The organism is Lonsdalea quercina subsp. quercina (genome assembly GCF_000688695.1).
Lineage (GTDB): Bacteria > Pseudomonadota > Gammaproteobacteria > Enterobacterales > Enterobacteriaceae > Lonsdalea > Lonsdalea quercina_D.
In genome coordinates, this window is sequence record NZ_JIBQ01000007.1 from 173,015 (window position 1) to 264,585 (window position 91,571).

83 protein-coding genes, 1 tRNA gene and 1 pseudogene (1 of these 85 cut by a window edge) are annotated in these 91,571 nt (G+C 58.8%); 34 read left to right on the forward strand and 51 right to left on the reverse strand.

What is annotated here, in order from left to right:
* Positions 1-417 carry the 3' portion of a 5'-deoxynucleotidase gene (gene yfbR, locus SB13_RS08475; RefSeq protein ID WP_026739930.1) on the forward strand. Its footprint begins 183 nt before the window's first position, so the window shows 417 of its 600 coding nt (coding positions 184-600); its start codon lies beyond the left edge, outside the window; its stop codon occupies positions 415-417.
* On the opposite strand, the gene SB13_RS08480 is transcribed toward yfbR, so the two are convergent.
* The 4 genes and pseudogenes from SB13_RS08480 to yfbV all read right to left on the reverse strand — a co-directional run bounded on the left by SB13_RS08480 (position 412) and on the right by yfbV (position 4,112).
* On the reverse strand, positions 412-2,253 hold the full coding sequence (locus SB13_RS08480) for an SLC13 family permease (protein ID WP_036150553.1): 1,842 nt from the start codon (positions 2,251-2,253) through the stop codon (positions 412-414). The genes yfbR and SB13_RS08480 overlap by 6 nt on opposite strands.
* A 109-nt stretch (positions 2,254-2,362) precedes the next feature.
* Positions 2,363-3,019 (reverse strand): sugar phosphatase, encoded by a 657-nt coding sequence (locus tag SB13_RS08485; RefSeq protein ID WP_026739932.1) that lies wholly within the window; start codon positions 3,017-3,019, stop codon positions 2,363-2,365.
* A 34-nt stretch (positions 3,020-3,053) separates the two neighbouring features.
* Positions 3,054-3,529: pseudogene (locus SB13_RS17280) on the reverse strand (YfbU family protein).
* 127 nt (positions 3,530-3,656) lie between these two features.
* Positions 3,657-4,112: a terminus macrodomain insulation protein YfbV gene (gene yfbV, locus SB13_RS08490; protein ID WP_026739933.1), complete on the reverse strand. Its 456-nt coding sequence runs from the start codon at positions 4,110-4,112 to the stop codon at positions 3,657-3,659.
* Between the two features lie 414 nt (positions 4,113-4,526).
* On the opposite strand from yfbV, the gene ackA reads away from it, so the two are divergent.
* Together ackA and pta are read left to right on the forward strand one after the other, a co-directional pair.
* On the forward strand, positions 4,527-5,729 hold the full coding sequence (ackA, locus tag SB13_RS08495) for an acetate kinase (protein WP_026739934.1): 1,203 nt from the start codon (positions 4,527-4,529) through the stop codon (positions 5,727-5,729).
* Between the two features lie 83 nt (positions 5,730-5,812).
* Positions 5,813-7,957, forward strand: a complete 2,145-nt coding sequence (gene pta, locus SB13_RS08500; protein WP_026739935.1) for a phosphate acetyltransferase — start codon at positions 5,813-5,815, stop codon at positions 7,955-7,957.
* Between the two features lie 169 nt (positions 7,958-8,126).
* On the opposite strand, the gene yfcD is transcribed toward pta, so the two are convergent.
* Both yfcD and yfcE read right to left on the reverse strand, forming a co-directional pair.
* Positions 8,127-8,738, reverse strand: a complete 612-nt coding sequence (gene yfcD / locus SB13_RS08505; RefSeq protein ID WP_051616511.1) for an NUDIX hydrolase YfcD — start codon at positions 8,736-8,738, stop codon at positions 8,127-8,129.
* 194 nt (positions 8,739-8,932) lie between these two features.
* The gene (yfcE, locus tag SB13_RS08510; protein ID WP_026739936.1) at positions 8,933-9,484 is read right to left on the reverse strand and encodes a phosphodiesterase; all 552 of its coding nucleotides are present in this window, start codon (positions 9,482-9,484) and stop codon (positions 8,933-8,935) included.
* A gap of 254 nt (positions 9,485-9,738) precedes the next feature.
* Between yfcE and SB13_RS08515 the strand changes: the two genes are divergently transcribed.
* Positions 9,739-10,644, forward strand: coding sequence for a TIGR01777 family oxidoreductase (locus SB13_RS08515; protein WP_026739937.1), 906 nt, complete (start codon positions 9,739-9,741; stop codon positions 10,642-10,644).
* A 21-nt stretch (positions 10,645-10,665) separates the two neighbouring features.
* On the opposite strand, the gene hisP is transcribed toward SB13_RS08515, so the two are convergent.
* The 14 genes from hisP to pdxB form a co-directional block, all read right to left on the reverse strand.
* Positions 10,666-11,439 carry a histidine ABC transporter ATP-binding protein HisP gene (hisP, locus tag SB13_RS08520; RefSeq protein ID WP_036150551.1) on the reverse strand — a complete coding sequence of 258 codons (774 nt, stop codon included), beginning with the start codon at positions 11,437-11,439 and terminating at the stop codon, positions 10,666-10,668.
* Between the two features lie 14 nt (positions 11,440-11,453).
* Positions 11,454-12,173 (reverse strand): ABC transporter permease, encoded by a 720-nt coding sequence (locus SB13_RS08525; protein WP_026739939.1) that lies wholly within the window; start codon positions 12,171-12,173, stop codon positions 11,454-11,456.
* The gene (locus tag SB13_RS08530) at positions 12,166-12,855 is read right to left on the reverse strand and encodes a histidine ABC transporter permease HisQ (protein WP_026739940.1); all 690 of its coding nucleotides are present in this window, start codon (positions 12,853-12,855) and stop codon (positions 12,166-12,168) included. Before SB13_RS08530 ends, SB13_RS08525 begins: the two co-directional genes overlap by 8 nt.
* Positions 12,856-12,924: 69 nt before the next feature.
* Positions 12,925-13,704, reverse strand: a complete 780-nt coding sequence (argT, locus tag SB13_RS08535) for a lysine/arginine/ornithine ABC transporter substrate-binding protein ArgT (protein ID WP_026739941.1) — start codon at positions 13,702-13,704, stop codon at positions 12,925-12,927.
* A 379-nt stretch (positions 13,705-14,083) separates the two neighbouring features.
* Entirely contained in the window at positions 14,084-14,653 is a 570-nt protein-coding gene (locus tag SB13_RS08540) for a UbiX family flavin prenyltransferase (protein WP_026739942.1), read from the reverse strand.
* A gap of 138 nt (positions 14,654-14,791) precedes the next feature.
* Positions 14,792-16,309 carry an amidophosphoribosyltransferase gene (purF, locus tag SB13_RS08545; RefSeq protein WP_026739943.1) on the reverse strand — a complete coding sequence of 506 codons (1,518 nt, stop codon included), beginning with the start codon at positions 16,307-16,309 and terminating at the stop codon, positions 14,792-14,794.
* 30 nt (positions 16,310-16,339) lie between these two features.
* The gene (cvpA, locus tag SB13_RS08550; protein WP_026739944.1) at positions 16,340-16,831 is read right to left on the reverse strand and encodes a colicin V production protein; all 492 of its coding nucleotides are present in this window, start codon (positions 16,829-16,831) and stop codon (positions 16,340-16,342) included.
* A gap of 239 nt (positions 16,832-17,070) precedes the next feature.
* The gene (gene dedD / locus SB13_RS08555; RefSeq protein WP_026739945.1) at positions 17,071-17,793 is read right to left on the reverse strand and encodes a cell division protein DedD; all 723 of its coding nucleotides are present in this window, start codon (positions 17,791-17,793) and stop codon (positions 17,071-17,073) included.
* Complete coding sequence (gene folC, locus SB13_RS08560) at positions 17,783-19,051, reverse strand: bifunctional tetrahydrofolate synthase/dihydrofolate synthase (RefSeq protein WP_026739946.1); 1,269 nt, start codon at positions 19,049-19,051, stop codon at positions 17,783-17,785. The genes dedD and folC overlap by 11 nt, the downstream gene beginning before the upstream one ends.
* Before the next feature lie 81 nt (positions 19,052-19,132).
* Positions 19,133-20,047 carry an acetyl-CoA carboxylase, carboxyltransferase subunit beta gene (gene accD / locus SB13_RS08565; protein ID WP_026739947.1) on the reverse strand — a complete coding sequence of 305 codons (915 nt, stop codon included), beginning with the start codon at positions 20,045-20,047 and terminating at the stop codon, positions 19,133-19,135.
* Between the two features lie 229 nt (positions 20,048-20,276).
* On the reverse strand, positions 20,277-20,939 hold the full coding sequence (locus SB13_RS08570) for a DedA family protein (protein ID WP_026739948.1): 663 nt from the start codon (positions 20,937-20,939) through the stop codon (positions 20,277-20,279).
* Between the two features lie 47 nt (positions 20,940-20,986).
* Positions 20,987-21,811 carry a tRNA pseudouridine(38-40) synthase TruA gene (gene truA / locus SB13_RS08575; RefSeq protein ID WP_026739949.1) on the reverse strand — a complete coding sequence of 275 codons (825 nt, stop codon included), beginning with the start codon at positions 21,809-21,811 and terminating at the stop codon, positions 20,987-20,989.
* Positions 21,812-21,813: 2 nt separating this feature from the next.
* On the reverse strand, positions 21,814-22,824 hold the full coding sequence (locus tag SB13_RS08580; protein ID WP_026739950.1) for an aspartate-semialdehyde dehydrogenase: 1,011 nt from the start codon (positions 22,822-22,824) through the stop codon (positions 21,814-21,816).
* Positions 22,825-22,911: 87 nt separating this feature from the next.
* Positions 22,912-24,048: a 4-phosphoerythronate dehydrogenase PdxB gene (pdxB, locus tag SB13_RS08585; RefSeq protein ID WP_026739951.1), complete on the reverse strand. Its 1,137-nt coding sequence runs from the start codon at positions 24,046-24,048 to the stop codon at positions 22,912-22,914.
* Positions 24,049-24,294: 246 nt separating this feature from the next.
* Between pdxB and flk the strand changes: the two genes are divergently transcribed.
* Positions 24,295-25,413 carry a flagella biosynthesis regulator Flk gene (gene flk / locus SB13_RS08590; protein ID WP_026739952.1) on the forward strand — a complete coding sequence of 373 codons (1,119 nt, stop codon included), beginning with the start codon at positions 24,295-24,297 and terminating at the stop codon, positions 25,411-25,413.
* A gap of 105 nt (positions 25,414-25,518) precedes the next feature.
* Here flk and fabB read toward each other — a convergent pair whose 3' ends face one another.
* A complete protein-coding gene (gene fabB, locus SB13_RS08595) occupies positions 25,519-26,739 on the reverse strand; it encodes a beta-ketoacyl-ACP synthase I (protein WP_026739953.1) in 1,221 nt (406 codons plus the stop codon).
* Positions 26,740-26,902: 163 nt separating this feature from the next.
* Here fabB and mnmC point away from each other — a divergent pair, with 163 nt between their 5' ends.
* The 4 genes from mnmC (at position 26,903) to SB13_RS08615 (ending at position 31,037) form a co-directional block, all read left to right on the forward strand.
* Positions 26,903-28,924: a bifunctional tRNA (5-methylaminomethyl-2-thiouridine)(34)-methyltransferase MnmC2/FAD-dependent 5-carboxymethylaminomethyl-2-thiouridine(34) oxidoreductase MnmC1 gene (gene mnmC, locus SB13_RS08600; RefSeq protein ID WP_026739954.1), complete on the forward strand. Its 2,022-nt coding sequence runs from the start codon at positions 26,903-26,905 to the stop codon at positions 28,922-28,924.
* Positions 28,925-29,000: 76 nt separating this feature from the next.
* Positions 29,001-29,837 (forward strand): AraC family transcriptional regulator, encoded by an 837-nt coding sequence (locus SB13_RS08605; RefSeq protein WP_026739955.1) that lies wholly within the window; start codon positions 29,001-29,003, stop codon positions 29,835-29,837.
* A 175-nt stretch (positions 29,838-30,012) separates the two neighbouring features.
* A complete protein-coding gene (locus SB13_RS08610) occupies positions 30,013-30,723 on the forward strand; it encodes an AzlC family ABC transporter permease (RefSeq protein ID WP_026739956.1) in 711 nt (236 codons plus the stop codon).
* Complete coding sequence (locus SB13_RS08615) at positions 30,720-31,037, forward strand: AzlD domain-containing protein (RefSeq protein ID WP_026739957.1); 318 nt, start codon at positions 30,720-30,722, stop codon at positions 31,035-31,037. The genes SB13_RS08610 and SB13_RS08615 overlap by 4 nt, the downstream gene beginning before the upstream one ends.
* A 52-nt stretch (positions 31,038-31,089) precedes the next feature.
* Here SB13_RS08615 and SB13_RS08620 read toward each other — a convergent pair whose 3' ends face one another.
* From SB13_RS08620 to prmB, 6 genes are all read right to left on the reverse strand, one after another.
* The gene (locus tag SB13_RS08620) at positions 31,090-31,371 is read right to left on the reverse strand and encodes a YfcL family protein (RefSeq protein ID WP_026739958.1); all 282 of its coding nucleotides are present in this window, start codon (positions 31,369-31,371) and stop codon (positions 31,090-31,092) included.
* 38 nt (positions 31,372-31,409) lie between these two features.
* Complete coding sequence (locus tag SB13_RS08625) at positions 31,410-31,952, reverse strand: elongation factor P hydroxylase (protein ID WP_036150648.1); 543 nt, start codon at positions 31,950-31,952, stop codon at positions 31,410-31,412.
* Positions 31,953-31,972: 20 nt separating this feature from the next.
* Positions 31,973-32,776 carry a sulfite exporter TauE/SafE family protein gene (locus SB13_RS08630; RefSeq protein ID WP_026739960.1) on the reverse strand — a complete coding sequence of 268 codons (804 nt, stop codon included), beginning with the start codon at positions 32,774-32,776 and terminating at the stop codon, positions 31,973-31,975.
* Positions 32,777-32,782: 6 nt separating this feature from the next.
* Positions 32,783-33,613 carry a penicillin-insensitive murein endopeptidase gene (mepA, locus tag SB13_RS08635; RefSeq protein ID WP_026739961.1) on the reverse strand — a complete coding sequence of 277 codons (831 nt, stop codon included), beginning with the start codon at positions 33,611-33,613 and terminating at the stop codon, positions 32,783-32,785.
* A 7-nt stretch (positions 33,614-33,620) separates the two neighbouring features.
* Positions 33,621-34,706, reverse strand: coding sequence for a chorismate synthase (gene aroC, locus SB13_RS08640; protein WP_026739962.1), 1,086 nt, complete (start codon positions 34,704-34,706; stop codon positions 33,621-33,623).
* 70 nt (positions 34,707-34,776) lie between these two features.
* The gene (gene prmB / locus SB13_RS08645) at positions 34,777-35,709 is read right to left on the reverse strand and encodes a 50S ribosomal protein L3 N(5)-glutamine methyltransferase (RefSeq protein ID WP_026739963.1); all 933 of its coding nucleotides are present in this window, start codon (positions 35,707-35,709) and stop codon (positions 34,777-34,779) included.
* A gap of 161 nt (positions 35,710-35,870) precedes the next feature.
* Here prmB and smrB point away from each other — a divergent pair, with 161 nt between their 5' ends.
* A complete protein-coding gene (gene smrB, locus SB13_RS08650) occupies positions 35,871-36,410 on the forward strand; it encodes an endonuclease SmrB (protein ID WP_026739964.1) in 540 nt (179 codons plus the stop codon).
* A gap of 230 nt (positions 36,411-36,640) precedes the next feature.
* Here smrB and sixA read toward each other — a convergent pair whose 3' ends face one another.
* Positions 36,641-37,132 carry a phosphohistidine phosphatase SixA gene (gene sixA, locus SB13_RS08655; RefSeq protein ID WP_026739965.1) on the reverse strand — a complete coding sequence of 164 codons (492 nt, stop codon included), beginning with the start codon at positions 37,130-37,132 and terminating at the stop codon, positions 36,641-36,643.
* A 227-nt stretch (positions 37,133-37,359) separates the two neighbouring features.
* Here sixA and SB13_RS17870 point away from each other — a divergent pair, with 227 nt between their 5' ends.
* Positions 37,360-37,512, forward strand: a complete 153-nt coding sequence (locus SB13_RS17870) for a hypothetical protein (protein WP_160168634.1) — start codon at positions 37,360-37,362, stop codon at positions 37,510-37,512.
* Between the two features lie 139 nt (positions 37,513-37,651).
* Here the strand turns inward: SB13_RS17870 and SB13_RS08660 are convergent, their stop codons facing one another.
* Complete coding sequence (locus SB13_RS08660) at positions 37,652-37,948, reverse strand: YfcZ/YiiS family protein (RefSeq protein ID WP_081821840.1); 297 nt, start codon at positions 37,946-37,948, stop codon at positions 37,652-37,654.
* 366 nt (positions 37,949-38,314) lie between these two features.
* Between SB13_RS08660 and fadL the strand changes: the two genes are divergently transcribed.
* A complete protein-coding gene (gene fadL, locus SB13_RS08665) occupies positions 38,315-39,631 on the forward strand; it encodes a long-chain fatty acid transporter FadL (RefSeq protein WP_026739967.1) in 1,317 nt (438 codons plus the stop codon).
* A gap of 124 nt (positions 39,632-39,755) precedes the next feature.
* Here fadL and mqo read toward each other — a convergent pair whose 3' ends face one another.
* The gene (gene mqo / locus SB13_RS08670) at positions 39,756-41,327 is read right to left on the reverse strand and encodes a malate dehydrogenase (quinone) (RefSeq protein WP_026739968.1); all 1,572 of its coding nucleotides are present in this window, start codon (positions 41,325-41,327) and stop codon (positions 39,756-39,758) included.
* Positions 41,328-41,690: 363 nt separating this feature from the next.
* The gene (mlaA, locus tag SB13_RS08675) at positions 41,691-42,452 is read right to left on the reverse strand and encodes a phospholipid-binding lipoprotein MlaA (protein WP_026739969.1); all 762 of its coding nucleotides are present in this window, start codon (positions 42,450-42,452) and stop codon (positions 41,691-41,693) included.
* A 525-nt stretch (positions 42,453-42,977) separates the two neighbouring features.
* Between mlaA and SB13_RS08680 the strand changes: the two genes are divergently transcribed.
* The 8 genes from SB13_RS08680 (at position 42,978) to fepB (ending at position 49,700) form a co-directional block, all read left to right on the forward strand.
* Positions 42,978-43,880, forward strand: coding sequence for a formate/nitrite transporter family protein (locus SB13_RS08680; protein WP_026739970.1), 903 nt, complete (start codon positions 42,978-42,980; stop codon positions 43,878-43,880).
* Positions 43,881-43,957: 77 nt separating this feature from the next.
* Positions 43,958-44,032, forward strand: a tRNA-Arg gene (locus SB13_RS08685).
* Positions 44,033-44,628: 596 nt separating this feature from the next.
* Positions 44,629-45,123, forward strand: coding sequence for a type VI secretion system tube protein TssD (gene tssD / locus SB13_RS08690; RefSeq protein WP_026739971.1), 495 nt, complete (start codon positions 44,629-44,631; stop codon positions 45,121-45,123).
* A 523-nt stretch (positions 45,124-45,646) separates the two neighbouring features.
* Positions 45,647-46,282, forward strand: coding sequence for a glutaredoxin 2 (gene grxB / locus SB13_RS08695; protein WP_026739972.1), 636 nt, complete (start codon positions 45,647-45,649; stop codon positions 46,280-46,282).
* A 169-nt stretch (positions 46,283-46,451) separates the two neighbouring features.
* On the forward strand, positions 46,452-47,333 hold the full coding sequence (locus tag SB13_RS08700) for a LysR family transcriptional regulator (protein ID WP_463605552.1): 882 nt from the start codon (positions 46,452-46,454) through the stop codon (positions 47,331-47,333).
* Between the two features lie 108 nt (positions 47,334-47,441).
* Complete coding sequence (locus tag SB13_RS08705; protein WP_026739974.1) at positions 47,442-47,852, forward strand: DoxX family protein; 411 nt, start codon at positions 47,442-47,444, stop codon at positions 47,850-47,852.
* 105 nt (positions 47,853-47,957) lie between these two features.
* Positions 47,958-48,560: an alpha/beta hydrolase gene (locus tag SB13_RS08710; RefSeq protein ID WP_026739975.1), complete on the forward strand. Its 603-nt coding sequence runs from the start codon at positions 47,958-47,960 to the stop codon at positions 48,558-48,560.
* A gap of 117 nt (positions 48,561-48,677) precedes the next feature.
* Positions 48,678-49,700, forward strand: coding sequence for a Fe2+-enterobactin ABC transporter substrate-binding protein (gene fepB, locus SB13_RS08715; protein WP_026739976.1), 1,023 nt, complete (start codon positions 48,678-48,680; stop codon positions 49,698-49,700).
* A gap of 60 nt (positions 49,701-49,760) precedes the next feature.
* Here the strand turns inward: fepB and entS are convergent, their stop codons facing one another.
* Positions 49,761-51,056, reverse strand: a complete 1,296-nt coding sequence (gene entS, locus SB13_RS08720; protein ID WP_026739977.1) for an enterobactin transporter EntS — start codon at positions 51,054-51,056, stop codon at positions 49,761-49,763.
* A 168-nt stretch (positions 51,057-51,224) separates the two neighbouring features.
* Here entS and fepD point away from each other — a divergent pair, with 168 nt between their 5' ends.
* The 3 genes from fepD (at position 51,225) to SB13_RS08735 (ending at position 54,185) form a co-directional block, all read left to right on the forward strand.
* On the forward strand, positions 51,225-52,268 hold the full coding sequence (fepD, locus tag SB13_RS08725; RefSeq protein ID WP_026739978.1) for a Fe(3+)-siderophore ABC transporter permease: 1,044 nt from the start codon (positions 51,225-51,227) through the stop codon (positions 52,266-52,268).
* 10 nt (positions 52,269-52,278) lie between these two features.
* Positions 52,279-53,313, forward strand: a complete 1,035-nt coding sequence (gene fepG, locus SB13_RS08730) for an iron-enterobactin ABC transporter permease (RefSeq protein ID WP_026739979.1) — start codon at positions 52,279-52,281, stop codon at positions 53,311-53,313.
* 65 nt (positions 53,314-53,378) lie between these two features.
* Entirely contained in the window at positions 53,379-54,185 is an 807-nt protein-coding gene (locus SB13_RS08735) for an ABC transporter ATP-binding protein (RefSeq protein WP_026739980.1), read from the forward strand.
* A 45-nt stretch (positions 54,186-54,230) separates the two neighbouring features.
* Here the strand turns inward: SB13_RS08735 and SB13_RS08740 are convergent, their stop codons facing one another.
* From SB13_RS08740 to fes, 3 genes are all read right to left on the reverse strand, one after another.
* Positions 54,231-62,792, reverse strand: coding sequence for an amino acid adenylation domain-containing protein (locus SB13_RS08740; RefSeq protein WP_026739981.1), 8,562 nt, complete (start codon positions 62,790-62,792; stop codon positions 54,231-54,233).
* A 72-nt stretch (positions 62,793-62,864) separates the two neighbouring features.
* Positions 62,865-63,083, reverse strand: a complete 219-nt coding sequence (locus tag SB13_RS08745; protein WP_026739982.1) for an MbtH family protein — start codon at positions 63,081-63,083, stop codon at positions 62,865-62,867.
* On the reverse strand, positions 63,055-64,419 hold the full coding sequence (fes, locus tag SB13_RS08750) for an enterochelin esterase (protein ID WP_026739983.1): 1,365 nt from the start codon (positions 64,417-64,419) through the stop codon (positions 63,055-63,057). The genes SB13_RS08745 and fes overlap by 29 nt, the downstream gene beginning before the upstream one ends.
* A 306-nt stretch (positions 64,420-64,725) precedes the next feature.
* Here fes and SB13_RS08755 point away from each other — a divergent pair, with 306 nt between their 5' ends.
* The 6 genes from SB13_RS08755 (at position 64,726) to SB13_RS08780 (ending at position 72,149) form a co-directional block, all read left to right on the forward strand.
* Positions 64,726-66,942: a TonB-dependent siderophore receptor gene (locus SB13_RS08755; RefSeq protein WP_026739984.1), complete on the forward strand. Its 2,217-nt coding sequence runs from the start codon at positions 64,726-64,728 to the stop codon at positions 66,940-66,942.
* A 276-nt stretch (positions 66,943-67,218) separates the two neighbouring features.
* Complete coding sequence (locus tag SB13_RS08760) at positions 67,219-68,403, forward strand: isochorismate synthase (protein ID WP_026739985.1); 1,185 nt, start codon at positions 67,219-67,221, stop codon at positions 68,401-68,403.
* Positions 68,400-70,028 carry a (2,3-dihydroxybenzoyl)adenylate synthase gene (locus SB13_RS08765; RefSeq protein ID WP_026739986.1) on the forward strand — a complete coding sequence of 543 codons (1,629 nt, stop codon included), beginning with the start codon at positions 68,400-68,402 and terminating at the stop codon, positions 70,026-70,028. Before SB13_RS08760 ends, SB13_RS08765 begins: the two co-directional genes overlap by 4 nt.
* Complete coding sequence (locus SB13_RS08770; protein ID WP_026739987.1) at positions 70,028-70,906, forward strand: isochorismatase; 879 nt, start codon at positions 70,028-70,030, stop codon at positions 70,904-70,906. Before SB13_RS08765 ends, SB13_RS08770 begins: the two co-directional genes overlap by 1 nt.
* On the forward strand, positions 70,903-71,661 hold the full coding sequence (gene dhbA, locus SB13_RS08775; RefSeq protein WP_026739988.1) for a 2,3-dihydro-2,3-dihydroxybenzoate dehydrogenase: 759 nt from the start codon (positions 70,903-70,905) through the stop codon (positions 71,659-71,661). Before SB13_RS08770 ends, dhbA begins: the two co-directional genes overlap by 4 nt.
* 71 nt (positions 71,662-71,732) lie before the next feature.
* Positions 71,733-72,149: a hotdog fold thioesterase gene (locus SB13_RS08780; RefSeq protein ID WP_026739989.1), complete on the forward strand. Its 417-nt coding sequence runs from the start codon at positions 71,733-71,735 to the stop codon at positions 72,147-72,149.
* A 1-nt stretch (position 72,150) separates the two neighbouring features.
* Here SB13_RS08780 and SB13_RS08785 read toward each other — a convergent pair whose 3' ends face one another.
* Positions 72,151-72,726, reverse strand: coding sequence for an RBBP9/YdeN family alpha/beta hydrolase (locus SB13_RS08785; RefSeq protein ID WP_026739990.1), 576 nt, complete (start codon positions 72,724-72,726; stop codon positions 72,151-72,153).
* A 272-nt stretch (positions 72,727-72,998) separates the two neighbouring features.
* Entirely contained in the window at positions 72,999-73,487 is a 489-nt protein-coding gene (locus SB13_RS08790) for a YbaK/prolyl-tRNA synthetase associated domain-containing protein (protein ID WP_026739991.1), read from the reverse strand.
* A gap of 327 nt (positions 73,488-73,814) precedes the next feature.
* On the opposite strand from SB13_RS08790, the gene ypdK reads away from it, so the two are divergent.
* Positions 73,815-73,889, forward strand: a complete 75-nt coding sequence (gene ypdK, locus SB13_RS18165; protein ID WP_139823924.1) for a membrane protein YpdK — start codon at positions 73,815-73,817, stop codon at positions 73,887-73,889.
* 126 nt (positions 73,890-74,015) lie between these two features.
* Here ypdK and SB13_RS08795 read toward each other — a convergent pair whose 3' ends face one another.
* From SB13_RS08795 to gspC, 12 genes are all read right to left on the reverse strand, one after another.
* The gene (locus SB13_RS08795) at positions 74,016-74,855 is read right to left on the reverse strand and encodes a prepilin peptidase (protein WP_026739992.1); all 840 of its coding nucleotides are present in this window, start codon (positions 74,853-74,855) and stop codon (positions 74,016-74,018) included.
* A 36-nt stretch (positions 74,856-74,891) separates the two neighbouring features.
* A complete protein-coding gene (gspM, locus tag SB13_RS08800) occupies positions 74,892-75,386 on the reverse strand; it encodes a type II secretion system protein GspM (protein WP_051616510.1) in 495 nt (164 codons plus the stop codon).
* Positions 75,383-76,585: a type II secretion system protein GspL gene (gene gspL / locus SB13_RS08805; protein ID WP_026739994.1), complete on the reverse strand. Its 1,203-nt coding sequence runs from the start codon at positions 76,583-76,585 to the stop codon at positions 75,383-75,385. The genes gspM and gspL overlap by 4 nt, the downstream gene beginning before the upstream one ends.
* Positions 76,582-77,580, reverse strand: a complete 999-nt coding sequence (gene gspK / locus SB13_RS08810; RefSeq protein ID WP_026739995.1) for a type II secretion system minor pseudopilin GspK — start codon at positions 77,578-77,580, stop codon at positions 76,582-76,584. The genes gspL and gspK overlap by 4 nt, the downstream gene beginning before the upstream one ends.
* The gene (gene gspJ / locus SB13_RS08815) at positions 77,577-78,287 is read right to left on the reverse strand and encodes a type II secretion system minor pseudopilin GspJ (RefSeq protein WP_026739996.1); all 711 of its coding nucleotides are present in this window, start codon (positions 78,285-78,287) and stop codon (positions 77,577-77,579) included. The genes gspK and gspJ overlap by 4 nt, the downstream gene beginning before the upstream one ends.
* Positions 78,277-78,663 carry a type II secretion system minor pseudopilin GspI gene (gene gspI / locus SB13_RS08820; protein ID WP_026739997.1) on the reverse strand — a complete coding sequence of 129 codons (387 nt, stop codon included), beginning with the start codon at positions 78,661-78,663 and terminating at the stop codon, positions 78,277-78,279. The genes gspJ and gspI overlap by 11 nt, the downstream gene beginning before the upstream one ends.
* Positions 78,660-79,175 (reverse strand): type II secretion system minor pseudopilin GspH, encoded by a 516-nt coding sequence (gene gspH, locus SB13_RS08825; RefSeq protein ID WP_026739998.1) that lies wholly within the window; start codon positions 79,173-79,175, stop codon positions 78,660-78,662. The genes gspI and gspH overlap by 4 nt, the downstream gene beginning before the upstream one ends.
* Positions 79,175-79,618 carry a type II secretion system major pseudopilin GspG gene (gene gspG, locus SB13_RS08830; RefSeq protein ID WP_026739999.1) on the reverse strand — a complete coding sequence of 148 codons (444 nt, stop codon included), beginning with the start codon at positions 79,616-79,618 and terminating at the stop codon, positions 79,175-79,177. Before gspG ends, gspH begins: the two co-directional genes overlap by 1 nt.
* A 29-nt stretch (positions 79,619-79,647) precedes the next feature.
* Positions 79,648-80,874, reverse strand: coding sequence for a type II secretion system inner membrane protein GspF (gspF, locus tag SB13_RS08835; RefSeq protein ID WP_026740000.1), 1,227 nt, complete (start codon positions 80,872-80,874; stop codon positions 79,648-79,650).
* Between the two features lies 1 nt (position 80,875).
* Positions 80,876-82,375 carry a type II secretion system ATPase GspE gene (gene gspE / locus SB13_RS08840; RefSeq protein ID WP_026740001.1) on the reverse strand — a complete coding sequence of 500 codons (1,500 nt, stop codon included), beginning with the start codon at positions 82,373-82,375 and terminating at the stop codon, positions 80,876-80,878.
* Positions 82,372-84,462: a type II secretion system secretin GspD gene (gene gspD / locus SB13_RS08845; protein ID WP_235202395.1), complete on the reverse strand. Its 2,091-nt coding sequence runs from the start codon at positions 84,460-84,462 to the stop codon at positions 82,372-82,374. Before gspD ends, gspE begins: the two co-directional genes overlap by 4 nt.
* 43 nt (positions 84,463-84,505) lie before the next feature.
* Positions 84,506-85,315 (reverse strand): type II secretion system protein GspC, encoded by an 810-nt coding sequence (gene gspC / locus SB13_RS08850; protein ID WP_026740003.1) that lies wholly within the window; start codon positions 85,313-85,315, stop codon positions 84,506-84,508.
* A 284-nt stretch (positions 85,316-85,599) separates the two neighbouring features.
* Here gspC and gspB point away from each other — a divergent pair, with 284 nt between their 5' ends.
* Entirely contained in the window at positions 85,600-86,091 is a 492-nt protein-coding gene (gene gspB, locus SB13_RS08855) for a type II secretion system assembly factor GspB (RefSeq protein WP_026740004.1), read from the forward strand.
* On the opposite strand, the gene gspS is transcribed toward gspB, so the two are convergent.
* Together gspS and alaC are read right to left on the reverse strand one after the other, a co-directional pair.
* The gene (gspS, locus tag SB13_RS08860; RefSeq protein ID WP_026740005.1) at positions 86,088-86,471 is read right to left on the reverse strand and encodes a type II secretion system pilot lipoprotein GspS; all 384 of its coding nucleotides are present in this window, start codon (positions 86,469-86,471) and stop codon (positions 86,088-86,090) included. The genes gspB and gspS overlap by 4 nt on opposite strands.
* Before the next feature lie 107 nt (positions 86,472-86,578).
* Positions 86,579-87,814 carry an alanine transaminase gene (alaC, locus tag SB13_RS08865; RefSeq protein ID WP_026740006.1) on the reverse strand — a complete coding sequence of 412 codons (1,236 nt, stop codon included), beginning with the start codon at positions 87,812-87,814 and terminating at the stop codon, positions 86,579-86,581.
* 676 nt (positions 87,815-88,490) lie between these two features.
* Here alaC and dgcN point away from each other — a divergent pair.
* From dgcN to SB13_RS08880, 3 genes are read left to right on the forward strand one after another with little or no spacing between them, the layout of a single operon-like run.
* Complete coding sequence (gene dgcN / locus SB13_RS08870) at positions 88,491-89,492, forward strand: N-acetyltransferase DgcN (protein WP_026740007.1); 1,002 nt, start codon at positions 88,491-88,493, stop codon at positions 89,490-89,492.
* Positions 89,489-90,469: an N-acetyl-D-Glu racemase DgcA gene (dgcA, locus tag SB13_RS08875; RefSeq protein WP_026740008.1), complete on the forward strand. Its 981-nt coding sequence runs from the start codon at positions 89,489-89,491 to the stop codon at positions 90,467-90,469. The genes dgcN and dgcA overlap by 4 nt, the downstream gene beginning before the upstream one ends.
* A 41-nt stretch (positions 90,470-90,510) precedes the next feature.
* Positions 90,511-91,371: a D-amino-acid transaminase gene (locus SB13_RS08880; RefSeq protein ID WP_026740009.1), complete on the forward strand. Its 861-nt coding sequence runs from the start codon at positions 90,511-90,513 to the stop codon at positions 91,369-91,371.
* Positions 91,372-91,571 lie beyond the last annotated feature (200 nt).

A 91,571-nucleotide genomic window follows, 5' to 3' on the forward strand; every position in this document is an offset into this window, starting at 1 on the left:
GCCCTGCTTGCGATGTACCACGATGCCAGCGAAGTGCTGACCGGCGATATGCCGACACCCATCAAGTACTACAACGCCCAGATGGCCCACGAGTATAAAAAGATAGAGAAAATCGCCCAGCAGAAGCTCATCGATATGCTGCCGAGCGAACTTCAGGAAGACTATCGCATGCTGCTGGATGACGCCTATACCAGCGAGGAAGAGCATGCCGTGGTCAAACAGGCAGACGCGCTGTGCGCCTACCTGAAATGTCTGGAGGAGCTGTCGGCGGGCAATAACGAATTCGTATTGGCTAAAGCGCGTCTGGAAAAAACGCTGCAACAACGACACAGCCCCGAAATGGACTATTTTATGACCGTCTTCATTCCCAGCTTCAGTCTCTCTCTGGATGAAATTAGCCAGGACTCCCCGCTATAACGGGGAGAACGGATAGAGCCACGGGATCATCACGACGCTCACGCCCATGACGAGTACCGTGAAAGGCACCCCGATTTTAAGAAAGTCGCCGAACCGATATCCACCCGGCGCCAACACCAACGTATTTACCGGTGAGGAGACGGGCGTCATAAATGCCGCTGAAGCGGCGATCGCGATAATCATGGCGAACGGATAAGGCGACACCTGCATCTGATCGGCCGCGGCGATGGCGATGGGCGCCATGAGCACCGCCGTCGCGGTATTCGAAATGAATAGACCGATCACCGCACACAGCACGAACAAGCAGGCCAGCATCATCTGCGGTCCGGCGTCCCCCGCCACGTCCATTAATCCTTTTACGATCAACGCCACACCACCCGTTTTCTCCAGCGCCAGCGCAAAAGGCATCATGCCGATAATGAGCATCAGGCTCGGCCAGTGCACGGCGCGATAGGCGCTCTCCATGTCGATGCAGCGAAATTGCCCCATCATCAGGCAGGCAATCAGCGCGGCAACCGCATTGGGGATTTCATCGGTCAGCATCATGGCGATCATCAACGCGAGGCAAAACAGCGCGTGAGGCGCCTGGCTTTTCGCGGGCGCTACCTCGTCCACCTCGGCCGGTAAATTCAGTACGATGAAATTCTGCTTCTGCTGATAGAGCTGGCGAATATTACGCCAGTCTCCAATCACCAGCAGGATATCGCCCAACTGCAGCGGCTCATTCGACAACGCGCCGTCCAGCGCTTCGCCATTGCGCCGAATCCCCACCACCGTCAGGCCATATCGGCTACGAAACATGGCGTCCTGGAGCGTTTTTCCCACCAGCTCCGAGTCCGGGATTAACGACACTTCCGCCATGCCGACATCACGCGCCTGCTCAGAGAAATATTCGCCGCGCAACACCATGGGCTCCAGCATATGCGTAGCGCAAAATTCGCGCAGATCGACGTCGGAAGCCGACATATCGATCAACAAGACATCGTTCAGACGTAGTTCCGTATTCACCGCGACGCTGATCATGACGCGTCTGAACTTGCGCCAGCGCTCAATGCCGACGACGTTGGCGCCGAAACGCTGGCGCAGATTAAGATCGTCCAACCGCTGGCCGACAAAGGGCGAACCGCTTCGAATCGCGAGCCGCCGCGCTCGTCCGGTGAGTTTGTAGTCGCGGATGAGATCCCGAAATGTCTTTCGCTTCCAGACTTCTTTATTATCGCCGCTGTCGTTACTGCCCAGCCAGAAACGCGCCACCAGCATGTAGCCAATTCCCACCAGCAAGACCACTATGCCGATGGGCGTCATGCCGAAAAAACCGAAACCCGCGATATCGTTCCGCATCAGTTCGCTGTTCACCACCATGTTGGGCGCCGTAGCGACCAGAGTCATCATGCCGCTGATCAGGCCAGCAAAGCTTAAGGGCATCAGCAGCCGGGCAGGCGAACTTTTCATGCGCGCGGCAACATTGAGTACCACCGGAATGAAAATCGCCACAACGCCGGTGGAACTCATAAACGCACCCAGCCCGGCGACGGTCAGCATGAGCAGCACCAGCATACGGACTTCACTTTCGCCGGCGACATGCATCAGCCAGTCACCCACCTGATAAGCAACACCGGTTCGAACCAGGCCCTCTCCGATGACAAACAGGGCGGCAATCAGTATCACGTTCGGATCGCTAAACCCCATCAACGCTTCCGGCAACGTCAACGTGCCGCTTAATACAAACGCAATGATGACCAGCAGTGCGACAACGTCCATTCGCAATTTGTTGGTGGCGAACAAAACGATGGCGATGAACAACAGCGTCAACACCCATAGCAACTCACGGGTCACTAGCACCTCCTGTTAGTGGCAATCCTTGAAACCGACCATTCAGCATGACATAAAAAAACCCTGCAAAAGCAAGGTTTATCATTTTATTCCCGCCCCCCTCTCGTTGCCTTCAACGTGACGCGGTGACGACGAAAGCCGCATCGCCGGGGGTCACATCCAGCAGCTCCAACGAGCGCAGCACCATATCGACTTTGTCTAAATCGGGCGTGTCCGACGGCGCATTGACGGCGATGACTTTCGCCTTAGCGGCAAGGCCAGACTGTATTCCGGCGGGCGCATCCTCGACCACGGCGCACGCCTGTGGGTCAAGGCCTAACAGCTGTGCGCCAAGCAGATAGGCGTCCGGATGCGGTTTTCCATTCTCGACTCGTTCAGCGGTCACGAAGTGACGCGGCATCAATAACCCTGCGGCTTTGTGGCGGGCATGGGCTATCGGCACGGAGCCTGAGGTAACGATAGCCCAAGGTACATTGAGCGCCTCAAGACGCTGCAACAATGCCTGCGCGCCCGGCATAGCGGTAATACCCTCCAGATCCGTGGATTCTCTCTCTTCCAAGACTTGGTAGGCGTGCTGGATTTCCGCTTCGCTTTTATCGTGAAGAAAGTGACGTAACGACGTGATGGCTTGCTTGCCATGAATGAAATCAAGGACCTCCTGAGAATCGAGACCTTGCCCCTCCGCCCACCAGCGCCAGGCGTTTTCAACGACAGGAAGAGAGTTGACCAATGTACCGTCCAGATCGAACAGAAAACCTTTAACTTCCACCGCTANCCTCTCTGATTTATCAGGCATTGACGATTTATGAAACGGCCACCGCGCTGAAATGATAGTGGCGCGGACAGGCAAGCCACACGTTGGGCATGCCCGAATATTTATCCCACATTTTGGTTTGAGCGTTGAAGCCGTGCGTGCTGACGTCGCAATGCAGGTAACGCCTTCCCGTTTGCACGATGAAGTGAACCCGGACGGCGGATCTTTGTGGCTGCGTTCACGCCCGGCGCCCTCATTCGGCGTTTGCGGATAGCGGGTGTTCGAGACACGTTGCTTCGCGCAACCTGCTGTGTATGCATATGTCCATCACGGTTGATCAGGATACGGCAAACCGCTTCGTTTAAATCGCCGAACTCAAGGTTAAATTCACGCATTTACAGGACAAAGCCTTGCTCAATAATAGTCCGTCACCGCCGATACCGCTTCCGGTTCTTCGCGGTCCCGCATAGTCATGGCTTGATATTGATTTGACAGGAATAATCGTTGGGCATTGGTTATGTCCACGGCGCTCTCCATCACCCCCTTCCGCCAAGGTAAATGTGAGGAGAATAATCGCATACTCCCGGCAAGGCAGTTTTTGATTTAGAACGGTATCGAAGGGAAATAGCGTGTGGGTAAAACGAGACCCACATCAAAGATCGTCGAGAAAGGTCTTGTCTAGCTGTTTGAAGGCGCGTTTAAGTACGTCTGCCAACATCTGGTACGTCGGCTTTTCTTCGAGCGGCGCCAGAGCGAGTCCGGCTTCCTGCAATCGTTGGCGAATGTCATGGAACCACTGTAATAAGGAAGGCGGCAATGGCGTGATGGCGCGACGGCCCAGCCACCACAATCCCTGCATAGGGAGACTCAACGCGAACAGCGCGGTCGCCACCACCGGACCCAGCTGACCGCCCAGAGCGACCTGCCAGGAGAGCGTAAACACGGCGAGCGGCGGCATGAAACGAATAGCGAAAAGTGTGGTGCGTACGACGCGGTTCTCTGGAAACAGCGGGGCCAAACGCTTGTCTGCAGGCCAGGTCTTCATATAGTGCTGGCCCAGTTGCAGCAACTTGAACCAGCCCGCTTTACCGGTAGGATTTGTCGTCATAACACACCTCAACTTCATGTATAAAAAATAAAAAAATCCGTACAAATCACCAACTAAAATTAATAACCTTAAAATATATTTTGTGTTTAACGAACGCTATCGGTATCCTAATTCCGGCCTTTTGCCGCACTGCATTTTAAGGCGTGGTGGCGGACCTCCGCCTCTGACTGGTGAGGCCAAATCCCACCCCAAGTCAGCTTTATCTTGCCCGGCAACTGCAAAGTTTCACAGCGTCGATGTCACCGTCACACCGCATTGGGTATTAAAAGCGCCGCGTGACGTCGACACTTTATATTGTCATGTCTGGTAAATTCTACCAAGCCATGATGTTAATCATAAATGTCATCCGCGTTACGCGCTATGCTGCGCGCCGCATGATATTTCTTTAACCATGTATAACAAGTAGGTACCTCCATGTCGAGTAAGTTAGTCCTGGTTCTAAACTGTGGTAGCTCATCCCTCAAGTTTGCCATCATTGATGCCGTCAACGGGGACGAATACCTGTCTGGCCTGGCCGAATGTTTCCACCTTCCCGAAGCACGCATCAAATGGAAATTGGATGGAGGCAAACAGGAAGCCGATCTGGGTGCTGGCGCAGCTCACAGCGAAGCGCTGAACTTCATCGTCAACACCATCCTCAGCCAGAAACCAGAGCTTTCCGCTCAGCTGGTTGCTATCGGCCACCGTATCGTCCACGGCGGCGAGAAATTCACCCAGTCCGCGGTGATCGACAGCAACGTTCTGCAAGGCATTAAAGATGCCGTTCCGTTTGCGCCGCTGCACAACCCGGCTCATCTGATCGGTATCGCCGAAGCCCTGAAATCTTTCCCGAACCTGGCTAACAAGAACGTGGCCGTTTTCGACACCGCGTTCCATCAGACCATGCCGGAAGAAGCCTACCTGTATGCTCTGCCGTACAAACTGTACACCGAACACCATATCCGTCGTTACGGCGCGCACGGCNCCAGCCACTTCTATGTGTCTCAGGAAGCCGCTAAAGCGTTGAACAAACCGCTTGATGAACTGAACGTCATCACCTGCCATCTGGGCAACGGCGGTTCTGTTTCCGCTATCCGCAACGGTAAATGCGTGGATACCTCCATGGGGCTGACGCCGCTGGAAGGTCTGGTGATGGGCACCCGTAGCGGCGACATCGACCCGGCAATCGTGTTCCACCTGCACGACGCGCTGGGCATGAGCGTCGACGACATCAACAAAATGCTGACCAAAGAGTCTGGCCTGCAGGGTCTGACCGAAGTCACCAGCGACTGCCGTTATGTTGAAGACAACTACGAAACGAAACCTGACGCTAAACGCGCCATGAACGTCTTCTGCCACCGCCTGGCGAAATACATCGGTGCCTACAGCGCCCTGATGGAAGGTCGTCTGGACGCGGTAATCTTCACTGGCGGCATCGGTGAAAATGCGGCCATGGTTCGCGAACTGACCCTGAAACAGCTGGGTCTGCTGGGCTTCGAAATCGACCACGAGCGCAACCTGGCAGCACGCTTCGGCAAGAGCGGCAACATCAGCAAAGATGGCAGCCGCCCGGCTCTGGTCATTCCGACCAACGAAGAGCTGGTTATCGCGCAGGACGCACTCCGCCTGACCGCGTAACCGAAAAATCAGTATCCTAACTCCGTCAGCTCAGGCTGACGGAGTTGTTTTTGAGCAACGAGCAACCGCAAAGAGGTTAAGCCGTGTCCCGTACAATCATGTTGATTCCAACTGGCACCAGTGTGGGTCTGACCAGCGTCAGCCTGGGTGTCATTCGTTCCATGGAGCAGAAAGGCGTCCGCCTGAGCTTGTTCAAACCCATCGCCCAGCCCCGTTCTGAAGAGCAGGTTTTGGATCAGACCACCGCTATCATCCGCGCCAACTCTGCGATCAACGCCGCAGAACCGCTGCAGATGAGCCACGTGGAAACGCTGCTGAGCACCAACCAACAGGACGTTCTGCTGGAAGAGATCATCGCCCGCTTCCACGAAAACACCCAAGATGCCGACGTGGTGCTGGTAGAAGGTCTGGTTCCGACCCGTAAGCATCAGTTCGCCAACGCGCTGAACTACGAAATCGCCAAAACGCTGAATGCGGAAATCGTTTTCGTAACGGCGCTGGGCAACGATTCCGCCGATCAGTTGAAAGAGCGTATCGAACTGGCTCGCTCCAGCTTCGGCGGCAGCAAAAACCAGAACATCACCGGCGTCATCATCAACAAGCTGAACGCGCCGGTTGACGAGCAAGGCCGTACTCGCCCGGATCTGTCGGAAATTTTCGATGATTCCACCAAGGCAAACGTCGCCAACATCGATCCTAAGCAGCTGTTCGCCAACAGCCCGCTGCCGGTGCTGGGCTGCATTCCGTGGAGCTTTGACCTGATCGCCACCCGCGCGGTGGATATGGCCAAACATTTGAACGCCCGCGTCATCAATGCCGGCGATATCGAAACACGCCGCATCAAATCCGTGACCTTCTGCGCACGCAGCATTCCCAACATGTTGGAGCACTTCCGTCCGGGTTCCCTGCTGGTGACCTCGGCAGATCGTCCCGACGTCTTGGTTGCAGCCAGCCTGGCGGCCATGAACGGCGTGGAAATCGGCGCCCTGCTGCTGACCGGCGGCTACGAAATGGACCCGAGCATCAGCGCCCTGTGCGAACGCGCATTCCAGACCGGCCTGCCTGTCTTCATGGTAGAAACCAACACCTGGCAGACCTCGCTGACGCTGCAAAGCTTCAGCCTGGAAGTGCCTGCCGACGACCACCAGCGTGTGGAAAAAGTGCAGGAGTATATCGCTCGCTTCATCAACACGGAGTGGATTGAGTCTCTGTCTGCGGCCTCTGAAGGTTCGCGCCGTCTGTCTCCGCCAGCCTTCCGTTACCAGTTGACTGAACTGGCGCGTAAAGCTGGCAAACGCATCGTTCTGCCAGAAGGCGACGAGCCGCGCACCATCAAAGCGGCGGCCATTTGTGCCGAACGTGGTATCGCTCACTGCGTCCTGCTGGGTAACCCGGAAGAGATTCAGCGTGTCGCCGCCGTTCAGGGCGTAGAGCTGGGCCAGGGCATCGAAATCGTCGATCCGGTCGCCGTACGCGAACGTTATGTCCCGCGTCTGGTCGAGCTGCGTAAAAACAAAGGCATGACCGAAGTCGTCGCCCGTGAACAGCTGGAAGACAACGTCGTGCTGGGTACGCTGATGCTGGAGCAAAACGAAGTCGACGGTCTGGTTTCCGGTGCGGTTCACACCACGGCCAACACCATCCGTCCGCCGCTGCAGCTGATCAAAACGGCGCCGGGCAGCTCTCTGGTGTCTTCCGTCTTCTTCATGCTGCTGCCGGAACAGGTTCTGGTCTATGGCGACTGCGCTATCAACCCGGATCCGACCGCAGAACAGCTGGCTGAAATCGCGATTCAGTCCGCCGACTCCGCCGCCGCCTTTGGCGTTGACCCGCGCGTGGCGATGATCTCCTACTCCACCGGTAATTCCGGCGCGGGCAGCGACGTTGAGAAAGTCCGCGACGCGACCCGTATCGCTCAGGAAAAACGTCCTGACCTGATCATCGACGGTCCGTTGCAGTATGACGCCGCCATCATGGCCGACGTTGCGAAATCCAAAGCGCCGAACTCGCCGGTCGCAGGTCAGGCTACCGTGTTCATCTTCCCGGATCTGAACACCGGTAACACCACCTACAAAGCCGTACAGCGTTCCGCGGACCTGATCTCCATCGGGCCGATGCTGCAGGGTATGCGTAAGCCGGTGAACGATCTGTCTCGCGGCGCACTGGTTGACGATATCGTCTATACCGTCGCGCTGACCGCCATTCAGGCCACGCAGATCGCTCAGTAAGTTGCGCTAACCACGCACAAAAAACGCCAGTTCAGCAATGAACTGGCGTTTTTTTATGGCTCGGCTCAGGAGTCCGGGGCTTGGGCATAGAAAGATCATCAGTCGCGGCGATTTGCAAAGCGCAAACTACCGCTGATTATTCGCCCGTGAACAGTCTTCGCGGCGCGCGTTATGCCTCGTCCGTCGCGTCCGACTCGCCGTCGTCCGTCTTCGCGGTCTTCTCCGCCTGTGGTTTCGTCGTGCGCGGGGCGGACGCCATGCGTTCACCAGCCGTATTACGACTGAGCCAGAGCGACAGCGCCTTCAGCGAATCCGGCGTGAACTCGTCGCAACGCGCCGTGATCTCTTCCGGCGTCGACCAACTGACTTCCGCGACTTCTTCTTCCTGTAGCGCGAATGGTCCGTGGCTGACGCAGCTGAACAACGCGCCCCATACGCGGCAGTCTTCGCTTTCGTAGTAAAACAGCCCATGCTCAGCCAGCGGTACTCCGGCAATGCCCAGCTCTTCTTCTGCTTCTCGGCGGGCAGATTCCAGCATGTTTTCGCCGCTTTGCACCACGCCGCCTGCCGTGGCATCCAGCCATCCCGGATAGAAATCCTTCGTGTCTGTGCGACGCTGCACCAGAACCTGCCCCATCCCGTTGTGAACGACGATGTAGGTCGCGCGATGGCGCAGACGTTGAGCGCGCATCTGTTGGCGGCTAGCCTGCCCGATGACTTCGTTATCTTCGCTAACGATATCCACCCACTCTGTACCCGTGGTCTGAATTTGTTCCGCCATCCTCTGAAACCCTTGCCTTGACGCGATATCACGCGCACTTGTTATTAAATAATCGGCCCCGGCTGCCTTTCACAAGATCTCTCGATCGCGCATTATTTTTCTCACAGCCAGGCATGAAATCACGGTCTGGTCTCTACAGCCCGCCAACATGCGGTACTGACGCCACCACGACCTTCAAGAAGCGTAAAGCTAAATTAGTTTGTAATTGCCACCTGCGCAATAGGGTCACCCCCTTCCAATGGCACAACCTGCAACACCCCTTCGTCCAACAGGCCGTAGCTCGCTGGGTAACCGCCTTTGGGCAGGCTGACGGAACCGGGATTGAAGCAGTAAATCTCGCCGCGACGTTCCGCCTGAGGAATATGCGTATGGCCGTAGGCCAGCACATCGCCGTGATGTAATGGCGGCTGCTGGTCTGGATTATACAGATGTCCGTGGGTCAGGAAGAGTCGGTTCGTCGGCAATAGCACTTGCTGCCAGGGCGCGGTGATAGGGAAATGCAGCAGCATCTGATCGACTTCACTGTCGCAGTTACCGCGTACGGCAATGATGCGGGACGCGTACTCATTGAGACGTGCGGCCACCTGCGCAGGTTGATAGTTTTCCGGCAACGGATTGCGAGGGCCGTGATTCAGAAAATCACCCAGCAGTATCAGCCAACGTGCTTCAGAGTGTTCGAAAGTTTCCAGCACTTTTTCCGTGGCGGCCAGCGAGCCGTGCAGATCGGAGGCAAACATCAGTTTCATAGCGTACTCCCAAAGGATCGTAAACTGTTCTGCCGATGAGTTTACCAAAAACCCCCACGATGCTTAGCGGCTAATAACGGCAAAGTTTGTCGATTCACTCGCTCTTCACCCCGACAGCATGAAAAGCGTGCGATGAGCTTCGCTAAATTGGCGACCACGCCAGCAAAAAGAGCATGGTCCCTTATACTTATCGTTAGTTTATCTTTTGTGGGTTACGGCGATGACCTCATTTCGACATGCAGCGAGGCTTTAGGATGCGACTTTTAATCACAGGCGGAACCGGACTCATCGGCCGGTACCTGATTCAGCGGCTACTGACGCTCTCACATACCATTACCGTGCTGACCCGCAGTCCGGAAAAAGCACGCGCCGCTTTAGGCGATCAGGTCAATTACTGGCCCAGTCTGGAAGGCAAAACGTCTTTGGATGAGTTCGATGCCGTCATCAATCTGGCTGGCGCGCCGATTGCCGACAAGCGTTGGACGCCCGAACAGAAAGAGCTGCTCTGCCAAAGCCGCTGGAAACTGACCGAGCAGTTGGCGACGCTGATTAAGAACAGCGCGACGCCCCCTTCGGTACTGATTTCAGGTTCAGCCGTGGGTTTTTACGGCAATCAGGGACAGGCTCTGGTGACCGAGGATGAAACCCCGCACGATGAGTTTACTCACCGCCTGTGCGCCCGTTGGGAAACGTTGGCTCAGGCAGCTGAAAGCGACAAAACACGCGTCTGCCTGGTGCGCACGGGCATCGTCCTGTCCACCGAGGGCGGAGCGCTGGCGAAAATGCTGCCGATCTTCCGATTGGGATTGGGCGGGCCGATGGGGTCAGGCAAACAGTACATGGCCTGGATTCATATCGACGATATGGTGAACGGTATTCTTTATTTGCTGGAGTCTCCGGAGTTGCGCGGCCCTTTCAACTTCTGCTCACCCTACCCGGCGCGAAACGAGAAGTTCAGCGCGATCCTGGCTCACGTGCTACATCGGCCGGGCATACTGCGCGCGCCGGCTTTCGCGCTGAAGCTGATGATGGGAGAAGCGGCGACGCTGATCCTCGACGGACAACGCGCCGTTCCCCAACGGCTGGAAAGCGCCGGCTTCGGTTTTCGCTTCTTCGAGCTGGATGAAGCGCTCGATAATCTGATCAACCATACCGGCTGAAGCCACAGACTCCGAACGCGGCTACTTCAACGCGCCTGACAAAAACTGTTTCAGGCGCGGACTTTGCGGATTGCCGAACAGCTGCTCCGGCGTCCCCTCTTCTTCCACAACGCCCTGATGCAGGAAAATGACGTGGTTTGAGACGTGGCGTGCAAACTCCATTTCATGCGTCACCACCACCATCGTTTTTCCCTCTTCCGCCAGTTGCTGCATGATGCGCAACACTTCGCCCACCAGTTCGGGATCCAGCGCCGATGTCGGCTCATCAAACAGCAGCACGTCCGGCTCCATCGCCAACGCGCGGGCAATAGACACGCGCTGCTGCTGTCCGCCGGAGAGGTCGGCCGGATAGCGATCCTGCGACGCGCCGGTAATCCCCACTTTATTCAAATAAAACTCCGCCCGTTGCCGGGCTTCGGCCTTGCTCAGCCCCAGCACCTGTATGGGCGCTTCCATGACGTTTTCCCGCGCCGTCATGAAGCTCCACAGGTTGAAATGCTGGAACACCATGGTTAAGCGCGTCCGTAGCAGCTGGAGCTGTTTTTTATCGAATATTTTCAGCTGACCGTCTTTATCGCGCACCATCCGGATTTCCTGCCCATTGACATGGATGGACCCTTCATAGGGCCGTTCGAGGAAATTGATGCAGCGCAGCAGCGTACTTTTGCCCGACCCCGATGAGCCGATAATTGAAATAACGTCACCCGCCCTGGCCTGTAATGAGATTCCTTTCAGTACTTCGTGCTCCCCATAGCGCTTATGGAGTTCTGTGACCACCAGTTTGGTGTCCTGCATGTTCTTTTCCTGCATTATGAGTGTGTGGCGCGGGTATGAAGATGACGTAACCAGCGACGTTCCGCTCTGCGGAACAGGCCAATCAACACGAACGAAATCGCGAGATACATGACGGCCGCGATGCCGAAGGCGTAAAACGGCTGATAGGTGGCAGCATTGATGTCGCGGGCGATTTTCAGAATGTCCGGCACCGTCACGGTGAAAGCCAGCGCCGTTGAGTGCAGCATTAAAATCACTTCATTGCTGTACGCCGGCAGCGCGATGCGCAGTGCGCCGGGCAAAATAATGCAGCGATACTGCTTGAAGCGGGAAAAGCCGTAGGCCCGCGCCGCTTCGATTTCGCCGCTGGGAATAGAGCGAATGGCGCCCGCGAAAATCTCGGTGGTGTAAGCGCAGGTGTTCAACGCCAGCGCCAGAACGGCGCAGTTCATGCCACTACGAAAAAACGCGTTCAGCATGTCCGTTCCGCGAACGATTTCCAGGCTGTAAACCCCGGTGTAGAACACCAGCAGTTGCACATACAGCGGCGTGCCGCGGAAGATGTAGGTAAAGGTCCAGACCGGCAGCCAAAAACGTCGCCGTGGCGATACGCGTGCGATCGCCAGCGGAATAGCCATGGCGCCGCCGATAACGACCGAGATAATCAGCAGCCACAGCGTCATCGCCAGCCCGGTCATACGATAACCGTCGCTCCACAGCAAGGACTGCCAGTATTGTTGCAGGATCTCACTCATAATTAACTTTTTTCACTCCCTGCGAATAGCGTCGTTCTAACCACCACAGCACGCCATTGGAGACAGTGGTAAAAATCAGGTACATCACCCCCGCCACCATCGCAAAGTAGAACGGCTGATGCGTCCCCTTTCCTGCCAGTTGCGTCGCTTTGATGACATCGTTGAGACCCAGCAGGGAGACGAGCGCCGTGGCTTTCAGAATCACCTGCCAGTTGTTGCCGATCCCCGGCAGCGCAAAGCGCATCATCGACGGAAACATAATGCGTCGAAAGACCTGCAGCGGCGTGAAGCCGAAGGCCACGGCCGCCTCAATCTCCCCGCGCGAAACGGCGAGATAAGCGCCGCGAAACGTCTCGGTAAAATAGGCGCCGTAGATGAAGCCCAGCGTTATGATGCCGGCCGCCATCGGATCGATATCGATTTGCGACAGGCCTATGATTTCCGTCAGATCGTTCAGCACAATCTGTAATCCGTAGAAAATCAACAGCATCAAAACCAGATCGGGGATGCCGCGAATCAAGGTGGTATAGCCGGTGAACACGCCCGAGAGCAGCCGGCGGGAGGAAAGTTTGGCGCTGGCGCCGACCAGACCAATCGCCAGCGACAGCAGCAACGAGCAGACGGCCAGTTGCAACGTCAGGCGTGAACCCTCAATGATGAGTTCAGAGTAGCCATGCAGCATCAGTGATATCCGTTCTAAAGAAAGCAGACCGTCTGCCTGCATCACAGGCAGACGTCGTATCAGTGGCGATTAGTCGCCATAAACATTGAAATCGAAATATTTCTTCGCCAGCGTGTCGTAGGTTCCGTCTTTGCGCATAGATTCGAAAGCCTTGTCCAACGCGGCTTTCAGTTCAGTTTCATCTTTGCGCAACCCCATGCCGGTGCCCACGCCGAACAGCGCATCGTCTTTCACCGCCGGTCCGGCAAATGCATAGTCTTTACCCGCATCCTGTTTCAGGAAGCCTTCGCTCGCGGCGACTTCATCCTGGAACGCGGCATCGATACGTCCCGCCGCCAGATCGGCGTAAATCAGATCCTGATTTTGGTAAGCCACGACATCCACGCCCTTCGGCTGCCAGTGAACGTTAGCGTAGGATTCCTGGGTGGAAGCCTGCAAGACGCCGACGCGTTTGCCGCGCAGAGCGTCCAACTTAGGCTGAATCGGAGATCCTTTGGCGGCGATCAGGCGCGCGTTAGCGGCATAGAGTTTTTCGGTGAACGAGATTTCCTGCAGACGCTTTTGCGTAATGGAGAGTGAAGAGATGATGGCGTCAATTTTCTTCGCCTTCAGCGACGGGATCAGTGAATCAAAGTCGCTTTCAACAAACGTACACTTGGCTTCCATACGCTTGCACATCTCTTTAGCCAGATCGATATCGAACCCGATCAGTTCGCCGCTGGCGTTTTTGGATTCAAACGGCGCATAAGTGGGGTCTGTGCCGATTTTGATCTCCTTCGGGACGGCCGCAAAGGCGGAGCCTGCCGCTAAAATTAACGCCAAAGGTAAAAACTTCAATCCGCTTTTCATCGAGTTACCCTTATCACCAGTGATGGAACATCGACACGATCGATTAGATTTGAATGCTTTTTAATCACCAACGCTATCGTGCCAGTCATGTGTGTAGTACAGGCTTCACCTTTGCAGTTTTCATGCCAGTTTATCGAGAGGGTCCGGGAGCGCCGCGACGGGCGTCACCCGCGGTTTTCCACTTCTATAATCAATTGATTACCCATGGTGTACCGTCAGATGGGACAGGGAAAAAACGAAGGAAATAATAATTCGCACCATAACAAAGCAGATGATCGCACCGAAACAGAGCAATGCCACATAAGAAGGCATGACGGGTCTCTGCTTCGACTAATGCGTCATCCGCACATTACCCTTTTTCCGTTTCTAAATTAGCCAGTTAAGCGCTACCCCAGCGCGTAAACAGATCTTCCGGCAGGGAAATATCGAATTGGTCGAGCACCCGGTTGACGGTTTGATCGATGATTTCTTGCACAGTTTGCGGGCGATGATAAAACGCAGGCACCGGCGGCATAATCACCGCGCCCATTTCGGCTGCCGTGGTCATCAATCGCAGATGACCTAAATGCAATGGCGTTTCTCGTACGCACAGCACGATAGGACGCCGCTCTTTCAGCATCACGTCCGCCGCGCGGGTCAGCAAGCTATCGGTATAGCTGTGGGCGATGCCGGACAGCGTTTTGATCGAGCACGGCAAAATCGCCATACCGGCAGTTTTGAAAGAACCGGAAGAAATGCTGGCGGCGATGTCGCGGCAATCATGCACCACATCCGCCATCGACTGAACGTCGCGCACGCTGAGATCGGTTTCCAGAGCCAGCGTCTGTCGTGCAGCCGGGCTCATCACCAGGTGGGTTTCTATTTCGTCCAACGGCTGCAGCACCTGTAACAGGCGTACACCGTAAATCACTCCACTGGCGCCAGAAATACCAATAATCAGTCGCTTCATACCCTTCCTTAAACAGGATAGACCTGCATTCACATCGTCAGCGCAGACTGTGCCGCATCCATCCATGATTGGCAAGACGCAAAAATAAAGGGAGTACCGATAGGCACTCCCTTACTGGAGGAAACGTAAAGCGTTCCGTCAGCCCTCGTTATGCATCTCCAGATCTTCGACTTCGCTCTTGCTGCGCAGCACCTGAGCATCGTCGTTACGCAGACCTTCAAGATAGTCCAGATAGCCCTGATCCACATCATGCGTGACATAAATGCCGTTAAAGACGGAGCATTCGAACTGGGTGATATCTGGATTGTCGTCCCGCACGGCCTCAACCAGGTCTGACAGATCCTGGAAAATCAGGGCGTCGGCGCCGATAAGCTCACAGATCTCCTCCACCTCTCTGCCGTGGGCGATCAGCTCGTTTACGCTCGGCATATCGATGCCATAAACGTTCGGGAAGCGAATTTCCGGCGCGGCGGATGCGAGATAGACGCGTTTGGCGCCAGCATCCCTTGCCATCTCGACAATCTGCTGAGAGGTAGTGCCTCGCACGATGGAGTCATCCACCAGCAGCACGTTTTTATCACGGAACTCAGCGCGGTTGGCGTTCAGCTTGCGACGCACGGATTTCACCCGCGTCTCCTGACCCGGCATGATAAACGTGCGCCCGACATAGCGGTTTTTCACAAAGCCCTGACGGTATGGCTTATCGATGATGCGGGCGATTTCCAGCGCGATATCGCACGAGGTTTCCGGAATAGGAATCACCACGTCGATGTCCAGATCTTCCCAGCAGCGCGCGATTTTCTCGCCCAGCTTCTGCCCCATGCGCACGCGGGCGCTGTAGACCGAAATTTTGTCGATAAACGAGTCGGGACGCGCGAAATAGACATACTCGAACAGGCACGGATGATGTCTGGGGTTTTCCGCGCACTGACGGGTGTAAAGCTGGCCTTTATCCGTAATGTAAATCGCTTCGCCCGGCGCCACATCGCGCAAGAACTCAAAGCCCAGCGTGTCCAGCGCCACGCTCTCGGACGCCACCATATATTCGTTGCGCCCGTCTTCCAGCGTACGTTTACCGATGACCAGCGGACGGATCCCATTGGGATCGCGGAAGGCCACCAAGCCGTGCCCGATAATCATACTGACGCAGGCATAGGCGCCACGGATTTGCTGATGCATGGCGGCAACAGCGGCGAAAATGTTATCAGGCTCCAGCGGATAGTGCTGAAAGCGGTCCAGTTCTTTGGCGAAAATGTTGAGCAGAATTTCCGAATCAGACGTCGTGTTGACGTGGCGGCGGCCCTGTTCGAACAGCTTCTGACGCAGCTCGTGCGCATTGGTCAGGTTGCCGTTGTGGGCTAGCGTAATGCCGAAAGGAGAGTTGACGTAAAAAGGCTGCGCTTCGGAGGCGCTGGAACTGCCCGCCGTGGGATAGCGCACATGGCCGAGCCCCATATTCCCCTGCAGGCGCTGCATGTGCCGTGCTTCAAAAACGTCTTTGACCAGACCGTTTGCCTTACGCAGGCGAAAACAGTGATGAGCATCTATCGTTACGATGCCTGCGGCATCCTGCCCACGGTGTTGTAACACCGTTAACGCGTCATAAATCGACTGGTTGACCGGCGTGACGCCGGCGATACCGACAATACCGCACATGTTGTCTTTTCCTCATCAGCGCTACCGCGACTAGAGGTGCCGCGGCAAGAAACTCGACGTGCTTTGCAGGTAGTCAAAGAACCACCTGATGATATAGCTGAACTGCGGGATCAACTGGGACTGCTTCCAGTCAACGCTCTGGGAAAACCCGGTGAAGGTGTCCAGAAAGAACAAGATTGCAGAGACAATCAAGACCCCGCGCAAGGCGCCAAAGCAAACGCCCAGCACACGATCGGTGCCCGACAGCCCGGTTCGCTCAACCAGAGAGCCTATCGCATAATTGACGATGGCTCCCACAATCAACGTCGCAATAAACAGAATGGCGATAGCGATGCCGTTGCGAACCAGTTCATCTTCAAAGCGGGTGAAGTACCCCGCCAAATAGCCATAGTAGTGACTGGCAATGAAAAACGCACATCCCCAGGTCACCAGTGAGAGCGCTTCACGGACAAATCCTCGAATCAAACTGACCAGAGCCGAGAACCCGATAATGCCGATAATGACGTAATCCACCCAAACCATGAACTATCCTACTCAATGAACAAAAACCATCGACATACGCGGCTCATCCTGTTCGCGGCGCATTCTAACAGAAAAAGAAAACGTTTGCGTACCGGAATTCCGCCCTAAATGTGTCAATCAATCGGCCAACTTAAAAACCGCTGACAGGCCATGAAGATACCGGAAAAAGACGGCGATGGCGTCGGGTTTTCCCCGCAACGCTATCTACCACTCCGGCCTCCTCATGACCCCGTTCCGCGCTAATGCGCCGCTTTCACCTGACCGCTCAGCCCGCTGATCTGCTGCAGTTCGCTTAGCGAGGACTGTAGCTTCTGCTTCGAGGCGTCCGGTCCCACATAAATGCGGGTAATCTGCCCGGAGACGGGCGAAGACGGCACCGTGTAAGCACGGAATCCAGAGAGTCGCAGCTTGGCGACAATCTCATTCACCTTGTCCGCATTTTTCAATGCGCCCAGCTGCACGACGAAAGCCTGCCCTGCCGGGGCCTGCGGCGCGGCGGCCGGTTTGTTCTCTGCCGGACGCGGAGCGGGTTTGACCTCTGGCTTCGGTTTGGCTTCCGCTTTCACTTCCGGCTTNGATTTCGGCTCCGCTTTCACCGGAGGCGGAACCACCGGGGTCGACGACGGCGCGGAAGGCCGGTCGGCAGAGGGCGGCGTGGCACTCTGAGGCGCCACGGTGTCTGGAGCGCTATTGGCCGCATGATCGGCGCCCTCCATCTCTTCGCCGGCATCATCCCCATCGGGCATCGTCGCGCTGTCCGGAGACTGCGGCGTCAGCGACTGAGTGATCGGCGGCAGCGACTCCGCTTCCAGCGTGTCTTCCGGCTTCGGCACCAGAGGAATGGCGGCAAACTCGTCCTGATAGTGTTTTTTCTTGCCGTCCAACAGGCCCGGCAGCACGATGACGCCCAGCGCGACCAAAATGACGGTGCCGACCAGACGGTTTTGAAATTTACTCGCCATCCGCCGCTCCTTCTTCAAGCGCGGACATCACATGCGCTACCGTATGAAAGGAGCCGCACACCACGACCACGTCGCGCTCATCGGCGTCCTGCATCGCAGCTCGCCAGGCAGAGACCACATCGGGATACGAACGGCCGCCGTCGAGATGTTGAGTAAGCAGATCCGCGCTGGCGCCGCGCGGCCCTTCTAGCGGCGCGCAATACCAGACATCTACCTGTGGCTTAAGCTGTTCCAGCGTACTGGCGATATCTTTGTCGGACAGCATGCCGACAACGGCGCGGATGACACCATGAGGAGGCAACGCCGCCAAGCGTTCGGACAGGTATGCGGCCGCATGCGGGTTGTGCGCCACATCCAGAATCAGTAAGGGCTTGTTGCCGACAATCTGGAAACGCCCCGGCAAAGTCGCGTCCCGCAGGCCGTCCCGAAGAGCGCTTTCCTCCACCTTGAGCGGAGAGGCATTCAGCGCGGCGAGCGCCGTTGCGGCATTCGGCAGCGGCACATTCGGCATGGGCAGATGGCTCAGACGGCCCTCCGCGTTTTCCCAGAACCAGCCGTCCTTTTCCACGCCGTAGCGCCAGTCGACATCGCGACGCAGCAGACAAGCGCCTCTCTCCTGCGCGACATCTGCCATTGATGCAGGCATATCCGGCTCGCCGACAACAGCCGGTTTGCCGTGACGGAAGATCCCCGCTTTTTCTCGACCAATGCTTTCGCGATCGTGGCCAAGCCAGTCGGTGTGATCGATGGCGATGCTGGTCACGACAGCGACGTCCGAGTCCACGATGTTGGTCGCGTCCAGACGACCGCCCAAACCGACTTCAAGGATCACGACGTCCAGCTGCGCCTGCTTGAAAAGCTGTAACGCCGCCAACGTGCCGTATTCGAAATAGGTCAAAGAGACGTTATCGCGCCCAGCTTCCACCACGGCAAACGCCTCGCTGTGCATCGCTTCCGGCAATTCCTTGCCCTGAATGCGAACGCGCTCGGTGTAGCGTAATAGATGAGGTGAGCTGTAGACGCCTACCCGCAGCCCGGCAGCCAACAGAATGGACTCCAGCGTACGGCAGGTGGTGCCTTTACCGTTAGTGCCTGCGACGGTGAAGACGGTGTTGGCGGGCTGGCGCAATTGAAGAGAGTCGGCCACCTGTGTGATGCGGTCCAGACCAAGTTCGATGGCCTGCGTGTGCAGGTGTTCCAGATAATAAAGCCACGTGGCCAAAGGCGACGTGGCTTTAGGTGTTTGAAGGTTATCCATGAGACCCGCTCGCTTACTTACGGTTCATTGATACAGGGAGCGACGGAGCACGTCGCAACCGTGCTCCCCGTACGTCATCGGTTAGGCTTCATCCTGTGATTCAGACGAAGCGGTCGGCCGCGGCTCTTCCACTTCAGGCTGCGGTTCCGGATGGTTCGTCAGCTTGGCGAGGATCGTAGCCAGCTTGTAACGCATCTCAGGGCGACGAATGATCATATCGATCGCGCCTTTTTCCACCAGAAACTCGCTGCGCTGGAAGCCCGGCGGCAGTTTCTCGCGTACCGTCTGTTCGATAACACGCGGACCGGCGAAGCCAATCAACGCTTTTGGCTCGGCGATGTTCAGATCGCCCAGCATCGCCAGACTGGCGGATACGCCGCCCATCGTCGGGTCCGTCATCACGGAGATATAAGGCAGGCCGCGTTCGCGCATTTTGGCCAGTGCCGCACTGGTTTTCGCCATCTGCATCAGCGACATCAGCGCTTCCTGCATACGGGCGCCGCCGCTGGCGGAGAAGCAGACCAGCGGACAGTTATCTTCCAGCGCTTGCTCTACCGCACGCACAAAGCGCGCGCCGACCACCGACGCCATCGAGCCTCCCATAAAGGAGAATTCGAAAGCCGCGCCCACGACGGGCATGCCGTGGAGGGTGCCTTTCATGACGACCATGGCATCTTTCTCGCCGGACTGCTTCTGTGCCGCAGCCAAACGATCTTTATACTTTTTGGAGTCGCGGAACTTCAGGACATCCTTGGGTTCCAGTTCACTGCCGAGTTCAACCGTGTTTTCTGTATCCAGAAAAGCGTGAAGACGAGCACGGGCGGATAAACGCATATGGTGGTCACATTTCGGACACACTTCCAGATTACGTTCCAACTCAGCGCGGTAAAGTACCTGACCGCAACTATCACATTTAGTCCAGACGCCTTCGGGGATGTTGGCCCGACGAGTCGGTGTGATATGACTTTTATTTAGAATTCGTTCAATCCAGCTCATTGATAACCTTTCTGCTTGAACCTGGCCACAGGCCAGTACGCTGCTCAGCGTTCATAATGTTCTGCTGACGCAGCCGACAAAGCGATGCCTCATCCGCCAAGGGCAGGATGCGACATGGGCATTTATAGCGGTTCACGTGAACATAGCCGTAAGTGCCGCCCATTAAACCATAATGACCCGATACTGTGGATAAAAAACTGGTCACACCGAATGTTAAAATAATTTTTGCTTATTTCACATTCTGACGTGTCGCCGCCCGTTTGTGACGCCAAAATTCGATCACGCCCGGCAGGATAGAAACAAAGATAATACCCACAATCAGGAGTTTAAGATTGTCCTGCACAATCGGCAAATCCCCAAACAGGTAGCCGGCGTAGGTAAACAGCAACACCCACAGCAGTGCGCCTGCGACATTGAAGAGGGCAAAATGCCGATAGGTCATATGCCCCATCCCCGCCACAAACGGCGCGAATGTTCTCACAATCGGCACGAAGCGCGCCAGAATAATTGTTTTGCCGCCGTGACGGGCGTAAAACTCGTGGGTTTTGTCCAGATAGCTACGACGGAAAATCCGTGAGTTTGGATTACGGAACAATCGTTCACCAAACAGCCGCCCGATGGTGTAATTGACCGCATCGCCCAGGATTGCCGCGATGACCATGAGTACGACCATCAGATGGACATCCAGTACGCTGCCCGGCAATGCCGCCAGCGCGCCAGCGACAAACAGCAACGAGTCGCCGGGCAGGAACGGCGTCACCACCAGACCCGTTTCACAGAACAAAATCAGAAACAGGATCGCATAAATCCAAACGCCGTATTGCGCGACCAGCTCGGCCAGGTGCACATCGATATGCAGAATAAAATCAATAATAAAGTGTATAAATTCCATTATGTTACCTATCATCAGACCGTGCAGTTCGGCGAACGGCAGCGTCGTTAGTCATCGAGTAAAAACAGCGGCCCCATCGGGACGGACGGCAGCCCGAACGACTCGGGATAATCAACGTCCACCAGATACAGTCCATCGGCCTTAGCCGTCGCGGCGGCCAGTTTACGATCTTTGGCCGCCAGCAGATCCGCAATCCAGCTTTCAGGCTGATTTCCGCACCCAACTTCCATCAGACTGCCCACAATGTTGCGCACCATATGGTGCACAAACGCGTTGGCCTTGATATCTACCACAATGTAAGCGCCGTGCCGCACAACCTTTAAATGTTTTACATTTCGCCATGGCGTACGCGACTGGCACTGCACCGCCCGGAAAGAGGTGAAATCATTCTCTCCCAGCAGACACTGCCCCGCACGTTCCATGCGCTCGGCGTCGAGAGGATGATAAAAGTGCGTCATGCCGTGCGACAAAATAGCCGGGCGGTAGCGGTGGTTGTAGATCAGATAGCGATAGCGACGGGCAGTGGCGCTGAAACGGGCATGAAATTCATCATCCACCGTTTTGACCCAGCGAACGGCGATATCTGGCGGCAGATGGGTGTTGACGCCCATCGTCCAGGCCGCGTCTTTACGCACGGCGTGCGTGGTGAAATGCACCACCTGACCGGTGGCATGCACCCCCGCGTCGGTGCGCCCCGCACAGAACACGGTAATCGGCTCATCGGCGACCTGAGACAGCGCCGTTTCCAGGCACTGCTGGACGCTGTCTACCTCGGCCTGACGCTGGTAGCCGTAATAACGACTGCCGTCATATTCAATTCCCAGGGCAATTTTCAGCGGCGCCACGTCTTCCGCAACCTGCAACGCTGTCATGATTACCCCAGATGCTCCTCAATCAGGAGTTCGGCCGTTTCAACAGCCATCAACGCGCCGCCGAAGCGAACGTTATCCGCCACCGACCAGAATTGCAGCAGCTCCGGGATGCCGTAATCATTGCGCAGGCAGCCCACACTCAGCTGTACGTTGCCGGACGCGTCATCGACCTGCGTCGGGTAATCGTCGTCATCGCTGATGGCGACGTCGTCCGACTGCACTAGCTCCTCGCGGGCTTCCTCGGCGGAGAGCGGACGCATGCCTTCCATATGCACCACCTGCGCATGGCCGTAGAAGACCGGCGACTGAACACAGTTAACCGCAATCGGCAGCCCGTCATCTTGCAGGACTTTACGCACCTGATCGACCAGACGACGCTCCTGCATGACGCTGCCTTCGCTGTCCGGCAGCAGCGGCAGCAGGTTGAACGCCAGCTGTTTTGTGAACATCCCGGCTTCCGGCGGCATTCCGTTCAGCAGACGGGCGCTTTGTCCCGCCAGATCGTCAACCGCCGCTTTACCACGCGCTGAAACCGACAGCAGACTGGTGACGTGCAGGCGGGAAAGTCCGGCCTGTTCCGTCAACGGCTTCACCGCTTTTAGCAGCTGGCTGGTCAGACTATCCGCCACGGCAACGAGATTGCGATTGCGATAATCAGCCAGCACGTGGGAATTCACGCCCGGAACAACCAGCGGGACATCCGGCTCCTGCGCAAACAACCCGCTGCTGTCGATAACCAGGCAGCCAGAGTTGCCCGCCTCGTCCGCATAGCGGGCGCTGGCTTCGGCGCCCGCGACGAAAAAGGCCAACTGCGCCTGCGACCAGTCGAACTCCGCCGCATCCGTCACCAGACAAGAGCGGCCGTTGAAACGAAGGGTCTCTCCGGCGCTATGCTCACTCGCCAGCGGATAGATCTCTCCCACTGGAAATTCACGTTCCTGCAATAGCTCCAGCAACGCGGTGCCGACGGCGCCGGTTGCGCCCAGCAGCGCTATATTCCAGCCATTGGTCATTTGGTCCTTCTCCCCAAATTTTTCATAACATAGGCCAGGCGACAGCGACATCGCCTGGACAAAAAGGATAATTAACGAATAAAACGATCAGTTATCGCCCTGAAAGACGGCGCTGAAGCCCAGTTGGTTCAACAGTTCTGCGCTCTCGCGCTCGGCGCAAACCNCCTGAAGCGACGACCACTCGCGGCGCTCCTGATAGGTTTTGCGCAGTCGGTCAAACCCGCCGCTGATGTGGGCGACGCCTCGCAGCATCGCATCATCGCGACGCACGTCGTAAACCAGATGAACCAGGCGTTTGAGCAGCGATTCATCCAGCGGTTGAGTCAGACTGACGGATGTCACCTCGGGCGTGGGTAGCAGCGACGACAGCGCCACCTGCTGCGGATGACCGATAAAGCGGCTCCAGGCTTCAAAAACCTGCGTTGTACCGCGCGCTTTGCCTTCCAGCGTATAACCGGCGATATGGGACGTGCCGATATCCACCTGGTCCAGCAACGCCGTCGATAGCTCCGGTTCCGGCTCCCAGACATCCAGTACCACGCTGAGAGATTTACCGCGCTGCAGCGCCTCAAGCAATGCTGTGTTGTCGACCACCGGCCCACGGCAAGCGTTAATCAGTATCGCGCCTTCCGGCAGCGAATCCAGCAAATCCGCATCCACACTGTGATAGGTTTTGTAGGGTCCGTCTTTGTATAGCGGCGTGTGAAACGTCAGCACGTCGGCCTGCGCCGCGACCTCTTCCAGCGAGAGAAAGTTCTCCTCATCGCCGCGCTCCGCGCGCGGGGGATCGCACAACAGCGTACGAACGCCCCAGGCCTTGAGCCTGGCATTGAGGCGCGAACCCACGTTGCCCACGCCAATAATACCGACGGTGCGGTCGCGCAACTGGAAACCATCCCGCTCAGCCAATCCCAGCAGTGCAGAAAAGACATACTCAACCACGGCGATGGCGTTGCAACCCGGCGCGGCAGAGAAAGCAATGCCGGCCTGCTGCAAAAAGGTTTCGTCGACATGGTCGGTGCCTGCCGTCGCCGAACCGACGAACTTCACCGATTTTCCCGTCAATAAGTCTGCATTGACCTTGGTGACCGAACGCACCATCAGCGCATCGGCATCATCCAACGCGTCCTGCGGCAGCGGTCGTCCCGGCACGGAAGTGACGTCGCCCAGGCGGCTGAACAGCTCGCGGGCATAGGGCATATTTTCATCAACAAGGATTTTCACGTTACGTTTCCTGAAAGGCATGTGGCGTCGGACGCACAGCGGCGGCGAAAACAGGGTCGTTATTCTGCCACAAACCGGCGAGAGGGAACACCGGCGAATCGCCCGGCTTGGGGCGCCGCATAACAGAAATTTTGCGTCAAACGCCCTACCCGACTACCCGTTACGGATCCGGGTTGTTATCATAACGTTCAACTATTCTTTCTGTTATCCCACTTCGAACAGAAACCGCACGGTAAGGATCGTGTTATGCAGCCCGTGAACAGCCCAGGCACGTCTTTGCCAGGCGACCGCAACATTGATTCTACGCCGCTGAAAACCGGCGGTACGGCGCGCGAAGACGCACCATTGACGCCCGCGCAGCGCACATCGCTGGAGCGGCTTATCACGAAGATCATGTCGTTGAGTTCGCTCAAGTCGGCTGAAATCTGGGCCGGTATGCGTCACGACATCGGTTTGAAAAGCGGCGCCGAAATTTTGTCAGGTCATTTTCCTGCCGCAGAACAGGCGCTGCAAACCCGGCTGACCTCCGTGCAAAATACCTTAGGCACCCGCCAGCTGCTGCAACAGCTCACCGAACTGCTGCCGCAGGGCAATAACCGTCAGGCGGTGAGCGACTTTATACGCCAGCAGTTCGGCCACACCGTGCTGAGCTCATTGAGCGGCAGTCAGCTACAGCAGGTTGTCACGCTGCTGCAAAACGGCCAACTGCCGCAGCCGAGCTCATCGTTGCCGCCCGGCGCGTTTTCACCGTCGGCGCAACCTTCGACAACCGAGCCTCAGCCCGGCGCTCTGCCGCAAACCAGCGCCCCGCTGGACCGTCGCCTGCTGCCCGCGGAGCAAAACAGCCTGAATCAATTGATCACCCGGCTGACGACGCTCACCGGCGAATCGCCCGCCAAGGTGTTGCTGGCGCTGATGGATATTCAGGGGCTGAAACCCCATGACGCCATCCCCGCCAAAAACTTCCCGCTGCTCAGCCAACTGCTGCAAACGCAGGTCGCCATGATGCAGAACCATACGTCGCCTACGCTGGCGGCGTTGCAGCCGGCGCTCAAGCAGCCGATGGATGCTCAGGAACAGCAAATGGTGCAGGATTATGCGCAGTCTCGCTTCAATGCCGGGATGCAAACCCCATTGACGCCATTGCAGATTGCCGACGTTGTCACGTTCCTCTATAGCAAACGTCTTCAGCAGATACAGGAAAAAGAGGCGGCGACAGCGGGATCGACGTCAGCGCCGGTTCCCATCTATGGCCCCTTTATCTCCGCCCTGCCCCCCGAACTCCGGCCGCTATTCAGCCGTCCGCGCGGCGTACTGATTTTGTGCGCGCTGTGTGTGATCGTTTTGCTGTGGATACTGCTTTAAGACCGCATGAAGTGGTAAGTGGTAAGAAAAGCGGATGGGGAAGCGTCGATCAATCAGGCGAGAAAAACATAACCGGGGCTGAGCGCCCCGGTTGAGGTATAACGCTTACTGCTTGTATTTGCTCATGACCAGAACGGCGTTGGTGCCGCCGAAACCGAAACCGTTGGACATCACGGTGTTCAGCTCACGCTCAGTCGGTTCGGTGATGATGTTCATCCCTTCGCCCTGCTCATCCAGCGTGTCGATGTTGATGCTCGGCGCGATGAAGTTATGTTCCAGCATCAGCAGCGTATAAATGGCTTCCTGGACGCCCGCGGCACCCAAAGAGTGACCCGTCATCGCTTTCGTTGCGGAGATCGCCGGCGTGTTGTTGCCGAACACTTCACGAATAGCGCCCAGCTCCTTCACATCGCCGACCGGCGTTGAAGTCCCGTGGGTGTTGATGTAATCGATCGGACCGTCAACATCCTGCATCGCGATTTTCATGCAGCGTACTGCGCCTTCGCCAGACGGGGCAACCATATCTGCGCCATCGGACGTTGCGCCGTAACCCACGACTTCAGCATAGATGTGAGCGCCGCGCGCCAGCGCGTGTTCCAGCTCTTCCACGACGACCATACCGCCGCCGCCAGCGATGACGAAGCCATCACGGTTCGCGTCATAAGTACGGGAGGCTTTTTCCGGCGTGTCGTTGTATTTGGTGGACAGCGCGCCCATCGCATCAAACTCGCAGGACAGTTCCCAGCTCAGCTCTTCGCCGCCGCCGGCGAACACGATGTCCTGTTTGCCCATCTGAATCTGCTCAACGGCGTTGCCGATACAGTGAGCGGATGTCGCGCACGCGGAGCTGATGGAGTAGTTGATACCGTGGATCTTGAACGGCGTGGCCAGGCAGGCGGAAACGCCGGAACCCATCGCCTTGGTCACCACATAGGGACCCACGGCTTTCACGCCGCGCGGGCCGCGCATGGCGTCGGCACCCAGCACCTGGTAATGCGGAGAACCGCCGCCGGAACCAGCAATCAGGCCCACGCGCGGGTTATTCTGGTAAACGTCTTCGGTCAAACCCGAATCTTTCACCGCCTGCTCCATCGAAAGGAAGGCATAGATGGCGGCATCATTCATGAAACGCACAATCTTACGGTCAATCNGGCCAGCCGTATCCAGCTTAACGTTGCCCCAGACGTGACTACGCATGCCAGCATCTTTCAGCTCTTGAGAAAAGGTGATTCCTGAACGGCCCTCACGCAGAGATGCAAGGACTTCCTCTTGGTTATTACCGATGCTAGATACGATCCCAAGACCTGTAATCACTGCACGTTTCATTCAATACCTCATTTCGTTTGTATAAGCATTTAGGATACTGCGATGCACTTTAGCTTACACTTGTAAGCTGAACAAGTCCGATCTGCCTAACTTTGCACAAATTTGCACACGAAGGGGCTGACCGTTAAACTTCCGCCACCGCCTGAATTATGAGTGAGTTGCCGTGATTACGCCCGCTATCCGAACCGCTTCGCTAAGCTGGAACGCTCAGGGTACACCTGTTTCGCTACAGTTTGACGACGTCTATTTTTCTAACCAGGATGGGCTCGCGGAAACCCGCTATGTCTTTCTTGCTGGCAATGGGCTGCCCGCACGTTTTGCACACGCTTCACGCGAGACCTTCACCGTCGCGGAAAGCGGATTCGGCACCGGACTGAATTTTCTCACCTTATGGCAAGCGTTCGCCGACTTTCGCCGTCAGCAGCCGGACGCCACGTTGCAACGTCTGCATTACCTCAGTTTTGAAAAGTTTCCCCTGCAGGTGGACGATCTGGCGGCCGCGCATGCGCAGTGGCCCGAGCTGGCCGCTTTCGCCGATGAGCTGCGGGAACAGTGGCCGACGATGTCTCCCGGCTGCCACCGTCTGATACTGGCTGACGGCCATATCACGCTCGATCTGTGGTTCGGTGATATCAATGACCTGTTGCCCCAACTCGATGACAGCGTGAACCATCAGGTCGATGCCTGGTTTCTGGATGGCTTTGCGCCGTCGAAAAATCCGGATATGTGGACAGCGAACCTGTTCAACGCGATGGCGAGACTATCCCGCCCCGGCGGCACCTTCGCTACCTTCACCGCGGCGGGGTTCGTTCGTCGGGGTCTGCAGGAGGCCGGGTTCAACGTTTGTAAAGTCAAAGGGTTCGGACACAAGCGCGAGATGCTGAGCGGGGACCTGCCGGAAGCGATACCCATCACCGAATCCGCGCCGTGGTATCACCGCCCTGCCGCTCCGCAGCCGCAGGAAGTCGCCATTATCGGCGGCGGTATCGCCAGCCTGCTGACGGCGCTGGCGCTGCAGCGACGCGGCACCAAAGTCACCTTATATTGCGCCGACGAACACGTGGGGCAAGGCGCTTCCGGCAACCGACAGGGCGCGCTCTATCCGCTGCTCAACGATAAACACGATGCGCTGTCGCGGTTTTTCGCCAGCGCATTCGGCTATGCCCGACGTACCTACGATGCGCTGACGGCCCAGGGCGTGGACTACGAACATCAGTGGTGCGGCGTCAGCCAGCTGGCGTTTGACGATAAAAGCGCGCGCAAAATCGATCGTATCCTGGCGGGGCAATGGCCTGAAGCGCTGGTGCACGCGGCCGATGCGCAGACGCTGGCGCAGTCCTGCGGCGTCCCTATTCTCCATCGCGGCATCACCTATCCTTCCGGGGGATGGTTATGCCCGGCGGAACTGACCGCCGCCGCCCTGACGCTGGCGGTCCGTCAGGGCATGCAGGTCCGTTTAAACACCACCGTCTCCGAACTCGCGCCCTGCGGCGACGGCTGGCGTTTGACGCTGGACAACGGGGACGTCGCTCAGCATGCCACGGTCGTGCTGGCGAACGGCCATCAGCTCAGCGACTGGCCGCAAACGCGTCACCTGCCCACCTACGCCGTACGCGGACAGGTAAGTCATGTGCCCAGCAACGCCCAACTACGTCCCCTCAAGCAGGTGCTCTGCTACGATGGTTATCTAACGCCGATCAGCCCGCGTCACCAGCAGCATTGCATCGGCGCCAGCTATCACCGCGGAGACGCAGGAACCGAGTATCGCGATTCGGATCAGCAGCAGAATCGCCAGCGCCTGATCGACTGCCTGCCGTCGCTATCGTGGCCGACGTCGATAGAGGTCTCCGACGGCGACGCGCGATGCGGCGTACGCAGCGCGTTACGCGATCATCTGCCGCTGGTCGGCGCCGTTCCCGACTATGAGCAAACGCTGGCGCAATACCAGACGCTGCCTCAGCAGTTGGCCGCGGCGCACATTCCGGTCCAAGCCCCGGTCCATTCCCACCTGTTTATCATCGGCGGTCTTGGCTCCCGCGGGCTCTGTTCCGCTCCGCTGGCGGCGGAGGTTCTGGCGGCCCAGATGTTTGGGGAGCCATTGCCGCTGGACGGGAGCACGCTGGCCGCCCTGAATCCGAACCGATTCTGGGTAAGAAAGCTGTTGAAGAATCGCCCGGTAGAGTAACGGGATAACCGGCCGCGCCTCGTGGCCGGCATAACAGCAATTTCGTTCAATTTTTCACAGCTTATGGAGCGTAAAGATGGGACAGCAAGCACCGCAGGAGCAGGCTCATTTCAGCCATCTGCCGACGTTGGGCGGACTGGACATGCTGCAGGCTTGCTATCACCGCCAGCGTTTTTCCCGCCACTCGCACGAGAATTTCTGCATCGGCGTGGTCGAGGAAGGCGCGCAGCGTTTCTACCGTACCGGCGGTGAGCACGTGGCGCCCAAAGGCGATATCATTCTGGTCAACGCGGATGAAATCCATACGGGCTACGCGGGCACCGCCGAGGGCTGGTCCTATCGCGCTATCTATCCGTCGGTCGATATGCTGCGCGGTCTCTCGAGCACAACGCACGACGATCGGGGAGACGCGCCGTGGTTTCCCCACGCGGTGGCCCACGATCCTGGCTTATCCGAGCAGTTGCGCATGACCTTCTCGCTGCTAAGCGTCGAAGGCAATACGCTGTTAAAGGAAACCCTGCTCTGCTCATCGCTGGTCTGGTTGATGATGCGTCACGGTAAAACGCGCACGGAAGTGCGTCCGCTCACCAAAGCCGACCACGCCATCCGACAGGTCAAAATGCTGCTGGATGACTGCCCGGAAGAGAACCTGTCCCTGCTGGCGCTGGCAAATCTGGCCGGTCTCAGCCCGTGGCACTTCCTGCGCCAGTTTAAAAATCAGGTGGGGATGCCGCCGCATGCCTACCTCGTGCAGTCCCGGCTCCGCAAGGCAACCACGCTCCTTCGTCAGGGGCAACGCCTCTCCGATGTTTCCGCCCGCTGCGGTTTTTCGGATCAGAGCCACTTCAATCGCCACTTCAAAAAAGCGCTGGGCGTGACGCCGGGGCAATTTTTACGCGCGCTGAAACGCTGAAAATAGCCAGGTGATTCAGGATCATTTCACCGCCCTTGCCTCCGGCGAACGATAAGGCGGTCGGGGCTACACATTCGCCCGCCTGACAGATTTTACCTGCGCAATTTTCTTCAATCTTTGTTCGGGGGGTTACGTTACCTTTTGGCGACCTACTACACCTACAAGGACATGGTTTATGAACGCGTCGGAAACCCTTCCCTCTCCCTGGCAGGGCACATTTGCAGGCTGCGTCGCTGTCTTACCGTTGTGTCTGGCGGTAGTTCCCTGGGGCATCCTCGCGGGTTCAATGGCGGTTCAGGCCGGACTGACCTTCTGGCAAAGCGTCGGCATGTCGGCGGTGGTCTTCGCCGGCGCGGCACAATTGGTGACGCTGGGACTGCTGATGTCCGGGGCCAATGTGCTGACCATCGTTGTGACCGTATTTGTGATTACCGTGCAACACCTGATCTATGGTTTGAGCCTTCGAGAGGTCGTCTCTCGCCTGAACAGCCGTTTTCGCATACCCATCGGTTTTTTGCTGACGGATGAACTGTTTGCGCTGGCCGCTGGGAAGGATAATCGCGCGCAACTCTCACCGGGGTATCTTCTCGGCGCGGGTCTCACCTTTTATCTGTGCTGGCTGATGTGCAGTCTGGCGGGCATTTTGCTGGCGTCCTCGATACCCGATCTGGACCGCTACCATCTCGATTTTTCGATTGTGGCGACCTTCATCACGATCATCGTGCCGATGGTAAAGAACAAAGCTACGCTGTGCGGTGTCGCTTTTTCCCTGATCGCCGCGATGCTGTTGTCATACTGCCACGTTGAGGGCGCCGTCATCATGGCCGGGCTAGGCGGCATGCTGTGTTCGGTGGTAATTGAACGTCTGGGAGGCGCATCGTCATGAGTTGGTCATTACTGTTTATGCTGGCGGGCGTGGTGTTTTTCAATCGCTATCTGTTTCTCGATCCGCGCGTGCCGGTCACGCTGCCGCTGTGGGTGCGTCAGGCGCTGCGTTACTCCGCACCCTGTATGCTGACCGCAATATGCGGACCGGTGATCCTTCTGCATCACGACGCGCTGCGACCGTTCCCCGGCAATCCCTATCTGTGGGGTGCGCTAGGCTGCGTGATAATCGCACTACTGGTTCGCAACGTACTCTTGGCGGTTGTTTGCGGACTGGCGTGGTTCTATGCGTTGTGTTTCTGGCTGGGAGTCTGACGATGCAGGTGCCGGATGACTCCGGCACCTGTGGTGAGAAAGGATTGCGGTATTACTGCTGGGAAGATGCCTGCTGGTAGAGGCGGTCCCACATTTGATTGACCAGAACCTGATCCGGCGGAGACAGCTCGCCGTTTTTGATGGCCTTGCGTACGCTGTCCTCGACGCGGCTGCATAAGGCTTCTGCCGTATGCTCGCCGTTTTCCTCAGCTTCCGCCACCGCCAAGGTCAAATGACCACGCAGATATCCCCCGGCAAAAAGCTCATCGTCGCTGGCGTGTTCCACCATGTCATCAATCAGCGCCAGGATGCGCGATTCAAATTCTGCGATCATTCATTGTCCTCAGTTGTTCAGTGTTGCCTATCGTCCGCTCAGCAGAGATCGGCGGGGTACGGGAAATCCGCCGGGGTCAGCGGCGCCGTATGATAAAACGCGTGCAGCGCCTGAATTAAGCGGCCCGGACGTTCGGGAACGCCCTCCTCCAGATAGCGCATAACCTGCGCATGCACGCGGCGTTGAAAGGCAATGCGATCGGGCGTGACATCGCCGTTCAGGTTATCGCAGCTCACGTTAAAGGGAAACGCCGCCGCGACGCAAAACATCCACTCCAGCGCCTGTGGCTTAATCTCCACCGACTCGAACTGTTGCTGCGTTGCCGCATCGCGACCGTCGGGACAGTACCAGTATCCAAAGTCGACAAGTTTGCGCCGTTCCGCGCCAGCAATGCACCAGTGAGAAATCTCATGCATGGCGCTGGCGTAAAAACCGTGGGCGAACAGGATACGGTGGTAGTCCGTCTGCTCGTCGGCTGGCAGGTAGATCGGTTCATCCTCGCCCTTGACCAGGCGCGTATTGAAATCTTCGCTAAAGCAGGCGTTAAACACCTGAATCAGGTGCTCGTAATCGTGTGTCATGATGTCGTTAACCGGTTCGGTCATGAGAAAAGCTGTCCCACCCAGCGGGCAATGTCCTGCCCGTGACTGTCATAAATCAGTTTGATGCTCATCAACGCGGACACCGCCACCAGCATGGGGCGGATCAACTTTTGTCCCTTGGTGAGCACCATTTTGGCGCCTAGACGCGCGCCGATGATCTGACCTAACAGCATCACGCCGCCGATGACCCACATGACTTTGCCGCTCAAGATAAAGAACAGCAGCCCCCCCAGATTCGAGGTGAAGTTGAGCACCTTGGCGTGGGCGGTGGACTTCGCCAGATTGAAGCCGCGTAGCGTCAGGTAGGACAGCGCGTAAAACGACCCGGCTCCCGGACCAAAGAAGCCGTCGTAGAATCCCACGCAGGCGCCGCCGACGAGGGCGAAAGGAACGGGAGAGAGCCGACGCTGCCGATCTTCGTCGCTGATTTTAGGCATCAACAGGAAATACAGGCCGATGCCGATCACCAGCACCGGCAGCAGCTGGCGCAGGAAGTCCGCATGAATTTGCTGAATGAGCCAGGCGCCGGTGATCGCGCCAAGGAAGGTGCATACCACCGCCAACTTTTGCTCGCGCAGGTCGACCGCCCCGCGGCGGATGAAGTACAGGCTGGCGGAAAACGCCCCGCCGACGCCCTGCAGCTTATTGGTTGCCAGCGCCTGCGCGGGCGAAAGTCCCGCAGCGAGCAGCGCGGGGACCGTCAGCAAACCGCCGCCCCCGGCAATCGAATCGATAAACCCCGCAGCCACGGCGATAACAAACAGAAGCCCGAGCAGCTCCGGCCCTAATAGCATTGCATCCATCAAGATTTATTCCGCAGCAAAGTGTCGGTTCAGCAGCGCCTGACAAGATGCGGGCAGCGGCGGTGGCGTGGTTTTCTGCGGTGTGACGGCGCCCGGTTTACGCGGCTGGAACCAGCTTTGCAACTCAGCGCCGCAACCGTCACCGGCCGGCGGCGGATCCTGATCCTGGCACTCAAGGCTATTCGCCGGGCAGCGCAGACGAACGTGCATATGAGCACGGTGTGCGAACCAGGGTCGAACCTTGTGCAGCCACGAGCGGTCGCTGCCGGCCTCCTGACACAGACGCTGCTTGATCGCCGGGTTGACGAAGATACGCGTCACCGCGCTGTCCTGCGCCGCCGTTTTGATCAGGGTCAGCGCGTCAGAATTCCACAAGCGCGGATTGACGGCCTTGTCCCCGGGCAATACCAGATCGATAGGTTGTGGATTCAGGAGTTGCTGCGTGCTCCAGCGCTGACGCGGCACCTGTAGCCAGACGTCCACATCCAGACCCGACTGATGGCTGGCGTGTCCGCTGCTGAAACGGCCGCCCGCAGGCATCCCCATGTCCCCGACCAGCACGATGCCGCCGTTCTGGCGATGTACGCTGGCGCTAAGGCGATGGATGAACGCCAGCAGGTCCGGATGGCCGAAATAGCGACGCTGATCGACTCGCATCACCTGATAGTCGGCCGCTTGCAGCGGCAGTGATTGCGCGCCGATGATGCAGCCGTTGGCGAAGGAGCCAATCGCCTGCGGGCGTCCCGCAACCGGATGCGTGATCTCCTGCCAGGGCGTCGCCGCCCCGGCGGTGGCGCAGCACAGCAGCGCCATCAAACCTATCAAAGCTGTTTTCATATGCGTGTTACCAACGGGGAACGGAGGTGTTCACGTCCGCGCACTGCGCGCGCTGGCGTAATAAATGATCCATCAAGACGATAGCCATCATCGCCTCGGCGATAGGCACGGCGCGGATACCGACGCAGGGATCGTGACGCCCGCGGGTGACCATTTCCGTCGCTTCGCCCGTACGGGTGATCGTCCGTCCCGGCACCATGATGCTGGACGTAGGCTTGAGCGCCAGATGTGCGACGACCGCCTGGCCGCTGCTGATGCCGCCCAGAATGCCGCCAGCATGGTTACTCTGGAAACCGTCCGGCGTGATCTCGTCTCGGTTTTCGCTACCGCGTTTACCGACGACCGCGAAACCGTCGCCGATCTCGACGCCTTTGACGGCATTGATGCTCATTAGCGCATGCGCCAAATCCGCGTCCAGTCGGTCGAATACCGGCTCGCCCAGTCCGGCGGGCACCGATTCGGCGACTACCGTCACCCGCGCGCCGATGGAGTCACCCTCTTTCTTCAGCGCGCGCATCAGTTCATCCAACGCTTCCAGCTTGGACGGATCCGGGCAAAAGAACGGGTTTTGTTCAACCTGATCCCACGCTTTCAGTTCACAGTGAATATCGCCCATCTGCGTCAAACAGCCGCGAATATTCACGCCGTGCCGGAGCTGCAGGTATTTCTTGGCGATGGCGCCCGCCGCCACGCGCATGGCCGTTTCGCGTGCGGAAGAACGACCGCCGCCGCGATAGTCGCGCTGGCCGTATTTCTGCTCGTAGGTATAGTCGGCATGGCCGGGACGGAACAGATCTTTAATCGCGCTGTAATCCTGCGAACGCTGATCGGTATTTTCAATCAGCAGGCCGATACTGGTACCCGTCGTCACGCCGTCGAAGACGCCGGACAGAATGCGTACTTGATCCGGTTCGCGACGCTGGGTGGTGTAACGAGACGTGCCCGGACGACGACGGTCCAGATCGTGCTGCAAATCCGCTTCAGTCAACGGAATGCCAGGCGGAACGCCATCCACTACACACCCCAGGGCAATACCATGGGACTCACCAAAGGTGGTGACGCGGAAAAATTGCCCAATACTGTTTCCTGCCATCACGGCTCCTTTACATCATAAAATAAGAGATCGTCAGGCGGGCTATCCGCGCCCGCATCCTGTCACTATATTAGTCGCGATACAGGCTGAAGTGAGACTGGCATTCCAGCAGCTGCGCACGAGTCAGCATGAATACGCCATCGCCGCCGTGCTCGAATTCCAGCCAAGTAAACGGAATATCGGGATATTGGTCGATCAGATGCACCATGCTGTTGCCCACTTCGCAGATCAGCACGCCCTCCTCGCTGAGGTATTCGGTGGCGCGGGCAAGAATGCGGCGCACCAGCTTCAGGCCGTCGCTTCCCGCGGCCAGCCCCAGCTCAGGCTCATGACGGAACTCGTCCGGCAGATCCGCCATGTCTTCTTCATCGACGTAAGGCGGGTTGGTGACGATCAGATCGTAAGGCGTGGTCGGCAGGTCGCGGAACAGATCGGAACGAATCGGCGTGACGTGATGCTCCATGCCATGCTGTTCGATATTTAGCTCAGTCACCGACAGTACATCGCTGGAGATATCGACCGCGTCGACCTCCGCTTCCGGGAAAGCCTGCGCGCAGGCGATGGCGATGCAGCCGCTGCCAGTACAGAGATCCAGAATGTGACGGGGTTCGTGGCTCAACAGCGGCTCGAAACCGTTATTGATCAGCTCTCCAATCGGCGAACGCGGCACCAACACGCGTTCATCGACGTAGAATTCCAATCCGCAAAACCAGGCTTTGTTGGTGAGATAAGCGACGGGGATACGTTCGTTGATACGGCGGATCACTCGTTCCACAATGCGGTGACGTTCGCCTGACGTCAGGCGCGCGCTGTACATGTCTTCGGGGATATCGAGGGGAAGATACAGGCTTGGCAGCACCAGCTGCAGCGCCTCGTCCCAAGAGTTGTCGGTTCCATGACCGTAATAGACCTGTGCGGCATTAAACCGGCTGACCGTCCAACGCAACATATCCTGAAGGGTATGCAGATCGTTGACCGCTTCATCGACGAAAATTTTGTCCAAGGTTGTCCTCCGCAGACATCTCTGAAAATCAAATTGCCGCCTAGTTTGCCATGAAGCCTGCGACAAATCAGCAGATATCACCGTCCTGCGGCCCCTCAAGCCTTAGCGGAGCGCGCAAGAAAAGGTACACTTAGGAAAAACCAAGACAGAGTACAGCGCTGATGAAAAACAAATACAGGCTGGATGAGGAAGAGCTGGCGCTTTTTCGCGCTTCAGTCGCCGGCGCCAGACGCCTGACTCAGGACACCTATCGCTATCAACCGCCGCGCCGCAAACTCTCAGAAGTGCCGCCGCGTAAAGCGATGCAGGAGCAGCGCGACGCCTGCTTTTATTTCTCGGATGAGTTTCAACCGCTGTTGGAGAACGACGGCCCGGTACGATACGTTCGCTCCGGCACCAGCCACTACGAATTGAAAAAGCTGCGCAGGGGGGATTATCCGCCGGAGCTGTTTCTGGATCTGCATGGCCTGACGCAGCAGGAAGCCAAGCAAGAGCTGGGCGCATTACTGGCCGCCTGCCGCCGGGAGCACGTGTACTGCGCCTGCGTGATGCACGGGCACGGTAAGCACATCCTTAAACAGCAGACTCCACTATGGCTTGCCCAGCATCCCGACGTGCTGGCATTTCATCAGGCCCCGCGCGAATTCGGCGGCGACGCCGCATTGCTCGTGCTGGTGGCGCTGGATAGCAACGTCAGATAACGTGCCAAACATACAAGACAGGCGGCAATTTGCCGCCCCTTTTCCTCTCTTCCCCCCCTGCCTCATCACCGCCACCACGCGCCTCGCATAGTGTTCAAGCACTCGCGCTGTTCTGGCGCAGGCAAAACCTCGCGTCGCCAACCTTTAGGACACGGAAGCAAAAAGAGAAGTCGAACTGTGCCGGTATACCCTTGCCGTCAGGCATACCGGTGCGCAGGGTTAAAGCAGGGTTATTTGGCTTGGGCGGCCTTGGCGAGAAGCTGAGCCGGACTGACTTGCCACTGCCACACGCCAGCGCCGGAGGGGTCGAACTGCACGTCTGCCACGGCCGACGTGGCGAACATCGGCGCCGTTTCTTGCGGACAAAGGGCCGCGACCAGGTAGCCGACCAGCGGCAAATGCGAGATCACCAGTACAGCACCGACGCCCTGAGAAGCCAGCACCTCAAGATAGTCACGCACCTGTTCGGCGCTGCCGCCCGGCGTGAGTTCCGGCAGGCACTCATCCTCAACCGGCAGTTGCCATGCATCCCTGACGGCCTGCAACGTTTGCTGAGCACGCAGGAACGGGCTAACCAGAACGCGATCAATGTCGATACCCTGGCCAGACAACCAAGCGGCCATCTGACGGGACTCATCACATCCACGAGCACTGAGAGGACGAAGCGCATCACTGGCTGCGTCAGGTATGGCATCGCCGTGACGCATGATCAAAACTTGCATATTACACCGCTATATTGAGGAAAAAGCTGTGCGTGTCGCGAAGGGAAAGGCGGTGCCGACGCTCGTGCATCCGGCTGCGCCTGACCGACGTAAACACACGGTTCAGGAACTGATTGCTGGCGTTTTAACCAGACTGAAGCGCATTTTTTTACTCCAATTGGCTGCCGATAGCAACCTAACGACCGAAGTCGGCAGGCGACGTGCGAATTCTTGCGCACGAGTGTCTGATGGAATTCATTGTTTTTCAGTTAGTTGTAAAAATGCGCTCCCGCCAACCACACAAAAAACAGAACAACGTGTTGTTTTTTGTGCTGACGGTTCGCCGCCTTATTACCCCGCCATTGGACGGTGGTCTGAATAATCAGACCGATGCCTTTTAGCTTAGTTCGCACGCGTGCAACGGGAGATAGAGTGGCTTNAGAATTTCCTTCGGAAATCAGCGGTATCTTGAAGCGAGGAGTGTTGCCGGAACGTCCGGCTGTCGTCATTCGGAGGGAGGCCCCCTCCGATACGCAGCGTTTAGCGCAGGCCCAGTTGGAAAATCAGGGTTTCCGCCTGGCAGGCAAAAGTGAAGTCGATGTCCATCTTCACACCACCTTCAACGTCAGCAAACGTGCTGTCGATAACGCAAGGATCCGATTCCACGGAGCGAGCTTTGTCGATCAACGTCTTTTGCATGGCTTCCGCTTCAGCGCGGTCAGCAAACACACGGCTATACGAGGCGGTGCAATCGGTGTTGTCCATGATGGTGCCAACATCGACACAGCAACAGGCGGCCGTTTCTTCAGCGCTGCATTTGTTAATTGGATTGGTCATTACAAGACTCCTCTGCGGGAATACCTGGAGGCCAGGCACGTTCCGGATCATAAAAGGTTATCTTATTTTACCCGCCGAGACGTCGAAGCACTAGGACTTACTGACACTAAGGATATTAACGCCGCTTTGCCCTCGCATTCCCTGTCAGACCCTACCTTTGCCCTCTCCCTTGCCTGCGAAAATGACTCAAATACCAGACACTAATTTAACAAAATGAAAACGATTAAAGATCAAAATATTGATAATCGAATCTTTTTGTAACTGGTCTGATTTGTCACAAAGAGTAGCCAACCTACAATGCGCGTCCTTTTGTTACCGTTTTACGAAGTAACAGCGCTCAACAACAAAATACAATGAGGTTTGGTCATGCACCAGAAAGGCCGGCTGAAAAAAACATCGCTTGCTGTAGCACTAGCGCTGTTATCCAGCCATGCATCCGCCGCGGGTTTCCAGCTCAATGAATATTCCACGTCCGGTCTGGGACGCGCTTTCTCCGGCGAAGGCGCCGTCGCCGACAACGCGACTTCAGGCAGCCGTAATCCCGCCACCATGACCTTATTTGACCGCCCCGCGTTCTCTATCGGCGCCATTTATATCGACCCGGACGTGAATTTGCAGGGCAAAAACTCCCTGACGGGTAGCGGCGATACCAGCGCGCATAATATCGCGCCCGCGCAGTGGGTGCCAAACGTGCACTTCATCATGCCGCTGAACGATCGCTGGTCCGTGGGCGCGTCCGCCGTGACTAATTATGGGCTGTCGACGGAATTTCCGTCTGACTACGCGGCCGGCTCCATCGGCGGCACGACCAAGCTGTTGACGTCGAACCTCAACCTCAGCGCCGCATATCGCATGAACCAGCACTTTAGCCTCGGGCTGGGCGTTGACGCGGTCTATGCAAAAGCGAAAATTGTGCGTACCGCGGGCGAACTGGCCTACATTCCAGCCTCAAGGGGCGGTCTGGCGGGCGTGGTCAACGGCCCTTCATCCGAGATAGCGCATCTGGAAGGCGAAGAGTGGGGTTACGGCTGGAACGCCGGTATTTTGTATGAAGTTGACGATAATAACCGCATCGGCCTGACCTATCGCTCCAAAGTCGACATCGACTTCAAGGGCGATTATAAAAATGACCTGCCCCGCGTCATCGCGACCAGCACCACGACGGGCACGGGCGGCCAGTACATTCCAGGCGCGCTGACGCTTTCGCTGCCGGAAATGTGGGAGTTCTCCACCTATCACCGCGTCGCACCTCGATGGGCGGTTCATTACAGCTTCACTTACACCAGCTGGAGTCAGTTCGAAGAGCTAAGAGCCACCGGCAGCAACAATCAGCAGCTGTTCGAGAAGCAAGAGCATTTCCGCGACGCCTATCGCATGGCGCTCGGCACCACCTATTATTACGACGATAACTGGACTTTCCGCACCGGTATTGCGTTTGACGACAGCCCGGTACCGGCGGAGAACCGCTCCATATCTATTCCGGATCAGGACCGCTTCTGGATTAGCGCCGGGACCACCTATGCGTTCAATAAAGATGCGTCCGTCGACCTGGGCATCTCTTACATGCACGGTAAGACCGTGACCATCAACGAAAAAGTGGCCGACAACTCGCCTGCGACCTACAGCTTCACCTCGAAAGGCACCGCCTGGCTGTACGGCATCAACCTGAACTATCGTTTCTGATAAGCCGTCGTCCCGCGCCGAGGTCATCCACGCGCGGGACGCTTTATGAATTATCGTCTTATGCAACGATCAAAAAAGGCCGCTTACGCGGCCTTTTTTATGAGCTATTGAAGCAGAATCGGAATTACTCCGGTTTCACTTCCATGTAGTTCAGTTTCAGCGTGCTGCTGGTGTAGCTACGGATCTTGTTGGTCAGCTCAATATCGCCATCCAGTTTTTCACCGTAGGAAGGGATGATTTCCTTCAGCTTAGCCTGCCATTCCGGCGTCGCGACTTGGGTCTTAAAGACCTTGTTCAGCACGTCCAGCATGATCGGCGCAGCGGTAGAAGCGCCCGGAGACGCGCCCAGCAGTGCAGCGATGCTGCCATCCTGAGAGCTGACGATTTCGGTGCCCAGTTTCAGCACGCCGCCTTTGTCAGCATCTTTCTTGATGACCTGCACGCGCTGACCGGCAACGCTCAGCTTCCAATCTTCTTTCTTAGCGTTCGGGAAGTATTCCTGCAACGCCGCGAAACGATCGTCGTCGTTCATCATCACCTGGCTGATCAGGTATTTCACCAGATCGAAGTTATCCAGACCGACATGCACCATCGGCATGAAGTTGGAGGTGCTGACGGATGCGAACAGATCCCATAGCGAACCATTTTTCAGGAATTTGCTGGAGAAGGTCGCGAACGGCCCGAACAGCACGACTTGTTTGCCGTTGAAGACACGGGTATCCAGATGCGGAACGGACATCGGCGGCGCACCTACGGAGGCTTTACCGTAGACCTTCGCCATGTGACGTTTCACGACATCAGGATTGTCTGTCACCAGGAACTCGCCGCCGACCGGGAAGCCGCCGTAGTTATCAGCTTCAGGAATGCCGGACTTCTGCAGCAGCTGCAGCGCCGCGCCGCCTGCGCCGATGAAGACAAATTTCGCTTTGATTACGCTTTCTTTGCCATCATTTTTCAGGTCGGCAACCACGACGTTCCAGGTGTTATCGCTGTTACGTTTCAGGTCGCGGACTTCGTGGTTCAGCTGTAAAGAGAAGTTCGGGTTCTGCTTCATCGAATCAACCAGCTGGCGGGTCACTTCGCCATAGTTGACGTCGGTACCAATCGGCATACGGGTAGCCGCGACTTTCTGATTCGGGTCGCGTCCTTCCATCACCAGCGGAGCCCACTCTTTAATGGTGTTGGCGTCGTTGGTGAATTCCATACCGCGGAAGAGCGTGCTGTGCTGCAGTGCGTTGTAGCGTTTGTGCAAGAAGTCGACGTTATCGTCGCCCCAGACAAAGCTAATGTGGGGAACGCTGTTGATAAAGGAGGTGGGATCCTTCATCACGTTATTTTTAACCTGATAGGACCAGAACTCACGGGAGATTTCAAATGCTTCGCTGATTTCAACGGCTTTGACGATTTCGACCGAGCCGTCGGGTTTTTCCGGGGTATAGTTCAACTCCATAAAAGCAGAGTGTCCGGTACCCGCATTATTCCAGCCGTTTGAACTTTCCTGGGCAACGTTATCCATACGCTCGACCATATTGATGGTCCAGTTGGGCTCCAGTTCTTGCAAATAGGTGCCCAATGTTGCACTCATAACGCCGCCGCCGATCAGTACTACATCCACGGTTTTATCCTCTTCTGCCACAGCAGATTGCGTTACTCCCATGATCCCTAAACAGAGGACCGAAATGAGTAGTTTTTTCATGCTTTACATCTCTTAATGTGAATTGTTATCCCTGCAGGTGAAACAAAGTCATCCCATCCCGACGAGCAAGATAACGGTACAGAAGTGGTGAAAGAGCAGTAAGACTGCTTTTGGTCAAAATTTTGCTAGATCAAAACGAGTCTGGCTGCCCGTTCAGAGCTGCTGAAACGTCACTCTCACAAACAGGGTAGCATTATTGTTACATGGCTGATGAAAATAAATTTATGTAATTAAATAAACATTCAACAGGCTGGTAACTTCTCACAAACAATCTCTTATGTGAAGATCTAAAAGGCAACTCATGAAAAAACAACGAATAAAGGCGCCCGAAGGCGCCACTAAACGTCTCTGATAAGCGAATATTTACTGCGCGTCGATTTCCTGAAGGCTGCCTTCAATTTCTTTGGCATTCGGGTTCACCGGCGCCGGACCGGTCCCCCCGTTCGCCAGGAAATCATGACGCTGGAAGTAGGCTTCACGCATCATTAGATACGGGTCGGACGAGTTCTTCAGCAGACCGTCGGAATCCAGCAGTTGAGCACGCGTCTCCAGCCCTTCAATCATCCATTTACCCGCCGACATCCAGAATGTCAGGTAACTCAACGGTGGGTAGAGGGTATCGACGAAATTCCCGCCGTCTTCACGCAGCGTCGCGCTGCCATAACCCGGCAACACCACGTAGGGACCGTAGGCCACATCGTAATGTCCCAACGTGCTCCCGAAGCGACGAGGCTCTTCTTTTTTCGCAAGCTTGGGGTTAGCCATGGTGGCGACGTCTATCAGACCCCCCATCCCGACGATCGTATTAAGGAAGAAACGGTTGAAGTGGATCATCGCTTCATACGGTTTGCCTTCAGCGAAGTAGTTCACCATCGCAGCCGGTTCCGCCAGGTTGTCGAAGAAGTTCGTCAAACCGTTACGGGCGGGATGCGGGACGTAATCACGCCAGACCACGGCGGCGGGTCTCACCAGGTAGGGATCTAATAAATAGTAGTTAAAGCTGAACATGCTTCGGTTGAAGCCTTCCAGAGGATCTGAACGCTCTTGTTGCGAGGTATCTCTGGAGCTGGCGCACGCAACGAGCAACAGACTTGCTAAAACCACTCCCCCGAGGCGGAAATTCATAACCATTCTCCCTGCTTAATTTTTGTATGCCCTTGTAAAAAGGCACCGTTTACCGATGGAGGCGGAAACGTCATGCCGCATTTAGTGTATCACCATACGAAAAATTCACGCCCACGGCGTTAACCCGCAACATCCTTCCGGTGTGCATGACCCTTTCTCCGTGAGGCGGGAGGCTTTGACTGTTCCCGTTTCAGCATGAATAAATACGGCCATGCGGCCTAAATCCACCCGCAACGCCGTCACAATGACGGCGGGAAGCGCCCTGTCGCCGCACCCTCACGACAAAACCATTTAAAGACGCAAAAGCTAATACCATACTCTGCCCTCCTGGGTCATTAACGCGAACTGCTGCAAGCCCGATTTTTTGAGACGTGGACTGAGCGATGCGACACTGCGTTACCCCAGGCGCCAGTTCACGATCGAGCATCTTACGGTTCAACCCTCTGAAAAAGCCGCGCGGCGATGAAGAGTGGCTATGCTTATAAGTCAGTTTCCGCCAACACGATGCCAACGGAAAACCTAGTTATGAGTGAACCTCGTTCAAAAAACAGCCGTAACGTAGAAAGTGACGAAAGCCGCCAGGGACAAGATATCATCGTGGATGAGCATTCCCTGCCCTCCCCGGCCGCGGCTATCCATGAACGCATCCGACAGGAAGGTCAAAAAGAGCTGGTGCGAGACGGCAGAGCGCTTTTGTGGTCCGCCATCGCCGCTGGTCTGTCGATGGGAACCTCGCTCATCGCCATGGGCCTGCTTCACGCCGAGCTAAAAGGCGTGACGGGCGCTCACCTACTGGAGAGTTTTGGCTACACGCTGGGCTTCATCATCGTCATCATGGCGCGCCAGCAGCTGTTTACGGAAAACACCGTCACGGCCGTATTGCCCATTATGCATCAGCCCAACATGCACAACTTTCGCCTGTTGTTGCGGCTGTGGGGACTTGTCTTGTTCGGCAACCTCATCGGCACCGCACTGGCGGCGTTGGGGTATACGGCACTGCCTGTCTTCAGCGCGGAAGTGCGCCATGCGTTCTCCGACATCGCCCTCCATGTGATGGAAAATCCTCCGGAAGAGATGTTCGCCAATGCCATGGTCTCAGGCTGGATTATCGCCACGATGGTATGGATGCTGCCGAACGCCGGTAACGCGAAAATCCTGGTGATTATCATCATGACCTGGCTTATTTCGGCCAGCAGCCTGACGCATATTGTGGCGGGCGCGACGGAAATTTTTTATTTAGTCTTCAATCAGCAGCTGTCGTGGCAGGCTTTCATCTGGCCCTTTGCCCTGCCGACGTTGGCAGGCAACATTATTGGCGGCACCTTTGTTTTCGCGCTTATCAGCCATGCTCAAATTCGTAGCGACCTGCCGGGCAAGGATAAAAAAGCCGTCAAACTCGATGACGAAAAGGATGACTCATCACGCTGAAGTGGTGGAGGATTAAGCAAACGCACCGCTAAGTGCTTATGGACGCGGCGAAATCGAGTATAATGCTCGCCATCCGCGTCCCCATAGTTAAATGGATATAACGAGCCCCTCCTAAGGGCTAGTTGTAGGTTCGATTCCTGCTGGGGACGCCAGCCGTTCATTGGTAGACCGCAATACTCCTCCTGAATACCTCCACTACACCACTCGCCGCAAACATGAGTTCGGCTGTGTCCTTCATACCAGTGGGTCACGCGATCTCTGCGCCGGATTGGATGATGGAACGGTTTTCGTTTAGATGAAGATTGACGTCCACCATCGAACAGACGACGGCATTTAGAGGAACACAAGGGCAAGCTCATCGCAGTAGCAATCAAAACGCCCTTCCTCTCTCGCGTCAGAGGTAGGAAAGTAATCTCTTTCAGGTCTGACTGAATTAAACGCTCTCCCAACAGCCCTACCGTACCGTCGGCACCCGCCTTTAATACCTAGACGAATGACACGACGAACCGCGCAGGGTTATCAACGCGTTCAAGATGTTGTTCTTAGATTGACTCTTCTATATTTAGGTCGATGTATACATTATGGGACTAAATAAAATTTCACATAGCCAAATTTTTATTTCGATATGGAGTTTGCCGTTTATTCCCATTGACTCAAAAAATGATTGCTGTTGATATTATCTCGTCAGAAAGACAAAACAATTTTCATTTATTCGACCATATCCTTCAGGATGGTCCAAGGAGTCATTATGTCTAACATGATATACTTAAAGTTGACGGGTAAAAAGCAAGGCTTGATATCTGCAGGCTGTTCAAATACTAATTCCACCGAAGAACGGTTTCATCTTTCCCATGATAATGAAATATCAGTCTATAAACTGATAAATACTTTATCGCGGGATGGCTATGATCCCTTTCGGCACGTCGACATCATAAAACCCATTGATAAATCCACGCCGCTTTTAGCCAATGCGTTGAATGATAAGGAAAGATTGATCTGTGAATTTTTCTTCTACCGAACGGGAGATTATGGCAGAAAGGAACTCTATTTTAAATTTATTCTACAGAATGCCTTTCTCACGGATATTCGCTTTATTTACCCTAACTCATTGTTAAATAGCGATTGTAATCCACATGAGAGCCTATCTTTCGCCTACTCATCGGCCATTTTCGAACATGTTAAAGGGCAAACGCGATCTTTGCTGACAGGGAATGAATCCGTGCAGCAAAGTGATTATATTTGAAATAACGTCATATGAATGGAATCAAAAGTAAACGAAATCATTATCAATCAGAAAGTCATAATTAAAGACAGCATTTCTTAAATATATTATTAAGCATAGATTGACCCATCGCTTTTATTCATGATAGATGAAATTAAACCCTTCATGAGAAAAACATATCATTTGTATATTGATGAGTTGATGTTGGAGAGGACTTTAGTTAAGAACAGGACGAAACTTTTATTTGAATAAAACCAGACAGAATTTATAAACCGTTTCTTTATAAAACTGAACACATCACCGGAGAAATTTAAGCTAACCGATATATTCAAAGAGTCAAAGATATAGATATTACGCGCGTCACTAACGCATACGCACGAAGGGATACCGTGCCGTCGGTATCCCTATCTCGTGTCAGATCATTTCAATAGCCACTTTACGGTTGCCGATCGACTACATTATCTTAGCCATCGAATTATACGGCGGCGCGAGGGTCGAAGAGACCATCAGCGTACCGTTCTTCTTATCAGTAAGGTGCTAATCAATGAAACTTTTCATCTATGAACACTGCCCGTTCTGCGTTAAAGCCAGAATGATTTTCGGTCTCAAGGCTATCCCCCATGAGCTGTCCGTTATTATGGAAGGCGATGTCGAGACGCCGACCCGCATGGTCGGACGCAAGGTGGTCCCGATACTGCAAAAAGAGGATGGCAGCTACATGCCGGAAAGCATGGATATCGTGCATTACGTCGACGCGATTAAAGCGCCGCTCATCGTCGACAAGCCGGTCGACCCGGCTCTTGAAGCCTGGAGCAAAGCCGCCTCGGGTCCGGTGTTCAAATTGGCAGTTCCGCGTTTTACCAAAGCGGACTTCAAAGAGCTGGCCACGCCGGAAGCGCGTGAAGCCTATCGAATCCGGGAAGAGAAAGCCTTTGGCGATCTGGAAGCGCTGATGGCTCAGACGCCAGAACTGATCGCAAGCGTCGAGCAACAGCTCGCTGAGCTGGAGCCGTTGCTGGCAAAGCCGACCGCCATTTCCACCAGCGACTTTGTCCTGTTCCCGGTACTGCGCTCTCTGACCATCGTCAAGGGCATCCAGTTCGGCCCGAACGTCGCCGCCTACCTCAAACGCGTCGCCGATGCCACGCAGGTCGACCTGTTCACCGCCAAAGCCCTGTAAAAACCGCCACCTCACCCGAAGAGCATGAGCGCTGGGGTGAGGTCATCGCCAACACCGCTTTCAAGGGCAGCGTCGCCCCAAATCAGACGCCGCCGGCGTTGTGCTAAAGTAAACGCCACTGCCGGACACGGAGCGAAGATTTAAGATGGAACGTTTGGACTGCGATCGCATGTTTGTGGCGATTTACGAACTGGGGAGTTTTTCCCGGGCCGCTGAGCGGCTGGAAACCAGTGCGGCTCAGGCATCAAGGCTGATGACCCGGCTGGAATCCTATCTCGGGGTTCAGCTGTTCAAACGGACGACGCGCGCGCTGTCCCCCACCGACGTCGGCAAGGTCTATTACGAGCGCATCCGTCACCTGCTGGAAGAGCTGGATATGCTGGACGTCTCCATCCGCAACGAAGCCGCCGCGCCCTCTGGCCGCCTGCGTCTTTCCGCCCCGATCACCTTCGGCACCACCCAACTCTCTCTGGTTCTGACCGACTTCGCCCGGCGCTATCCCGAGATTCAGTTGGACGTCAACTTCGCCGATCGTTTGGTGCATCTGGTGGACGAAGGCTACGATCTGGCCGTCCGTATCGGTAAACTCTCTGACAGCAGCATGATGGCGCGTAAGCTCTGCGATGCCCGCATCCTCTGCGTCGCGTCGCCGGACTATCTGGCGCAACACGGCACGCCCGAGACCCCCGAGGCCCTGTTGAATCACCGCTGTATCGTGGATACCAATTTCCAGGAACCATTCAGTTGGACCTTCCAGGTCGCGGGAGAGATCAACGCCGTCGCTATCCCCGGTCGGCTCTGTTTTTCCAATGCGGAAGCCTGTCTGACGGCGGCCAAACAAGGGCTCGGCATCNCCCGAGTCCCCAGTTTCGTCGCGGGCAACAGCCTGCGAAACGGAGACGTCGTGCCGCTGCTGCAAGCGTTGGAAACGCCTCCGATGGGGATCTACGTTCTCTATCCCGCCGCCCGCGCACTGCCCGCCAAAGTCCGCGCGCTGATCAATTTTCTGGTCAAGCGGTATGACGGCACGCCGCCGTGGGATCAGGGATGAACAATATTATTGCCTGAAACGTAATAATTAATCGCAGTTTGCCCACTTAATGCGCGGAACGGAAACAGTATAGTGATTCCACACCACGCTTAATGAAGGGTACTCATAATGATTGATCATAAAACGGCGCCTTATGCCGCACTGCTGCTGCGTGTCGCGCTCAGCATTCTGTTCTTCGCTCACGCAGGATTGAAAATTTTCGTTTTCACCCCGGCGGGAACGGCCCAGTTCTTCGCCTCGTTGGGCCTGCCCGGCTGGCTGGCCTACGTCACCATCGTGTGGGAACTGTTCACCGCCGTCACACTGCTACTGGGGATCTGGTGCCGGGCAACCGCGCTGGCGTCCATCCCGATCCTGCTCGGCGCCATCTTCACCGTACATGGCCCTGCGGGCTTCTTCTTCAACAACCCGAACGGCGGTTGGGAATTCCCTGCGCTGTGGATCGTCGGCCTGATCGCGCTGGCATTAGTCGGCGACGGGCCTTATGCCCTGAAACCGACGAGATCGCGTCAAGCCTGATCCCGCTTCATCCGGGGCCTGTGCCTGACGCCAGCCCCGGTGCTATTCTCTCCCTTGCCGCTGCGGCGCACTGCCGTAGCCGATTTATCTACAGCGAGGGACCGTATGGATAATTCACTGATCATTTTTTTGCACGGCATCGGCGGCTATGGCCGCTATTTCGCTTCCGTGGCCAAGCGTTGGCAGCAACAGTGGCCGTCCACGCATTTCGCCCTTCCCGATGGCCCTTTTCCCTTCACGCAAGGCGAGGGCTTTCAATGGTTTGATATCGACGACGATACTCCCGCCTTACGCAACGCCCGCATCGTCGCCGCACGGGCCACGTTCGATGCCATTGTTCAGCAAGCGATAGACCGATACCAAATGACTGAACACCCGGAACGTGTCGCTCTGGTCGGGTTTTCTCAGGGCGCAATCATGGCCCTGGATACACTGACGTCGGACCGCTGCCCCTATGGCGCAATCGTCGCCTTCTCGGGCTATCTGCCCGTGTTTACCGATGCCCGCATGGCGCGCCGAACACCGGTCGCGCTGATACACGGCATGGAGGACGACAAACTGCCCTGGCAGCATAGCCAGCAGACGGAACGTGTATTGACGCGGGCCGGAGTTGACTGCGAACTGCATTTGCTGCCGAACGTCGATCACCGCGTCTCCGTTGCGGGCGCCAACCTTGCCAGCGACTTCCTCGCCCGCATCATGCATTAATCACGCTCCGGCGACGCGTCGCCGGGGATTTCGAGTTGTACCTCAGCGCGGTTATCGTTTACTCTCCTTCCCGAATCCGAGCATTACCTTGTCCGTATCAGGAGGAGTCTGACGGCTATGCAAGGCTACGCCTATTCCCAATTTCCCCGGCTGTGCGCGCTGATGTTCAGCACCCTGCTCACACTCATCAGCGGCTGCGATAATCAGAACAGCGACAGTCCCACTACGCCTTCTTCCACCACAGCCCACGACGGCTGGCCGCGCACGTTCCAAACGTTAAAAGGCCCGCTGACGCTGCAACATCCGCCGCAGCGCATCGTCTCCACCAGCGTCACCATTACCGGTACGCTGCTGGCTATTGACGCACAGGTGATCGGTTCGGGCGCCACCAGCCGAAACTCAACGGTGTCCGACGATCAGGGCTTTTTTATTCAATGGGGGCAAGAAGCCAGAGCGCGCAACGTCAAACCGCTGTACATCACAGAGCCAAATGCGGAAGCCATTGCCGCGGCGTCGCCGGACCTGATCGTCATTGCCGCCACCGGCGGCGACTCCGCGCTGAAACTCTACGACCAGCTTTCCGCCATCGCCCCAACGCTTGTGATCGACTATGGCGATAAAAGCTGGCAGCAGTTAGCCGAACAACTGGGAGATGCGACGGGCCGCGAAAAAGAGGCCCATGAAGTCGTCGACCGCTTCGAACAGCGCGTACAGTCGATAAAACAGGCGATTACGCTGCCGCCGCAGCCGGTTTCAGCGCTGGTGTATTACGAAGACGGCCGGGGGGTGAATATCTGGACCCGCGCTTCCGCGCAGGGCCAGCTCCTGTCGGAGTTAGGGTTCCAACTGGCGGAACTGCCGCCCAATCTGCCGACCGAGACCAGCCAGGGTAAACGGCGGGACATCGTGCAGATTTCGGGGGAGAACATGGCCGACAGCCTGAACGGCAAGTCTCTTCTGCTGTTTTCCGCGGATGAAAAAACGGTCGGCAACCTGATGAATAATCCGTTCCTGCGCCATATTGAACCCGTCGTGCAACAGCACGTGTGGGCGATGGGCCCGGATACGTTCCGGCTCGATTATTACAGCGCCAGCAATATGCTGAACAATATCGAGCATTTTTTCCGTAAGCCCCAATGATCCATTTCCCCGATACGGCCGCGTCCCTGCGGCCAGCGCCACGCTTCTGGCTATCGTCGTCTAAGAGTGGCGCGCCGGGGATTCCGCGGCCTCATCCAGCGCTTCGCTGACCGGCTCCTCCTCGTCGACCTGCCCGAACGTGCACTGACGCAAAGGCCGAACCAGCAACATCAGCCCCAATCCCAATATCGCCGCCGCGCCGCCGAATGACAGAATACTCAGCGCGGGCGTCATAAGCCGGGTCATTGCCCCCAGGCCCAGCGCGCCGAGCGAATCGCCGGTGACGTCCTGCGCCGAACCCAGACTATTCACGCGTCCCAGCAGCCTGTCCGGCGTATGCGTCTGAATCAAAGTGAACTGCAGCAGGGAGGCGATGGCGTTGAGATAGCCGTAACAAACCAGCGCCGCCAGCGCCACGGCGAAATAGCCCGCCACGCCCAGCAGCGCCACAGACAGAAACGCGCCGGTGGTGCAGACCAGCAGCACCAGCCCCGGTCGGCGTACGCCCGAAACCCAGCCGCTGGTAAACGCGCCCAGCATCGCCCCCAGTGGCACCGCGGAGTACATCAGGCCGATGGCGGAGGGTCCGGCGTGATAGACGTCGTTCGCCAGCGCGGGAAACAGTACCCGCATCGCGCCGATCATGCTGACCAGCAGACCGAGCACCACGACCCAGCCGACGACCGGATGCGAACAGACGAATTTCACGCCGCCCGCCAGCGAACGCAGCGGATGCTCCGGCTCGCTGGCCTCCGGCTGAAGCGACGGCAGCCGCATCAGCGGGATCAGGGTGCCCAGCGTGCCGACAGCCGCCACGGCGAAGCTCCAGCCGACGCCGCCCGCCACGATAATGACCCCGCCCAGCGCGGGCGAGAGGATCGCGCCCAGTCGTACCGTCAACATACTCAGCGCGCCGGCGGCGGGGAGATTCTCCCGCCCCACCAGCAGCGGGATCACCGCCATCAGCGCGGTCATGCCTAATGCGCCGAAGAAACCATCCCAGGCGGCCAGCACGTACAGCGCGACGAGAGACGGCGAGCTGGAAAAGGCATTAAGACTGAGCGCGACGAAGCCCAGCCCGCAGGTGCCGCGCGCGAACAGGATAAGCTTCCGCCGGTCGAAACGATCCGCCAGCACGCCCCCGCACATCAGACCGATGAACATCCCGACGCCGTCGAGCGCCACCGCCACCCCGACCTGCAGGGTGGAGCCGGTCATCGACTGAATTTGAATGGGGACGCCCACCGCCAGCATGCCGAGCGAGAAGACGGACAGCATTCTGGCGACGAAAATCGCACGAAAGTGGGCGTTGTTTTTTAGCAAACTGAAGTCAAGCAAGATGGAGGATTTAGCCATAATATTCCGTGAAAATAAGGTGATATAGCCAGTTCAGCAGCGGCTGAATGGCGTCAACACGCGGTCTACGTCAATGTATTTGCTCACCGAGGCATGCTAACATAGCAGCTCGATAACATTAATGATAATCATACTCATCTTCACATATTAAGGAGCTGTTCGTTGGCGATGTCACTTCCTTCGCATCAGGCGCCTGTCGCCGCCAATCAGCCGCCCACCCGTTACTTTCAAGCCTTTAGGCGTCACGCCGGGCTTTTTTTGTTCCTGCTGCTGCTGGCGCTCGTCGTTGTCGCCAGCCTGACTATCGGGGCCAAGTCAATTTCTCCCGTCGTGGTCTGGCAGAGCTTGACCGGTCAGCTCGACACGGCCGATAGCACCATCATTCTTAATGCGCGACTGCCGCGGACGCTGGCGGGCATCATCGTCGGTCTCGCGCTGGGCGGCGCGGGCGCCGTGATTCAGGCGCTGACCCGCAATCCATTGGCGGACCCCGGCATCCTCGGCGTCAACGCGGGCGCCAGCTTCGCCATCGTTATCGGCATCACCTGCTTCGGCATCAACAGCATGACCGCCTGGCTGGGCTTCGCCTGGATGGGCGTGCTCATCACCAGTCTGGCAGTCTGGNTGATCGGCACGCTCAGTGGGGGACGCATCAACCCGATTCGGTTGACGCTGGCCGGCGTGGCGCTCAGCGCGGTCCTGAGCGGACTGTCCTCCTCCATCTCGCTGCTCGACCCGCAGGCGTTCGACCAGATGCGCATCTGGGAAGCCGGATCGCTGGATATCCGTTCGCTGCGCAACATTGGCATCGTCACGCCGACCATACTGTTGGGCGCGGTACTGGCACTGTTGGCCGCCCGCTCGTTGAACGCGCTGAGCATGGGAGAAGATATCGCGATGGCGCTGGGCACCCGCGTCGTTCTGATTCGCGTCGTCGCCGTGCTGGCCATCATGCTGCTGTGCGGTTCGGCGACCGCGCTGGCGGGGCCGATTGGCTTCGTCGGCCTGATGATCCCGCATGTCGCCCGTTGGTGGACGGGACCGGACCAACGCTGGATTATGGCGTACTCCTTTCTGTTCGCCCCCATCTTGCTGCTCTGCGCCGATATCGCGGGGCGTTTGCTGGCGGCAGGCGAGCTGCGCGTCTCCATCGTGACGGCCTTTATCGGCGCGCCGGTTCTGATCTGGCTGGTTCGCCAGCGTAAAGCCTGAGGAAACAGAGATGGCAAGTAAGACACTCTCGCTTCGCGCCCCCGGCGGCTTCGTCAGCGGCCGATTCGCCGGACGAACGCTGCTGGTCAACGGCCTGCTTCTGGTGCTCGGCCTGCTGCTACTGACGGTTGCCATGGGGCTGGGGACGCTGCAGATCGCCCCGCTCGACGTATGGCGGGCGTTGGCCGGTCACGCCGACGGCGGCATTCAGACCGTCGTGACCCAGTGGCGAGCGCCGCGCGCGGCAATGGCCTTGCTGCTGGGCGCGAGCCTCGGCATCAGCGGCGCCATTTTTCAGTCCATTATTCGTAACCCGCTCGGCAGTCCGGATATCGTCGGGTTCAATACCGGGGCATTCACCGGCGTGCTGCTGGTGGTGATGGTGTGGGAAGGCGACTACTACCAGATCGTCAGCGGCGCCGTCATGGGCGGCATTGCCGCCGCCGCGCTGGTGTATCTGCTGGCCTGGCGCAAAGGCATTAACGGTTTCCGGCTGATTATCGTCGGCATTGCCGTCAGCGCCGTGCTGTATGCCTTCAACACCTGGCTGATCATCACGGGTTCGCTGGAGCACGCCATGACCGCCACGCTGTGGGGAACCGGCACGCTCAACGGCATGACCTGGACCAAAGCGCAACCCGCCCTCTGGCTTACGCCGCTGGCGACGCTGGCCGTGCTGCTGCTGGGCAAACGACTTCAACTACTGGAAATGGGCGACGACAGCGCTCGCGCGCTCGGCGTCAACGCGGAGGCGAGCCGCCTGTGGCTGATGCTGTTCGGTATCGTACTGACCGCGCTGGTCACCGCCACCGCGGGACCGATCTCCTTTATCGCCCTGGCCGCGCCGCAAATCGCCCGCCGCCTGACCCGCGCCAGCGCCACGCCGCTGGTCTCCGCCGCCTTGGTCGGCGCCACGCTGCTGCTGGCGGCAGATATGATCGCCCAGCACGCCTTCCGCCAGATCCAACTGCCGGTCGGCGCCGTGACCGTCAGCATTGGCGGCATTTATCTGATCTGGCTGCTGATTCGTGAGTCGCGCCATTGACCGACGTCCGTCTCCGCACTGTTGATGCGGGAGACGGCGCAACCGTTGTTTAGAGTGAGTGATTGATGACACCGTTTTTGCACGCCGCCCACCTGACGCTGGGCTACGACCATAAAATCATTGCCGAAGATCTGAATGTGACCATCCCGGCGCATCAGTTCAGCGTCATCGTCGGCCCCAACGCCTGCGGCAAATCGACGCTGCTGCGCGCGCTATGCCGATTACTGAAACCGCTGGCAGGAGAAGTGTTGCTGGACGGCAAAAACATTCACGCCATCCCGACCAAAGCCCTCGCCCGCCAGATCGGTCTGCTGCCCCAGCACGCTATCGTGCCGGACAACATCACTGTGGCCGATCTCGTCGCGCGCGGACGCTACCCGCACCAGAGCCTGCTGCGTCAGTGGAGCGAGGGGGATCAGGAAGCGGTGGAACAGGCGATGCAGGCCACCAACGTCAGCGAGCTGGCGGACCGCAGCGTGGACGAGCTTTCCGGCGGACAGCGTCAGCGGGTCTGGATTGCGATGGTGCTGGCTCAGCAAACGCCGCTGCTGTTGCTGGATGAACCCACCACCTGGCTGGATATCGCTCACCAGATCGATCTGCTCGACCTGTTCCGCGAGCTGAATCAACAGCGCGGCCATACGCTGGTCGCGGTCCTGCATGACCTGAATCAGGCCTGTCGCTACGCAGACCATCTCATCGTGATGCAGTCGGGCCGCGTGATGGCGCAGGGCGCGCCCGCCGACGTCGTCACCGCCGAACTGGTGCGCGACGTCTTTGGCATGGCCTGTGTGATTATCGACGATCCGGTGTCTCACACGCCGCTGATCGTACCGTGCGGCCGCTATCACCCGGCGCCAAAGGGGTTGTGACCTACTGATACCTCGGGCGGAGCACCGCGTCTCCGCCCGAACGCTCTACCGTGATTTTCGCTCGGCCAGCGGCATCAGCAGCCGATTGAGCTGCGGTCCCAGTCGCTCCAGCGAGGCGGGCGACAGGATGTCCGCGTGCTCACAAGGCTGGAGATAGGTCGTCAGACGATCGACATACGGCGCCCAGGTCGCCTGCACGTCCATCCCTTCCGGCAACGTACCGGTGGCGACGAACAGCGTCGCCTCACCGTGATAGCGCAGTGTGGACGCCGTAGAGAGCCGTTGCACCGCATCGCGGTAATTCGCCACGATATCGCGGAACATCGCCGCTTTTTCCGCGCGCAGATGCTCGTCCGTTTCTTCTTCCGCCTCGGCCATGAACTCGGCCTGCTCCTGTGCCACCTCCTGCTGCGCCTGCTCCTCGCTCGGCCCGCTCCAGTCCTGTCCTTCGGGCGGATAGGTGTCGAACAGTCCGAGGAACGCCACCTGCTCGCCCGCAGCCTCCAGACGCGCGGCGATGCCGTGCGCCAACGTGCCGCCCAGCGAGTACCCCAGCAGGTAGTACGGCCCCTGCGGCTGTATGCGGCGGATCGTCGCCAGGTGGCGTTCGCACATCGCCGCCACCGAATCACAGGCGGCGATAACGCCGTCCGGACGCGGCGACTGCAGGCCGACAAGGGGGTAACTCCCCGTCAGATGACGCAACAGTCCGGCATACTGCCAGGCGAATCCAGACGCCGGGTGCAGGCAGAACAACGTCGGCCCACTGCCGGCGCGCAATGGCAGCGTTTCGTCCGCACCGCTGTGACGAGACGCCTCGCCCTCGCCCGCCAGCCGTTGCGCGATCTGTTCCACGCTGCGCGCCGCCATGATCTGACCGACCGTCAGCGAACGCCCCAGACGACGGCGAATTTCCGCCGCCAGCCTCATCGCCAGCAGTGAATGTCCGCCCAACGCGAAGAAGTCATCGTCGGCATACACCGTCGGCAGCGTCAAAATCTCGGCGAACAGCGCCGCCAGCATGCGCTCATGCTCCGTTTCCGGCTCACGTCCCGCCGGTACTTGCCCCGTCGGAGACGGCAGCGCCTTGCGATCGAGCTTGCCATTGGCGCTAAGCGGGAACTGCGTCATCGTGACATAGCTGACCGGCAGCATATGGGCCGGCAACGCTTGCGCCAGCGCCTGCTGCAACGCCGCTAACTCCAGCGTCACGCCCTCCTGCGGGATCACCCATGCCACCAATTGGCGGGCATCGGCCCCCGTCAGCGCGCCTCGGCGTTCGCCCAACTCCCGCGCGCAGACCACCGCCTGCGCCACGTCAGGCTGAGCCAACAGCGCCTGTTCTATCTCGCCCAGCTCGATACGCTGCCCGCGGATCTTCAGTTGGTCGTCGCTGCGCCCCAGATAGTCCACCGCGCCGTCCTCTCGCCAACGGGCGATATCGCCGGTGCGGTACATGCGCGCGCCGTCGGCAAACGGGTCGGCCACGAAGCGCCCGGCGGTCAGATCCGGTCGTCGCAAATAGCCTTGCGCGAGCTGGATGCCGCACAGATAGAGATCGCCTGCCACACCCAACGGCACCGGTCGCAGCGCGCTGTCCAAAATACGCAGCTGGGTATTCCACACCGGCAGGCCGATAGGCACCCCGCCCGTGGTGCAGTGAGCCAACGCCTCGCCCGACGCGGGCTGATAGGTCACGTCCACCGCCGCTTCCGTCGGCCCGTACAGGTTGTGGNGCGGCGCCGCCACTCGCGTCTGATAGCTTTCCGCCAGTTCCTGCGATAGCGCTTCGCCGCTGCAGAACACGCGGCGCAGGCTGCCGCATCCGATGTCCGTCTGCGCGTCCAGCGCGCCGATCCAGGCCGCCAGCATCGACGGCACAAAGTGCAGCGTGGTCACGGCGTAATCGTTAATCAGCTGGGTCAGCGCGTCCGGATCGCGATGGGCGTCCGGCGGCGCCATCACCAGTCGCGCGCCCACCATCAGCGGCCAGAAGAACTCCCACACCGAAACATCGAAACTGCAGGGCGTCTTCTGCAACACCACGTCGTCGTGGGTCAGCCGGTAGGCGTCCTGCATCCACCACAGGCGGTTAATGATGGCCTGATGGCTGACCACGACGCCTTTTGGCCGCCCGGTCGACCCGGAGGTGTAGATGACGTAAGCCGGGTGTTGCGGCGAGATCGCCGCCGCTACACGGCTCGGTTGACGGCGCGCATCTTCCAATGCGTCGAACAGCAGCGTGTCGCCGAGCGACGCAAAGCGTGCTTTCAACGCGGATTCCGTGATCACCAACCGAGGCGTGGCATCATCCACCATCAGCGCCAGTCGTTCGTCCGGATAACCGGTATCCAGCGGCAACCAGGCTGCGCCCGCCGCGACGATAGCCTGCAGCGCCAGCGACAGACGCACCGAACGCGGTAGCGCGACCGCGACGATATCGCCGGGAACGACCCCCGCCTCCATCAACCGTTCGGCCAGCAGGTCGACCTGCTGCCGCATCTGCCGGTAGGTCAGCTGATGCTGAGCGTCCGCCAGCGCCGCGCCGTCCGGCGTCTGCCGCGCCTGACGCTCCAGCGCCTCGTGCAGCGTCATCGGCGCCACCGCGTGCGTCGTGTTGTTCACCTTCGCCAGCAGCGCCTGCTCCTCCGGCAGTTGCAGATCCCAGGCGCATAGCGGCTGTTCCGGCTGATTCACCAGCTGCGTCAGCAGCTGCATCAGACGTCGGGCCAGCCGGTCTGGCTGCGGTACGCTGGGGCGATACTCCATCAGCAGCCGCAGGCGTTCGCCCGGCAGCACCAGCAGCGTCAACGGATAGTGCGTGTAGCCGCGGTTGTTCATCGCTTCGCAGCGAATCCCCGCCGAACCGCTGCCCAACGCGCCGCTGTCGGGGTAGTTTTCCACCACCAGCAGCGTGTCGAACAACGTGCCATTGCCCGCCAGTTGCTGTATGTCGCCCAGCCCCAGATCGTCATGCTCGATAAGCCGGATCTGCTGCGCTTGCAGTGCGCCCAACTGGCTCAACAGCGAGCGCGCCGGGTCGAGTTTGACGCGTACCGGCAGCGTGTTGCTGAACAGCCCGATATGCTCATCGATGCCGTCGATATGCCCGAAACGCCCGGACACCGGCGCACCGAAAATCACGTCGTTCGCCCCGCTGTAGGCGCTGAGCAGCAGGCCCCACACGCCCTGCATCAGCGTATTAAGCGTCAACCCGTGCTGGCGGCACAGCGTCAACAGTCCACGCTCGAGTTCAGGCTCCGGCAAAAGCGCCAGCTCGCGCACCTCGTCGTCGTGCGGTCCATCGCCGAACAGCAGCGTCGGCCGCGCATCGCTCAGCACCTCGCGCCACAACGAACGAGAGCGCTCGGCATCCCGCGCCGTTAACTGCCGCACCACATCGCCATAGCTGATGCGAGGCGGCGTCAGCGCCGCATTTTCCAATACCTTGAAGAGATCGCGCAGCAGCACCGGCGTCGACCAACCGTCGACGATCAGGTGATGCGCGTTGAGAAACAGCGTGTGGCGTTCGCCGTCGGCATGGCTGACCAGCAGCGCGCGCAGCATGGTCTGCGGCTGATGAAACAGATCCCTCGCCAGCTCCGCTTTTTCGAGCGCCAGCAGCGCGTCGCTTTCCTGCTCCGGCGTCATCGTCGGTAGCGTCTGTACCTCAAGCGGCCAATAGTCGGCGTCGTCCTGCAAAAGCGGGATCAACTGGAGCGGTTGCTCGGCATGTTCGCTGTCGAAACGGGCGGCCAGCTGTGGATGATGACGTACAACGGCGTTCAGCGCCTGACCGATGCGTTCCGCGGTCACCGGCCCGCGCAGCGACAACCGGGTCAGCGAGNTATAGCTGCCGCTGTCCGCCGCCATCTGCGCATGGAACAGTAATCCTTTCTGCAACGGCAGCAGCGGCAGAACGGCCGCCAGCGGGCCATGTCGCCGACTGATTTGTGCCAGCGTGTCATCCGTTACGCCAGCCAAGCCTACATCGGCGGCCACCAGCGTATCCGCCGCGAATCGCGGCTGTCGAAGCGCGGCCGTTAACAGCGCGTCCGCCGCTTGCGCCAGCGCCTGATGCAAAGCATCGATATCGTCGCGGTTGAATACGCCCTCAGCCCAGCCCCAGTGAATAGCCAGCCGTGGCTCGCCCTGACCTTCGTCAACGAAGAGGTTGATCTCCAGACCGTGGCCCAGCGCCATCTGCCCGTCCTGCGCGACGGCGAATGCATCGCGGAAACAACGGGCGCTGCGCTGCGGCGCCCACGCGCCGTCAGCCGTCTCGAAGCGGCCCAGATAGTTAAACAGGATGTCGGGGGCGCTCTGCGCTTCCCGCTCGGAAAGTGAACTCGCATTCGTCGCGTCCAGATAACGCAGTACGCCGTAGCCAATGCCGCGATCCGGCACGGCACGCAGCACGCGTTTCACCGCACGCATGACCTGCCACGGCTGCGCCGCGTCTGCGTCAGACCAGTCCAGGCACACGGGATATTCCGCCGTCAGCCAGCCTAGGGTGCGCGTCAGGTCGATCCGATCATCCTGATCGCTGCGACCGTGCGACTCCAGCGTCAGGCGCAGACGGGAAACGGCGAAGCGTCGAGCGCAGGCCAGCGCCAACGCGCACAGCAGCGTTTCTTCCACGCCCGCGCGATAACGAAGCGGCAGCGTGGTCAGCAGCGCTTCGGTCTGCTGCGCGTTCAACAGCAGACGCTGTTCGCACTGTCGAGACTGGCGATCCTGTTCTTCCGCCAGCGGACGCCGTCCCAGTCGAGGGACGTCCGGGGGCAGCATGGACTGCCAGAAAGCCAGTTCGTCGCGCCGCCGGGGGATATCCGCCAGCAGATGAGACGACCAGTCGTGCAACGAACAGGCCTCCTCGGGCAGTGTCGCCGTCTGTCCGGCCAACACGGCTTCGGCGGCCTGCCGCAGCTCGGGCAGCAGCACCCGCCATGAGACGCCGTCCACCGCTAGGTGATGAATGACCAGCACCAGCCCGCACGACTGCGCCTCATTCCGGCGCAGCAGCACGGCCTGCAACATCACGCCCTGCGCCGGATCGAGACGGCCGACCGCTTCATCAAACGCCTGCTCGGCCACGGCCTCGGCATCGCCTTCCACTGCAAGCGTGCGACAGAGCGACGCCGCCGCGTGACGAGGAGGTTCCCCCACCACCAGCCGTTCGTCCTGCGTATAAGCCGCCAGTACGGGATGGCTGGCGATCAGCGCCGCCAGCGCCTGCGCCGTGTGCGCCGCATCCATTTCTTCGGGGACGTTAAGCCAGACCCCGTGAGCGAAACGGCGGTTGATGCCGTGACGTCGCGCAAACCAGTGCAGGATCGGCAGCCCCGTCAGCGGACCGCGTTGAGCGACGCGGGGTAACTGCGCCTGTTGCGTCAGCGGACACATCGCTCTCGCCATCCCGGCGGGCGTGCGTTCAGAGAAAATTTCACGCGGACGCAGCAACCAGCCCTGACGGCGCAGCGCCGTCGCCAGTCCCATTGCCGAGATGCTGTCGCCCCCCAGCGCGAAGAAGTCGTCGTCCGCGTTGACCGCGTCCATCCGCAGCAGGGTTGCGATGGCCTCGCAAATCAGCACTTCCTGCTCGCCCTGCGCGGCGCGGCCTTGTCTCACGGCCGCGGACTGCGGTTTCGGCAGCGCCTGCCGGTCGATTTTGCCGTTGACCGTGAGCGGCAGCTCCGCCATCACCATCAGCAGCGCCGGGACCATATACTCCGGCAGAGAAACGCCCAACTGCGCCAGCAAGCGGGCGGAGATATCCGGCTGCGCGCGCAGCGCCTCGTCCGGCACCGAGCAGTACCCTATCAACCGATGCGTCGCGCCCATCGGCTCTGCGATCACGACGGCGGTGCTGACTTCCGGCAGTCCTGCCAGCGCGCTTTCGATTTCGCCCAGCTCCACGCGGAAACCGCGCACTTTAATCTGATGATCGACGCGTCCGATAAAGGCCAGCTGGCCGTCGGGACGCCAGCGCAGCACGTCACCGGTGCGGTACATCACCTCGCCCGGCGCAAAGGGATTGGCGACGAAGCGGGCCGCCGTCAGATCCGGGCGGCGCAGATAGCCGCGCGCAATGCCCGGCCCTGAGATATACAGTTCGCCGGGGACGCCGACCGGCACCGGCTGCAAACGGGCGTCCAGCAGCCAGACGCGAGTATTGGCGACCGGCCGACCGATCACGGGCTGGTCCGCCGCCTGCACGCTGGCCCCCAGCGTGTCGATGGTGTACTCCGATGGGCCGTAGTAGTTGTGGATTTCGATGGCGTTCTGGCGCTGCATCAGCTGCCACAGCCTGGGCGTGGCCGCCTCGCCGCCGATCATGATAAAAGCAGGCTGATGCTGTTCGGCTTCCAGCAGACCGGCGTCGATCAGTTGAGAAAAGAACGACGGCGTGATGTCCAGCAGGTCCACCGGCACCTGATTCATCTGCTGCACCAGCGCCCACGCATCCCGACGCAAGTCTTCGTCGAAAATGTAGAGTTCGCTGCCCATCAGCATGCAGAACAGCGGCTCCCAGGAGGAGTCGAATGAGAAGGAGGCGGTATGACCGGCGCGCAGCCGTCTTTCGTGACGCTGCTGGAAACGCGTCATCGCCGGACCAAACAAGAAGTGCTGATGGGACAGCAGCAGGTTCAGCAAACCGCGATGCGTGCTCATCACACCTTTCGGACGCCCGGTCGAGCCGGAGGTATAGATGATGTAGGCCAGATGATCGCCGGACAGCGGCTGCGGACGTTCGCCATCGCCGATAGGCGACGCCGACGCCGCCTGGCATTCCGCCCGCAGCGCGTCATCGTCCAGACACAAGGCGTCCGCCAGCTCCGGCATCTGCGCGAGCCGATCCCGCCAGGTCAGCAACAGCACCGGCCGGGCGTCTTCGCACATCAGCGTCAGACGCTCGCGCGGGTAGTCCAGATCCAGCGGCAGATACGCCGCGCCGCTGGCCAACACCGCCAGAATCGCCACCACGCTGTCCACCGAGCGAGGCACGGCGATAGCGACGACATCGTCCGCGCTCACCCGGCGCGCGATCAGAACGCGCGCCAGCTGCATCACCCGCGCCGACAGCGTCGCATAGTCAATCTGTTCGTTTGCGCTGGTGACCGCGACCGCATTTGGCTGCCGGGTAGCCTGACGCACCAGCAGGTCTATGACTGAAGCGCAGTTATCCGGCATCGCGAGCTGCGGCCCTCGGCTCCAGCTGTCGATCCGCCGTTGCTCTTCCGGGCTCAGCAGCGACAGTTCGCCGATAGGCTGTGCAGGCTGCTCCGCCAGTTGGGACAGCAGGTGCTGTAAACGATCGCCGTGCGCGGCCAGCGTTTCGCGGTCATAGCGGGCAGGATTCGCCACCAGACCCAGTTGCAGGCGGTCGCCGTCGACTCCGATTTCGAACTCCAGATCGTCCACCGGGCCCATCGCCAACACGTGGGTGACGGCGGGCGTGCCGTCCAGCGACACGCCTGCGTTATACACTTTGTAGTTAAACACCGGGCCGTACAGCCCGTCCTGTTCCCCGACCCGCCCCAGATCGCGCCGCAGCTGTTCGGCTTCGTAGCGTTGATGGCGGCGGACGGTTTTGATCTCCGCCAGCAACGCGCGGGTCACGTCCGTCAATGTCATGTCGGGAGAGAGCGTTAACTGCAACGGCAGCACATTCACCACGGGTCCGACGGCGGACAGCGCCGCAGATCCCATACGGCGCATGAACGGAAAACCGATCGACAGCCGTGGCTCGCCGCTCATGCGGAACAGGTAGACGGCCAGCGCCGCCATCGCGATTTCCGCCGGTTGAGCCTGACCCAGTTCGGAACTGGCGGCCAACGCGGCAAACGGCGCCGCCGGATACGAGAGAGAGTGATGCCAGGTCCGCACCGTGTCGGCGTGAGGGAGGCCCTCCTCGGTGGACAAGGAGATCGGCGTCGGCAGATCGGCCGCATGCGTACGCCAGAATTCGGCGGCGCGCTGGCAGGCGGGCGAAGATTGCCAGGTCAGATACTCGTCCACCACGTCGCTGAATGGCGTAAACGGCGTGGGCGACGCCGCTTTTCCGGCCCGCAGCGCGTTATAAATGTCGACGATCCGCCGGGTCAGCGCGTCAAAACTGAATCCATCCAGCAGCAGGTGGTGATAGCGCTGATACCACAGCCAGCGCTCCGGCGCTGCCGACACGCGTATGACCCGATGCTGGTACAGCGGCCGTTCGCCATCCGCCGGCAGCGCTTCCGCCAGATCCGCCTGCATTAACGCATAGGCAGCCGCTTCCCCTTCCGGCCGCTCGCTTAAGTCCAGCCACTCTACCGGTCGCACCGCGTCCGGCAAGACACGCGTCGGCACAGACTGCCGCGGCTCGCCGTCTTCGTTCAGTGTGAAGCGGGCATGAATCGTATCCGCTTCGGCCAGTCCCTGACGGATCGCCATGTCCAGATCGTCGCGATCGAGCGGGCCGTTGAGTTCGATGGCATGCGCCACGGTAAAAACATTTCTCCGGCTGGCGATGCTGTCCGCCATCCAGATCCCCGGCTGGGCCGCGACGAGCGGCAGTTCCAGATATTTCGCCTGTAGTTCAGGCGCAACGAGAGTGTCTGACACGATGAGACTTCCTTTGCGTTTGCATGGAGAAAACAGTGTGAGGCGCCGAGCCGACGCCGATGTACGGCGTGGCTACATGGCGGCCTGTCGCAGGCTGGCGGGACGCATATCCTGCCACTGGGTTTCGATCCAGTTCAGGCAGGCCGAGCGGTCGCCCGGCCCGTAAACCGTTTCCCACCCTGCGGGAACGGCGGCAAAGGACGGCCACAAACTGTATTGCTCCTGCGAGTTCACCAGTACCTGAAACACCAGACTGTCATCATCAAACGGGTTTTGTTGTTCCTGACTCATACTTGTTACCTTTTTCCATGTGGTGGGGAGTGGACGTCCCCTCAGTCATTTCCGCCATCAGCCAGCGGCAGCCGTCGATCAAGCCGCCGCGCCAGCACAGCGCATCATGGCCGCCCGCGTACACCCGGAACTGAACCCGGTGTCCCGCCTCTGTCAGCGCCTGATGCATCTGTCGATTGACGAGCTCAATGTCCGCTTCGCGGTGTCCCGCCTCCTGAAAAATCGTCAGGGGCCTCTCCGGGCGCCCCTGCAGGCGGACCTGTTCCCCCAGCCAGCCGCCGGGTTGCTCGCAGGACTCGCCCTCGGTGATAAATGTCAGGTCAGGCCACCAGAAGGAGCCGGATTGCGTCAGCACTCGGCCGAAACGGTGCGGCAGAAAAAGTCCGGCATACAGCGCCGCCAGTCCGCCGTAGCTCTGACCCGTCACTAGCGTGCGGTCGGGGTCATGAGTAAAAGGGGCATGCCGAGCGGCCAACGGCAACAGCTCATCCTGCACCGCCGACCAAAATGCGGCGTTGCAGGGCAGTTCGTCGCCGCGAGTCTCCGGGTCTAGCGCGTCGATCAGCAGCCAGACGGCGGGCGGCAACTTCCCGCCGTGAGTTTCTTCGTCCAGCGCGGAAAAGAGCGGGAACTCCTCCGCCCAGCGCTGACCGTCCAGCACTATCGCCAGCGGGCGGTGTTCCGGCGCTTCGCTGTCTCCCGTGGCGTAAAGCCAGATACGCCGGGCGTTGCCCAGTGTGTCGCTGCGCCACGTGAAGGTATGCAGCCGATGCGCGTCCGGCGCTGACGCCTGTCCCCGGTCAACGCGCCGCCACGCGGCCTGAGCCGGCGCGTTAGGCATGTGGGCGGACGACTCCGGCTGCCCGCCCCAGGTGTGATGGGGCATATTGACGTTCAGTGGATCGGCCACCGCGTGAGCCGACAGTGAACACCACCACTCTCGCTGCTGCTGGCGTCGTTCATTGTCGTCCTGACTGAACGAGGGCGGCAGCTCGGCTTCCGTGACGGGCAGCAGGCAGTAGCTGCCGCGCCAGTCGTTCTCCAGCGTGACGCTCCAGTGCCAAACATCGGTGTCCGCCAGACGCTGCAGACTCTGCGGCGAACAACTGTGGTGGTCGGTGACGCCGTTGATATCCGCATAGACCCGCTGAATGGGAGACTCCGTCCCCGAACCGTGCGGGNCCCGCCACAAAAATGTCGCTCTGACCTGCCCAGAGGCCGCGCTTTCCACCAGCGGCGTGCCGAGATGAGCCACACGTCGCCACCAGGCTTCCGTTCCCGCCTCAGGCGCGTTTAATAACGCCGCGGCAAAACCGGGTTGCCGTGGTTCATACATACCCCCTCCTGTTCCGATATCCCCTAACACTTACTTAAGATTATTTACTCAAAACTTAACGTCTGCGGATTACATCACAGAACTGGACATAAAAACGAATAATATTGAGAATCATTTACAGTTGCAATAACATGTAAGCCGAACTTACGTTAAGCCAGGGATTAACGTGGGCTAAAGCCACTAAAAACAAGGGGTTTATCAACTTTTCACCAAAGAGATAGTTAGACGTTTCGGTGATTCGTTGACGCAATGCTTACGAAATCCTTCTTTCTGATGTTTTGCGACAGGTTTTCAAAGGGATAAATCATGTTCACCACCAAAATAAAACCATTAACACAGCTTATTGCTTTTTACGCTAATGGCCGCAGAGCGCCTCTGGTATTGGCCTCTGCGCTCCTGACCCCGACCTTGGCGCAGGCGGCGGATACGCCCTCTAGCGCCGACAGCAATGACACGATGGTGGTCACCGCCACACAGGGAGAGAGCGTCACTGCGCCGCTGCGAGGCATCGTGGCCAAAGCCAGCGCCTCGGGCACCAAGACCGAAACCCCGCTGGTGAAAACGCCGCAGTCGATTTCCGTCGTGACGCGCGACCAGATGGACCAGCAAGCCGTCGGCTCCGTGGCTGACGCGCTGAACTACAGCAGCGGCGTCGTCACCAACTACCGCGGCTCTTCCAACCGCAATGACGAAGTGATCGCCCGCGGGTTCCGGTATGCGCCGAAATTCTTGGATGGCCTGAGCTTCGGCCTGAGCGGTCAGGGTTCATCGCTGGGGAAATTCGATCCCTGGCTGCTGGAACGCGTTGAGCTGGTGCACGGCCCGGCATCGGTGCTCTATGGACAGGTTAATCCCGGAGGACTGATCAGCATGACCAGCAAACGTCCGACGGCTGAAGAGATCCGCAAAATCCAGTTCAGCGCGGGCAACAAGCATCTGGGCGAAGCGGCGTTCGACTTCGGCGGCGCGCTGAACGATGACAAAACCGTGCTCTACCGCCTGAACGGCATCGGCAGTACCCAGCACGAATTCGTCAAAGACTCCAAGCAGGAGCGCGTCGCCATCGCGCCCGCCCTGACCTGGCTGCCGAATCCCGATACTAGCTTCACGCTGCTGACGGCATACCAAAACGACCCGGAGGCGGGCTTCCGCAACTTCCTGCCCGCTTACGGCACGGCGTTCGAGACGGTATCCGGCTATATCCCCTATGACCTGAACGTCAGCGACCCTCACTATCACGAGTCGAAGCGCGAGCTGGGTTCTCTTGGCTATATCTTCGACCACTCGTTCAATGACACGATCTCGTTCCAGCAGAACTTCCGCTATTCCAAGCTGAAGGAGAAATACAAGTATCTGGTGTACACCGTCGGGGGGACGGCGACGGACACCACGATCTCCCGCCGCCAGCAGAAGGAGTACACCAATACCGACGAGCTGGGGCTGGATAACCAGCTGAAAGCCAAATTCGCCACCGGCGACGTCGCGCACACCCTGATCGGCGGGCTGGATTACAAGTGGCAGAAACAGGATTACAACTACTGGCGCAACGGCGGCGATCAGTATGACTTCGACTGGGCTAACCCGGTCTATGGCGGCTCCTGGCTGGTCAGCGACAACGAACTGAGCCTGATGACCAGTACGGTGAAAAAGCTCGATCAGGTGGGGATCTATCTGCAAGACCAGATGGAGTGGGAGCGCTGGAATCTGCTGCTGTCAGGGCGTAACGACTGGAGCGAAGTGCGCACCACTGACCGTGCCGAGTCCACCACCACCCAGCAGAACGACAACAAGTTCACCGGCCGCGCGGCTCTGTTGTATGCCTTCGATAACGGCATTTCCCCGTACATCAGCTACAGCACCTCCTTCGAGCCAAATCTGAGCAGCGGCGCGCCGGGTAGCGATCCGTTCAAGCCCACTACCGGCGAGCAGTCCGAAGTCGGGGTGAAATATCAGGTGCCGGGCAGCGATACGCTGCTGACGCTGTCGCTGTTCGACATCACCCAGAAGAACATCACCTCCTACAACAGCATCACCGGCTACAACGAGCAGATTGGCAAGGTGAAATCGAAAGGGGTGGAAGCGGAAGCGCATACCCAGCTGACTCCGGAAATCAGCCTGATGGGCGCCTACACCTTCACCGATGCGGAAACCCGGGAGAGCAACACCGCCGCTCAGGTGGGAAAGGCACCCGCGTCGATTCCGCGCCACACCGCGTCCGCCTGGGGAACCTATCGATTCCTGGATAGCGCGCTGAAGGGCCTGACGCTGGGCACCGGCGTACGCTACGTCGGCACCAGCTACGGCGATAACGCCGAAAGCTTCAAAGTGCCTCACTACACACTGTTCGATGCGATGGCGCGTTACGAACTGGGTGAAGCCGCCGCCAGCCTGAAAGGCGCGGCCGTGCAGCTCAACGTCAACAATGTGGCTGACAAACACTACGTCGCGTCGTGCAGCAATACGTCCGCCTGCTTCTACGGCTCCGGACGCAGCATCGTCGCCACGGTGAGTTACAGCTGGTAAACGCGATGGCTATGCATCATCGCCGCTAGCACTCCGGCGGACGGCATTTCGCGTCCGCCCATTTTTATTTATTGCCTTGAGAATTCGCCGTAAGGGGCTTTATTCGCGCAGCCCATGTTGACGGCATCTGCGCACGCCATTCATTCGAAACGGCGAATAAATGCGTCCTAACGGGAGGGTTCCGGTGAAGGGACCTGCGATTACCACAGCATAATTTCGACGAAATAAACCTGCCGCGTTATTTCGTTTTTTTGAATCAACTATAAGGAACGGACTGTGTCTACGCTATCTGCCAAGTCTTCCGCGTCGGATATCAGCGACCTACGCCGAGACGACATGCTCTTCCTGTCGCCCACCGCCAGCCTGCATGCTCGCGGCTGTTACTCCACGTTAACCCACCCGGCCGACGACGGCGACGACCTGAACGGCGCATTCCAGCGCCAGATGCGTCAGCTGCTCGAACAGGCGCAGCGCGACGGTCTCGACAATCCGCTGCTGGTTGGCGCGATCCCTTTCGATAAACGTCAGCCGGTTAACCTGCAAATTCCCACGTCGTATCGCTGGATCAAGCGTGATGCGCTGGCGGAACGCCCGGCGGCGGCCTACCCCCGTATTCTCCGTCAGCGGCAAATCCCGGAACAAGAGACCTTCATGCGGATGGTCAGCGCCGGTATCGACGCCACAAAACGCGGCGAGCTGAACAAGATCGTACTCTCCCGCCTGCTGGACATTGAGACCGAGCAGCCGCTCGACACCCTCTCGCTGCTGCTACAGCTTAACCAGCAAAATCCGTGGAGCTACAACTTCCACCTGCCGCTGGCGCAAGGCTGTCTGGTGGGCGCCAGTCCCGAACTGCTGCTGCGCAAACAGGGCACGACGATCGCCTCGCAGCCGCTGGCCGGCTCCAGCCGGCGCAGCAACGATGCCGGCGAAGATCACCGACTGCAGCAGGCGCTGCAAAGTTCCGCCAAGGATCGCTACGAACATCAGCTGGTGATCGAAGAAATGCAGCGCACATTACTGCCGCGCTGTCGCTCATTAACGCTGCCGAAAGAGCCGACGCTCATCAGTACGCCGGTGCTGTGGCATCTGGCCACCCATCTTCAGGCCGAGGTCATCGATCCGCGGGAAAACGCGCTGTCGATGGCCTGCCTGCTGCACCCCACCCCGGCGCTGTGCGGCACGCCGTTCCAGTCGGCCCTGGACCGAATCGGCGAGCTGGAGCCATTTGACCGTCAGCGGTTCGGCGGCATTGTCGGCTGGTGCGATGCTCAGGGCAACGGCGAGNGGGCGGTCACCATTCGCTGCGGCGAGGTGCAAGACAACCGGGTGCGGCTGTTCGCTGGCGCGGGGATCGTGCCGGACTCCCAGCCGCTCTCCGAATGGCAGGAGACCGGCGTCAAACTCAGCACCATGCTGCGCGCCTTCGGGTTACAGCAAGACAGGGAGTACGCCGCATGAACATTGAATTCAACCGCTGGCCGCCCGCGCTAGAGCAACGCTATCGGGCGCGCGGTTACTGGACCGATGTACCGCTGGACGACATTCTGGCGCGGCATAAGGACAGCGACGCCGTGGCCGTCATCTGCGGCGAGCGGCGATTCAGCTATCGACAGATGGATCGACTGGCGTCGCAACTTTCTGCCGCCTTGCGTCAACGCGGCATGCGCAGCGGCAACACCGCGCTGGTGCAGTTGGGAAACATCGCCGAATTTTACATCGTCTATTTCGCGCTGCTGCGCGCCGGTATCGTCCCCGTCAATGCGCTACCCAGCCATCAACGCAGCGAACTTGACTCCTACGCCGACCAGATTGAGCCGACGCTGCTCATCGCGGATCGACGTCACCCACTGTTCGCCGACGACCGTTTCGTCGGTCAGCTGCGTGAGCGCTGCCCAGCGCTCACGCAGGTCGTCTTGCTGGGCGACGACGACGATAACGGGTTGTCCGCGCTGATGAATAACGACATCGACATTTCCACATCGACCCCTACGCCGCCGGATCAGGTCGCATTTTTCCAGCTATCGGGCGGCAGCACCGGCACGCCGAAGCTGATCCCGCGAACCCACAACGACTATTACTACAGCGTACGCGCCAGTGTAGATATTTGCGGCTTCACCGCCGCCACCCGTTACCTGTGCGCGCTGCCCGCAGCGCATAACTATTCGCTCAGTTCGCCGGGCGCGCTGGGCACGTTCTATGCGGGCGGCTGCGTCATACTCGCGCCCGACCCCAGCGCCAGCGGCTGCTTTCCGCTCATCCGTCAACATCAAGCCACCGTCGCCGCGCTGGTGCCGCCGGCGGTCATCCTGTGGCTTGAAGCGGCCGCCTCGGCCGGGGAACGCGCCGCGCTTAACAGCCTGCAACTGCTGCAGGTGGGCGGCGCGCGCCTGAGCGAATCGCTGGCGCGACGCATCCCTGCCGAGTTGGGCTGCCAATTGCAGCAGGTGTTCGGCATGGCGGAAGGGCTGGTGAACTACACTCGACTGGACGACGATGACGCGCACCGCTACGCCACTCAGGGATGCCCAATCAGCCCCGACGACGAAGTCTGGGTAGCCGACGCCGAAGGCAATCCGCTGCCGCCGGGACAGGCGGGAAAACTGATGACGCGCGGCCCCTATACGTTTCGCGGTTATTACCGCAGTCCCGAGCAGAACCGGCAGGCGTTCGACGCTGAGGGTTTTTACTGCTCCGGCGACCGCATTATCCGGCACGCCGACGGCTATCTTCAGGTGGTTGGGCGGGAGAATGACCTTATCAATCGGGGCGGAGAAAAAATCGCCGCCGAGGAGATCGAGAACCTGCTGCTGCGTCACCCGAACGTCATCAATGCCGCGCTGGTCTCCGTGCCGGATGCGCTGATGGGCGAAAAAAGCTGCGCTTTCATCGTCGCCCGTCAGGCACTTAAACCCGTCGAGCTGCGTCGTCATCTGCGTCAGCTAGGCATCGCCGATTACAAGTTGCCCGACCGCGTGGCAACCCTGTCCGCCCTGCCGGAAACCCCGGTCGGAAAAGTCGATAAGAAACGTCTGCGACAGATGGCGCAGGAACGCTTCGCCCCTTCTCAGCAGGAGAATAATTGATGAGTATCCCCAAACTGAACGCCTACCCGCTTCCCACCGCAGAGCAGCTGCCCGTCAACAAAGTGCGCTGGACGCTGGAGCCTCAGCGGGCGGCGCTGCTGATCCACGATATGCAGCAGTATTTCCTGAATTTCTGGGGCGAAGACAGCCCCTTGACGGCACGGGTGGTACAGAACATCGCGCGGTTGAAACAGATCTGCCGCCAGCAGGGCATCCCGGTGTTCTACACGGCGCAGCCGCAGCAGCAGAGCGACAGCGACCGCGCGCTGCTCAACGACATGTGGGGACCGGGCATCAACCAGCATCCCGAACAGCAGAAAATCATCCCGGCGCTGACGCCGGAAACCGGCGATACGGTGTTGGTGAAATGGCGCTATAGCGCGTTTGTGCGTTCCGATTTGGAACAGCAGATGAAGAAAGCCGGACGCGACCAACTGATCATCTGCGGCGTGTACGCCCACATCGGTTGCCTCACGACCGCCAACGACGCCTTTATGCGCGACATCCAGCCGTTCATGGCGGCCGATGCGCTGGCCGATTTTTCGCAGGAAGAGCACATGATGGCATTACGCTACGCCGCCGGACGCTGTGGCCGCGTCGCCACCGTCAATCAGCTGCTGGCGGAGATCGCGCCGGCCCCCGGCTATAGCCGGGAACAGCTACGGGCCGAACTGCTGCCCCTGTTGGATGAAGGCAGCGAAGATCTGGAAGACGATGAAAACCTGCTGGATTACGGTTTGGATTCCGTGCGGATCATGTCGCTGGTCGCGCGCTGGCGTCAGGCCGGACACGATCTGGACTTTGTCGCACTGGTTAAAAACCCCACGATCGCGCACTGGCTGCACCTGTTGACCGAACCGCAGCGGGAGGAAGCATGAGTCTGGAGGCGGAATTCCGCGGCAAGCAGGTCTGGGTGACCGGCGCCGGGCGCGGCATCGGCTATGTCGTCGCCTGCCGTTTCGCGCAGGCGGGCGCCGACGTCACCGGCTTTGACGTCGAATTCGAGGAAGCCGACGCCCCGTTTTTACGCCGCAAACTGGACATCAGCGATGCGGCCGCCGTCGCCGACAACTGTGGCGAGTTGCTGGCGCGCACGCCACGGCTGGACGTGCTGGTGAATGGCGCGGGTATCCTGCGCATGGGCGCGACGGAAACCCTCAGCCAGCAAGATTGGCTGGACTGCATCGGCGTCAACGCGGGCGGCGCTTTCAACCTGTTCCAGGCCACGCTGCCGCAGTTCCAGCGCCAGCGCGCCGGAGCCATCGTCTCCATCGGCTCCAACGCCGCGCACGTGCCGCGCGTCGGTATGGCGGCATATTGCGCGTCCAAAGCCGCGCTGCGCAGCCTGTGCCTGACGGTCGGGCTGGAACTGGCGCCCTACGGCGTGCGCTGCAACCTGATTTCTCCCGGCTCCACCGATACGCCGATGCAGCGCAGTCTCTGGCACGCGCCCGATGCCGAGCAGCGCACCATTGAGGGTTTTCCGGAACAGTACAAGCTCGGGATCCCGCTGCGTAAAATCGCCCGGCCGGAAGACATCGCCGACGCCGTGCTGTTTATGGCCTCATCGCATGCGGGCCATATCACGCTGCAGGATATCGTCATCGACGGCGGCGCGACGCTCGGCGCGTAGGATCATGAGAGCTTAAGGCGGCTCGCCGCCGCTCCGGCGGCGGTTGTCATCAACAGGAGGGGAGAAAACGCATGATCTGGAAGCGAGACGTGACGCTTGAACAGCTCAATCAAATGACGGAAGGGAACATGCTGTCTCATCTGGGGATGGCATTTACCCATCTGGGCGAACGTGTTCTGGAAGCCACGATGCCGGTGGACGATCGCACGCGTCAACCCTTCGGACTGCTGCATGGCGGCGCTTCAGTCGCGCTGGCGGAGTCGCTGGGATCGATGGCCGGCTATCTGTGCAGTGAGCCGGGGGCATGTGTGGTCGGCGTGGAAATTAATGCGAGCCACCTGCGCCCGGTCAGTCAAGGCGAGGTGCGCGGCGTATGCCAGCCGCTGCATCTCGGACAGAAAAATCAGGTTTGGCAAATCGAGGTGTTTACGCCGCAGGGCAAGCTGTGCTGCATCGTTCGGCTCACCACTACGGTGTTGGGGGCGTAGTTCAGGCTTCCAGCGGGATGAGACTTTCCGCAAAATCCGCCAGCCGCTGCAGGCCATATTCCCAGGTTCCGAAACCGGATTCTGCATTGATATGGCCGCCTTCGCCCACATCGACTAACTCACAGCCCCAGGCTTCCGACCAGTGTTTGGCGCGCTCATAGGTCATGAGCGGATCGTTGTGAGTGGCGAAAGCCAGTGCGGGAACATTCAGCCGCTCGGCGCGAATACGCTCTTCTATCTCAAAACGCATTGGCTCCGCCGGCGCGACCAGCATCACGCCCGCAATCCCTTCCATCGCTTCCTGCGCCACGTAGCATGAGGCCAGCGCGCCAAAACTATGGCCGATCAGCAGCGCCGGTTGCTCGCACTCCGCCAGCTCCCGACGAATTGCCAGCGCCCAGCGATCAAGGTCCGCCGGAAACCACTCCTTCTGACTGACGCGACGCCAGAACGGGAAACGCTGATGCCAGTAGCTTTGCCAGTGCTCTTCACCACTGTCGCGCAATCCCGGCACCAGCACCATCTTTATGCGCTGGTCGATTTCCGCCAGCCGCAGGTCCAACTCTGTCGTCTGCATCAGACTTTTTTCTCCCTGTTCATTGACTGCCTGGATGGAGCGACATCGGCGCAGGACAGGCCCGCGCCCCCAGGTTGACGCGCTGTCGTCGTCCGGCGCGCGTGGAGGCTCCAAGTTTTTACAAGTTGATAACAATATAGCTTAAGTTAACAGCCTATCACGGTGATTTGCATTTGTATCGAGGTTATCTGCATCAAATTTTGCGCTCCGTCACACGGCATCTGGCGTTCCAGCGGAGGCGCGAGTACGGCATTTTCACCCGTCTCAACGGACTACAACCGGATGAATTCCAGCTCGCGCGGCTCGGCGATGCGCTGATAATCCTGTGTGTTTAATATCAGCGAACGCTCCAGGGATCCGGCGTTGAACGCCAGCTCATCGAAACGGGAAAACAGGTGTGGATCGGCCACCAAGAGCAGATCGGGATGGAAGCTAAACGGCGGAATAGCGCCGAATACGCAGCGCGTCAGTATCTCCACTTCAGCCGGACTGGCGAGCGAAGCGCGGGTGCCGCCCAGCCCTTGAGCCAGCCGCTGCAAATCCGCCTGACAATCGGCAGGCAGCACCGCCAGAACGTGCTGGCGTAAACCATTGCCCTTGACGTGACATACCAGCGCTTTCGCGCCCTGCCCCAGCGCCGTACCGCGCTGGGCGGCGACCTCTTCCGAGCGTCCGGCGCTGGCATGTTCGACAACCCGATAGCGCGCCTGTCCCTGATCGAGCCGTGCGCATAATTGCGAGAAAATTGAAGGTGTTTGCATCGGTTTTCCTGTCTCCGTTATCTCATCAACCCGCACACAGAATAAACGCGCAGATGGCGAAGTGGCAAAGATCCGTGCGATCGCACTCGATTTCCGCATTCTGCCGGGTATACCTCTTGAATTCCTCCCCATACCCAGCGTAGATTGGGCGCCGGTAAAATACGGCCCCACAGCCATGCCGTCATCTCCGACCAGAAAGCGCCTCAGCCTGACTCATCGGGCGATCGTTTATCTGCATAATGGACAACTCATGCGCATCATAGCGATACCATCATCATAACGATGCAATCATCATCGCGACACGGTGGTTGCTGGAGAGAATAATCAGTGAAGTACTTCTTTATTGCGGTTTCATTTATTTTGGTTCTATGGATTGGAACTTTTATGCTGATGGTGAACTGATTCGGCCCCACGACCGAGCACACTATCGCCACCGGGTAAAAAACATCCCTTTCAGTGCCAATGACAGGCTGACGGATCGTCCCTCAGCCTGATAAGCCCCGCCGAGGCCTAAAGCCGGGCGGCGCGCTATCCTACCGCGTTCAAGACCAGACCAATGGCGCCAGCCAGCGCCAGCCAAGGGCCGAAGGCCAGCGAGGCCTGTAGACTGCCGCCGCGAATCAACCGCCATAACAGCGTCAATGCCAGTCCGGCCAGCGACGCGATCAGCACGACATTCGGCAAGCTGGCCCATCCCAGCCACGCCCCCAGCGCGGCCAACAGCTTAAAGTCACCGTAACCCAGCGCCTCTTTGCCGGAAAACCAGCGAAAAGCCCAATATACCAGCCACAAGGACAGGTATCCCGCAATGGCGCCCACGACCGCCTGCGACAGCGGCACGAACGCACCGTCAACATTGAATAACAGTCCGGCCCATAACAGCGGTAACGTCAGCACATCCGGCAACAGACGGGTATGGATATCCACCATCGCCAATGTCAGCAGAACGCTGAATAGCACCAGAGCGCCCAGTAACGCTTCTCCCGGCGGCCACAGCAACCCCGCCAGTAGAAAGAGGAGTCCGCCCATCAGCTCCGTCAGCGGATAACGCCCGGAAATCGGCTGCCCGCAGCAGTGCGAACGCCCGCGCAGCCATAGCCAGCTCAGCAACGGGACGTTGTCTCTAAGGCGCAACGGCTGGCGACAGCGTGGACAAGATGACGGCGGCCAGCAGAGATCGTAACGCTCGCCGGGCTCCGGTTCGTCCATCTCCAGCGTTCGGCAAGCCTCTTGCCGCCAGCGTCGCGCCAGCATCTCCGGCAGCCGATGGATCACGACATTCAAAAAACTGCCGACAATCAGCCCCAGCAGCACCAGCGCCGCCAGCCACACCAGGGGAAATGAACCGGCAAACGCAGCTAACTCCATGAGCGTTTTTCCTTTTTTCAGGGGAAAATGAAAGCGTTAAGGCAACCGCTCCATCGACAGCTTGTTGACGGCAACAATACCCGAGTGGTCTGTCTGCGCGGCCACCTCAAGCTCTTGTGTCACCACGCCGTTTTTCTGTTCCAGCTCCGCCAGCCAGCGCATCAGGGTGGCGAAATCGCAGGGGGACAGCGTCAGCATAATGCGTTCATCCTGCGGCTGAAGACGCTGGATGGTAATGCCGCTGTGGGCGGCGCTTTGGGGGATCAATTCCGTCAGATTGATCTCGCGCCCTTCGACTTCGCGAGGCTGCGCGCCGGGCGGCGGCAGCCTGGACTCCTGCTGGCGCATCCACATCACCGCCTGTCGTTCGCGCTCGGCGGCCTGACGCCAGCGCAGCCCCTGCTGATGCCAGGGCTGCCACAGCAGACTGTAAATCAACCACACCAGCAACAGTCCGGCGGCTATCGCCAGTAAAAGGCGCTCTCGCGGCTGCATCCCCAGCCAGCGCTGCTGCAATAACATCATGTTCATAGCTTGCTCCTTAGCACCAATTGACCTTCCGTGTGATCCCGCTCTTGCTTCATTTCTCCCGGCGGGATGTCGTAGTAGGCGGACGCCTGCTGACGAAACTGCTCCATTTGTACAAACGAGGCCGCGCGTAGCTGCAGCCGCAGCTCGCCCCGTCGGCGATCGTACCCCAGCGTGATCAGCTGCAGCCCATCATGGCGGGCCACCAGCTGTTGCAAACGCCCAACATGCGCCGCCAGCGACGCCGCCGGATTGCCGCTTCCTGCGGCCCGGAGGCGCTGCTGCATCTGAGCACGCGGATTAACGACCACTTTGTCGTCAGGAAACAGCGCCCGGTAGACCCGGACGCTTTCTTCCCGCCAGAAGGCGGACTGCCGATAAAGCTGATAGTGATCCCACAGGCTGCTGCCTGTCAGCGCCAGCAGGTAAAGGCCAGCGGCGGCAATCACGCCGCGCCAGGGGGCGACAGCCTCGCGCCACGGCTCGCCGACGGCGAAGTCGCCCTGGCGAAGATCCGCGCCCGGCATAGCGGGGGCATGCGCGGCCATCGTCATCAGCGACGCCTCCGGCAGCGCTCGCCAGTTTTCCACGTCCGCCGGGAGCGAACTGTAGCTATAAATCACGGGCCGGGCGTCGTGACTGTCCAGCAGCGTTTGACACCACGCCTCTTCGGCCGCCATGCCCGCGCCAATCGCCGTTCTGAATAGCCATGTCTGCCGATGAAGCACCGCGCTCCAGCCCTCTTCCGCCAGCGTCAACGCCAACACGTCCGGCAGAATGGCGTCGATGTGAACACCGATGGACTGGCACTGCGCCACCCAGCGCGCCATCAGCGTTTTTTGCATCACCGCCACCGTGAAACGCTCTCCCTGCCGGGCGACGACCGCGAAATGCAGCTGCTCGATATCCGACGCCAGCTGCTCTTCCAACATAAACGGAATAGCCTGCCGCCAGTGGCGTTGCGTGCGGCGCGGCAGCGTTACCGTGTGAAACGCCATCGCCGTCGCGGGCGCCCAAATCCGGGCGGCGCTCACCGGATAGCGCACCAGTTCGGCGTGCAATTGGTCCAACGTCCCGACGCCCTGCGTCAGGATGTGAAAAGGCGAAGAGGTTGCGATTAACCATTCAACCTGAAGGTCGTCCTCTGCGCCCAGGCGCAAGGTCAAGTACCGAATCTCGCCGGCCGGCGTCCTATTACTCATTGGTTCATCGTCCTGTATCCCCCGTACTGCCGTTGTATGACATCTATGCGCCGCTTATGGCGATGAAACAAACTACGCTGATAGAACGCGCCCTCTTCTCCCTGAATGCGGACGTCGCCGAAAAACCAGTCGCTTTTGACCGCCAGCGCCTGACGAATATTGCTTTTTCCGGACTCCGGCAGCTGCGGCAGCCCCATAAAGGCATCCACGTTTTGCCAGCCTTTCGCAGGGCGCAGCGCCAATACGCGCTCCGCCTCCTCCGGGCTGAGTTTCCCCATCAGCAGCGCGGACAGCAGCGGCGCCTGCTGTGGCGTCAATGAATTGATATTAATGGTGAATTTATCGACTGGCAGTACGCACACGTAGGGCAGCAACCGGCGATAGAGGTCTGCATCCACCCCGTTGATCGCGCGCAGTTCGGATACATCCGCCATCGGCTGATTCGCTGGCAAATAGCGCGGGTAAGCGTCCTCTTCGGCCCCGCCGGCCCGCGGCTCGCTGTCTTCGTCCAGCCAGTCTCGCACGGCGGCGGTGACCGCATCCGCCCGCTCGCCTTTCTCGCCAAGCACCACGATCAATTGTTTGAAAACCTGCGCGGCATAAGGCGTTTTATCGGACGCCTTCGCCGTCGAGATCGTTCCTGACGTTCTGACGTTTTTAGGACGCGGTTGCAGGGCATTCAAATTTAAACAGGTCGACCCGTCGTGAATCTGCCCAACCATTTCCCGTCCGTCGTCCAGCCTCTGCCTGTCGACACGCGACCACGGCTGTCCAATGAAGGTGATTTTCGGCGAATCTTGCCCGTCACGCTGCAGGACGCTGCCCATCAGCGCCTCTGCGCCCAGCGCGTACCAATGAGCCTGCGTTCGGGTCAACAGGCTATCGGTGCGCTGATAAGCCGTGCCGGTATGCTCCGCGACCGACGTCGCCACAATGACCATCAGCGCCAGCATCAGCAGCACGACCAACAACGCCATTCCCCGTTGTCGTTTCATTGGCTGTCCTCCGATGCGCCGTCGCCAGACGACGACGTCGTGTCTGCATCCGTATCGTCTGACTGATCGCTCCCGGCCTCTTCCAGCTCTCGGTCATTCTCTTTCGCCTCCGGATCCTCCTGCTTCGGCAGGAGGAACAGGCGCGTGATCTCGCCGTAATCACGCAGATTGACCGTCACCGAAACCCCTTGCGGCAGCCGATCAGGATCGTCCCAGCGATCCTGCCAGCCGCCTTCAGAGAAGAAACTCAGCGTGAAACCGTCAACCTGAGTCAGCAGCGGACGGATCGCCATTTCCTGTCTGGGCAATGGCTGCGGGGAGTCGAAAAACAGGCGCTCCAGCGTGCCATGACGCAGGCGATATCCCACCCGCTGCAGCTCGGAACGAGGCAGAATGCCCAGCGGATTCAACCAGCCGCTGCGTATGAAACTGGCGGCGCCATCTTCGCTTTCGATGCCATTGCGCTGGGCGAATAATCCCGGTTCGGCGGTTTCGCTGCGTCGCGGCGTTATTTGGGTGAAATCGCGTTCCATCAGTGTAAAGGCGCGCTGCAACTCTTCGAGTCGTGCGCTTTTACGCGTAGACAGTTCGTCTTGACGCATCACTCCATTCAGAACCGATGAGACGCTGAGGCTTAGCGCGGCGAACACCACCAGCGCCAGCATCATCTCCAGCAGCGTGAACCCCCGAGAGGCGTTAATTCTCATCACCGTCATCCTCTACCGGCTGCGGTAAATCGCTGCGTAATATTGCCGCTGGCGTGGCGTCATGACTTCCGTGGCGCACTTCGACATCCACTGCGCGTACGCTGTCGACACCGGTATCAATGCCCCGATAACGCCAGTACCACGTCGATCCCGCGAATATCACGCGGCCGTCGGTCCAAGTGGTCGACGGCCACTGTTTTTCCAGCCGTAGCGCGGTCAGCTGATTTTCGGCGATCCATACGGCAAAGGTTTTCTCTTCCAGCCGCCCCAGCGTACTGGCCTGCTGCGCGGTGGTCTTCAATATGGCCAGTCCCGCCAGTGCGAACACTACCAGTGCCACCAGCACTTCCAGCAGCGTCATGCCCCGTTGCTTCATTGCCCGCGCCCCTCCGCCGAGGAGGTGTGGATCGCGCCGTTCCCGTCAACCTCCAGCCAAGCGCCGTCCCCCTCGCCTTGCCGAAATTCAAGGCGGAAAGGCGTGATCTCGCCGCCCGGCAAGATCAGAACGGTCGGCGACGCCTGTTTTGAGGTCACGCCCTGATCCACCTCGCCATCCTTCCACTGCGCGGTGAAGGCCAGTCGGATGTCAGCGGGCAGTGTGATGGGCGGAGAACTTGGCTGCCACTGGTAGGCCTCCGGCGCAGACGCGTCAGCGGGTTCCAGCACCGCGAGTTGCCAGCCGCGCGGCGCAAGATAGAATCCCAGTACACGATCGTTCTGTTGACTGTCGGCCACCGCGCGCTCCAGCTGCGCCCGAAAGCGCGCCATCTGCCACTGCGCATCCCGCGGCTTTTGCTGTGGAAACGCCATCATCACCAGCGTGGCCGAGACGCCGGCCAGCAACACCACCAGCATCATTTCCAGCAGGGTGAACCCGCGCTGACGCATCACGGATTCGCGCTGTGCGCCCCATTGCCGATATTCCAGTTGCCGATGTCGTCTTCACTGTCCGGCATGCCGTCCGGGCCGTAGGAGAACACGTCGATACGGCCATGGTTGCCGGGACTCAGCAACTGATAGTCGGCGCCCCACGGGTCTTGCGGCAGACGGCGAATATAGCCATCCTGCGCGTAATTGCGTGGTTCGGGCTGCGTGCTCGGTTTTTTCACCAGCGCAGACAGGCCTTGCTCCGTCGTGGGGTAGCGGCTGTTGTCCAGCTTGTACATATCCAGCGCGCTCTCGAGCGCCACGATATCGCTGACGGCTTTCTGTCGGTCGGCCTTTTCTTTATTTCCCATCAGATTGGGCACCACCAGGCTGGCCAATACGCCGAGAATAACGATCACCACCATGATTTCTAACAGGGTAAATCCCCGCTGACGTTGTTCCATTTTATTGTTTCCTTTGACGTTATTCGAAATTACATACTCATAAGCGTGTTCAATTGCAGAATCGGCTGGAGAATGGCCAGCACGATGAAGAGCACGACGCCCGCCATCGTGACGACCAGCAGCGGCTCAAAGAGTCCCAGCGCCAACGTGACCTGCGCGCTGAATTCGCGATCCTGATTGTCGGCCGCACGCACCAGCATGGCGTCGAGATCGCCGCTGCGTTCGCCGCTGGCGATCATGTGTCGCATCATCGGGGGAAACAGCGACGTCTGCTGTAACGCCTGATGCAAACTCACGCCTTCGCGTACCGCCTCCGTCGCGTGCGTGAGCCGTTGACGGGCATCGTCATTACTCAGCACATCGCCACTGATACGCATTGCCTGCAACAGCGGCACGGCGCTGGCGTTGAGGATGCTGAGCGTGCGGGCGTAGCGCGCGGTGTTAAGTCCGCGCAACACGCGCCCGACGACCGGCAGCCGCAAGAGAAAACGGTGGAAAGGCAGCCGATATTTTTCCTGTCGCAGCAGCCAGCGTCCTGCCACCATCCCCAGCGCCAACAGCAGCAGCACCCACGGGCCGCCGACACGTACCGCGTCGCTGATCCCCATCAGCAGCCGCGTGGAAAAAGGGAGTGCCTGCTTCATATGAACGAACTGGTCCACGACTTTAGGCACCACGGCGGAAAGTAAGATGCACACCACCGCGATGGCGACCAGCGTCAGAACGCAGGGATAGATCATCGCCTGTTGAATGCGGCTGCGCATCTGCTGACGCTGCTCGGTGTAGTCCNCCAGCCGATTGAGGACGATATCCAGATGGCCGGAGGCTTCGCCCGCCGCCACCATCGCACAGTACAGACGCTCAAAACTGCCGGGAAAGCTGCTGAGCGCCTCCGCCAGCGAGTGTCCTTCAACGACTTTGGCCCGCACGGCCGCCATTAACGTGCGCAGCGCGGCCTTCTCGCTCTGCTCAGCCACCGCCGCCAGCGCTTCTTCCAGCGGCAAGGCCGCGGCGACCAACGTCGCCAGCTGTCTGGTCAGCAGCGCCAGATCGCTGGCTCCGATGCGTTGAGACCGCCGCAGCGTAAAGAATCCACCGTCCCCGGACGACCTCGTATCGCGCTGCGCTTCCAGCGTCAACGCTACCAGCCCTTTCTCGCGCAGCAGTTGTCTGGCCTGCCGCGCCGAGTCGGCCTCCTGAACGCCGCGGCTACGTTTCCCCTGCGCGTTTAGCGCCTGATAGTGAAACAGCGCCATCTCATTCCGCCCTTGTCACGCGCACCACCTCGTCCCAGGTGGNAATACCGGCGATGACCTGCTGCAGGCCGCTCTGTCGCAACGATCCCCAGCGTTCGCCCAGCCGTTGCGCAATCTGCTGTTCCCCTTCCCGCTGGTGAATCGCCGTTCGAACGTCGTCGTCGATGGGCAACAGCTCATGTATCGAGGTTCGCCCGCGATAGCCTGTTTCATTACAGGCAGGACAGCCCCCGGCCCGATACAGCCGAGCGCCGGGCGCAATCCCCATCTGCTGCGCCTGTTCAGCGCTGACCGTGTAGGGCTGGCGACAGTCCTGACACAGTGTTCGCACCAGCCGTTGCGCCAACACGCCGAGCAGGGACGTCGATAACAAAAACGGCTCCACGCCCATATCCGTCAGGCGGGAGAGCGCGCCCAAGGCGCTGTTGGTATGCAGCGTCGACAGCACCAGATGCCCAGTCAGCGAAGCCTGCACGGCGATCTGCGCCGTTTCGCCGTCGCGGATTTCCCCCACCAGCACAACGTCCGGATCCTGACGAAGGATGGCGCGCAGCCCGCGCGCGAACGTCATGCCAACCTTGGTGTTCACCTGTGTCTGGGCGATCCCGTCCAACTCATACTCGATGGGATCTTCCACCGTCATGATGTTGCGCTCGGTGGCGTTGAGGCGGCTGAGCGCGGCATACAGCGTGGTACTTTTCCCCGAGCCTGTCGGCCCGGTCACCAGAATGATGCCATGCGGACGGTGGATTAACTCGTCCACCTCTCGCTGGTGCGCGGCGCTCATGCCCAGCGCGGCCAGATCCAACCGCACGCTGTCTTTGTCCAGCAGGCGCAGCACTACGCGCTCCCCGTAGTTGGAGGGCAACGTCGAAACGCGCACATCGATGGCGCGGCCGCCGATGCGCAGCACCATGCGTCCATCCTGAGGCACGCGTTTTTCAGCGATATCCAGCTTCGCCATGACTTTGATGCGAGACACCAACAGCGGCGCCAGCTGACGCGGCGGGCGCAGGATTTCCCGCAGCACGCCGTCGATACGGAAGCGGATCAGCAGGTTTCGTTCGTAGGTCTCAATATGGATGTCGGAGGCTTTGTGCTTGATCGCCTCCGTCAGCATGGCGTTAATCAGGCGGATGATCGGCGCGTCGTCGTCCGCATCCAGCAGATCGTCGCTGTCCGGCAGTTCTTCGGCCAGCGTGTAGAAGTCGATATCGTTGCCGATGTCTTCCATCAACTGCTGTGCGGCGGCGGAGTCGCGCTGATAGTGCTGCACCAGCGCCCGCTCGAACTCCGCTTCGCTGAGGCGGCTCACGTTTAATGAAACGCCCGCCACGCGTCGGGCTTCCAGAAAAGCATCGGGCTGCGTTTCATCAACGCAGAAAACCTGCGCCGGCGCCTGCTGCTGCTCTTCCTGCAACAGCAGTATTTTATGGGTGCGGGCGTAGGCGAACGGCAGGACCGGATGACGTCCTGAAGCCGCAACGTCCTGCACGCTCATCGCCCCTCCCGGGCATAAAACGACGAGATGGCCGCCTGTACCTGACGGAAGACCATCGTGTCTCCGCCAGCGGGCAGACGCAGCGTGTCGTTATCCAGCACTACGCCGCTGGCGCGCGNGGCGCCACGCTGCTGCTGCTGCTCCTCGTTGAAGGCGCGGTATTTGTTTATTGTCGCCGTCTGATACTGCATGCCGTCGCGAATAATGGTCGGCCGGAGAAACAGCATCAGATTACGTTTGGTCACCTGGCGGCTTTTGGAACGAAACAGATTGCCGATCACCGGAATATCCCCGAGGAAAGGCACTTTGCTGTCGGTTTCCAGCGTAGTCTTGTCGAGGAGTCCGCCGACCACCACGGTTTCGCCGCTTCCCACCAGCACCGCGTTGTTCACCGTGCGAGTGTTAAACGTCGCGCCCAGACTGCTGGTGCTGCTCGACGAGGAGTCCGCCACGCTGGAGACCTCCTGCGCGATCTGCAACAGCACGGAGTCGCCTTCGTTGATCTGCGGTTTGACCTTCAGCTTGATGCCGACGGTTTTACGTTCCACGGTAGTAAAAATGTTGTCCGCCGAGGTCGTCTGAGAGCCTGAGAGCACCGGCACTTCCTGCCCGACGTTGAAGGTGGCTTCCATGTTGTCCAGCGTGACGATGCTGGGCGTCGCCAGCACGTCGTTTTTGGAGTTGCTGGACAGCGCCGTTAGCAGCATCGACCAGTTGCCCTGATAAAACCCGGCGGCAATCCCGCTGAAACTGCTGAGCACGCTGGAGTAGCTACTGGTTAGCGTGCCGTCGGCGCGATACTGATCGGAGCCAACCATGGCCGTCGAAATCGGCATACCGGTGCTGGTGAACTGCGTCATGCCCGCCCGCTTGTTGGCCCACTGGATGCCGAGATTCAAACCGTCCGCATCCTGCACTTCGGCGATAATCGCCTCCACCAGCACCTGAGGACGACGGATATCCAACTGGTCGATGACCTGTTCCAGGTCGCTCATGATGTCGGGCGGCGCGGTGATAATCAGCGCATTAGTCTGGTCATGGGCGCGGACCGTGACCTCTTTCCCCTGAATCATGATGGTTTTGCCGCCCGAGCTGCCGCTGGAGCTGAAAGCCGAGCCAAAACCGAGACTGCTGCTGTTGGACGAAGAACTGTCTTCGCTATTCGAGGAAGACGAGGAGGAGGAAGAACTGCTGCTGCCGCTGTTCTGGGTACTGTGCGACGTATTGGGAGTGCTGGAGCTATTACGGCTGCCGCTGGTGCCGCTTCCCGCCAGCACTTCCAGCAACTCGACCGCCTTGGCGTATTTGAGGTAGATGACCTTGGTGCCGCCCTGCACCACCTGCTTACGGTCGAGCTGACGGATCATCTGCACCGCGCGCTGACGCGACTTCTCTTCTCCGCTGACAATGACGGAATTGGTCCGGCTGTCCGCCACCACATTGGCCAACATGCTGCTCGGCAGCGCATTTTTTTCGTCGGTCTTATTAAGATTGTTCACCAGCTTGACCATATCGTCCGCCGACGCAAAGCTCAGCGGGACCGTGACCATTTCCCGTCCGCCTATTTTCTCCACCCGTGCGACGATCTCCATCATATGCTTGACCACCGCCGCGCGGCCGGTCATCAACAGCGTGTTGGACGGTTCATAGTGGACGACGCTTCCCGCCCCGGCGCTGTCGTTCAGCTGGCGCAGCAGCGGCGCCAGGTCGCGCGCGGCGACGTTATTGAGCGCGACCACGCGCGTCACGATTTCATCGCCGTGGCCCGGCTGCTCATCGCTGGCCAGCGGGATGGCGGAGGTTTTCGCATCTTTGGCTCTCACGACCTTCAGGACGCCGTTATCCTGCGGAACGACGGAAAACCCATAGACGTCCAGCACGCTGAGGAAAAACTGGTAATACTGCTGTTCGTTCATCATGTCGTAGCTGCGCACGGTAATGGTGCCGCGCACGCTGGGGTCGATAATGACGGTTTTATTCAGGTTTTTACTGACGGTATTGATGAACTCCTGAATGTCAGTTCCTTTGAAGCTGGCGGAAAACTCCGCGCCCCAGCACCAGCAAGATGCCAACAGCAGCGAGCCGATTGCCGCTCGCTCCCATCGTTTGATCACTCCTTTGCTCCGCACGTTACTCTTCGCCCCCAATTTCCATGTAGATATCTTGTTGTTGCCCTTCACGTTCGACGGTCAGGGTAAATGTGTGAATTTCCGGTATCCGCTCCATGGCGGTTTTCGCCTGCGCTTCATCACGCAAGTCCAGTCCGTTCAGCGCGATAATCACATCGCGATCCTGCAGTCCCACCCGGTAAAAGACATCGGGATGCCGACCCGGCGAGATACGATATCCACTCAATTTGTTGCCGTTAATCAGCGGCGCGAGTTCAAGGTAGTCGCTAATTGGAGAGGAAGGCCGCGGCTGGAGCTGCTGCAGGGCAGCCGTATCGGTCTGGGACTCTTCGCCGCCCGGCTGTTCGTACAACCGCAATACCTCATGACGGCCTTGATAGAGCAGAACCACGCTGTCGGCGTGGATGGCGACCAGTTTGGCGTCGTCGTCGGGCAGCGACTCGTTGGGGCTACAGCTGAACTGTTGGTTATCTTTGCTGAAGATGGCGATCGAATGCGCGGCATCCTGGCTCAGTAATACGCCCGTCAGCGACAGATGCAGGGAAGAAAGCGGTAGCGCATCGGGATGTTCAACTTCCGGATCGGGAGCGGCCGCTTTTTCCGGTGCGACGCCAAACAGAGAGTAGTCGTTGGGGAGATCGAGAGAAGAAGGTGGCTGAGGTGTCGCCGATCGCGCGACGACCGGTAGCGGCGCCGGATCACGGTGTTGAAACAACGATGCCATCTGCAGAACGGTCAACAGCAGAAACAGCGCCAGCAGGCCCCGTCTGAGCGTCCGTGGCGTCAGCGATGGCAATTTTACTTTATCCATGAGAAACATTATCCCTATGCCTTGGCAACGATGCCCGACCCATCCATCAAAGCCGTTTAGGCCCTGCAGTCGCCTCTCAGGCAATCCATTCCCCCGAGAAAAAAACGGGTATATGATGCCACGAACAACCGAATTAAGGAACGCCCCTCTGAGCGTTCTCCCACGCTATATCGGGATTTTAATCTCGATATGCGAGCCTTCGCGCAAATCCGTCAATCCGGGAATCCCGGCGCTCCCAAAGTGAGTGAGAAAGGAAGCTATCGCATGATATTTAAGGAAAAAATGTGGACAGCGCACCGGAAGTAACCCCATCGTCCCCGATTTCTCGAGGCTATGTCATTCCTGGTTATCTGCTGGTCCTCTACGCCCTGCTGCTGTTCGCGCTGGGATGGTTGGGGCATCAGCGCTGTCAGGAATTTCGCCAGGCGACAACGCCTCCGCCTCACACCGCCACGGCGCCGCCCAGCCACGCAACAACTTTGCCCACCGCCAGCGCCGCGCCCATGCCGGCCGCCCCTTCGGCGGACAACAGCGAATTGCCTGCCTTCACCTACAGCGCACACGTGTTTACGTCGGAACCGGAGCGGCGCAGCATCACGCTGAACAACCAACGCTATCGTGAAGGCGATAGCCCGTTTGGCGGCGTGGTGATCGAACAGATTCAGCAGGATGTCACCGTGTTCAGCGTCAACGGCGAGCCTTTTATTCTGGATGCGCTGGAAGACTGGCCGGGAGGAAAACCAGAATCTTCCGAGAACAAACCGCCGTCACCCTAACCGCGAATGGCGCTAAGGAATGGAGAGACGGACAGATTAAACGCCGAGCACTGTTGATCTTTCGGCGTCCCGTCCTTCAGGAGTCCTTCATAGAGCGTGTCGCTCAGCGGCGGCAACATTTGAAACCCACTGACATCCCATCCCTTCTTTTCACCCTGACGCAGCGCGCCGCGCATGAGCGTATTGTCATCTGGCAAATCGCTGCGGTTACACTGCGTGCGCAGATATTTTCCGGCGGCAACCAACGACGCGAGCTGGTTGATTTGCTCATCCTGAGTGGCTCTGGCGTTCGCGGAACGNGACGGAGAAGATGACTGGCAACCGGCGATAATCAGGCAGCAGAAGGTGAAACCGATGATATGAAGCGAAGAGAAACGCATGACTTGATTCGTCCTTTTGATAAAACATCCGTGAGAAAAGCCTGCACCGCCGTCGTCTACCGATGAGACGAACGGCGGGTGCCCGGCTTTTCCGATAAGGCTAAGAGCTAGGCGCTATGGCCGTGTTTTTTCTGCGACGCAGGCAGAATGCCGTCCGCGCGGAACATGGATTTGATGCCCCTGACCGCCTGACGGATACGATCCTGATTTTCGATAAGTGCGAAACGAACGTGGGTATCGCCGTAGTCGCCGAAACCAATCCCCGGCGATACGCACACTTTGGCTTCCGCCAGCAGTCGTTTAGCGAACTCGAGAGAACCCAGATGCGCGTACGCTTCCGGTATTTTCGCCCACACGTACATCGACGCTTTCGGCTCGTCGACCATCCATCCTGCTTCGTGGAGCCCGCGGACCAGCACGTTGCGGCGCTGACGGTACTGCTCCGCGATATCGCGCACGCACTGTTGGTCGCCTTCCAGCGCCGCAATTGCAGCCACCTGCAGCGGCGTGAACGTGCCGTAATCGTGATAGCTTTTGATCCTGGCCAGCGCATTCACCAGCTCGGGGTTCCCCACCATGAAACCAATCCGCCATCCAGCCATGTTATAGCTTTTGGACAGGGTAAAGAACTCTNCCGCGATATCCTTGGCCCCGGGCACCTGCATGATGGAAGGCGCCTGCCAGCCGTCATAGACGATGTCGGCGTAGGCCAGATCGTGCACGACCAGCACGTCATATTGTTTCGCCAACTCCACGACCCGCTCGAAGAAGTCCAGCTCGACGCACTGTGCCGTCGGATTGGAAGGGAACCCCAGAATCATCATCTTGGGTTTGGGGATGCTTTCGCGGATAGCGCGTTCCAGCTCGTTGAAGAAGTCAACGCCGTCCACCAACGGTACAGAGCGAACCTGCGCACCGGCGATCACCGCACCGTAAATATGAATGGGGTAGCTGGGATTGGGCACCAATACCGTGTCGCCATGATCGAGGGTTGCCAGCATCAGATGCGCCAGCCCCTCTTTGGAGCCGATGGTGACGATGGCTTCACTCTCCGGGTCGATATCTACCTGATAGCGGTCGGCATACCAGCGCGATATCGCTCTGCGCAGACGCGGAATGCCGCGAGAGGTCGAATAACCGTGCGTATCTTCGCGTTGGGCGACCGTACAGAGTTTTTCAACAATGTGCGGCGGCGTGGGGCCATCGGGATTTCCCATACTGAAATCGATGATGTCTTCGCCACGGCGACGCGCAGCCATTTTCAGTTCAGCGGTAATGTTGAAGACATAAGGGGGAAGACGATCAATGCGCGAAAAACGGCGCGGAGAGTTACTATCAGCCATAAATACCTCGTAGTCACGTAAGCGCCCGGACCGTCCGAGCGACGTATTGACCCGCGAGCGAGTCAGCCCTCACGCTATCCCAGTTTCCGGGCGCTGTCGATAAGCTCAACGTAAAAATTTGACGCGCCTTCCACTCTCAAGCGAAACGACCAATAACCGCTGCCCCCCCACCCCATCGAGACAAACGAGTAGACTTCCCCTTTTATTTCTAGAGATATTCATTGTCTAAGCATACGTAGAAGGAGCATCAAAAAAGGAGCATACCGACGTAAATAGCTGACTTCTTTATTACCAAAGCAGAGCCGATATTGCATTATTTTGGGGCCCAACAATGCGTCATTATCACCAAAATAGCGCAGTCGAAAAGAAAAAATAAAAACACTTAAAAAACAATGAATTAAAAAATAAATAATAAAAACACTGTCTGATTTTTTTATTAAAAAAACGACAATTCCAAATATAAAAAATTATCGATATTTAATTTCAATAAAAACGTATAAATAAAAATTTAACACCAGGAAATCACCACCAAGATAGATATAAAAACTGATTGAACCCCTGCATTGACAACAATATAACTCTCGTTATTATCGATTAAACAGACACACCTTCTCGCCCCAAAAACGCATATCGCATGATTAATGACTGACGCCTTAATTTAATTCGAGGATGTACGATGGATATCAAAAAGCCTTATTTGTTATTTCTGGGTGATGCGCACGATCAGCTGGCTGCAAAAGTGGCCATCGGCATCAAGCAATGGCATCCCGAATATTGTGTAGGCCAGTTTCGTATGGAGGGGTGTCACGCGGACTGCCAACTGCCCGATATGGACATCGCGACGGCTCGCGCCGCCGGAGCGCAAACGCTGGTGATCGGCGTCGCCAACCGGGGCGGGATCATTTCCGACGCGTGGATAGCCGTATTGAGCGAAGCGCTGGAAAGCGGTATGGACCTGGCCGCCGGGCTGCATAACCGCCTAGCCGACGTCCCTGAACTCAGCACGCTGGCGGCCAAGCTGGGAAGAAACCTTTACGACGTTCGCCATCCAACGCAAACCTTCCCGGTCGCCAACGGTCGCAAACGGACCGGCAAACGGCTGCTTCCGGTCGGCACCGACTGCTCTTGCGGCAAGATGTATACCGCGTTGGCGATTGAGAAAGAACTGCTGTCGCGCGGCGAGAAGGCGACTTTTCGAGCTACCGGTCAGACCGGCATTCTGATTAGCGGCTCAGGCGTTAGCATCGACGCCGTGGTGTCTGACTTCACCGCCGGCGCCGTCGAGGNGCTGGCTCCAGCCAATGACGCCGATCACTGGGATGTGATCGAAGGTCAAGGATCGCTATTTCATCCGTCCTTCGCGGGCGTAACCACCGGCATCATTCACGGCGCTCAGCCGGATGCGCTGGTGCTGTGCCACGAACCAACGCGTAAAACCATGCGCGGCGTCGACTATCCGATCCCCGATCTCGCCGCCTGTATGGCGCTGAATTTATCGATGGCGCACCTCACCAATCCCAATGCGCGTTTCGTCGGCATCTCCGTGAATACCTCGGCGTTGGATGAAGCCGCCGCGCAAAAATTCATTACCGAGACGGAAAGTAAATTCGGCCTGCCGGTGGTCGATCCCTTCCGACAGGGCGTTGGACGCATCGTTGACCAGTTGGCTAACCTATGACAGAACTTCACGTTTCTCATGAAAGCTGGCCGCTGCAAGGCACCTTTACTATTTCGCGCGGCAGCAAAACGCAGGCCGATGTCGTTGTCGTCGCGCTGAGCGCGGGCGGTGCGACAGGCTATGGCGAGTGCGTTCCCTACGCGCGCTACGGCGAGTCCATCGATAGCGTAATAGCGCAGATCCGCTCGCTGGAGGACGATCTCCGCAACGGGTTGGATCGGATAGCGCTTCAACGCCGCCTGCCTTCCGGCGCGGCGCGTAATGCGGTCGACTGCGCCTTTTGGGACCTGGAATGCAAACAATCCGGACAGCGAGTCTGGCAGAGACTGCCGTCATCGGCGCCCAACGCGCTTGAAACCGCCTATACCTTGTCGTTAGATACGCCGGACAACATGCGTATAGCGGCCAAGAAACAATCCGCCAGACCTTTGCTGAAGCTAAAGCTGGCGGACAAAGACGATTTGGCGAGAGTAGCCGCCGTACGTGAAGGCGCCCCTGCCGCGAGACTTATCGTCGACGCCAACGAGGGCTGGAACGCCGAGCTTTATCTGAAACTGGTGCCCGAGCTGGCGGCGCTGGGCGTGACGATGATTGAGCAGCCGCTGCCCGCCGGACAAGACAGCGAGCTGGAGGTGTTGCCGCATCCTATTCCCATCTGCGCCGACGAATCCTGCCATGACTGCGATTCCCTCAGCGGCATCGCCGGTTACTACGACATGATCAATATCAAGCTGGATAAAACCGGCGGGCTGACCGAGGCCATGCGCCTGCGCGCCGAGGCCCAGAAAGCGGGCCTGCAGATTATGGTCGGCTGCATGGTCGGCACGTCGCTGTCTATGGCGCCAGCCACCGTTGTAGCGCAAGGCGCTGAGGTGGTCGATCTGGACGGCCCATTGCTGTTGCAACGCGACCGTGAAAATGGTCTGCACTATGATGGCAGTATCATCGCACCACCTACGGCGGGACTATGGGGCTAACGCATAAGCTGCGCCAAATGACGAGTTAGAGGAGTGTTGTAATGCAACGTCTTGTTTATGTTGACGGCCGCTATGTGCAAGAACAGGAAGCATCTGTTTCCGTGTTCGACCGCGGTTTTCTGTTCGCGGACGCCGTTTATGAAGTCACCGCCGTGGTCAACGGCAAATTGGCCGAATTCGATGGTCACATGACCCGACTGCAGCGCTCTTGTCGGGAGCTATCGTTGACGCTGCCGGTCAGCATTGAAGAGCTGAAAAATATTCATCAGGCCTTGATCGAAAAAAATCAGATGCAGGAAGGCGCTATCTACCTTCAGCTGACGCGCGGCAATGCGGGCGATCGCGATTTTCACTTCCCCGGTGCCGACGTGAAATCGACGCTGGTCCTGTTTACCCAGGCTCGACCGGTGCTTGAAAATCCGGTGGCGGAACGCGGGCTACGGGTCGTGACCTGCCCGGACATTCGTTGGCATCGTCGCGACATTAAAACCGTCAGTCTGCTGGCGGCCTGTCTTGCAAAAGAGTTTGCCCACGCGCACAACGCGGAAGACGCCTTTATGGTGGAGAATGGTTTTGTGACGGAAGGAAGTTCATGCAACTGCTACATTGTGCTGCACGATAATACGGTGGTGACCCGCCCTCTCAGTAACGACATCCTTCACGGTATCACCCGCAAGGCTATTTTGCAGTTGGCCGAGCAGGATGGCATCCGACTGGAAGAGCGGCTATTCACGCCGGAAGAGGCCTATCATGCCAAAGAGGTTTTCATCAGCTCAGCCACCACGTTCGTTCTTCCGGTAGTGACGCTTGATGACCGAACCATCGGCGACGGCAAGCCTGGCCCGATTACGCGTCGCCTGCGCGAGATCTACATCGAGATGGTCAAACAGCAGACGCGATAAATGCCGCCTGTACCAGGTAGTCTTTGAAGCCGACAGATGACCCTATTGCGTATTGTCTGTCGGCTTACTCTTTCCCATCAGTCCCGACATCAGCACATCAGCACATCAGCACATCAGCACATCAGCACATCAGCACATCAGCACATCAGCACATCAGCACATCAGCACATCAGCACATCAGCACATCAGCACATCAGCAC

Bases quoted from the DNA above. Each gene is read 5' to 3' on its own strand.
- yfbV (WP_026739933.1), bottom strand. From the start codon at position 4,112: ATGACGACAAATCCTACCGGTAAAGCGGGCTGGTTCAAGTTGCTGCAA.
- yfcD (WP_051616511.1), bottom strand. From the start codon at position 8,738: ATGGCGGAACAAATTCAGACCACGGGTACAGAGTGGGTGGATATCGTT.
- yfcE (WP_026739936.1), bottom strand. From the start codon at position 9,484: ATGAAACTGATGTTTGCCTCCGATCTGCACGGCTCGCTGGCCGCCACG.
- SB13_RS08515 (WP_026739937.1), top strand. From the start codon at position 9,739: ATGCGACTTTTAATCACAGGCGGAACCGGACTCATCGGCCGGTACCTG.
- hisP (WP_036150551.1), bottom strand. From the start codon at position 11,439: ATGCAGGACACCAAACTGGTGGTCACAGAACTCCATAAGCGCTATGGG.
- SB13_RS08525 (WP_026739939.1), bottom strand. From the start codon at position 12,173: ATGAGTGAGATCCTGCAACAATACTGGCAGTCCTTGCTGTGGAGCGAC.
- SB13_RS08530 (WP_026739940.1), bottom strand. From the start codon at position 12,855: ATGCTGCATGGCTACTCTGAACTCATCATTGAGGGTTCACGCCTGACG.
- argT (WP_026739941.1), bottom strand. From the start codon at position 13,704: ATGAAAAGCGGATTGAAGTTTTTACCTTTGGCGTTAATTTTAGCGGCA.
- SB13_RS08540 (WP_026739942.1), bottom strand. From the start codon at position 14,653: ATGAAGCGACTGATTATTGGTATTTCTGGCGCCAGTGGAGTGATTTAC.
- purF (WP_026739943.1), bottom strand. From the start codon at position 16,309: ATGTGCGGTATTGTCGGTATCGCCGGCGTCACGCCGGTCAACCAGTCG.
- cvpA (WP_026739944.1), bottom strand. From the start codon at position 16,831: ATGGTTTGGGTGGATTACGTCATTATCGGCATTATCGGGTTCTCGGCT.
- folC (WP_026739946.1), bottom strand. From the start codon at position 19,051: ATGGATAACCTTCAAACACCTAAAGCCACGTCGCCTTTGGCCACGTGG.
- accD (WP_026739947.1), bottom strand. From the start codon at position 20,047: ATGAGCTGGATTGAACGAATTCTAAATAAAAGTCATATCACACCGACT.
- SB13_RS08570 (WP_026739948.1), bottom strand. From the start codon at position 20,939: ATGGAATTTATACACTTTATTATTGATTTTATTCTGCATATCGATGTG.
- truA (WP_026739949.1), bottom strand. From the start codon at position 21,811: ATGACAGCGTTGCAGGTTGCGGAAGACGTGGCGCCGCTGAAAATTGCC.
- SB13_RS08580 (WP_026739950.1), bottom strand. From the start codon at position 22,824: ATGACCAATGGCTGGAATATAGCGCTGCTGGGCGCAACCGGCGCCGTC.
- flk (WP_026739952.1), top strand. From the start codon at position 24,295: ATGCAGCCCGTGAACAGCCCAGGCACGTCTTTGCCAGGCGACCGCAAC.
- SB13_RS08605 (WP_026739955.1), top strand. From the start codon at position 29,001: ATGGGACAGCAAGCACCGCAGGAGCAGGCTCATTTCAGCCATCTGCCG.
- SB13_RS08610 (WP_026739956.1), top strand. From the start codon at position 30,013: ATGAACGCGTCGGAAACCCTTCCCTCTCCCTGGCAGGGCACATTTGCA.
- SB13_RS08615 (WP_026739957.1), top strand. From the start codon at position 30,720: ATGAGTTGGTCATTACTGTTTATGCTGGCGGGCGTGGTGTTTTTCAAT.
- SB13_RS08620 (WP_026739958.1), bottom strand. From the start codon at position 31,371: ATGATCGCAGAATTTGAATCGCGCATCCTGGCGCTGATTGATGACATG.
- SB13_RS08625 (WP_036150648.1), bottom strand. From the start codon at position 31,952: ATGACACACGATTACGAGCACCTGATTCAGGTGTTTAACGCCTGCTTT.
- SB13_RS08630 (WP_026739960.1), bottom strand. From the start codon at position 32,776: ATGGATGCAATGCTATTAGGGCCGGAGCTGCTCGGGCTTCTGTTTGTT.
- mepA (WP_026739961.1), bottom strand. From the start codon at position 33,613: ATGAAAACAGCTTTGATAGGTTTGATGGCGCTGCTGTGCTGCGCCACC.
- aroC (WP_026739962.1), bottom strand. From the start codon at position 34,706: ATGGCAGGAAACAGTATTGGGCAATTTTTCCGCGTCACCACCTTTGGT.
- smrB (WP_026739964.1), top strand. From the start codon at position 35,871: ATGAAAAACAAATACAGGCTGGATGAGGAAGAGCTGGCGCTTTTTCGC.
- sixA (WP_026739965.1), bottom strand. From the start codon at position 37,132: ATGCAAGTTTTGATCATGCGTCACGGCGATGCCATACCTGACGCAGCC.
- SB13_RS17870 (WP_160168634.1), top strand. From the start codon at position 37,360: ATGGAATTCATTGTTTTTCAGTTAGTTGTAAAAATGCGCTCCCGCCAA.
- SB13_RS08660 (WP_081821840.1), bottom strand. From the start codon at position 37,948: ATGACCAATCCAATTAACAAATGCAGCGCTGAAGAAACGGCCGCCTGT.
- fadL (WP_026739967.1), top strand. From the start codon at position 38,315: ATGCACCAGAAAGGCCGGCTGAAAAAAACATCGCTTGCTGTAGCACTA.
- mqo (WP_026739968.1), bottom strand. From the start codon at position 41,327: ATGAAAAAACTACTCATTTCGGTCCTCTGTTTAGGGATCATGGGAGTA.
- mlaA (WP_026739969.1), bottom strand. From the start codon at position 42,452: ATGAATTTCCGCCTCGGGGGAGTGGTTTTAGCAAGTCTGTTGCTCGTT.
- SB13_RS08680 (WP_026739970.1), top strand. From the start codon at position 42,978: ATGAGTGAACCTCGTTCAAAAAACAGCCGTAACGTAGAAAGTGACGAA.
- tssD (WP_026739971.1), top strand. From the start codon at position 44,629: ATGTCTAACATGATATACTTAAAGTTGACGGGTAAAAAGCAAGGCTTG.
- grxB (WP_026739972.1), top strand. From the start codon at position 45,647: ATGAAACTTTTCATCTATGAACACTGCCCGTTCTGCGTTAAAGCCAGA.
- SB13_RS08705 (WP_026739974.1), top strand. From the start codon at position 47,442: ATGATTGATCATAAAACGGCGCCTTATGCCGCACTGCTGCTGCGTGTC.
- SB13_RS08710 (WP_026739975.1), top strand. From the start codon at position 47,958: ATGGATAATTCACTGATCATTTTTTTGCACGGCATCGGCGGCTATGGC.
- fepB (WP_026739976.1), top strand. From the start codon at position 48,678: ATGCAAGGCTACGCCTATTCCCAATTTCCCCGGCTGTGCGCGCTGATG.
- entS (WP_026739977.1), bottom strand. From the start codon at position 51,056: ATGGCTAAATCCTCCATCTTGCTTGACTTCAGTTTGCTAAAAAACAAC.
- fepG (WP_026739979.1), top strand. From the start codon at position 52,279: ATGGCAAGTAAGACACTCTCGCTTCGCGCCCCCGGCGGCTTCGTCAGC.
- SB13_RS08735 (WP_026739980.1), top strand. From the start codon at position 53,379: ATGACACCGTTTTTGCACGCCGCCCACCTGACGCTGGGCTACGACCAT.
- SB13_RS08745 (WP_026739982.1), bottom strand. From the start codon at position 63,083: ATGAGTCAGGAACAACAAAACCCGTTTGATGATGACAGTCTGGTGTTT.
- SB13_RS08755 (WP_026739984.1), top strand. From the start codon at position 64,726: ATGTTCACCACCAAAATAAAACCATTAACACAGCTTATTGCTTTTTAC.
- SB13_RS08765 (WP_026739986.1), top strand. From the start codon at position 68,400: ATGAACATTGAATTCAACCGCTGGCCGCCCGCGCTAGAGCAACGCTAT.
- SB13_RS08770 (WP_026739987.1), top strand. From the start codon at position 70,028: ATGAGTATCCCCAAACTGAACGCCTACCCGCTTCCCACCGCAGAGCAG.
- dhbA (WP_026739988.1), top strand. From the start codon at position 70,903: ATGAGTCTGGAGGCGGAATTCCGCGGCAAGCAGGTCTGGGTGACCGGC.
- SB13_RS08780 (WP_026739989.1), top strand. From the start codon at position 71,733: ATGATCTGGAAGCGAGACGTGACGCTTGAACAGCTCAATCAAATGACG.
- SB13_RS08785 (WP_026739990.1), bottom strand. From the start codon at position 72,726: ATGCAGACGACAGAGTTGGACCTGCGGCTGGCGGAAATCGACCAGCGC.
- SB13_RS08790 (WP_026739991.1), bottom strand. From the start codon at position 73,487: ATGCAAACACCTTCAATTTTCTCGCAATTATGCGCACGGCTCGATCAG.
- SB13_RS08795 (WP_026739992.1), bottom strand. From the start codon at position 74,855: ATGGAGTTAGCTGCGTTTGCCGGTTCATTTCCCCTGGTGTGGCTGGCG.
- gspM (WP_051616510.1), bottom strand. From the start codon at position 75,386: ATGAACATGATGTTATTGCAGCAGCGCTGGCTGGGGATGCAGCCGCGA.
- gspL (WP_026739994.1), bottom strand. From the start codon at position 76,585: ATGAGTAATAGGACGCCGGCCGGCGAGATTCGGTACTTGACCTTGCGC.
- gspK (WP_026739995.1), bottom strand. From the start codon at position 77,580: ATGAAACGACAACGGGGAATGGCGTTGTTGGTCGTGCTGCTGATGCTG.
- gspJ (WP_026739996.1), bottom strand. From the start codon at position 78,287: ATGAGAATTAACGCCTCTCGGGGGTTCACGCTGCTGGAGATGATGCTG.
- gspI (WP_026739997.1), bottom strand. From the start codon at position 78,663: ATGAAGCAACGGGGCATGACGCTGCTGGAAGTGCTGGTGGCACTGGTA.
- gspH (WP_026739998.1), bottom strand. From the start codon at position 79,175: ATGCGTCAGCGCGGGTTCACCCTGCTGGAAATGATGCTGGTGGTGTTG.
- gspG (WP_026739999.1), bottom strand. From the start codon at position 79,618: ATGGAACAACGTCAGCGGGGATTTACCCTGTTAGAAATCATGGTGGTG.
- gspC (WP_026740003.1), bottom strand. From the start codon at position 85,315: ATGGATAAAGTAAAATTGCCATCGCTGACGCCACGGACGCTCAGACGG.
- dgcA (WP_026740008.1), top strand. From the start codon at position 89,489: ATGACAGAACTTCACGTTTCTCATGAAAGCTGGCCGCTGCAAGGCACC.
- SB13_RS08880 (WP_026740009.1), top strand. From the start codon at position 90,511: ATGCAACGTCTTGTTTATGTTGACGGCCGCTATGTGCAAGAACAGGAA.